Source organism: Acidaminobacter sp. JC074 (genome assembly GCF_022496765.1).
Lineage (GTDB): Bacteria > Bacillota > Clostridia > Peptostreptococcales > Acidaminobacteraceae > JABXKX01.
On the sequence record NZ_VANV01000007.1, the window covers coordinates 1 to 115,343 of the forward strand.

Genomic DNA, 115,343 nt, shown 5'->3' on the forward strand with positions numbered 1-115,343 from the left:
TTATAGAAGTTATGTGCACTTTCGAAACAGAATACTCATCACACAAGGAATGCTAAAACTAAAAGCGGTTTAAGACTATTAGCCCTAAACCGCAATTACATTTAAATTTGTGAATTACTCTCCACCAACACTATTTGACAAAGAGCCTAAAAAAAGAGCTAGCACTACGCTAGCTTCTGATTACATTTAACAACCAATCTCTTTCTATGTCATGTCCTACGTTCAGTCTTGTTACAGCCATAAGCTTATAAAACTGGTCATAAGCCTCTTTATCAAAGTTACCAAATGATGCATAGTAATCTAGATAAACCTCAACAAACTTGAGTCTAAGCTGTTTGATCTGAGTCTGGAGTTCATCTTTTGCACCCTCAATAAATCTAGGCACAGACATAATGATTACTGCCTTGGCAACGTCTGACATTGGATGACCGGTAAAGGCTTCTGAAAAGCCAGTAACATGTTCTGAATGATTCACAATTACATGGTTTAAATGGTAATTACCATGACAAAAGGTTTGTCCATGTGGTAGACCTTCTAATGACATTAAAAAGCCCGCTTTTTCCTCATCTGTTAAATAGTCGCAGTCTTCTACTTGTTCTTCCAAATAGGCGTCCTGTGAAAGTAAGTCGTCTATTTCTAACTTATGAAGGTCAGCGTGTACTTTTGCTAGTGACTTTGCAATATCATCCAGTCTTTGTGGATCATCTTCTAAAGAATAAAGCAGTGTTATACCCTCAACTTTTTCATACACAATACCGTAAGCATCATCTATTTCTAGAAGGTCTATTGCTTTTACAGAAGGTATATAAACCTGATTGATTTTGCTGGTGATTTCATATTCTTTAACCACACGCTTAAGCGGTATATCTGGATCAAAAACTTTAAGATAAGCTTCTTCACCGTACTCGAAAACTTGATATCCAAATTGCTTATCCAGTAACTCTCCCAGTTTCATCTTCTAATCGCTCCTTTTTACCATGCATACAAATCACAGATATAAAACTTAATACTGCTGATACTAAAACAAGTATCATAGCAGTCTTATAAACCTCTTCAGCTAACATATTTGTAAGGCTTAATCTCTTAATCAAATACCCCATAGAAAGACTGATTAAACCTGAACCTACGAATTCACCTATATTAACGATTGATATAGCAATACCTGTATATTTAAGTGGGTTGACCTCTTTAACATTTGAAAAGACAAGAATGTGGCAGATAATCAAAATTCCCATGATAAAGAAAATGACTGGCCACTGTCCGATAGGTGGTTGTCCCTTATAAATTAAAAGTACATATGCCCAAATGGTTAAATAACCACCTGAAGCAAATAATAGTATTTTCTTGATTTCTCCGCCTAGATAGTCTGATAACTTCCCTACTATAGGTGCGCCTACTATAAAGCCGTATGTAATAAATGATAAGTAATAAGCTGCTTTTTCATTAGTGATATGATAGACATTTTTCATATAGCCATTACCCCATAAGCCGAGTACGGCAGTTAATGAGCCAACGAAGAAAACCATAATGAAAAAGTCTGGATATACTTTTTTATTGGTAAGAACAAACTTAACAGCTTCTTTAACATTGATTTTTTCACGTTTGTAGGTATCATGACCTTCTCTAACAAACACATAGATTGCTATAGATAAAAAGCCTGTTAGTATACCTAGTATAATAAAGGTCTGTCTCCAGCCAAGATTTAAAGCCAGATAAGTCAGTGGTATGGTTGCAAAGAATGCACCAAAGTTACCAAATAAAGATGTTAAGCCTGATAATGTGGAATACATGTTGGCTGGAAATAAAGTGGCTTGCAGTTTCATGATCGATACGATGATGGTTGCTGTACCTATACCCACCATAAGTCTTGCTAGATAAGAAAGTGCGATAACATCCGATAGGCCAAATAGAATAGAACCTAAGGCCGTTATAGCCATACCAGCTGTACAAAGCTTTCTTACACCGATGGTGTCAACCATGATACCAACCGGTAACTGCATAAGCGCATAGCCGTAAAATGTCATAGCTGTAAGATTGGCTATCTGCACACTATCAAGTTTTAAATCGCTGATTAAAAAATCTGATACTGATCCTATTGCCAATCTGTGAAAGAAAACAATCACAAAGCCAAATACCAGTATGCCCCAAGATAAATATTTATGTTCCTTTTTCATAGCCATCCTTCTTTTTTCGTCGTTTCTTATTAGTCTCTACTCTATTATACCCATAAATGAAAAATTGTCACCTAGTACTTAAAAGTATGGGGTTAACCCCATACATGGCCAAAGCCTTGAAACGAACGTTTTCCTAAAGAGTCAGACTAGTTGTAAAATTCTTTTTAAGACATTTAGATTTTACTATTGACTTAGACCTATACTCTCAATAAAAAATATGAAAAAAAATTAAAAAAAGCTATTGATGTGGCTTGCACCCAACATCATATACTGATATCAGTTAAAAGATGAAAGGAGAAAATAAATGTTAAAGAAATTATTCAGAAGAAACAAGAAAAACACAAAGCCAACATTTATGACAGTAGACTTAAATAGATTTGGTGTAAAATTCTAGGAGGCTTTTATGAAGAAGTTAAGAAGAAAAAACAGATTATATCCGGATAACAGAAAAGAAGCTGCAAGAGCAGAATACGAATTAAAGATCCAAAGATACTTAATGTATTTAAATTAATCCATTCGTTCAATTGGTTCTTTGAATCATGAACATAAGAGACTCAGCACAATGTGCTGAGTCCTTTTTTATTTCTGAAGTAAACTCTCTAAAGTTTTCAGCTGATTCATACCAGCCAGCCAATTAACAGGAATTTCTTTTTCACCATGGTAAGCACCAAGTATACCACCTATGACCATGCCTCTTGCAGCAGAGTCACCACCTGCCATTACATTTTCAATCAAAGCTTCACTGAAATGATCCTGATACTTCATTATAAAGTATAGCACTGCCGGAAAGGCATTGTTAGAATCACATGATTGTCCAAACTGTTTAATAGCCTGAGTCGCTGGATAAGAAAGCATGCTCTTTGCCTTTTCTATGTCATCGTAGATTTGCTTCGATGCATCCTTTTTTAGGGCTTTTATGGCATCAGTTGGTTCATCACCTTTAAGCACTTGGTATAATAGCTTGGCTAAGAAAGTCGACCTATCTAAAAGAACCGGATCCTGATGAGTCAGCTTGGTCAGTAGTACAGCCTGGTCTATCCCCACCTGTACTTGTTTTTGATTTAAATAAATGATACCAGGAAAACGGACAAAGCCTCCTAGCTCTCCTGAGTTAGAACCTTTTGTCATACCATTTTTAAGATTCATCAAGGTCTCTTTGGTCGCATGATCCTTATAGCCCTTGTAATGAATCATATAGTTTTCATAGAAGTCATAAAACTCCTGGTCTTCAATTCTTCTGTTAAGCTTTAAATATTGAAGCACCATTAAGGCTTGGTCGCCGTAATGGGTATAATCACCTTTTACTTTTCCATCGTGGTATATAGCTTCAGGTGCTGTCAAATCTGAGATTCGACCAAATTTCTTTTTAATGTCATCTACATTGTAGATCCAGTGTGCGCCTAATGCTAAAGCATCACCAACAAATGCACCTAGGACCATACCTCTAAATTTTGTCATATTACACCTCCGTTAGATATATACCAAAAAAACAGCAAGGTCAATCAAGAGACTTGCTGTTTTCTATAATCTTTTCCCAAATTCTCAAATTATAGGTTTCTTTTTCTTCACTAAAGGTCTGACTTGGTAAGTTACCAATCTGCCATAGTGATAATCCACCTAAATCATAATCATAAATCAACTTAAGCTTGGCTTGTAGACTGCTTTCGTTTTCATACCAAATTGTATTAACAAGACCGTCGGCCTGATAATGAACATAAGGCAATTGAGCCGTTTCCTTAAAGAAGAAATCCTTGTTATCAATAAGCTTCATACGCTCTATGAGTTTTTCATAATCCGGTGTATACCTAGTTACCTCATAGATTGTATTACCCTGCCACTGTACTACTGCAAGATTAAACTGTAAGAGAATCTTATCTCTTTGCCATGTAGGAATGTTCTCTAAAATTTTATCTAAATCTTCTTTTATATCTTCAATGGATGCTGTCTCTTGGTTAACATAGCTTTGATTAAGATTGACAACCACATCTAACTTAGATTCATAATCATGTAACATCAAAATCATATGGTCAACCAGTGGCAACATGTCTTCATAGGCATAATCTCTTGGTTGTAAAGCCACATCAATACTTATATAAGGCAGAGCCTCTCTCAACTGTTCAACAAAGATGATATAGTCACCAAAGTTCTCACTAGACATACCTTCAAAGTCTAAAACCACGCCATCAAACTCTGGTTCATCAGATGCCGGTGAGGCAATTTTAGTCTTAATACTTTGAATCAAACCCTGAGTATTTGTAAAGACTTGGTCATAAGGACCATTCGAATAAATATTTAAAAGCTTATGCCCCTCTATATCTGTTACCAGTTCATGACCAGTTGGATAAAACATTTTATTGTTGTTTACAGATGTTGTATTCAGTATTGCCTGACCATTGTCTATCTGAAGTTGGGCCCATGCATATGAAACCTGATCAACCTTATCTAAGTCTTGTTTGATTTCATTAAAGTTATTATAGGAACCCGAACCATAATAAACATTGATATAGTCAAGTTTTTCATTAATAGAAACAGTCCTTGTTTCACCATTCCATAAAACATCTGAACCTATAATCTTAGCCAGTACAGCTACAGGGACATAAGTACGGTCATTAATGATTTGTGGTATCACATCAGAATAATAGGCCTGGCCATTTAAAGTAATATCATGTTCACCTATGGTAAGTAAAATCTCATTTGACCCTCTGTTCATTTTTACCTGTCTGGTTTCTTCAAGCCATTCAACCTTGTAACCCAGGGTATCTAGTAAAAACTTAATCGGGACCATGGTACGGTCTTCAACAATTAGTGGTGCTTGTTCAAAGACCTTCTCTTCACCATTTACTTCAATATGGATATCTTCACCAAATGATACTTGACCAAATGATAAGAACAACATTAAACCTATGATTATTTTTCTCATACTTATTCCTCAAACAGTTCTAAATAAAATTCTTCGTATCGTTTCAATAAATCATGATTATGAAAAGGTTTGTGCTGACTAAAGGTTTTTAGTAGCTCACCATAATACCATTTTTGTTTGTCATAACCTCTTGAGAAAAACTGCCATAACCTATCACCTACAAGCTTGTACTGCTCAGTCATGCTGTAAATGTTATGAAGTTTATCAACAAGAAGTATCCACTTGGCTTCTTCATCTAATCTATGAAACTTTTCTATGGTATGACGTTTTCTCTCTTCCCATGGCTGTGACTGATCTTTTTCAGTACAAGCCATGACCAGATCGTAAACCCTCTGACCATAACGTTCTTTTAACTCAGCTTCTGTCATGCTGGTATCTTCTATTGTATCATGTAATAAGGCTGCTATAACCATTTCTTCACTAAATTTACCATCTATTAATAAAACCGCTAAGGAGATAGGATGGGCTGCATATGGAATATCAGTCCCCTTTCTTTTCTGGTGTCTATGATAGACGAGTGTGTCATTTAGTGCTTTTTGAACATTATTTGATAGTATCATAAGACCTCCTCTTTATTAATTCGCGCTATCTTATAGATTCCCTTTTTTTACAAAAAAAATCACGATTCTAGTGAATCGTGATAAACTTCATCATATTGTTTTTATCAATCAAGATACAGTGTTCTTGAAAAATATCATTTTCACTATAAACTTTCTTTGAATATACCAAGACTTCCACATGATCGATAATGGTATCTACTGTCACTTCATAATACTGGTCTTTCAGCTCAACTGAAACAACTTTACCAATCAGAGAATAAGGACAACCAATCCCCCTATCAATGACCATCAACCTGTTAATGTCTATGTCTTTTGACAAGATTTCAACTTCTGATAAGGTAAAGTCATCATAAACCTTGTTCAGTGTGTTAAAGGCCTCAAGTGGTTCAGAAGACCAATCATAAGACTCTAAAGTCTGTAAATCTTGATTCATCTCTTGGAATACGCCATAAGTCTCTTCATCCACTTGCAGGTCATAGGATATATGAACGTCTCTGATACTACCTTCTAAAGCTCTTATCTTTACTAGGTTAGAAAATCTCTGTTCATTAAAATCTATGATCTGGTGTGACTTGTTGATGTGATAAACCATCACTTGACCATTGATATCAATCTCTACTTGATTGACACCTTGAGTAAACAACTCAACCGATCTGATATTTTCAGACTTAACCAGTTGAAAAGATAACCACTCATCGGTTTCAAGACCGGTCTCCATATCCCAGTCAATCAATGCTTCTGAAGGATAATCACTCAACATACCATAAGTCGGCATCAGTTCATCATGTATATAAAAAGATGTCTTTTCTTCAATTTTTTCAGGCATAGCTTTTAAAGTGGCTTGTAAATGCTCTGTTTCCTCAATTGGAGAAACACTTTGCGAACAACCCACCAAAAATGTTGCCATTAATACGATAACCCATTTCCTCATAAATACTCCCTTTAATCTATTTTATCATAAAAGTAGTATCATAGTATACAAAAAGAACACCCAAATCTACAATTTGTAGTGTTCCTTAATGATCTCTGTTGCCACAGTTTTTTCTATAAACAAGGTACGTTCTTCTTGAAGGTCAATATGACTTACATTCATATTGCCTAAATTATCTTCAAAGACTCTTATTTCAGGACGTGTAGGTGAAAACTTATTATAGTTCACTACCAGTCCAAACCTACCGTCATCTAGTTTAACACCAGATCCTGGTGGATAAACACAGATATTTTTAGTAAACATCTGAAGGATAACTGGATCTAACTTAAAGACAGATTCGGCCATCAGAATATCTAAGACCTCATAAACTGGCATAGATTTCTTATAGGCTCTAGTTGACGACATAGCATCAAACATATCACAGATGGTCACAATTCTTACGAAATCAGGTATTTCTGTTTCCTTAAGACCCAGTGGATAACCTGAACCATCTCTTTTTTCATGGTGAAGCCTTACTATCTGCTTGGTATAACCAGATAAACTGATATCATCCTTAATAGCATCATAACCATAGATGACATGATTATGTACCTCTTTCATTTCTTGATCTGTTAAAGGTTCAATTTTTTGAATCAGATTGTCCTTTACAGCAGCCTTACCAATATCATGTAACAAGGCACCCATGGCTATGTGTTTGGTCAGTTCATAGTCATATGAGAGTGACTTACAAGTGAGTATTGAAAGAACGGCTACATTGACACAGTGTTTATAGGTATACATATCTGCACCTAAAAGCTCTACAACCGTATAAAGGGCCCCTTCATTTTCCTCGAGGGCTTCAATGAGTTCTTTGATGATATCACCAACAAGAGCTAAATCTTCTTCTCTGATCATTGTCGGTACACCAGAATCCTGTTTAGTGATATTGTTCATGATATGTTTAACTGATCTAACAGAATGAATCATCTGCTCATCACTGATAACATTTTTTACTTCTATACCTTCAGACAGTTGATCTTCTATGTAGACAATAAAGACATCACTTTCTATTAACTTATCAATTAAAGAAGGTGTTAACTGTACATTTCTACCTAGAAGCAATCTGCCTTCGTTGTCATATACATCTTTTGCTAGATATTTATTATGTAATTTATGAGATACATTAACAACTCGCATTTGTGCCTCCATTTGATGTGTTTCTATTATAATTATAACAAAAAAAACTTGAGATTCCTCAAGTTAATTTAATAATTCACTGTATTTAACATCTTCATCAAGAATATGACTGGTTAACCAATTCATTAAAAAACGATGGATTTCTATAACCGTTTTTTCATTCTTATTACTGATGACTTCTTGAGTAGATTTTAAAATTTGTTTTTTGAAGCTATCGTGGTAATCTTTATGTTTTTGATATTCAGTGTAATTAGACTTTAGTAGGATATCTTCTTCTGTCCTAAAATGCAGCGTTGCATAGGCTGACATCTTATTTAATATTTCTTCAATATTCTCTAAACCTTGACCATTGATGATATAGGTATTCAAATCGTTAATAATAGCAAATAGCATACGATGCTGTACATCTATGAGTTCATTATTAACCGAATATTTTGTCGTCCATTTGAATTCCATGACTGCCTCCATTTACACACAAGATTAGATTACCTAAATGGAGGCCAAATGTCAAGTTACTCATTCATTTTTGTTATTTCATCAACTTCTTCAGGTGTAAACTCACAAGCACTGAGTACCCTGGTTATAAAAGGTGTTTTCTCTTTGACATACATATCAATATCATGAGGATATTTATGAGCAAGTGCCAGTTTCAACTCGCTGTACTCTTTAACTGCATCTTCATGAGCCATTAAATAGTCTTTCAAGGTCATATGATTTTTAAATGCTAGAGAATCTTCATATACCACATACAGGTGATGGGCTGGCCATTTAGAATGATGTTCATACATCAATGGCACATCTTCAATAGATCTTTTAAAGGCATGTCTACCTGGAATACCAAGTTCGCCTTGATGGATATACCCCAGTTCCTCTAAAGCGTCAATAAGCTTTAAAACTTCTTCTTTAGTTGTAACAACAATGTCGATATCAATAATCGGTTTAGCCGCTAAACCTGGTACTGAAGTAGAGCCCACATGTTCAATTCTTAGCTCCATATCAATGTGAGTTTCATAAGCTGCTTTTAGTTCATTAAAAGCGTGCGCCCATTTGGGATTGTAATTTTCCACTACGATTTTTCTCATGTAAGCCTCCTTGGATTTTTTCTAGTAATGCACTTTTCAAATGCATATGACAGTTCTAGTAGTTTTATATCTTCGTGTGCACTTGCTATAAAGGTGATACCGACAGGCTCTCCACTTGCCCTATAACTTGCTGGGAGGCAAATGGCCGGATAGCCAGCTGGTGCATAAACCGATGTAGAGTAATTACTTAAGGTCATAAGTATATCGACATCTTCTAAAGCTTTATCAAGACTTTGTCTTGTAAAATTTCTATTTTGCTCGGTTTGACTGTTTATTTCATCAGGATCAAAGTACTCTAAGTATGCCTGTTTGATGATTTCATGATTAAAGGGTGCCAAAGCATCCATATCCTTTTGGTTAAATTTAATGACGTCACCTAGATTCTTTATGTCAGTCTTAAGTCCTTGTAAAAAAGATTTTACCCCCAGTCTAAACTCGTACTTTAAAATGTCATAAACCTTGGTGTCAAAGGCCCTGTCATCCAGTTTTATTTCTTTGACCTCAGCACCAATGCTTTCTAAATGCCTAATGGCCTCATTGATGATAAGGTCATCACCTTCTCTATAATAGGTTGTCACCTCATTATTAACGATAAGCCCTACCTTCTTATTCTTAAAGGCCCTTTCATTAAATACGGGCTTTCTTAGTTGAATCATGGTCATACACTTAAGGAGTTCATAAATCTCTTTAACAGACCTTGCCATTGGACCTGCCGTGTCATGACTCTTTGAAATGGGTATGATCTTATCCTGAGAGATAAGGCCCAGTGTCGGTTTTAAACCAACAATGCCGTTTTGACTAGCAGGATATATGATAGAACCTGCTGTTTCAGTACCAATGGCTAGAGGTGCTAGTTGACTGGCAACAGCTACAGCTGAACCAGAACTTGAACCACCAACATCAAAGGACCCATAAGGATTCATGGTTTGTCCACCTAATGCTGAATAGCCATTAGATGATTCTGTGGACATAAAGTTTGCCCATTCAGATAAGTTGGCTTTGCCTAGGATAATGGCACCCGCTTCCTTTAAAAGTCTTATAATTTCTGCATCCTCTGTTTGAAGGTTTTCTAGTGCGACAGCCCCACCCGTTGTCGGCATGTCCTTAGTAGAGATGTTGTCCTTTACAAGTACGGGGATACCATAAAGAAGGCTGTGCTTGTCATCGTATACCTTCTGACGTGCCTCATTGACAGCATGCTTGTTGATACAAATCAAAGCATTTAAATCCTGATTATCATGAATGCGATTAAGATAGAACTTAAGGATTTCTTCGTAGGTAAGCTCGCCTTTTTTGACCCTGTTCTGCAGAGAAAACAAGGTCTCGTCAAGGAGGTCCTTATCTAATTTATAATCAGTTGATTCTAGTTTCACTTGGTAAGAGGTCATTTTCTTCTGGCGTATTTGCTTGATCACTTGTCCTTTTAAATAATCGTCGTTGTTAAAATCACTCATACTTGCCCTCCTAGTAACCCTATACCCTTTTTTTAAGCTTTATCACTTATGTGAATAAGCTTTTTATAAAATGGTATATATAAAATAGGAGCGTGAATTATGAATATAAATCAAAAGAACAAGGGAAAAATCTTAGCCATTTTATTTGGCGTTCTTATCTTTTCAGTTTTGCTCATCATAGAAATTCTTATTTACAACAGCGTCATGACTGAAAAAAGAAACAATCTAGCAGAAAAATACATTGTTATAGAAGACCGTGTATCAGGTGTTATTGATACCAACTTCAATATTCTTAGAGGCTTTTCTGCATATATTCAAACGACTGATGAGCTAACAGGAGAAAACATCTATACCTTCTTAGACCTTTTATTTGAAGGGTCCAATACCTTTATTAGAAACATCGGTATCATCGAAGACACGACCATTGTATGGAACTATCCATATGAGACCAATCAGGCTGCTATAGGCGTTGACCTAGCTGAGATACCTGGTCAAAGAGAAGATGTTCTCCAAGTAAAAAATGAGGGTGTAACCATTCTAACTGGGCCTGTAGACCTGGTACAGGGCGGCAATGCTTATATCATTAGAATGCCTATTAGAAGAAATGATGCATACTTTGGTCAAATCTCTATTGTCGTTGACGGAGACAAGTTTACTGGCTTTTTAGATGAAACAGCTGAAATCAACAAGGTCAGCTTTATGATCAAATCCAATGGCAGGACCATTTACGATAAGAATTATGCTGGTCATAATGATGACATGGTTTTTACACTAAAAAATGAAATCTTTAAATGGACCATCTATCTGCAACCTGAAGGCGGTTGGGCACTTAGTAATTCTTGGTTCATCCTGTTACCATTTGTCTTTCTTTTGGTATCCATACTCGGATCATTTAAAGTCTTTTCAATTTATATAGACAACCAAACCAATATTCATAATGCCAACCACGATCCATTAACAGGCTTATACAACCGTCACTATCTTTATAAGTATGCTGAAAGTATCTTTAATATTGCTAAGATCAACCAATACAAGATTGGTATCATTGTCATAGATATTGACCACTTCAAAAAGTACAACGATACCTATGGTCATAAAACTGGTGATGAAATTCTTATTAATTTTTCTAATAAGATAAAAAATGACCTTAGAAAAGGTCAAGAGATCTTTAGAATCGGTGGTGATGAATTTATCATCATATTAGAAAACATCAATGATCTAGACTTGCTTGAAGGCATTGCGGAAAGAATTAAAAACTCTGTAAAGGACTACCCTATCGTCGCCAGCTCAAATATCAGAATTTCTATATCAGCAGGTGTGGCCATGTACCCGGATGACGGCGTTGACCTAGATGTACTTTACAACTTTGCAGATCAAAATATGTACAAAGACAAAGAAGAATAAGGTCATCTTATTCTTTTTGTAATTATTTCAAATTTGCTATTGATTTAATTTAGTAAGTATACTATAATAGTATCATAAAAGATTTCCTTATAGCCCACTAATATTAAGTCCTTACTTAATATAACACTATATTAATACAACCAAATTTATTACAATCCCAGAAAAAAAGCTCGAAAGAGCTTTTTTTCATGTTTGTCTTATTCATCCTCTTCCCATGACATGGCCCTTTTAACAGCCTTCTGCCACTTGGAGTATCTTCTTTCTTTTTCTTCAAAGGCCATACTCGGTGTAAACTCTCTACCAATTTGATGGTTTGAAATCAAATCTTCTTTTGAAGTCCAGTAGCCTACTGCAAGACCAGCCAAATAAGCAGCCCCTAAAGCTGTGGTTTCCGTCACCTCAGGTCTAACCACTTTTTTACCGATGATATCTGATTGAAACTGCATCAAGAAATTATTCTTAACAGCACCACCATCTACTGCAATGGTCTTAATGGCTAAATCGGCATCACTTCCCATAGCATCCATAACATCTCTTGATTGATAAGCGATCGACTCAAGTGTTGCTCGAATGATATGATTCTTATTGGCCCCTCTTGTTAAGCCAACAATGGCACCTCTAGCATACATATCCCAATAAGGCGCTCCCAAGCCTGCAAAAGCAGGTACCACATATACACCGTTTGTATCGTCTACTTTACTGGCAAAATACTCACTGTCATCTGCATCGTGAATCAAACGCATTTCGTCCCTTAACCACTGGATACTGGCACCACCAATAAATATAGAACCCTCTAAAGCATAAGTCACTTGACCATCCATGCCCCAGGCAATGGTTGTCAGAAGACCGTTTTTAGAATGAATCAGGTTGTCACCAGTGTTCATTAGAACGAAACAGCCTGTCCCATAAGTATTTTTAACATCACCCTTTTCAAAACACGTCTGTCCAAATAGAGCCGCCTGTTGGTCACCTGCTACCCCAGCAATCGGAATCAAGGCCCCACCAAAGGTTTGTTCATCGGTTGTGCCATAAATCTCACTAGAGGCCTTTACATCTGGCATCATTGATTTTGGAATATCTAAGGCTTCTAAAAGCTTGTCGTCCCACTGAAGTGTTTTAATATTAAAGACCATGGTACGTGAGGCATTGGTATAGTCCGTTACATGAACTTTCCCCCTTGTTAGGTTCCAAATCAACCAAGTATCGATGGTACCAAATAAGAGGTCGCCTCTTTCGGCTCTTTCTCTAGCCCCTTCAACGTTATCTAAAATCCATTTGATCTTAGTGCCTGAAAAATAGGCGTCACACACAAGTCCTGTTGTTTCTTTTATGTAATCTTCCAAGCCTTTTCTTTTTAAGTCATCTACAATTTCTGCTGTTCTTCTACACTGCCATACAATGGCATTATAAACCGGCTTTCCGGTATGTCTGTCCCATACAACAGTGGTCTCTCTTTGATTGGTGATACCAATGGCCGCAATTTGATCCGGTCTGATGCCTGCTGTCTCAAGTACCTCTCTAGCCACTCCCGATTGTGAACCCCAAATGGCCATTGGATCATGTTCTACCCAACCTGGCTTTGGATATATTTGTGCAAATTCCTTTTGGGCAACTTCAATGATTGCACCCTTGTGATCAAAGATGATTGCTCGTGAACTGGTTGTTCCTTGATCAAATGATAAGATATACTTGTCCATTTCTTCCCCCTATAATGTCCATAGTTCTTCTAAGCTCGTCGATACACCAATCGCACCAATCTTTAAGCTGTTAATGACATCCTCTTTATCCATAATCAAGCCACCTGTAATCACAGGTATCTTGGTTTCTTCTGTCAGTTCTTTTGTTGCCTTATAAACAACGCCTGGTAATACTTCTATGGCATCTGGCTGGCTTTTCTTAATGGATTTGATGCCTGACTTGAGATTCTTCCTATCTAATAAGAATAGCCTCTGTATAGCAAATAATCCTAGGTCTTTTGCCTTTGTAATCAACCGACTATGGGTTGTAATGATGCCGTCAGGACCAAGAGATTTAACAAACCTTAGTCCTGCTTCATCGGCCTTAATGCCATGTATCAAGTCCATGTGCACATAGACTTTCTTCCCAATAGCTTTGATACTATCTATCTGATGACTCAGTTCAGAAATATCTCCATCCAATATAAAGAAGATGGAACAAGGTGCTGAAGATACATCCCTTGATGTATCAATAGCGCCTATTATAGGATGGTCCATCAATGCTTCATAAAAATCCATCGTCACTCCTTATTTCATGATTTTTTTAACCAACTTTACCTTGTCCTTATAAGGTGGAAATGCAATGGCAAGGTCAATTAAATTACTTTTCTTGATAAGGCTTCTTCTATGAGAAAATGTCTCAAAGCTATACCTGCCATGATAAGCCCCCATACCAGAATGGCCTACGCCACCAAATGGTAGATAAGGTGAAGTGATGTGGGTGATGGTATCGTTGATGGCCATGCCACCCGATGAAGTCTTTTGTAAGACTTTCTTTTCAATAGACTTCTTAGTCGTAAATAAATAGAGGGCCAGTGGTTTTGGTCTAGAGTTAATTTGGAATATGACATCATCTAAATCAGAATAGGTCATAATCGGCAAAATTGGACCAAAAATTTCATCTGCCATAATTGGTTCATCCCAAGTGACATTATCTATAACAGTCGGTTCAATGTACTTATCTTCTATATCGCTATCACCGCCGATAATCACATCTCCTTGAATCATTTCAGTTAATCTATTAAAGTGTTTTTCTGATACAACACGACCATAGTCTGGGCTTTCTTTAGGATCCGCCCCGTAAAAAGCTAGTAGATGCTTCTTTAAAGCAACTTTAAACTTATCTGCAACCTTTTCATGAACATAAACATAATCTGGTGCAATACATGTCTGACCTGCATTTAAAAACTTGCCCCATGCAATACGTTTTGCTGCAATATTTATATTGGCTGACTTATCGACAATGGTCGGACTTTTACCGCCAAGTTCAAGTGTTACAGGTACTAAGTTCTTTGAAGCGGCTTCCATAACCACCTTACCTACATTCACAGAACCAGTAAAAAACATATAGTCAAATGGACTGTTTATCAACTCAGTAGTGATCTCTCTACCACCGGTTACAATAGAGATAAACTGGTCATCAAAGGTTTCTTGAATCATTTTAACAATAACCGCCTCAGTATGTGGTGTATCGCTTGAAGGCTTTAATATAGCCGTATTACCTGCTGCTATCGCACCAATAAGCGGCTCTATAAGAAGCTGGAAAGGATAATTAAAGGGACCGATGATTAGAACTGAACCATAAGGCTCATAGGTTAAATAACCCTTTGATCCAAACTGATGAAGGGGCACCTTCTTGTTTTCATGTCGTAGCCATTTCTTCAATCGTTTCATTGTAAAGGTTATGGATTCTAATACAAAACCCACCTCATGTGTATATGCCTCAAATGCAGGCTTTCTTAGATCCTTATAAAGGGCATCTATGATATCAAGCTCGTATTTTTTTATGGCGTCTCTAAGCTTTTGTAGTTGTCCCATCCTAAAACGGACAGACTGGGTATGCCCTTCGTGATAATACATCTTTTGATTCTCTAATAGTGTTCTTACCATAAGTTCCTCCTAAATCAACTTACATGATTCTTCAATTAAATCACATAATCTTCTGACATCTTCAATGGCATTTTTTATGGTTAAATAGTAGTTGTTTTCTGTGCCTTGTTTCTTGCTGCCAACAATCCCTGCCTGCTTGAGTATTTTCAGATGGTGTGAAATTGCAGGTCGTGACAAGGGAATGATTTCATCTAATGTCTTCACATTCAGTTCGTCATACTTACCTAGGGCCATGACGATGGCCTGTCTGTTTTCATCTGCTAGCACTGTAAATACTGGCGTTAACATTTGAAACTTATCTAAAGTTTCTTCGATCAATAGATCTGAAGTAGATGATTTTCTCATAAGTCCTCCATCCATTCGTTTAAATAATTAAACCTATAAACATTATAAGTCTAAAAAAAGCAGTCGTCAAGACTGCTTCAATTATGCAAACAATACCAAACTTGATGCCATAACAGCCATACCAGCAATTAGGCCCCAAATAGCTATATGGTGTTCACCATATTTTTCAGCTGTTGGTAATAATTCATCCAGTGAAATATAAACCATGATACCAGCAACACCTGCAAAGATGATACCGAATGTTGTATCAGTCATAAATGTTCTTAAAATGAAGTATCCTATAATCGCACCTACAGGCTCTGATAAACCTGATAAGAATGACAATCTAAAGGCTTTCTTCTTATCTCCTGTAGCAAAGTAAAGCGGAACAGATACAGCGATACCTTCAGGTATATTATGAATAGCAATGGCAACGGCAATACTTACACCCAGTGTAGGATCTTGTAAGGCACCTGTAAATGTTGCCAGACCTTCTGGGAAGTTATGTATAGCAATAGCTAAAGCTGAAAACATTCCCATTCTTAATAATTCTTGCTTTTCTCCTCTTTCTTCCATGTCTGTTACATCACGGAGTTCATGAGGATTTTCAAAGCTTGGTACAAACTTATCAATTAAACCGATTAAAGCGATACCACCAAAGAAGGCTAGAGTTGTTACTAAGTAGCCCTTTTGTGGCCCCATAGCCAATTCCAGCGAGTCTCTCGCCTTAACGAAGATTTCAATCATTGATACATAGATCATTACCCCCGCTGAAAAACCCAGTGCTGCTGATAAAAATTTCTTGTTTGTCTTTTTTGTGTAGAATGCAAGTGCAGAACCTATACCAGTTGATAAACCGGCAAACAAAGTCAGTGCAAATGCAAATAGTACATTATTTCCTTCCATAAGCCTCTCCTTGTAATGATTACAATTTTGTTTCAAGCTCATTATATTATATAAAAGCTTTTTTCACAAGGCATAAGAGGGATGTTTCTCATAAAAGGTCTAGAAAACGCCTACTGTTGCTCCTAAAATACCAAATCCTATAATAGGCGCAAATACCACTGTCAGTAGGCCAATAAGACTTCCTCTTGAAATAGGGTCATTTTGGTCTTTTCTTTTTTTCACATAGTAGCCTATACAGATAATAGCAAGCATACCTTCTATAATAGCTGCCATGACTTGATTTTGTCTGTAAAAGTCAAATCCTAAAGCTTGGGTATGCGGGCCCATAATGTGATGAGAAAAACCAGCTAGTAAGTCACATACTTCATGGAAGATCACTAAAAATCCTGCCCATAAGGTAAAGCTTCTATTCTTGTAAATTAAATGTATTATCAACATAGAAAGAAAAGAAAGGATAAGCGCTGGCACGATATCATGACTGTAAGTCATCTCTAAAATCCTAAAATCGCCTAGTCCTAGGTTTTGTAACATCATGTCTACAGGAATTAGAAAATCCTGAATCTGTGTGAGTATCAGTAAGACCACCAAAGGGTACTTCTTATTGTTTCCATAAGGAACAAGGGCTGTTGTGAAATGACCTGTAATCATTTTATCTCCTTTCTTCTAGCAAAAAACCAAACACCTACTAATAAACCTATGTAGGCCACATCAAATAGTAAACTCATAAACACCTCCTATATTAGACTGGTTTACTTATTATGTCCTAAAAAAATAATAGTTGCCTATTATTTTAATACAAATGGTAGTGTTTTCATGACGAAAACTTCAGATACATCTCTTGATTGACTGTATTTACTTCTGTACACAATGCCATGATAAATATCGTAAATCATATCTGCTAACTCTTGTGGTGTAATCTGATTTTTTACAACACCAGATCTTTGTCCCTCTTCTATCCACTTTTCTAGATAGGACTTATGAAGTTTAAACTTCTTATCTATAAATGTCAGAAGTGACGCTTCATCCAAAACCTCGTCCGCCACAACATTTAACATGGGACAAGTGACGATTTCCTCACCCATAAAGAAGGTTTGATTGGCCAGTTTAAAGAAATGAACCACCTTATCATAAGGAGATATCTGCTGCTTATCAATATCCTTAAGGGCTTCTTCTATCTTCATGTTGTAAAGGTCCAAAACTTCTGTTACAAATTCAAGCTTACTAGGAAAGAAGTTGTAAAAAGAACCCTTTGGTATGTTACATGCCTTTAAGACATTTTGAATACCAAGTCCAGTATAGCCACTTTTCATTAAAAGCATCAGGCCTGTTTCAAGTATCACTTCCCGATTGTATTTTGCCATATTGCCACCTTTCATTTAGACCAGTTTACTTTAATGTAACATGGTATTTGACTTCTGTCAAGAAAATGAAGCTGGTGACCAGCTTCATTTTTATAATCCATTCTTTAAATAAGATAAAAACACATTAATCAAAAGCGCCATTTCATGGTCGTGAGCCGTTTCTGTATCTAGTGAAACAACATGCCCTCTTGTTGAGAACTTTTGCTTCAATGACATCAGCGTATGGTTTAACATATCTATGGTGTATCTTAAATCAATGGTCTCAGAGATGGTCCCATCAGATATACCATCAGTCAGGGCTTGATTGAAGTTTGGAATTTGACCATAAACAGCTGCTTCATAGTCTTTTAATCTTTCAGGCTTTTCCTCTAACTTCTCTATATAATGGTCAAGCTCTTCTATAAACTTGATAAATCTCATAGACGCTTCATCTTTGTTTTGATACTGTCTCATCATCTCTTCAACTTTTTCTATGCCAGATATATCTTTAGACAGTATGACAGAAAGTGTCTCGTTGACCGCTTCAAAGTACAAGATGCCTACCTGAAGGGCAATATCAGCTTTTGTCTTGAAGTAGCGATACAAGGAAGCCACACCAATGCCTGCTGCATCTGCAATATCAGTCATCTTGGCAGACTCTAAAGATTTTTTTTCAAAGACTGCCACTGCCCCGTCAAGCATCTTTTGACTTCGTATTTGCCTGTTTTCTTCTCGCTTACTCATGTTTCTCCTTAATAATCCTAAAGCCATATGAGTAGACCTTGTCCTTTTTTAGTATGTAGGGCTCATGAAGCGCTGCCACACCTGGTTCATCACCACCTACCCCCTTTTGGAGATGGTCAATATTCAAGGTAAACTTACTATGTCTTTTTAACTTGTGTATATGCTCTGTTTGATCTAAATGTTTTTGTGTATATGGATAAGCACTGATGGATAAACCTTTTTCATTTTGAGTTTCAATCTTAACTTTGTCGCTTAAGTTAAACCAGTATACATCCGATCTGTTACTGTTTTCTTGTGGTCTCATATAATGGTGGATATAATCATCTAAATGGCGTTCATACAGGCCAAACTTTGAACCTGACTTCCTATCTAGATAATTCTCTTCAGGTCCTCTACCAAACCATTTAAACTTGTCGTAATCATAGTCTAACATAAGTGTCATACCAAATCTATCAAGATTTCTCTTTGGCTTACCTGACATTTCTATTACCACTTGATCTTTCGATAATATATAACTTCTTCTTACCTGATCATAAAAGCCATTCACCTTGGTATCAATGGCTACCTTTAAACCCTCTGGATTTTCTATAATCTGATAATTGACAAGCTTATAGTCATCAGATGCCTTCTCAAGGCGTCTATCTACAAAGCGATGTAAACGTCTGTCAAAGTTAACAAGGCCCCTATCATTGTCTGTTTTTGCACGCCAAAAGTTCATCTTTAAAAGACCAAAGTCTTCTACATGTAAATCACCTGTCTTTAAGTCTATTTGGTGACCACCCACAAGGAGTTTATCCCCTTCACGTTTATAATCCAGTTTCTTCATGACCAACTTATCTGGCTTATAGTCATTTAAGACAAACTGGTCAAATGCCACCTCATGACCTGAATGATCTTTAAATGAAAACTCTATCATATCGATGTTTTTAAACTTGGATTCATAGATTAAGGACTGGCCTGCTTCTAGGTCAAATGCCTTGTCTTTTTCTATTTTAACTTGACCATTGATAAAACCCTTAAGACTACAGGTAAAGTCATTTAAGTTTAAAAACATGTGTTTATTAGAAATTTTGTACCTGTCACCTTCTTTTGTGACCTGAATAGGCTGGTAGCCCTTTTTTACTTGTACTATAGATGGATGGAGATTTCTTTCACAGTCTACAATACCATTGGCGCAGAAATAACCATGATCCTTTTCTTCACCAAAGTCGCCTCCATACAGGTATTTGATCTTGCCGTCTTCTTTTACCTTAAGGGCTTGATCGACAAAGTCCCATATGAAGCCGCCTGCTAAGTTGTCATACTTATCAAAGACAGCCATATACTCATCGAAGTTGCCTAAACTGTTTTGCATGGCATGGGCATATTCACAAACGATAACAGGTTTGTCTTTGTACCAGTCCTTTTTAAGTGGCTTGTTATCAGCAACCAGTTGATTCATAATATTGTCTACAAAGTTGACAGTGATATCTTCTTTTTTTCCTACACGTTCTAGAAACTGTGGTGTTGGATACATCCTCGAAAGAACATCAGACACCTCAATGGTATCGTCCCCTTCATAGTGAAAAGCTCGCTTCTTATCCAGTTTTAAAGCCGCCTCTTTCATATAGGAGAAGTTCTTACCAGTACCGGCTTCATTACCTAAAGACCACATAAAGATACAAGAGAAGTTTCTGTCACGAAGGACCATACGCTCCATCCTGTCTACAACCGCATGACGCCATTTAGGATTGTCGCCTGGTACATTTTTTCTTCTAACACCATGTGTTTCCACATCGGCCTCATCCATGACATAAAAACCGTACTTGTTACAGGCTTCATAAAATCTTAAATCATTTGGATAATGGCTGCATCTGATGGCGTTGATATTATGATTCTTCATAATAGTAAGGTCTTGATCATAACGTTCATCCGGTACATGCCATGCTGTTTCAGGATCAAAATCATGACGATTTACCCCTCTAATAAAAAGGGTTTTGCCGTTCACATAAATCTTGTCACCAATGATCTCTATGTCCCTAAAACCAAAGGTCATGGTTTTTACAGACTGAACAGTATCTGTTTTAAGTGTGATCATCAGTCTATAGAGATTAGGAATCTCAGAAGACCAGTGCTTAGGCGACTGGACCTTAAAGCTCGTAAGACCACTCATATCAGAAACTACATGTTTATAAGTTATGTCTTCACCTATTAACTCGATTGTTATCTCATAAGCTTTATCAGAGACAACATCATATTCAAAAGTAACCTCAGCATCCTTATAGTCCTTATCAAACTTAGAATGCATGTAGAAGTCTCTTAGGTAAGTATCTTTTTCTCTATAAAGATAGACATCTCTAAAGATACCACTTAAAAACCACATATCTTGATCTTCTAAGTAAGTCCCATCACAATACCTGTAGACGATGGCTTCTACCTCATTTTCACCTTCTAAGACATAGTCAGAAATATTGAACTCTGCTGGTGTCATAGACCCTTGAGAATAACCGACATAGTGACCGTTAATTTTAAGTTCGAAGGCAGACTTAACGCCTTCAAAGTGGATAAACAAGTGTTTAACAAGCCAAGATTCATCTAAGAAAAAGTGTCTCTTGTAGACACCTGTTTCTTGCATAGCATGATCTATTTTAGGTATTTTGCTTTTCTTTTTTGACAAGGCAGGTGGATAATCAAAGGCAAGATAATAGGGTTTGCCGTAGCCTTGCAGTTGCCAGAGTCCTGGCACATCTATGGCTTTTTCTTCTGTAAAATCTCCATGGCCAAACTTGTAGCTAAAATCCCACTTACCATTTAAAAGCATTTTATTGGAAGAAGGCCCCTCTATTAGAGTCCTATCATCGTAAGGCATTAATACCACATGACCTTTTTCCTTGTTTTCCTCTATGATTTGAGGATTTTCCCATTTATACATGATGCCTCCCTAGCTGATTTTCTTAACAATTTCTTGGTACTTATCTTCAGTGAGTGTATACGATCTTAAGGGAATAATAGCCAGTAAGGATAAGATACCAATAACAAGTGTAAAGACCATATGCATACCGTCTTTTGTAGCTGTTGTTTGAACAGCGTTTCTTACATAACCGATCCATTCTAGTCCAAAAGCACCAATCATACCACCAACTGCTGCTGCCACCTTGGTCTTAAAGATGTTCATGGAAAATACCATCCCTTCAGCTCTGTTGCCAGTCTTGTACTCGCCATACTCCACACAGTCTATGACCATGGTATTTTGTGAAATCAAAACAAAACCGTAACCGACAGCATTGATCAGATTCCATGCAAAAACAGAGTATATATTTGAATAGCCTGTAAAGAACATACCGATGCTTGTTACAGCCACTATAAGTAAACCAATAATTGAAGTCATTTTCTTGCCTACTCTCCTAGCCACAAATGGTGCTGCAATGGAACCAAAGACAGTAAAGAGTAAATACAAGCCTAACATGACAGGAATAAGATTAGGAATTAAAAATGTGTATTCCAGATAAAAGAGTGTAAATGACATTTTTAATGTGTTTACAGCTTCTATAATAACCATAGACATAAGTAGGATTCTTAATTGATCATTGGCTTTTACAAGCTCAATGACCTTCTTGATGGTCTGTTTTTCTTTTCTTTCATAAGTCACAACTTCTTCACTGTAGAAGAATGTAATCAAGGTAAAGACAACACATGATATACCAAATAAAACTGCAACAGCTGCCCATGATCCTAACATATCTACAAGTGGAAGAGTCACCACATTGACAATTAAAAAGCCAAATGAAGCAAATGTTCTGGCAATGGTTGTAACCTTTGCCCTGTCATCTGGGTTTTGTGATAAGACAGCTGACATTGACCAATAAGGAATATCCATTGCTGTAAAAGACATGCCCCACAATATATAAGTAATATATGCATAGACAATCTTAAGACTTGGTGACAAGTTTGGCTGACTAAAACATAAGACTGTCGTAATCCCCATGATGGCAGGTACAAATAATAGATAAGGTCTAAACTTACCATGTTTTGTTTTAGTGTTATCAACTATCATGCCCATAATAGGGTCATTAAAGGCATCCCAAATCCTTGCTATAAAAAACAAAACACCTACTGTAGCTGCTGCTAGACCAAATGAATCTACATAAAATTTTAACAAGTAAGTAGAAACAAATGCATAAATAATATTGTTACCCAAAGAACCTAATCCATAGGTAAACATACGACTTTTCTTCAATGTGATTCCCTCCATTTCTAAAACTGATAGTCTTACTATCAATTTTAGATTATCATGAAATCCTTTTCCTTGCAAGAAAAAAGAAATGGCCTAAACCATTTCCTATGACTTCTCAACATATTCTTTAAACTTTTCAGTCCATTTGTCCACGTTATTCTTATAAAAATCAGGATAGAGCTTTAAAAGCCATCTATCCATTCGATGACTCAAACGGATGTATTCATACTCATAGTCAAATCTAGTTGTGTTTTCATCAACAGATTCAAAGGAAGACCTTATCATATAGTCTCTGTCCTTATGATGATAAAGTGCTACATATGATTTAGGTAACTGATTGATTAGAACAGTTTCCTCAATGGCCATCTTTTTATAGTACAACATGGCCACGCTGTCTTCTTGTCCTACATTACCAAGTCTCATTTCTTTTTTCATAAATCCGTCTTGGTAGTGTCGGATTGATTCAGGATCTAAAAACTTTTCTGTAACCTCTGAAATAGGCTTCTTAATCTGCATCGATCCTTTAAATATTTTCTTTACCATGCCTTTATGACTTCTCAATTTTTACACGACTCCCTTTCACCCCCGAAACACTCGGTGTTACATTTAACTTGATTGGTACCCTGTTCTTAATCGATTCCACATGTGAGATCAATCCTATAGATAGTTTATCATGATGTATCTTCTCAAGTGAAGACATAACCAATTCCAAAAATCTATCATCGAGTGTACCAAAACCTTCATCTAAGAAGAAGAGTTCCAGTGGTGCTTTACCCTTAAGCTGAATTTGACTCGATAATGAAAGTGCCAGTGACAAGGATACCAAGAAGGATTCACCACCAGATAAGGTGGATGTATCTCTAATTTGACCCCCATGACTGTAGTCTCTGATTAAAAACTGTCCATGATCATCGACCTCTAAGCCATACTTACCCGATGTGATATCAAATAAGCGTTTAGATGCCTCAATAGAAATATATCTTAACTGATAAGCCGCAACAAACTCTACAAAGCGCTTACCTCTGAATAGGGTCTGTAAATCATTTAGAAGACTGAGTTGATAATCAATAGCCGCTTGCTTTTCAAGCAGGTCTTTCATTTCATCAAACTTTGTCTTTAAAGATTCTAGGTCTCTCTCTATTTTTATACGGGCTTCTTTAACAGTCTCAAAGTTTGCTTCTGATTCAACCAGTACTTTCTTGTGAAACTCTAAAGCTTCTTGTGTGACCTTTTCATCACCTAAGAGATCTTTAAAGTTTTGAACAGCAAGTGTCAGTCTATGAACTTCTTTATGATAATCCTCTAAGGTCACTCTTAATTGGTCCAGCTTTTCTACTGTCCATGTATGTTTTTTTAGAAGGTCCAGTAACAGAACTTCTTGAGACAACTTTTGATTTAAAGTAGATTCAGCTTTAGAATAAGCAGACTCAGACGTTGACTTAAGCGTCTTAAGTTCATTGTATAACAGTAAGGCTTCTTGGTGACTGTCTTTTAGCTTCTTATAAGCCGCCTGGTCTGCATCATGTTTGATTTCAAGTTGCTTCTTTTCGTTTAAAAGCTTAGTCAAGTTTGACTCATAGTCTATCTGAGTATCAACCATCTTACTTAAAGCTTCTATATCGCCTTTCAGACTAGAAATAGCCTGCGACTTTAAAGCCATGGTCTTTCTTGCATCTTCTAGAGTGATCTTTTTAGTATCTAAGTCTTTTTGAACAAGCTTTAGTAAGTCACGTTTTTTATCCACTTCTGTCTTAAGTGTCTGGTAGTCTTTAGATTTCTCATAAAGGTCAGCTTTTAGGACTTCAAAAGAAGTATCAGGATAATCAGACTTTAATAAGCCGTACTGATCTTTTAACTCACCCAAGCTATCTTTTACTTCTTCTAATCTTTTGACTTCACTTTCTTCCTGCTGAACTAATAGAGTTACAAAGTCTCTTTTCTTTTCTACATCTAAGCCTAACCTTTGAAGCGCATTTGCATGATTCTTGTCCTCTTGATACTTTATATCCAAAGTCTCAATGGCTTTTACATCAAAATCTTTTACAGATTCAAACGTTTCATGTAGACGATTTTTCTCATCATCTAGCTGATTCAATTGGTGTTTTAAAGTCTCTTCTTCTACTTTCAAAGACTTCATGGTCTCTTCAATAGATTCATCCTCTACAAAGTCTCTTTCTTTAGAAGTTATTTGAGTAATTTCATGGCCACATATAGGACAGTCATCACCTGATTTTAAGGTCGACTTAATAGTCTGAAGTAAGTTGTCTTCTTTTCTAGAAAGATAATCCTGTAAGACAAGCTGGTGTTTCTCAATAGCAGTATTATTCTCATCTAAAGAGGCTTTTATAAGGTCTATAGATTTTTGATTGTCTTCCAAATCTTTTTTTGATTTTGTATAGATTTCTTCTTTTCTTAGAAGGTCTTGCTTTTTAAGCGTATAAGCTTCATCTTCCAGTAAGTCAGTCACTTTTTCTTTACTGGTCTTAAGCTCTTTTTCTAATGCATCTAACTCAAGCCTATGTTTACTTATAGCCAATTTTTCTATAGAAGCTTCAAAGGATATTTGGTCTTTAGTTAGTTTTTCAATAGATTTTTCAAGTTCATATCCCTTGTCAATAAAGGCTTGTTTTTCAGCTGATACAACCTTGTCTGCCATATCCTTTTCTAGGCTTTGAATATGCTCCTCTATGTCATGACTCTCTTGATTCTTTTTTTCTATCGAAGAAGTCGTTTCCGCTTCTTCAAGCCCACTTTTATTAAGCACTTTCTCTTCTTCTTTAAGACGGGCTTCTTTATTAAGGAGCATGTCTTTGTCTTTAATGAGTTTTTCAAAATTAGATCTTTTTACTTCAAAGAGATTCATAAAGTTATGATAGTCTTGACTGGACTTGTCATAAAGCTTTTGATCGCTTTCAAGTCTTTGGTCGAGTACTTGATAAGATGTTAACGCCTGGTCATAGTCCATAATGACCTGGTCAAGTTTCTTCTTAGAGTCACGCATTTGGTCATAATAAGGCACCACACGAAGAATCTTTTGTCCTTCAAGCATCTGCTTTTCTTTAAGTTTCATGTCCTCAGCTTGGTTTAAAAGTTCTTGATGAAGCTTTTCAGATGCTTCAAGCTCCTGACTGAGATTATAAGTCTTTTCTAAAGACTTAAGCTGGTCTCTTAACGTGATTACTTGTTTATGATCTTTTTCGTATTGTTCTTTTACTTCTTTTAACTTATCTTCTAGTTCTTTTTTTCTAGAAGGAGTCACGTCTTCATAACCCTTTAATTCACCAGCTATGGTTAAAGCCTTGTCTTCTTCTTTTCTTTTGGCGGCTTTTAACTTATCTGATAAGTCGTTACCGTATTTTGATAAATCAAACAGACGCTCCAACATGTCTCGTCTAGGTTGATTTTTTAATTGTATAAACTCTGAAAACTTGCCCTGTGGTAAAACGACTGTGCGAATAAAGTCTTTAAACTCTAGGCCGATGATCTCATAGATCTTATTGTCTATCAGCTTCTTTTGTTCCTCTAAGATGACCCACTCACCGTGAACAAAAGACTCCAGTTTCATAGGCTTGGCTGAATTAATAGACCCTTGTGGCGTTCTTTTAAAAGTTCTTATGACCTTATAAGAAACCTTGTCCACCTCAAACTCAAACTCGATTTGCATACGGTCGGTCTGCACATTGATATAGTTAGAAGAGTTTCTTGAGTTTTCTCCATAAAGTGCTAATGTCATACCATCTAATATAGACGATTTTCCTGAGCCAGTCGGTCCGAAAACACCAAATAGGCCATACTGAGTTAAGGCTTCAAAGTCTATGGTTTGAGATTCTAAGAAGCTGTTAAGACCCTTCATTGTTAATTTAATCGGTTTCATCTTCATCTCCTAAAATCTTCATTAAAAGTGCTGTCAACTCCTCTGTAGGCGCTACTTGTCTTTCCTTGATGTAGAACTTCTCAAAAAGTTCATGAATAGGCTCTTCTGTAGCATTGCCAGAATAGTCCATTTCCATTTGATCCAGAATCGGTGTAATTTCTAAAATGTCTGATTTTAAGGATTTCATCTCTTTGATTTCATGTTCTTGTATAAAACGATCTGTTTTAATTTCCATATAGACATAAGAGGATTCCTCAGACTTTTCTTTGCACATAGAGATGGCTTCTTCAATGGAATCTAACTGCCATACCTCTATAGGCTTATAAACCTTTAGAGGATGAAAGTCAATGTCTTTTATACCGCCCACAGCCATATCTAAGATGTAACAGCCTTTTTCAAAGTGCCTTTCTTTTTTATTGTATTGAAGGGGTGAGCCTGAATATCTTACCTTCTTCTGAGTGCCTGGTACTGTCATAGGTTTATGAATATGACCCAAGGCCACATAGTCTGCATTTTCAGGAAAACACGAAGCATCTATGATATAAGAGCCCCCCAGCTGAATGGACCTTTCTGAACCTGTTTCTTCTGCCCCCATGGCAAATAGATGACTCATTACAAGATTAATGGTGTCTTGTCTAAAGTTTTTAGAAAGCTCATTAAAGATATCACGAATCTTTTCATTGTAAGCCTTTAACTGGTCTTCCTCTTCAGAACCAAACTGATAATAAGACTCTTCTAATCTTTTCTCACTTGGATAAGGCAGGGTTAAGATTACCGCCTTTTCATCCTTGATCATAACTTCAATGTAACCTGGACCCCCACCAAGTACTTGGTGGTCTCCATATCTACCCACGGGAAGACTAGAGGTTAACTTATCTATCATGATGATGCCATGTTCTTTAGCAAGCGGGCTGGCCGCAACAAGCCTAAGAGGATTGTCATGATTGCCTGGTATGACGACTATCAATCTTTTGCCACCTTCACTCATATCCTTAAGTGTTTGATAAAAAAGTGTTTCAGCACTTGAGGACGGATTGAATGTATCATAAACGTCACCTGCTAATAAAATCAGATCTACATCTTCTTTTTTCACAAGCTCAGTCATATCTTTTAGTATTAACTTTTGTTCTTCTAAGCGACTGACACCTTCTAGTTGTTTGCCTAGATGCCAATCACCGGTATGTAAAATTTTCATACTGCCTCCATAATTTCTATTTTATTTTAGCAAATTTTTCCATAAACTACAAGAAAGAAAAGGCCTATGGCCTTTTAAACATGTTAAGCATTAGTTCAATGGAACGATTCATTTCTTCAAAGAATGGTGCACCCATTTTTCTATTGTAAAACTGTTGAGCATAGTTCTTGATGTCCTCTGAAATATTTGGATTGTATAGCTTTTCTTTTTCAGAAAACATATCGTGAAGCTCTTCATCACTCAGGGTGTGATAGGTTTCATCTGATACAATATGTTTGGTATCAAATCGATACCTTGGTTCAGGCCTATGATCGTAATGACCAAATACAAGCATGGCTGCAGGAAAAACATAATCTGGCAACTTAAAAAGCTTCTTGTGTGTTTCAAAGTTTTCCATGATATCACCAATGTAGCATGAACCTATACCAAAATCTTCAGCAGCCATAACTGAGTTCTCAGATGCAATCAAGGCATCATTGATGCCAAGTATGGCATCTGCTATGGTTGGTCCAAGGTACTTTCTACCCGTTTTTTTTGCATAGTCTTCTACATCATTTAACATCAAATACCTATGCCACTTATTGATATCCACTAAAAAAACAAGCGCTGTGTCTGCATCAGCTATAAAAGGCTGATGGTCACACGTCTCACTCAGTATTTTAAGTGTTTCTTTATCTTTTACCTTAAGTATAGAATAAGGTACCATGTTACCTGCTGTAGGTGCATGAATCGCTGCAGCAATGATTTTATCCATAATCTCACTGTCTATAGGCTTGTCATTAAACTTTCTGATACTCACACGTCTTCTCATCAATTCATATGTCTTCATAAAAAAAGTCCCCCTTTTAGAATATCATGAAAATCCATGATAGATGAAGACTTTTATATATGATATATTGAATAGGAGGTGAAAACATGAAAATTGTCATTGTAAATGGTTCCATAAAAAAAGGAGCCACGTATGAAACACTAAAAGTAATAGAAAACACACTAACAAATCAAGGCGATTATGACTTTGAATACATCCATATGAAAGACTTAGAACTGGGCTTTTGTAAGTCTTGTTTCAGGTGCTTTCTAGAAGGTGAAGACGCTTGTTACCAAAGTAATCAGGTTAAGGTCTATGCAGATATGTTAAGACAAGCTGACGGCATCATCTTTTCATCACCTGTTTATGCCATGAATGTATCAGGTGCTATGAAAAACTTCATCGATTCACTGACTTTCTTGTTCCATCGACCTGAGCTTTTTCATAAGAAGGGTATGGCCGTTGTTACAACCATGGGTTCTCATTCCAAGGACAATGTTAACTACCTAAAGAAGGTACTTTCAGCCTTTGGAGTCAAAGATACCATTAAACTGGATATCACCTTATTTGGAAGACCTGTTTCTCATGAAAAGATTACAACTAAGATTGAGAAGTCCGCTAGAAAGTACCATCATCTCCTACACCAAAAGACCAAGTCGCCTACCATCAAAGACTTGATCTGGTTTTCAATGTGGAAGGCCAATACCCAGATAGAACACAAGGCTGACTATAAATACTGGACAGAAAAGGGTTGGTACAAGGCCGACTACTATTATCCCGTTAAAATTAATCCAATAAAAAAACTCATAGGTCGTGTGACCTACAAGTTCCTAATAAGTGTTATGCCCGTTAAATCCTGATATTCAGGATTTTTTTTATACTGCTTCTGGTCTTCTTTCTTCAGTATCTTTGATTTCAGTCTTGAATACCAAGTTAAGTACTAAGTTTAATACCACACCTGAAATCGCTGCTAAAGATAAACCTGTTAACATAACAGTCTCTGTTAACTTCACACCAATAGTAATACCAGCATACTTTGATAAGTAGCTTGTACCTAAACCGATTGTTAACATCACTACCATAACAATAATTGATTGAGCGTTAAATTCTACTTTATTGTCTTTGATCATTCTTACACCAATCCAAGCAATCATACCGAATAACATGAATGAGATACCACCCATTACAGCTACTGGAATTGTTTGAAGGATTGCACCGAACTTACCGAATAATGCAAGTAGGATTGCAAATACTGCAGCAATTCTTAAGTTTCTTGGATCGTAGTTCTTTGTAATTGCAAGTACTGATGTGTTTTCACCGTATGTAGTATTTGCTGGACCACCAATCATAGCTGCAAACATTGTTGCTAAACCGTCACCTAAAAGTGTTCTGTTTAAGCCTGGATCTTTTAAGAAGTCTTGACCAACTACTGTACCGTTTGTTGTTACATCACCAATGTGCTCCATGAATACCGCTAATACGATTGGCACGATTGTAAAGATAGCTGCTGCACTGAACTTAGGTGTTGTAAACTCAGGAAAAGCTAGAAGGTTTGCTTGTGTTACTACTGAGAAGTCAACAATTGGTGTACCTGATACCATACCAATTACTAGTGCTGTTGAGTAACCAAGTACAACTGCTAATAATATTGACATTTGTTTTAATAAACCTGTTGCAAACTTGTTGATTAATACAACATATACAAGTGTTAAACCTGCTAATAAAAAGTGTGCGCTTGCCATATCTACCGCAACTGGTAACAGTGTTAAACCGATGATCATAATCATTGGTCCGATTACATATGGTGGTAAGATTTTATGAATTGTAGAAAGTTTAACCTTTCCAATAAATAATGAAATAATGACATATACCAGACCTGCTACAAGTAAACCACCTTGTGCGTATCTTAAATCTCCACCATGCATTTCTTTAACTGCTAATATTACTGCGATAAACGAGAATGAAGATCCTAGAAATACAGGTACTTTTCTTTTAGTAACAAAGTGGAAGATTAATGTTCCACAACCTGCTGCGAATAATGCAACTGCTGGATTAAAGCCTGTAATAGCTGGAACCAATACTGTTGCTCCGAACATTGCTACAAGATGCTGTAAACCTAGAATAAAATTTCTTGCTGATAATTTCTTATCCATCGTTTGCCTCCTTTTGGTCTCACTGTACCATTTTAAAGTAATAAAAAAAGATTTTTGCACGCGACAAAAATCCATAACGACATTTCCAATCTTTGATGCGACCCGCACATCATTAAAGATTTTTATCTTCAATTAATATATCATATCGTGAACATTTATACAAGCTAAAAAAATACTTTTATTTAAAAAGAACGGGATTAAATTTGTCCCGTTCTGATCATATGAACTACATGTTCAAATCTTAATATTGTATAGTCAAAGAAGCCTTTTAAAGCATCACAATAGTAGTACTTGTCATCTTTTCTGTATCGTCTACAGCCATTTCTACATAAAGGCAGATACCTACAAACGTCACATTCATTCGGTCTCTTAAGTGATGGTGTGATAAAGACTTGTGTCACTTGTGAAGAGATCATGTCTTCAAAAGTATTTGTATGAACGTTACCGAGTTTGTATTCATCTAAGACATAGAAGTCACATGGATAAACTGAACCATCTGCTTCTATCACATTCTGGACAGAACAGTGACCATTTAAATCACATGACTCAGGTGGTCTACCCAGTAACATAGACAGGTAGTTATCAAACAGACGTATGCTTATTGGATGGCCCTTTATAATATCTTCATACCATAAATCAAAGAGCTCTTTCAAAAGCTTCTCATACTCTTTTGGTGTTAGAGAAAAACGACTTTGCCCTTCAAAGGGTTCAATGCATGGTATAAATTGAAGATACTTAAAGCCCTTCTTCTTATAATCCATATAAATGCTTTTTATTTTTCTGGCAACAGGCTTATTTAATACTGTCAGAATGTTAAAGGACACTTCATGCTTTTCAAGCATCTTAATGCCTTCTAGTACCCTCTTATAAGAACCATCCTTGTTGTGGTCTAACCTGTTAAGATTATGGGTCTCTTTCTTACCATCTAAAGAGACACCCACTAAAAAGTTATGTTTCTTAAAAAATCCAGCCCAGTCTTCATCTATGACCATACCATTGGTTTGTATGGCAAAGTTCAGCTGATGAGGATTAAAATAAACTTTTGCCTTGTCTACAAAAGCCCTAAAAAAGTCAAGTCCTGCCAGGGTTGGTTCTCCTCCTTGAAAAGCGATGACAATGCCATCTTCTTTTACAAAGGCCTTGGCTTTTTCTAAAATCTTATCAGCCGTATCTAAAGTCATGATACCATAAGAAGCTGTTTCTCTATGAGCAGCCACATCATGGTAAAAACAATACTCACAATTTAAATTACACAGACTTGAAGCCGGTTTAATCAATAAACTCAAATTTGCCATACTTACCTCTATTTCATCTTAAACTTCGTTCACGTTTTATTATAACCAAGTGACCACTTAATTACCAGTAGGAAGCTAAACTTGTCTATATAGTCTAATCGCTTGTCCACCGCCACTTGGTAACTTAAGTGTCATTTGAGTCTCGCAGTTTACACTGGATTTTTCATAAACAAGACTCATTGGGCTGGTCAAATAATCAGTGCCCTCTGCATCCTTATAGACTTCCATCTGATAGATACCTTCATCTAAGAAATCAAGGGATAATGTAACTTCTCTAGACTCTTCATTTGTAATAGACCCTATAAACCACTCATCTTTGCCTTTTGTTTTTCTAGCTGTTGTAATGTACTTGCCGACCTGACCGTTCAGTATGCATGTCTTATCCCAATCGAGCGCTAGATCTTGTATAAACTTAAAGCCTGTCAGTGGTTTACCATCAGCATCAAGGTAATTTTCAGGCACGTCTGCAATCATTTGAAATGGACTGTATAAGACTATATATAAGGCTAACTGTTTGGCTACTGTTGTATGGACCCTGTACTTGTCATTCATTATTACATCAAAAATACCTGGTGTATAATCCATAGGTCCTGCTAAGCCTCTTGTAAAAGGTAAAATGGTTGTATGATCTGGCGGATTGCCTTCACTCCATGCATTGTACTCCATCCCTCTTACCCCTTCACGTGTTGCCCAATTAGGATAAGTTCTTGATAAACCGGTATCCTTAATAGGCTCATGAGTGTTGATCATAAGCTTATGCCTAAGACCATCAATAACGGCCTGATTGTAGTGATCAATCATATACTGGCCATGGTGGTGAAGGCCTTTTGGGTCCTTCATAGGACCACCAGCAACATAACCAGATTTTATAGCATGAATGCCAAGTTTCTCATAATCACTGTAGGCCTGAAGCCTTTGTTTATCATAATTTAAAATGCCTCCGCCGGTTTCATTGTGCATGATGTAAGCCACTTGATTCTTTTTACAGTAGTCAATGACCTCACTTAAATCAAAGTCATCATAAGCACCATCTGCAGTAAAAATAAAATCATTGTAATTGTCAGGCCAGTGGCCATCCCAAGTTTTGTTCCAACCTTCTACTAATAAACCGATTTCTGAGTTACCTGCTTCAATCAAATGTTCTTTAATAAAGTCCACATATCTTTTTACATTTTCAGTTCTTGCACCATGACGACTATTGTGTCTGCCCCAATCAGATTGATTGATATGCATTTCCCACCAAACACCCATGTATTTCATAGGCTTGATCCAAGATGTATCTTTTATTTCACAAGGATCATTCAGATTTAAAATCATATCTGATTCAACTAGCTTACTTTCATTCTCTCCAATCATAATGGTACGCCATGGTGTGATAATTTCTTTTTTGCCCTTTACCAATCTACCATCCGGCCATGGGCACAAGTGGCTTTTAAGACTTCCCCCACTCATGCCTTTTAAAGCCATACCCGAGTAGTTGACTAAGGCCGCTTCATGGATAGAAAAACAAATGCCCTGGTCATTTTTAAAAGTTACTGGGGTAGAAACCTCCTTGATGGCCTCGGCTTTGGTATGATGGTATAGATACTCATAGCTATCCCAATCATTTGGAATCCACCAAGCGTCCACCTTTTGGTCTATATTAAACATACTAGCTTCTTCTAGAATGGTCATATCACTATCTGCATTTAAAATATATCTAAATGCCAGGCCGTCATTAAAGGCTCTGAATACAAAGGTTACTTGAGTCAAACCTGTTGTACACATTATCTTCTCTTCATTGTAGTCATTTTTTATAGAAGATTTTTGACCTAATATTGGCTTCCAAACCTCTTTGTGCCTAGCAGTTTCTTTTTTTATAAATTCTAGATTATCTTTTATAAGATCATGTTTTAAAACCATACTTAAAGAAGATGGCTTTATAATGGTCTGGTCACCAAAATAAACCTGATAGCTTATAGATTTATCTAATTCTATTTTCACCTTAACGTTTCCATCTGGTGATTCCAAATTAAAAGATTTTTTTATCATACGATTACCTCAACCTCATATATAGTCCTATTTACAGTTTCTGAATACAGGGGATTTACTTTTAAGTCTTTACCATTAACATATACCATATCTATATCCCCAACACACCTGAAGCTGATCTTCTCAATCAAGGATGAATAACCTTTGTCTTCAAGCCTAAAGTCTATATGAAGAGACTTATTAGAAAGCACTTGTTTAAAATGAATAAAACCATGCTCATTTTTATAGTTAACTGTCATGCCATCGTCTTCATACATAGAGTAAGATGAACCTTTCTCATCAGAAAACACATAAACTGTTAACTCATTATAGCTTTCATCCACAGATTGACACACAGGTCTTAATGGTAAAATACCACCTTCTTTTAAGAATACAGGAATAGATTCAATTGGTGCATCGACATGAATTTCAGAATGGCCATCATAGATATTACCTGTAGCCATATGAAGCCATCTGCCTGAAGGTAAAGTCACATGTCTAGAGCTTCTGCCTTCTTTATATACTGGTGCAACCAGCAAATTATCTCCAAACAACCACTGGTCCCAAATTCTATGAAGGTCCTTTTGCCTTGGATAAGAAAGTGCCATTGGTCTGACAGGCGGCAAACCACTGTCATGCATGTCTTTGATCATACTGTAGATATAAGGCATGATTCTCATTCTGAAATTAAGTAAATCTCTTGCTATACTTTCAGCCCTTACCCCATATAACCATGGTTCTTTGGGGAATCTTCCATGGGTTCTTGTCACTGAAACAAAACATCCAAACTGCAACCATCTGATGAATAAATCCCATTTAGGTTCACCTTGAATACCGCCTATATCCATTGTCCAAAATGGTAAACCAGACATCGACATATTCATGCCAGCCATGATTTCATCATGTAGCTCTTCCCACTTACACTCGTGATCACCAAACCAGATTAAACCATAACGTTGACTGCCTGTTGTAGCAGCTCTAGTTAAGCCAAACATTCTTTCATCAGGATTTTGGTCTCTCATGGCCTCTATGACAGTTTTGTTGTAAAGTAGCCCCCATATGTTGGCCATTTCCTCTGGATACATACCATTAAAATATCTGCCACCTTGAACATTCCATGACATGAAGTTTTCATTCATGCCCTTGCCTTCACCACCATCAACCATAAAGCCCTTAACACCTTCTTCAATCAAAGGCATAATCTGTTGACGCCATTTTGAAATATGAAGTGGATTCGAGAAATCTTTATAATGAATGTTGCAAGTTGTATTTACATGGGTAAAGAGCTTTAAGTTCTCCTTTTTTAAATCATTGATCATGTCTACCGGTTTTGGAAAACAATCATAGTCCCAAGTCAAATCTGTCACTTCATTAGGTACATAAACACCACGCCACATCAGGTCTAAAAACATCAAATCACAAGGAATGTCTTTTTTTCTAAACTTAAAGCCATTCTCTAAAACCTCTTCTTGAGTCCTATAGCTATACCTGCCGGTCCAATAGCCTAATGACCATTTAGGCGGCATAAAGGGCTTGCCCGTCAAGTCATGATAAGACTTAAGAACCTCCTTAAAATCTCCTAAAAAGATATAGCAGTCCAACATATGACTCTTTGGCAGAGAGATCTCTAATTGATTACCATCAAAATCAAAGGTTGTATCCCAAAGGGTGGTATTTAAAAACAAGCCATAACCAGAGTTACTCATGTAGAATGGTACAGATTTACCATCCCAAGTATTTTTTTCTATCCTATGTTTTATTGTATGATTGTTAAGAGGATAAGCTCTTCTAAGGCCGGTTCCATAAAAGTACTCGTGATTTTTTATCTCTAAATCAAAGAATATTTCTCTTTCATTCCAAGAAAGATCCTTATTTGCAAGAACTTTTTCATCTTCTAAAACAAGTTCAAATGAAAAAGGCTTTTTATATAAGATTAGCTTGTATCTATTAATAGTAAGGGTCACCTTGTCATCTTGGTCTATCACATCTATTTTCTTGACAGAAGGCTTGTCACCTATCATATAAGGGGCATTAGCACCAATTGGATATGACTCACATACATCTTGTGTATACATTTCAAAGTGGATGGCTTGATCATAAATCAAGCTGATTTTCCCCTTAGCACCCGATGAGAATGCCAAATGGAGTTCCTTGTCCATTTCTATTGAAATAACCAAGTCTCCAAGGCTCTTTAAGGGAAATCTTTGTCTTTTACCGTAGTCAAGACTTTTTCCTTCTAAAACATCTGTTATCGCCATCTTACACCTCCTCTATAATTGGTAATGTAAACTTATCATCCGTCTTATCTATCCATGATTGAAGCTCATCATTCAGTTCTTTCCTCTTAGTCAGGTACTTGGTATTATGCGCAAGATTCACAAGTTCATAAGGATCTTCATTTAAATCAAACATAAGCCAAACTGTATTTTCAAAGCAAACATACTTCCAATTATCGATGGTCACTATGCCTCTCCAGGGTAAATCTGTAGAGTCACCATGCCTTGTTGGAATAACAGACTGCAAATAAGCAGATGTCGGCTCATTGTCTTTTGTTCTGCCCTTCATTCGATAGTGGGCATAATTGGTGCCTTCCATCCAATCAGGTATGTCTAAACCACATAAGCCAAGTGTTGTAGGTGCAATATCTACATGATTAAGTGGCACGTCGCATTCTCCATTTAGTCGACCATTATATCTCATGGCTTCACCACCAATTATGAATGGAATTCTAATCGATTCCTCATAAGGATTGGTCTTTTTAAATTGCCCATGACTGCCATGCATATCACCATGATCACTAAAGAAAACGATATGAGTTGACTCTGATAAACCCAGGTCCTTAAGTGCTATTTGAATTCTTCCAACATTGTCATCAAGATTTTCTATTTGACCATAATAACCAGCTAAGTCCTTTGAAGCTGTTTCTCTTATCGACTGAATATTGGGTACGTTTTCTCTAAACTTTATTTTGCCTGGAGAATAGTTCTTTTGGTAATCACTTGGTGCAACATAAGGGTTGTGAGGTGGTTGAACCGATAAGACAGCAAAGAAGTTGTCATCTTTTTTCTCTGATAAATACTCTATCAGCATATCTGTTAAACAGTCTGTTTCATAACCATCCAGTTTGATACTTTCCGTCTCTTTGCCTTCACCACCATGAACCCATGTATCCCATGGAGAATTGTTGTTGTCATAGCCATACCATCTTTTAAAGCCACCTCGTCTATGAGGCGGTACCACATGAAAAACAGCTCTTCCAAGATTGAGTTGGCTGTTACAATCATGGTCTTTCATGTTTTTTTCTTCAAAGCCATCTAAGTGCCACTTACCAAAATAAGCTGTGTGATAGCCATTGTCGTTAAAAGCATGGGCAATGGTACGAGTATTTTCATCAAGAGCATATTCATGTCCTGGCACACATTTATGTGGGTATTTACTTGTTAAAAGAGATCCCCTGAATGGACAACATAAAGGAAAGCCAGATACCGCTCTTGTATAATTTAACCCAAGTCTTGCCAGTGTATCGATGTGAGGTGTTGAAACATTTTCATCACCATTTATCCCTAAAGCCTGAGCCCTATGTTGATCTCCGAATATCCATATTACATTTTGCTTCATCCTAGCCTCCTTATAAAATCCAGTCTATCAGCAGCGTTGATAAAGGAAGCTGCTGTCCAAAGTTGATGGGATGACCCAATTGGCAACTTGGTATTAAAGTCCACCAACTCGTAAAAACTAGACGCCATACACATTCTACCTATCATCTTTAAGCTTGTGGCTGCTGTAGACATTTGATAGGCTTTTTCATAAGCTTGTAAATAAAAAGCATCTACAAAGCCCCATGTTGTCAGATTATGATAAATACCATCATGAATGACAGGTATATCTTTATAAACCTTGACATGTTTAAAGAAGGGACTTAATAAAGGGATGCCATAAGGTGTCATAGGATAATCATTGAGCAAGACTTTTGAAAGCTCATCATCAACCACATCGTGTAAAATCGCAAAGGCAATGCCTAAGGCATCCTTTTGTAAACTTAGCTGACCAGATCCATCTTTGTAATAGCTGAGACATTTGTCTTCTAAGCTTAAATGTTTTATGATGCTTTTTTTCAGATGACTAGACTTTTCTAGCCAATAAGCTTTTTCTTCAAGTCCTAGATAATCTGCAGCTTTAGCCATTATATCAAGACCATGTTTATAAACAGCATTGGTAGATAAGGCCTTGATACGTACACAATCACTTATGGTCCAATCAAGTGGATAACCATTGGATTTCATATGGGGAAAGTGTACATCTACAAATACAGCCTGTCCTCTGTAAAGGCCGTCTGTATCATCATAAAAATAATCATATATGTTTTCAAAGAACCACTTACCCGTTTCATATAGGTATGGGATTTGATCCAGCATCTGATGTTCTTGTATCAAGTCCCACATCCCCCAAAGCCATATGACGTCATCAGACCTTCTTGTAATAGAACCACAGTGATAGGGATTATCTTCGGTTACTCTCCAAGGTGCTTGTATGCCCTCTACAATATAGTCCTTATGATCCACATCAAAGCCTGTATGTCGCCTTGCCTGTCTGGTGTACTTTAAAGAATCTAACATAACTTTTGGGTAATATTTGTTAAGTGATAGCACACCCGATAAACTGATATCTCTTGTAAAGACTGCTTTGCCAAAGGTTCTTCCAGCCCCAAAGTAAGTTATTTCATTATCCTCTACCATATTGGACTCAATATCTGAAAAAGCAATAGCAATCATCTTATCTATGAGTTTGTTGTTTGACTGCAAATCTACACTTAAATTAAAAGCAGCTTGTTCAAGTTGTTTTTCCTCAACCCTTACAAAGGGATCTTTTAGGCATTCATTATCTAAAAATATTTTTTCCTGATTCATAGCCACCTACCTTATGCCATCTTCTTCAAATTCATCGGCCTCGGGACTGATGCAGTCTAGACGATTGACGATGGCACCATCCGGTTTAGCCACTTGCCCTAAAAGGATAGGATCGTCTGTTTGAACTTGCCAAAATGTCAGGTTGTCTAAAAGACTTTCATAGATGCCTTGATAAGAGGCATCATCTATTAAGTTGACACGCTCAAGAGGATCGATGTATAAATCATATAACCTCTCTCTTGATACTGTGTACTCTAAATAACCACTTTCAACAAGTTGATCCTTAGATGGACAGTTATCAATATTAGATGGAACAGGTTTCTTATGAATGTCATAGTGTCTGATCAGCTTATATCGATTACTTCTGATGGCCCTTTTAGGCTCATAAGCGGCGTGATAAGATACTTCTGAATAAACAAATTCATTGATAGCCTCATCTTTAGAAAAAATAGGCAACATAGATTTTCCTTGTAACCATTCTGGTTTATCCACTTCTAAAAGCTCACAAATGGTAGGATACAAATCAATATGAGACACAAGTGCATCCGTCGCCCTCCCCTTTAAATGATTACTTGGAAAATCCATAATCAAAGATACACCTGTACCTGTATCGGTTAGGTTACATTTCATATGTGGAAAGGCTATGCCATGGTCTGTTGTAAATATCAAAATGGTTCGATCTCTTAGTCCCGCCTCTTCAATGGCCTGATAAACCTGACCAAAACATGTGTCCATAAAATGAGCTGAGGATAAGAATCTGGCCATATCTTCACGGTTTTCTTTTGTATCCATGATTGGATGAGGTACTTTTACATAGTCAGGATTGTACTTATCTTGTTCTGGAAACTTTCTGTGTGTATTCCACATGCCAAAAGATAAAAAGAAGGGCTTGTCATGTTCTGACTTGATAAAGTCACAAGCAGCTTTTGCATTCATCATGTCCCTGTCATTTTTAGAAACCGACTTATCAGAGCAACCTAGAATATGATCATAACCAATCATGCCCTCATCAGGTGCTACATGCTGAATCCCTGATAAAGCAGTCTTGTAACCATTTCTTTTTAGAAAGTTGGCCAAGTGTTTTTCATAATCATCTAATTGAAAACCTCTGTGGGCCAGACCAAGCATGCCATTGTTATGAGGTGACATGCCTGTCAGCAGGCCCGACCTTGAAGGTGAACAGGTTGGGCCAACGCAGTGGGCATTTCTAAAAAGTGTCGCTGACTCTGCAAATCTCATCAAATTTGGTGTTTCAACAGGTTCACCATAAGGCTGAATATACCTTCCTGTATCATGCGTGTGTATATATATAACGTTCATTTTTTTCTCCTTACATAAAACGAATGTTAGCAAAATGCTAACATCCGTAGAATTTAATTTGCCATGAATTTATCGTAAGCTTCTTGATAGATCTCCATCAGACGCTCATAACCCATTTTGTCAATTTCCTGAATATATTGATCCCAGTCTTCTTCTACACCACCTTCAGTAATCCATTTAGCAGTCATATTTTGCGCATATGTGTAAATGTCATTCTTTAGAGTAGCAAGTTCAACTGCAACATCTGGTGACCATGTAACCATTGGGAAGTTGTTCTCAAGTGGTTCAATAAAATCTTCCATGCCTTCTTCATAAGATAACTTAACCAAATGGAATTCTGGTACTGTTGTCTTATTTTCTAGTTCTTCAGAACAATAAAGTGGTGCTCTATCAGCTGGAGCGGCTGTCCACTTCCACAAACCTGCATTTAAGTTAAGGTCTGCTGGTGGATCTAACACCTTATAACCTGCATCTGTTTTTTCAATCGCTGGTCCAATAGAACCAAAGAACATTTGAATAGAGTTCTCTTCTGCATACAACTCGTCAATCCAACGCATAGTTGCTTCTACATTTTCATTAACAGAAGTCATAGCGATAACATTCTTCTTATACTTTTCTGTCACACCACTGTTAAGTACTTGTCTGTCACCATTTGGACCTTCAAGCGGTGGTAAAACAACATATTGATCCGTCCATTGACCAAATAGGTTTTCAGCTTGCCAGTGTACACCTACACCAAGTTTAGCAATATCACTTGCCTTACCTGAAGCCATATAGTTACTTTGAGTATAAATCTCTGGGTATACCAGACCTTCACTGTATAATTTGCTTACATATGAAACAGCATCTCTGTAACCTTCAGAAGTTAAGATAAATTCTACCTTACCATCTCTTACTTGAACTTGTTCACCAGTTCTATCATTTGTTACACCAAATGAACCAAGTAAACCTCTCCATGTAAAGTTGTTACCTGAAGTATCAAAGTTAAATGGAATTTCATCTTTTTCACCATTGCCATTTGGATCTAAGTCTCTAAATGCAATCAATACTTGTTCAAACTCTTCTACAGTTTGTGGTATTTCTAAACCTAAGTTATCTAACCATGTTTTGTTGATAAACCATGTATCTGCCACTTTAGGTCTAAATGGTCTAACACTAGGTAAAGCATAGATAGCACCTGTATCAGGATCTGTACAAATCTTTTTTGTTAAAGGATCATTTTCAAACATAGCTTGAATATTTGGCGCATATTTTTCAATTAATGGTGCCATGTCTACAAAATAATCTTTGTTGTTTAAAATATCTATATCTGATAAACCCACACCAAAGAAAACATCCGGTAAATCACCAGAAGCTAAGATTAAGTTTTTCTTCTCATCCCAACCAGAACGGATTGTTTCTACACTGATGTTAACACCTGTCTTAGCAGAAATAACTTGGAATGACTCCATTTCTGTTAATTCATATGTGTTAGGATGTGAGTTAAATACTAGGCTTAACTCAATTGGTTCTTTAACAACAGGATAGCCTTCTGCATTAAAGTTATCATCCACGACTTTTTCTGTCGTACTTTCGGCTGCTTCATTACCACCGCCACATCCAACGAATGTTAGGCACAGTGATAAAATCAATAACCACGTTACAAATTTCTTCATTCTAACCACCTTTTAATATTTAAACAATAACCTATATAAATATTGTTATGATCTCTACCTTTATTATACTATAGACATCATACCAAAATTTAACCTTTTACTGCACCGATCATGACACCCTTTGTAAAATACTTCTGTACAAATGGATAAACCATGATGATTGGAATTGTAGAAACAACAATAACAGCATACTTAATCAAGTCAAAGAGGTTTTGTGTTTCTGCAAAACCTTCAGCTGCCGAGCCATCAAATGATTGGTTCTGTATCAAAATAGATCTTAAAACAATCTGTAGTGTTTGAAGATTTTCATCTCTTAAGTAGATAAGCGCTTTAAAGTACTCATTCCACTGGGCAACCGCATAATAAAGTAAGATAACTGCTATGATTGCCTTTGATAATGGTAAAATTATCGATATGAAAAATCTGATATCAGAACAACCATCTATCTTTGCAGCCTCACCTAAGGATTCTGGTATGGAGCTTTCAAAGAATGATCTAGCAATAATCAAATTGTATACGTTAAGTGAAAACGGCAGTATCATGACCCAAATAGTGTTATAGAGATTCAAATCTTTTATCAATAAGTATGTTGGAATCAAACCACCTCCGAAGAACATGGTAAAAACAAACATCATCATAATTGTGTTACGGGCTTTAAAGTCTTTTCTTGACAGAACAAATGCTGCTGGTAAAGTTACAAGCAAACTGATAGCCGTTCCTGCAAGTGTATAGAATATGGTATTTCTGTAACCCATCCAGATTCTTGCATCCTGAAAAACTTTTTCATACCCTTCAAAAGTAATGTATTTTGGCCATAAGTAAACCAAGCCATTTTCAACAGCATCCGGTGAACTGATGGAAGCTATAACAACAAAGTATATAGGATATAAGGCCATAATTGCTGCAATACCTGCTAAGAGGTATATCACAACAGTTGTAAATTTATCTACTGATTTAAGTTTCATTTTGCCTCCTACCATAAACTTGTCTGATTCGCTTTTTTAGCAATACGATTGAGTGTAATAAGTAAAACAAAGTTAATCATTGTATTAAACAAACCTATTGCAGCTGAATAAGAGTACTGAGAGTTCAATAAACCCATTTTATAGACGTAGGTTGAAATAATTTCCGACGTTGACTGATTTAATGGGTTTTGCATCAGATAGACCTTTTCAAAACCAATAGACATCAACTTACCTGTATTTAGCAGTAATAAGATAATGGCTGTAGGTACGATGGATGGTATATCAATGTAAAGTATCTTTTGCCACTTTGACGCCCCATCAATAGATGCCGCTTCATACAAAGATGGATCGACACCTGCTAATGCTGCTAGATAGATAATAGAACCCCAACCTGCACTTTGCCAGATACCAGAAAACACATACAAGGATTTAAACCATTTAGCCTCTCCCATAAAGTTGATTGGCTCCATACCAAACATGGTAAATAAATGTGCTATAATCCCCTTATCTGGTGAGGTGAACAAAGTCAGCATACCAATTACAACCACAACTGAAACAAAATGAGGTATATAAGTTACAGTCTGCACCATCTTTTTAAATGGATTGTGTTTGATCTGATTTAAAATCAATGCCAATATGATTGGAAATGGAAAGCCTACAATCAGCTGATAAAGACTCAGTCCTAAGGTGTTCTTTAATATGTCCCAAAAGTTATAAGACTCAAAAAATCTTATAAAATGTTTAAACCCCACCCATTCACTTCCTGTTATTCCCTTGGTAGGCACAAAATCTTTAAATGCGATTTGTACACCATACATAGGAATGTATCTGAATATAAAGATCAATAAGACTGCTGGTAAAACCATCAAATACAATTGATAATTTCTTTTTAACTCTAAGCCAACAGCACCTAAGAATCTTTTTACTCCTGAAACAAATCTTTCATTAATTGGTAAAGATGTTTCTGAATAATCCTCCCTTGCAATACTCATGCTTTTACTTCTCCTCCTTTTCTTGGGCCAAATGTCATTGACCAGCTAACAACAATTTATCTCAATTCCTTTTGGTCTTCAATTAACAAAATTTGAGCCTTATCAATTCTTGAAAAGAGGATTATCACATCGAGTCAAACCCTTGATAAATGCACATTTTAGGTCATTCAATTTCTGACAACTTTTAAAAAGACGAAAGTATTTTTTATGACCTTGACAAACGTTTTCACGTCATATATATTACAAATACAGAAAGAAGAAAGGATTCTTATGAAAAAGTATTTCTCATTTTTCCAGAGACTGATGATATCTCATATAGTTGTTATTATGATTCCAGTACTTGCTGTTCTCGGATACTATTATCCAAAGCTAAATAAAGCCATTGAAGAACAAGCCGTCTTGGACAGTCACAATAAACTCACTTCTATACAGCAATCCATTGATATGAATTTTGAAGATATGCTAAAGACTTATGTCTCTATCTCTGACAACCCAAAACTTTCATCTTTCTATTTGGATGATGGACCTTTAAACAGAATGGAAGGCAAAACAAGCTTGTCTTCTTATATTTCATCTAACAAGTTTTTAGAAGACATTTTTATCTTCATCAGAGACAATGACATGATCTTAAATAAAAGTGGTATTCTTTATTTGAACAAGGATTACTTCGAGTTTAGTGGGTGGTCCTTTGATCAACTTAGACATGATATGACCTCAACTGAAAAGATCACCCTTCGACCTGTTGATACATTTAGGTTTAATAATGGCCAAGCAGAAAAGCTACTTGCCATCATAATGCCAACCAATTATCTAAGCGATACCTCTAATGTCTTTTTAATATCAGAAAAGACTTTTGTAGATATTTTCAAATTATCAGCAGGCGATTATGATTACGACTACTATTTATACAATGAAAACCAGCTCCTACTCAGTCATGTAAATAAAAAGAATCTCGATAACGAGATTCAGTATTTACTCAGTAAGGATGCTTCTGAACGCTCTGAAATTGTAACCATTGACGGCATAGATTATATCTTCACAGTAAAGTCAGATGGCTTATTCCCTGTTTCCTATGTCAGTCTACTGCCTTATCAAACGTTTTTTAGAAATGTTGAGAAGCTCCAGATGGAATCACTCATCTTGGTTATCTCCCTTCTCTTACTTGGTTTCTTGATATCATACGGCCTAAGTAAAATTAATTACCGCCCAATCAATGCTTTAATAGAACTCTTTAACATGGACGAAGAGCATGATCTAGAAGCTTATCAATTGATACAATACAATATCAAACACTTGATTGATCAGAATAAGACCATGTCAGAAAAAATGGACCAAAGTATTCCTGCTCTACAGGAGTTTATGATTAGGCAAATCATCAATAATCAAGTGACATCTATAGATGAGTTTAACTCTATAGCTAGTCACTATGGTGTTAGTCTAAGAGGCCAGCACTTTTCCATCGCTGTCATTAAACTTAAAAGAAATCTGGACAATCAAATCATAGAATCTCTGTCAGAGATTAAAAGCACAGACTTAAATGGTTACTTCTGTAGAGGGATGCAAAAGGATTCGCTTATTTGGCTAACTTCCTATGACCATTTGGATGATGTGAAAAATTACCTACGTCTAATCTCTAGTTATTTATCTCAGGAACTAAGTCTAGATTGCTTTATTGGCGTTTCTACTGTCTTTGATGCCGTTGATTCTTTAAATATTGCCTATAATCAGGCCATTAAAGTCATCGAATATCAGACACTTAAGTCCATTGAAGGCATCTTCTATTATGATGTTTTGCCACCAATCTCAAACAATACCTTGTATCCGGCTAAACTTATTGTAGAATTTAAAAAAACCTTATTGGTTAAAGACCAAAAGAAAACCTATAAAGTCTATGACAAACTTATAGAACATCTTAATAAAGAGGAAAGTCCATCAGCCATTAAGCACTTAAGCTACGATATGTTTAACATTATGTACTCTCATCTTTCAGACAATGAGAAAAATCTCCTTGATGCAGACTACTTCCTAAGAGAGATACTTGCAGCTCATTATGGCATTGATGAAATCATAAAAACATTAGACGAAACATTAGATACCATTACTAAGAAAAAATCAGAAGATAGGCAAGAAGAGTTGATTACTTCTATCTTAGTTTACATCAACAAGCATTATTCAAACTATGAGATTTCTCTATCAGATGTTGCAGGTGAGTTTGGTATGACACCTTCTAACTTAAGTCATTATTTTAAGAAACAGACCAAGGTCAACTTTGTCTCTTACATCAAATACTTAAGGATTGATGAGGCCAAGGTCTTATTGGAAACAACAGACTTGTCTGTAGGTGAAATCAGTCAAAATGTAGGCTTCTATGCTGTTACGAGTTTCAATCGTACATTCAAAAGGGAGGTTGGTTTAACACCACTTCAATACAGGTCAAAAGAAAGGTAATAAAATGAAATTTATGAGTATAAATAGCCGGCTATATCGATTAGCCACTGGATGTTTTGATGGTGTTTTAATTGGCTTGTTGACCATCCTAACATCCATTTTAACACTGGGCATTGGTATCGGTGGGGCTTTTTCAGCAGCTTGCTATACAATAGACAATTCAATTATTCAAGACAATGGCTATATCATAAAAACCTTTATCAAGAGTTTTAAATCAGACTTCAAAAACTCTTTGATCTGGATACCACTTGGTCTTTTAAACCTAGCCCTATCTTATTCGCTATTGTTTATGTACATCAACAACCTTGGCTATATCATTTATCTAGCCCTATTTATTGGTTTTGAGCTTTTAATGACAACCATCATTCTATTTACTTTAAGAGGTCTAATGGATTTCAATTCTTCCAAGGATTATATCATCAATGCCATACGACTGACAAATGGTCATTTGATTAAAACACTACTTCTATTTGTATGTTTTCTAATATCAGTTCTTACCATTTATTTACTTCCACCAAGTATGGTAATCATCATACCACTTTTTACGCTCTTTACTGTATGGCTGATAAAATACAAAATCATAACAAGCTATAGACTAAAAAAATCGTGATTTCAAATCACGATTTTTTATACAACATCTCTATATGTTCTATGTCATCTTCTAAATACATATCTGATACAACTTCAAAACCAAGGGATTGATAAAAGTCCTTCAGATAAAGCTGGGCTGAAATCCTAATGGCATCATAGCCCTGAGAAAGTATAAATGAAATGGCTTCATTCATAATTTTCTTGCCAAATTTAAGATGTCTGTAATCTTCATCTACAACCACTCGACCAATGGCTACTTCTTCATAAGAAACACCCGGTCTTAAAATCCTTAAATAGCCAGCTAGCTTATCCTCTTTTAACATGAGATGATAGGCATCTGTGTCTTTGCCATCACAATCCTGATAAGTACAAGCCTGTTCCACAACAAAGACCTTACATCTTAAATATAAGATCTCATACAAGTCCTTTGTTGATAAGTCATCAAAGTGTTTTATTTCTATGTTCATTCAGTCTCCTTTCCCTGTAAAAGGGATCTGTCATATTGTATAAAGTAATCCTGTTCTTGCCCATCATCTTAGATTTGTACATGGCCTTATCAGCCTTATCAATAAGTTCATCAAATGATGATATCGAGTAGTGATAACCCATAACACCTAAACTGATGGTCCTGTTGATCTTATGAGGTTGTGCGTCTACTTCAAATGCTTCTATACGTTCTCGTAGTTTTTCTGCAACCACAAGGGCCTGGTCTTGAGAAGTATTTTGAAGAAGTACAGCAAATTCTTCCCCACCATACCTGGCAAGTAGGTCTGTTTCTCTTAAAGAATCTTTGGCATGCTTGGCAATAGACCTTAAGACAACATCACCAATGACATGACCATATTCATCGTTAACCGACTTAAAGAAGTCTATATCAAAGATAATGATTGAAAAGTGATTGCCACCTCTTTCAGCTATTTTAAAGGCTTCCTGTCCCCTCTTAATAAAGGTTCTCCTGTTATAAAGAGCCGTTAAAGCATCTGTCGTAGCCAGACTGTAAAGCTGATCTCTAACAGCGAATATCTCTCTAGATAAATAAAATAAGAGAACCAGCATACCTATAAAGGAAAAGGCCAGTGATATGGCAAAGTAATAAGATTCATACATCATGTAATTTTCAAATATCGGTTTGAAAGGCACATATTGAATGATAAAAAACATGGTGACTGTAATGATGGAAATAGCGTATATGTTCCATCTTTCAATTTTAAGGTTGTAATCCAAAAGTAAAAATATCACGACTAAAAAGGGAAAAAGCTGATATTGAAAGCCATAACCCGGTCCAAACATAAAGGTCGAGTTGATAAAAACCAATATCAAAGACAAGGTCATAGAAATATACCTTGTCAAAATATTTATCCTTCTTCTTAAAAGTCCTGATACAATCATAAAAACAAAAGCACCTATTAATTGAATCAAAGCAGCTAAAGTTGCTCCGATTGCAATAAAAGATATAGAAAACAAGACACAAACAAGCATAGACAACATGGTGTATATCAATGCCAGTGAGTACTTTGATTCTTGTTTATAGTGATTGTAACTTTTTACTTTAATGTCCATAATTACTCCATCATATCTATAAATGTCTTTACCAAGTTAGGGTCAAACTGACTGCCACTGTTGTCTTTTAATGCCTTAATGGCCTGTTCTCTAGTTAGAGGGGCTTTATAGACTGCACCATCTATCATAACTGCAAAAGCATCAGCTATTTGGATGATTCTAGATATCAGTGGAATATTTTCCCCAGAAAGACCATCAGGATAACCTGTTCCATTATACCATTCATGGTGATAAAGTATATACTCTGCAATCCTAATTGTCGAAGGTGTCGCCTTTAACATGCTGTAGCCAAAGTAGGCATGGCCTTTTATGACTTCATATTCCTCTTCTGTTAAAGGTCCTTTTTTATTAAGAATCTCGTCAGGCACACCAATTTTGCCGATGTCATGTAGTTTGGCAACCACACTTAAATCATCTATATCACTCTGATTTAAGTCTATCGCCTTTCCAAGCATTAAGGCAAAATGTTTGACCCTATCAAGATGTTCTTTTTCCTCATGACCACTTTTTTCTAGTGTCAGTTGCAAGGCCTTTAAAAACATACCCGATGAAGATTCACTGTAGGTCATCTTGTTTCTATACATGTTGTTATCAGCATGTTTAAAGATCTCATCCACACTGTTTTCATCCGATGACTTGGTTGCATGACCTAGTGCTATAGACGGATAACCCACATAGTCTACATAGGTGTTAGAACACAGGTGTCTGATTCTTTCACAGATACTAGAAGCAGCCTGTTCATCAGTATCTGGACAAACGATGGCAAACTCATCGCCACCGATACGACAGACATAGTCGCCATCTCTACATGATTTCACACAAATATCGGCCATATGCCTTATCAGCATATCACCTTTTTTATGACCATAGTGGTCGTTTAAATCCTTAAGGCCATTGATATCACCAATGACGATTGAAAATGGATAACGTTTATTTCTATCATACTTGTCAATCAAATCGTCAAAATAAGCACGGTTGTAAACATTGGTCAGTTTATCATGATAACTTAGGTATCTGATCTTCTGTTCATCTTTTTTCTTCTCTGAAACATCAACAGCAACAATCTCTATTTCTTCTCCAATGGTATCAATCATATTTGTTGAAATATTCAGAGTTTTTATTTGTTTACTTTTACAGCGCACTTCAATATCAAAACTGGAGTTGCCACTTAAATCTGTTAATAAGTCAAAGGCATGATCATTGATAAGAATCTCCGATATGTTATGGCCTTGGAAGCTCTTATCATAACCTAAGGTTTTTTCAAACATCTTGTTGATGGTATGAACCTTACCATCTAAAGTCATTGTAAAAATAATGACACTGGAATTTTCAAATATTCTCTCATACTTATCTTTAGATCTTTGAAGTGCTATTTGCAAGTTCTTTCTATCAGTAATATCTAATATTATACCCTTTTCAGATGACAAAGTCCCATTTTCTTTCTCATATTGAATACGTTCTTCCACCCATCTAGTTTGGCCTGATTTGGTTAAGATACGATACTGGTGTGTAAATGTATCTCCTAGTTTTCTAGCATCATAAACTTCATCTTTAACACGGTCTCGATCTTCTGGATGAACAAACAGCCAAAAGTCTTTTAGAGGTCCCTGATAAAAGTCTTCCGGCTTGTAACCAAATTGGTCAATGTTCTTTGACACATACTTGGTTGGCACATCTATATCTAAAGTCCATTCAAAAACAACCACCTTGCTGTTTTTTACTATATCATACACATAGGATGTCTCTACTACTGAGGTCTCCTTTATCAATTCTTTTCTTTCTTCAACCATTTATACCCCCCAGCCATATTATACCATATATAATGAAATTACAAAAAAAAGGAAAAGAAATCTTTTCCTAGATATAAAGTACAACTGGACAATGGTCGCTACCCATTGTATCTGCATGTATTTCAGCGTCTTTGATTCTGTCCTTAAAGTTGTCTGAGACGATAAAGTAATCAATTCTCCAACCGATGTTTCTTTCTCTTGCATTGTTCATATAAGACCACCAAGAATAAGCATCTGTCTTTTCAGGATTTAGATACCTAAAGGTATCAATATAGCCTGACTCTAACAAGCTGGTCATCTTTTGTCTTTCCTGATCTGTAAAACCTGCATTCTTCCTATTGGTTTTTGGATTCTTAAGATCTATTTCTTTATGGGCTACATTTAAATCACCACACAAGACAAGAGGCTTCTTTTCTTTAAGCTTGTTGAGATAGTCTCTGAAGTCGTCCTCCCATACTTCTCTATAATCCAGTCTTAGTAGGTCACGTTTTGAATTCGGCGTATAACATGTTACCAGATAAAAGTCTTCATACTCAGCAGTAATCACACGACCTTCTTGGTCATGCTCTTCTATCCCCATACCATAAGTCACACTGATGGGTTCTTCTTTTGTAAATACAGCTGTTCCTGAATAACCTTTCTTGACAGCGTAGTTCCAATACTTGTGATAACCTTCTAGCTCTAATTCTATCTGACCTTCCTGCAACTTAATCTCCTGCAGACAAAAGATATCGGCATCCACTTCATTAAAGTAGTCCATAAATCCCTTTTTCAAGACAGCCCTAAGGCCGTTAACATTCCAAGATACTAATTTCATTTAAACCTCCACTGCATCCCATTTGTACAAAGTTTGGCGATATACACTTTGATAATAGTAAAGCGCCAGTAATAAACCTAAAAATTCTGCTACAACAAAAGCGTACCATAAAGCATCTAAGGAATAGGTGTTACCTAAAAACGATGCCAAAGGTAAAAGTATGATGATCTGTCTTAAGAAAGTCACAATCATACTGTAATGGGCCTTGCCCATACCTTGAAAAGAAGTAGATATGACGATGTTTATAGCCACTAGAGGAAACATCAAACTGATTCTTCTAAAAGCTACCATGCCAATTGATAACATGGCAGGCGTTGAATTAAACATCATTAAAAGTCCTTCTGTAAAGACTTGAAAAACAATAAAGCCAAGCATCATATATGAAAATGCAAGTAAGCCAGAAAACTTAAGAGCACCTGTCAATCTATCCCTGTTTTTTGCACCGAAGTTATAGCCTATAACAGGCATGGTCCCCTGGGAGATACCAAAGACAGGCATAAAGACAAGTGACTGCAAGCGGTAGTAGATGCCAAGCACTGCCACTGCAGTTTCGTCAATATTAGAAAGAGTCTTATTGAGGACTGTCAGCATGACGGCAACCAGTCCCTGCATAATAGCTGCCGGTAAACCCACTAATAATATTTTTTTAGTGATACTTGATTGATACTTAAAGTTCTTTAAGTCCAGTTTTATATAATTCTTGCCTTTAAAAAGAACTATAAAGACGTAAATCATGGAAATAAACTGAGCTGTGACAGTTGCTATGGCCGCACCTGCAACACCCATTTTCGGAAAACCAAATAGACCAAAAATCATAATAGGATCTAAAACGATATTTGTAATGGCTCCAATCAACTGAGCCACCATAGGCTTTTTCATTTCGCCGGATCCCTGTAAAATACTCATACCTGCTTGAGCTAATATACGACCAAATGAGAATATTAGAATGATTCTGGCGTAAGTGATACCATATGAAAGGACCACAGGATCTTTTGTAAACCATGAAAAGAAGTCATCTACAAAGAAAACACCTAAAATAGCAACAAATATGTATAGTACAAAAGCTAGCAAATAACCATGTTCTGCAATATTGACAGCTGTTTTATAATCACCTTCACCCAGTTTTCTTGAAACAGATGAATTGATACCTATACCCAAGCCAACAAAAGCGGATATAAGGATCAACTGGATTGGAAAAGCTAAAGATACAGCCTTTAAAGCTTCTTCACCAATTTGTGCAACAAATAGTGAATCCACGAAGTTATAAAGGGCCTGTACCATCATGGATATGATAGCCGGCAAAGACATGGTCATGATTAACTTTGGGATTGGCATGGTGCCCATTTTATTGGTCATTCTTACTCCTTCACTCTCTTTATTATCAACAAGTCTTCTTTAAACTTCGTCTCAAAATAATCTGTATCTATGTCCACCATCCTTAAAAAGGACCTATACATGAGGTGGTCTAAATCGTTAGATGTAACATAACCCTTAACTTCTAAAAATTCACTTCCAAGTTCATATATATGATCAAAATACATATCCACATCTGCATCCACTAAAAAGTATTCTACATCCAACTTATCTTTGGATAACATGAGCATGTAATTATCCTTTTCGTTATGATAAATAGAAGAGGTTCTAATCAAATTATCTTCAGAACCTAAATAGGCATCATATTTACCGATAAGCTTTGCTTCAGATAAGAGCATATCCAAGTTGGTCAGTTTGGTGATCTGTATGGATCTTTTTTCCTTTAAGAGGGCTCTTTTATAACGTTCAAAGTCATCATCACCTTCTCGGATGATGTACCTTACCCCTTCTTTATCCTTAACGATTACCACAAGCAAACTGTCTGATGATATGGCATTGTACATATCAACCGCTTCAGTATCAGGTTCTATAAAGGATACCTGAGCCCCATCTTCTAAAATTACCTCAGTGATGTAAACAACAGCATCTTCCACACCTAAGTCTTCTTTGGTAAAACCTGTTGTTGCAATATCAACAATCCCTGACCGTATGCCTTGAAATTCAAACATCTCAGAGGCAAATGCTGCCACTTCGTCCTTTTCAAAAATATCAGCTGCATCAAATACATCAGCCCCATAATCAATCTTTCGATCTGGTAGGGTCATGGTTTCGTTGTACTGTTCTGTCGTGTAAAGCAGTCCAAGCATCAGTGTAAAGGCTAATGCAAATAGTATGAAACTGTTTTTGCTATCCTTCATAATCCATCAAATCCTTTAAAGCATCTACCCACTCTTCTAAGGTATCCTTGAGAGGCTGAGCGTCTGTAATCTCATAATTAGGCACCTTTATCTCAGGTCCAATTTCATAGTCACCTACAAGATGATTTTTCCCCATCCATATATCTAACTCAAAACTTTCCAAGTCTTTCTCAAACTTAATCTGTCCCTCTGGTAGGGATAAGCCATAAGCTAAAAACTGATCTCTAATAGATACTTCCATGGTATCTATTGATAAATCATCTAAGTCTGAAGCATCTATTTCCAGTAAGAACTGACCGTCTGAATAGACTAAGTGATTGTACAAGTAGCCATAGGCTTTCATATAATCACTTAGGGTTAACTCAAGTGAATCTATGTTTTTATCTAAAGTAAAAAATGTATCCTTAAGTTCAGGTAGAGCCAAATAGATTTTATCATCTATCAGTATTTCTAGATGAAGTTTATGGTTACCGATGACCTTTAAACCCAATCGATGAAAGTTTTTATCAAACTCATGGTCAAAGGTAAAATCATCGTTTCTTAACTGCCCCTGGTATGAAGTATAATCACTTTGATTCATTTGATGTATAAAAAGAAGGACATCTTTATTTAAATAAAAGCCTACAAGGAGTAAGACCATGATGATATATACGCCAAATCTTTTAAGCACCCTTCATAACCTCCAAAGCTACTTTTGCAAGGCTTTCATATTTGTCTGCATAATGATCTTTAACTTCAAACCATGCCATCATAGGCCCCTTATTTTTAAAGGGATTTAAATACTCAAACTCCTCTATGCCGTGCTTTTTAATGTCATAACCCTTCCCCAGTTTAAAGACCATCTTATCTTTATACTCAAAGCAAAAGACCTTGCCGTGATAAGTAAGGCCATCACATGACATCATCTTGCCCATTTCTACCTGGTCATCTATCAGTTTCATTTTCATGAATAAATCGTTCATTACTTTTCCTCCAAAATCTCTTTGTATCTCTCTAACATCTTCTTGTTCATTTGATCTTTCATCTTATGAAATCTCTTAGGACTAGACATCCACTTGAAAGACTGCATTAAAAAGAAGTTTTTAATGTAGTCTGGCTTTGGATAATCATAAAGATTGTTTTTCTTATAATACGCATGGTCTTCATGCATAAGCGCTCTCATCTCATAGACAAGGTCTCTAAAGATTTTCATGCCACCTGATTCATAAAATGAAGCCTTTGCATAAGGTCTCTTTTCCATGAAGTAAGACACATCATAAACAAGGCGTTTGATTTGACCTAGAATATCTTCATATTCCGTTGTTACTGGCTCTATATAAACCATATGACCGACAGAAGCTCTGGCTTCTATCAAGGTCTTTAAGTTTCTTTCATAAGTAAGTCCACCATTTAAAAGATATGTAACTGCTTTTGACTCTAAATTGACCCGGTGACCATTAAAGAAGGCCCTGTCATCCATGAGTTTAAAGTCTTCATTCATATAGTGGTTTTCTATGTCACTGGCATATACGAGGACATCTGCTTTCATAATCTTTTCTCTATAGATTTTTTCAAAACCATCCCTGTAGATACAGTGACCTGTAAAGGTACAATCCAAGCAACCCATGCAAGGACCTTGTATATGGATGTTGGATGTATCCAAGCGGTGGACTTCATATTCACACAGGTTTTCAAAAGCCAAAATCATCTGACGTATGGTTTCTGAATACGCTTGACCATTGTAGACAATCAAAATATTGCCTGATTTAGGTTCCGGTTCTGGAACAGGTTTGTAATCAAAATCATACAAAGAAATTCTATGTTCTCTAGGCAGTGGGTATAAGAGGTGTTTTTCAACTTGATCTGTCACTTGATCAAAGAAGCTGATCATATGATAACGGCCTTTTTCTGTAAGCATTTCTTCCATATCCGCCATCATGCCAGATAGGTAGTTCATCTCAAACATGTGACAGATTTCTCTTATGTAATCAGATGCCGTCACATCATAGAAATGTTTAGATGTCGAAAATTGGGTGGTATGTTTGCCCTTTAAAAGACAAACATCTTTATGTTTAGATAGCCTGTTGATAAAGGCCATAAGTTGATAAGGTACGCAAAATGTATAAACCGGGTATGTCCATACTATCAAATCACTTGAAATCATATCCTCTAAGACTTGATCAAGCACCTCATCCTTCATTGTTTTTAGTCGTTTACCTATATGAACGTGTTTAAATTCTGCATTTTTAAAGTGCTTTTCTAAAAAGAGTATATGCTGATGTGTAACAGATTGATTGCCTTTTGGAGAACCGTTTAATACAATAATTTTCATTTGACCACCTCAAAATCTATTATACACCACTTTATGTCAAAAGTCCTTTGACATAAAGTGAAAAAAAGCAGGCTACTCGCCTGCTAATGTGATTTCATTATTTTCAAGACGCTTAATTAAGTCAAGCATCTTTTCTTTGATGATATCTCTTGTTTGTCTGAAGTCTTCAATTGGACCACCAGATGGATCATCTAGACCCCAATCTTCTTGATATCTGTTAGGAACAAATGGGCAAACAACATTACACCCCATGGTAATAACAATATCTAACTCCTCAGGAATATCTGTTAAAAGCTTTGGATGGTGACTAGACATATCTACGCCGTCTTCTTCCATAACCTCAACTGCTAATGGCTTAACTTGACCATATTCCTCCGTGCCTGCTGAATATGCTTCAAACACATCCTTGCCTATAGACTTTGCATAGCCTTCAGCCATTTGTGAACGACAAGAGTTGTGTACACATACAAATGCTATTTTAATCATGCGACCTCCTTAAACCAGCCTCTAGTTTTATTGGCGATATTGACAAGTAATAACATAACCGGTACTTCAACAAGTACACCTACTACTGTTGCAAGTGTTGCACCTGATTGTAGACCGAATAGCGAAATAGCTACTGCTACTGCAAGTTCAAAGAAGTTACTTGCACCGATCATTGCAGCAGGTGCTGCAATAGCATGTTCTAATTTAAGTGCCTTAGCACCACCATAAGTTAAGATGAAGATTAAGAATGTTTGTAAAGTCAGTGGAATGGCAATCAATAAAATGTGTGTTGGGTTATTTAATATAATCTCTCCTTGGAATGAGAAGATGATTATAAGTGTTAATAATAAACCTACAATTGTCACACCGTCAAACTTCTTAATAAATACTTCGTTAAAATATTTCTCACCTTTTGTCTTAACAATATGATTTCTTGATATATACCCAGCTAATAATGGTATTACCACGAATAAGATAACTGATAAGAATAAAGTATTATAAGGTACAAATACATCTGTTATACCTAATAAGAAGGCAACGATTGGTGTAAATGCCACCAATAAGATCAAGTCATTTACAGCAACCTGTACTAAGGTATAAGCTGCATTACCTTTTGTTAAGTGACTCCATACAAATACCATAGCTGTACATGGTGCAGCACCTAATAAAACGGCACCTGCGATATATTGATTAGCAAGATCAATAGGGATCCATAACTTAAATACTACCTTAAAGAAGAATACGGCAATAAAGTACATTGTAAAAGGCTTAATCAACCAGTTCATACCACATGTTAAAAACAAACCTTTAGGTCTTTTTGTCGCATTGACAATAGACTTAAAATCAACCTTTAACATCATTGGGTAAATCATCAACCAGATTAATAAAGCAACTGGTAAAGATACCTGTGCGTATTCAAATTTACTGAGTGTCTCTGGAATAATCGGTAGGAATTTACCAATACCGATACCAACAACGATACATATTGCTACCCATAGCGTTAAATATCTTTCAAATAAACTCATATCTTGTGATACTTTTTCTCTCATTAGTCCTCCTGGATAAGTGTAATAACACCCACACTGTCTTTTCTAATATCAGTACATGTTAGCCCCAATTCCTGATATTTTCTTAGTCTTTTTAAATCAGACACATAAGGTTCATCTGAAGTTAAAGTGTTGTTTAGATAAGAAATAAGGTTTTCACCCTTTACTCTAAACTCATCTGAAACTTTATAATGTACCCACTGTGCATCTTTAGAAGATGTAATAAGTCCCGCTTGTCTTAACTTGGTTAAGTGTCTTGAAGCATTTGATTGAGTAACCTCAAGCATGGTTTCAATTTCACATACACATAACTCCTCTGCTAAAAGTAAGTGGAATATTCTCATTCTGTTTTCATCTGCTAGCGCTTTTAATTGATTTAACATACAAACTCCTTATATGACTATATGCAATTTCACTCATATACTATCATGCCATTTCATATCCGTCAAGAACTTTCTTTAAATTTACATGGAATTAACAAAGGCGTCTACTTAGACGCCTGACATGACAATGTCTCTATTAATTCATTTAAAGATTCTCTTAGACCAACAAGTTTCTCAATATCTACATCGATACAAAGATTAAGCGGTACTTGTTCTAATGATGATTCTAAAGCTTTTCCCTCTTCAGAAAGGTGAATGAGAACTTTTCTTTCATCTTCATCAGAACGTTTTCTGACCACATAGCCGGTCTTTTCCATTCTTTTTAGAAGTGGTGTTAATGTACCTGAATCTAAGTATAACTTTTCTCCAAGTGACTTAACTGTTATACCATCTTCCTCTAATAAAACTAGCATAACCAGATATTGAGGATAGGTAAGTTTCAATGGATCCAAAAGTGGCTTATACTGACTCGTCATTTTACGATTGGCCGTATAAAGTGCAAAACACAGTTGGTTGTCCAATTTTAAATAGTCTATCATAGTAGAGCCTCAATATGTTTAACCAACTTCTCCGGTGGTACAGTTGATGGGAATCTTTTGACAACATTACCTTGTCTGTCTATTAAAAACTTAGTAAAGTTCCATTTAATATCGTTGCCTAAAAGACCTTTTTTCTCATTGGTTAAAAACTTATAGAGTGGATGTTGGTTGTCACCTTTTACATCAATCTTTTGGAAAATCTCAAAAGTCACACCATAGTTAATCTCACAGAATGTCTTAATTTCTTCATTAGTGCCTGGATCTTGTTCTTTAAACTGGTTACAAGGAAAACCAATCACTTCTAAACCTTTGTCATAATACTTGTTATTAAGAGCTTCCAGCCCTTTTAATTGAGGTGTGAAACCTCATTTACTTGCTGTATTTACTACAAGGACAACCTTGCCTTCATAGTCTCTCATTGACTTTACTTCATCGTCCATATCTCTTGCTTCATAATCGTAAAACATATTACCTCCTAATTTAAGTTGTGCGCAATTGAATTTTATACAATTATTATAAATCATAAAATCTTTGTTGTCAAATTATTATTTTGGGACATATGTCCTACTTTTTATATGAGTTTCATATTATACTACACATGAGGTGAAATGATGAGAAATATTACTGATGAAAAATTACTGGATTACTATATAAATAAATACAAGATGTATGAAATCTTTGAATCAAATATGAAGCCCTATATGGAGATTGTCGAGTTTGATAAGGGTGAAGATATTATCGTTGTTGGTAAGGAAATCAAGTACTTTGATTTTATAGTCGATGGTAAGGCAAAGATATTTAAGGAACTTGAAAATGGCAAGTCTGTTCTATTAAGGTTTACAAGACCCTTATCAGAACTAGGTTCTATGGAACTCTATAGAGAAGACAAAACTGCTGATACCAATGTACAGGCCCTTTATAGTGCAACACTTATAAGAATACCTATGTCTATACTACTAGAAAAGACAAAGAATGATATACTCTTTCATAAGTACATCATTAAGAGACTTGGCCATAAACTAGAAACCGTATCCATGACTGCTTCTATAAACAACTCTTATCCTTTTAAGAATCGATTTGCTTCTTACTTGATATCTATTACAAGGACAGACTCTAATAATCGAGTGGACGAAATTAACTTTGACAAGTTAACTGATTTGGCCACATATTTAGGGACAAGTTATAGGCATTTAAATAGGGTCATAGAAAACTTTGAATCAGAAGGCATTATTAAGAAAGAAAACAAACAGTTCATCATACTCGACTATGAGAAACTCGAATCGATGACAGGAGGATTTTATGAATAAAAGCTTACTCTACATCATTATATTTGTTATGGGCTTTATTACAGCCACCATCAACTCGGTTAACAGCATCCTGGCTGATAAGATCGGTCTTTTTGAATCTGTACTTGTGGTTCATTTAATTGGTTTAACAACTTCAGTCATCTATTATCTGATACTTGAAAAAGATAAGAAGAAGTCTCTTTTAAAGGTAATAAAAGAAAAGCCTCACTTAGTTTTAGGTGGTTTGATAGGCTCAGTGGCTGTTGTCTCAATTTCTTATTCTGTACAACAAATAGGTGTCTTTTTAGTATCCACAGCCCTAGTCGCAGGTCAGTTTGTCTTTTCATTTATCATCGATTTAAAAGGATGGTTTGGATTTGAAAAAGTACAAATGAACAAACAAAAGATTTTATCTATTGTTTTGATGTTAATTGGCGTTACTCTACTAACCCTTTAGGAGGCTTACATGATTTTAATTTTATCTGTCTTTACAGGCATGTTATTTATATTAGTAAAAACCATCAACATGATGCTGAGTCATGAAGTTGGCATCTACAAATCCAATGTCACCAATCATTTAACTGGTACCATTGGTGCTGGACTCTTTGTCATCTTATTTGCAGGAGGATCTACTTTTCAAATTGTTGACTTGACCAGGGTCGGTTTTTTCCCACTTATTGGTGGTGTACTAGGCGCAACCTTTGTTGCACTTTCTAATTACACTTTACCTAAAACCAAGGTTTTGATTTCAACCCTTCTTATACTGGTAGGACAAACCATATGTGCTTTAACCATAGATTACTTCCTACTTGGAAAAACCATCTCCCTACAAGCAGTTATTGGTACAATCCTTATTATTATTGCAGTCATCATCTATTCGACACCTGTTCCCTCTAAATATTAGAACTTTATAAAGTTCTTTTTTTTTATTGACTTTATGAACAGTGTTCATTATAATGAAACAAGTAAATGAACACCGTTCATAAAGGAGAATATATGCCTAAGATCATTAAAGATTTAAGACCACAAATAAAGAAAACTGCTCTAGAGGAGTTTGAAAATATCGGTTACGAAGCTGTAACCATGAGAAAATTAGCAGGAAAAGTAGGCATAGGGGTTGGTACCCTTTACAACTATTTTTCCAATAAAGAAGACTTGTTTGAAGAGATCCTTTTGGAAAGCTGGCAAAAGACAGCTAAAAAAATAAGAGATCATCTAGATTCAGACTTAATAACAATCATCAGTATCCTCTATGATGACATTGTAAATCGAAAAGGTTTGGGTGGCTATGTGATACAGTTTGAAATCAATGATACAAATATTGATTCACCCCTAAAAGAACTTTTTCATCAACTCATCTTAGATTTAAGTGAGTATTTCAAGAAAAAAGACATCAGTTTTCCTGAGAGAAAAGCTTATTCATCGGTACTTTTGATTGCCAACGTAATAAAGCTTTATCCAAATGAAAAAGAAAAAAACATTGAGTATTTTTATCATCTAATAAAGGAGTAGACATGAATAATCAAGAACGTGCAAAATTAATGGGTCAAGAAAAAATACCCAAAGTATTAATGAAACTGGCATTACCAGCCATCATTGGTATGATGGTATCAGCCATTTACAACCTAGTAGACACCCTATTCGTTTCTATGTTAGGTACCATTGCCATCAGTGCAGTATCTGTTGTTTATCCAATGTTCATGCTCTTATCAGCAATAGGCCTTATGTTTGGTATAGGCGGTGCCTCATTTGTATCAAGACTTCTAGGTAAAGACAACAAAGAGAAGGCTGAAGAAGTTGCCACAACAACTGTATTAACTAGTGCTGGTACTTCTATACTTGTTACCATTTTCTTAATAGTCTTTTTACAGCCGGTACTTAAAATGTTTGGTGCGACACCAGATATCATGCCATCGGCATTATCATATGGTCGAGTTCTTGTGTTCGGTTCAGCCTTTACAATTTTAAATATGACCTTTAACAATCTTTTAAGAGCAGAAGGTTCAGCTAAGTATTCTATGATTGGTCTATCTTTAGGGGCTGTGCTGAATATCATACTGGATCCAATTTTCATCTTCGTCTTTGATTTTGGTGTATCGGGTGCAGCCATCGCAACGGTCATCTCACAAGCCATTTCAACGGTCGTTTTAATATCATTCTTTCTTAGAAAAAAGACCGTTATTCACCTGTCATTAAAGAAGTTTAAACCTTCTACAGAAACATACTCTGAGCTTTTTAAGATTGGTATTCCAACATTTATCAGACAATTTTTAATGAGTTTTTCAATGGGACTTCTAAACACAGCAGCAAGCCCATATGGTGCAGAAGCCATTGCTTCACTGGGTATCGTTACTAAGGTCTTCTCTCTAGTGGCCATGGTCATATTTGGATATGCACAAGGTTTCCAGCCAGTAGCAGGCTACAACTACGGTGCAGGTTATACCGACAGACTTAAAGAAGCCATCAGATTTTCACTTATTGTAACATCTATTTTCTGTACGGTTTCAACACTTGTCTACTTTACCTTTACGCCACAGATCATCAGTATTTTCTCTAGTGATCCTAAGGTTGTTGAGATTTCAATAAGAGCCATGAGAGCGATGGTATTATTCTTCCCATTGTTTGGTTTCCAAACGGTTTATGGGACCTTGTTTCAAGCTCTAGGAAAAGGTAAAGAAGCAGCAACACTGTCTCTATCAAGACAAGGCATCTTCTTTATCCCAGCTATTTTGATACTGCCTCAAGTATTCCAACTAGATGGTGTTTTATTTGCTCAGCCATTTGCTGACTTATGTACCATCCTCTTGACGGCTGTTCTGGCTATAAGAGTTCATAAGGAAATCAATCAAATATCACCTGTAGAAGTTGCAGCATAAAACTGGCCCAGCCAGTTTTTTTAGAATTTAAGTTTTCTTAATATTCAGACTTTTATATTTACCTTAAAAGCCCTAAGTTCTATACTAGAAAAAAAGATAGTAAGGGGTTGTTATGACGAAGACATTTAAGTATATAATTTTTAAAAGTTTTATGAATGTGTATTATACAGAAAAGAAAGATGAACTCATCGGCATCAAAATGAGGGCTTCTTTAAAGAATGAAGTCAAGGCCTACGCAAATTATATGAGGTCTCTTATATGGTTACGCTTTTACACAGGACTTATTGATATTGTTCTCAATACCTTGATTCTTTTATGCATCTCGCTTTTTGTCTATCTGGTAACCATATTGATGTATTACCTGCTGTATTTTATGAATCACTTTCATCTGTAACTTAAAAGGATGTAGGCTGGGCCTACATCCTCTTTGATTACATATTTGTATCGTCTACCTTGTTTAACCAATCATTGATTGGTCCTACAATTTTCTTGATTGTACCATCTTCAAATGGATTATGAAGATTGGCAAGTTCAACTAAGTCTAAGAATGACTTAGAACCACCTGCTTGACAAAGTCTTAAGTAGTCTGACCATGCTTTTTCTCTATCTTCATTTGACTTGTTCCAAAACTCAAATGCGCATACTTGAGCAAGTGTGTAGTCAATGTAGTAGAATGGGTTAGAGAAGATGTGTCCCTGCTTGAACCAGAAGCCCCCTCTTTCCATAAAAGCATTGTCCTCATAATCTCTATGAGGTAAGTATTTTTTCTCAATCTCACGCCATTTCGCTTTTCTTTCACCTGGTGTGACATTTGGATTCTCATAAACAAAGTGTTGGAACTCATCTACGGTTACACCATATGGAATAAAGAGTAAAGCACCACTTAAATGAGCAAACTTGTACTTGTCCACATCTTCTTTAAAGAAGTTTTCCATCCAAGGCCATGCAAAGAACTCCATAGACATAGAGTGAATTTCACAAGCTTCTAATGTTGGCCATACATACTCAGGTAACTCATAGTTTCTACTTGAATATACTTGGAATGCATGTCCAGCTTCATGTGTTAAGACATCTACATCACCTGAAGTACCATTAAAGTTTGAGAAAATAAATGGCGACTTGTAGTCAGAAATAAATGTACAGTAGCCACCACCAGCTTTGCCTTTTTTAGCTACTAAATCTAGTAAGTCATGGTCTACCATATAGTTAAAGAACTCATCTGTTTCTTTTGATAATTCCTTGTACATAGTCTTACCATTATCGATGATCCAATCTGGTTCACCTTTTGGTGTTGCATTACCTGTTAAGAAGTCTAATGACTCATCATAATACTTAAGCTTATCTACACCCAGTCTTTTAGCTTGACGATTTCTTAAGTCTGTTGCCACTGGTACTAAGTTTTCGTAAACTTGCTTTCTATAGTTAGCTGCCATTTCAGCATTGTAATCAGAACGGGTTAATCTAGCATATCCAAGTTCTACAAAGTTTTTATAACCTAAAGTTCTTGCTATTTCATCACGAACCTTTACTTGCTCATCGTAGATTCTATCAAAATCAGCTTCATTTTCCTCAAAGAAGGCAGTTACTGCCTTTTGAGCAGCTAGTCTTTCAGATCTGTCTTTAGATTGTGTAAATGGTGTCATTTGAGAAAGGTTTCTTTCTTCACCGTCAAACATAATCTTAGCACTCGCACGAAGTTTCATGTACTCACTTGCCAATTTATTTTCTTTTTGCATCAACTCAATCACTTCAGGCTTAAAGGTCTTTAAAGTGAGTTCAGCAATAACAAAGATATGTTTGCCCCACTTAGCTTCAAGTTCATTTCTAAACTGAGATGCAACAAGCGCTTCATAATACTTAGAAACCATCCCTTGGTAAATCGGAGAATTTTCATCCATAAAATCATTTTCTTTTTCATAGAATTCATCTCTTGTATCTATTGAGTGGCGAACACTTACTAACACCATCATCGTCTCTAAGTTGTTTCTTAACTTGTTGATATCTGTCATGACCTTATCTTGAGCTTCAAATGTCTCAGCTGTCTTAAAAGCTTCAATTAATGTCTCAAATGACTTTTCAACCTCAGCCATATCAGGTCTGACATATTTGTAATCGTTAAACTTCATTACTCTTCCTCACTTTCATTATATGTAATCAGTTGATCTTTATAAGCTTCATGAACATCCTCTGCTTTAGAAGCTGGCACAACAACTGTATTACGATCACCATCACTGTAATATCTTCTTTCTGGACGATCAGCCAATTGATCTAACCAGAAGTGAAGTTCGGCTTCATCATCACCACATGTAATCCTATTAATGGACTTAGGATTAAAGTCTACATGAGCTGGAGAAACCACTGGATTCCACCCTACGTTAACAGCAGAAATGATTTCATAAGTCGTCTCCTCATAAGAGCCAGACCAAATATGTTTTCTGAGTTCCTCTACTGGTCGAATACCATAAGGTAAAGATAAATGAATCATATCATAACCTTCTACCATACTTTCAATAAAGGCTTCATTTCTAGCCAGTGTCTTTTCAATGCCTTCACCAGAAAGTTCTTTTAAATTATCATGACCATAGGTATGGGTACCTATTTCATAGCCATTTTCTACAAGGTAGTTAAGCTTTTCTGCCACCAAGTCTTTTTCCCTAAAGGGATTGGTTCCAAATAGATAAAAAATTGCATTTCTACCGAAGTCTTCATGTTCAGCGTAGAAGTCATTTAAAATGCCTACAGCTGAATCAGAAGCAATTTCACCATTTTCATCAAAGTAGAAGTTAGACTTTGATCCATCATCAAATGTTAAAACAACAGGCGTCGTACCCATAGGAATATCAATAGTATTGTTAACAAAATCTGTCATGGAAACAGTTCTATAACCTTCTGCATAAAGTCTTTCCAAGTCTTTTCTAAAAAGCTCAGGTGTAGATGCATAAGTCCCTGGCTTATCTGCTAGGTTATGGTACATAATGACCAATACCTTACCCGCTTCATTAACCTTGTATTCTCTGTAAAGAGCTTCATAGTCAATTTCTTCTACAACTTCCTCTACAACTTCTTCTACTTCTTCTACAAGCACTTCCTGGTCAACTTGATCATTTTCCTCTGAGTTTTCTGTTACTTGATCAATTTCCTCAGATAGATTTTCTGCTTCACTAACAACTTCTACTACTGGATTTTCTGCTGTATTATTTACACTGCCACAACTTGTTAGTAATAAACAAGCAAGTAGCAAACTTAATTTTTTCATTATGCTTTCACTTTCCTCTTTATGTTGTCTTTAACGATGACATCATGGTCATCGTAACTTACCCAGTCACTGTAGCTACCTGCATATAATTTAGATTCTATGCCTATTTCATTTAGAAAGAACATGTTAACACAACCTGTGATACCTGAACCACAGTGGATGATACGTTCTTCATAGTTATCCATCTCTAAAAACATAGCTTCTATATCGCCACAGTCTTTTGCATTTAAACCATCAAAGTTATCCTTCCAGAAATAATTCACTGCTGTTGGTATATGACCTGCAATCTTATCAAAAGGCTCTTCAAAACCTAAATATCTTTCATTTGATCTAGAGTCTACAATAACTGATTTAGGATTGGTCATAGACATGATTACGTCGTCCTTATTACAAATCAGGTTTGGATTGTAGTGAATCTTTAAGCTTGAAGGCACTTTTTCAGGCACCTCATTTGTCATTTCAAAGTGGTCCTTTAGATGATCATAACCACCCTCTACAATAAATGAATTTAGGCCAATCAGCTTTAACATAAACCAAAGTCTTGAAGCCATAGCCAGTTCACCATTGTCATAAATAACAATGGTTGAATCAGAAGTAATCCCAAAAGAACCCATGAGTTCTGTAAAAACTTCTAAGTCTTTTAAAGGATGTCTGCCCCCATGTTCTTTGACTTCACTGGTCATATCCTTATCTAAATCCACATAAAAAGCACCCTTTACATGACCTTCTAAATAAACTTTTTCACCATATGGTGGATTGGTCATATCATATCTGCAGTCAATTACAACAGCATCAGGATGTTGTTTAAGAAAATCTTCTTTAATTAAATACATGTGTCCCCCTATTTAAACTCCATCTCCCAGTGATAATACTCACTGTCAGTTTGTTTTGTATATTTGACATAAGCATCAAACTTACGCCCACTTTTACCTATAAACCCTTTGACCAAAGCTCGATCATGCTTTAAAAGATTCTTAACGATGGTCTTGGTTGGTTTCTTCTTCATTGATTTAAAAAACTTGTCGTTTTTCCAAATCACGTACTTGCAGCCAGTTTTCCACTGGTCGCAGCCAAAGCTCTTAGATGTTTCTATGATGTTGCCACCACAGTTTGGACACTTACCCAGGATCTCTTTTTCCTTTTTCTCCTTTAAGACAATATCCTTATGGTCTTTGATCATGGTTACACCTTGGTCTGTAAAAGAGAATATAGATCTGAGAAAAACATTCTTGGAAAGCTGACCCTTTGAGATATCTAAAAGTTGTTTTTCAAGTCTACCAGTGTACTCCAGATCAAAGAGCGCTTTTACTGGAAATATCTCTACCATATTTCTTCCGAGTTCAGTTGTTACAAGTGATTTCTTATCATAAGTGATATAGCCAATATTTTTTAGTTTAGAAATGATATCTGCCCTAGTTGCTGCTGTCCCAATTGAAAAACCACTCAGGACTTGCATAATGTGTTCTTCAGACTCTTCCTTATACTTCTTGCCACATGTTTCCATGACCTTTAAGAGGGTCTTTTCAGTATGTGGATTAGGTGGTTTGGTTTCATGATGGGTGATATTGATTTCTCTCACATCTACCTTATCACCTTTAAAGAGTTCTGGTAATATTTTGTCTTTAGATTTAATATTTTCTACAGTTTTCCAGCCCTTTTCAACTTGAATACGACCAGAGGCCTTAAACTTCATCCCATTGTCTAAAGCCAGGACTACCTTGGTTTCATTATAAGAGGCTATAGGCATAAACTGCATCAACAACCTATTTTTTATAGCGTTATATACCAGCCATTCATCATCCGAAAGGTTCTTCGGCACCACATGGGTAGGAATGATGGCAGAGTGGCTTTCAACTTTCTTAGAGTCAAAAACACGTTTACTGACATTAAAGTTAACTTGATCTTCATAAGGAAGATCTGTTTTAAGCTTTTCTACCACTTGCTTTGTTTTACCAATCAGACTTTCATCTAGATGCATGGAAGCGGTTCTTGGATAGGTAATGTACTTCTTCTCATAAAGCGACTGAGCAACCTTTAAAACCTTAGCCGATGTAAATCCTCTAAACTTACTGGTTACATGTCCCTGTAAGTTTGACATGTTAAAAAGATAAGGTGGATATTCTTTTTTTAGTTTCTTTGTGACCTCAACAACCTTAGCCACAGTCGGCACCTGAACATCCCTAATAAGCTCTTCTAATATAGACTTTCTATCAAACTGGTCTGTTTTGTCTTCAAAGTAGATGCCTTCAAAGGCAGATGAATCTTTTAAGAAGAGGCCAGAAAGTTTGTAATAGGTTTCTGGCTTAAAGTTTCTTATAGCCATATCCCTGTCATAAATGATTTTTAATGTAGGCATAATCACACGACCGACATTTAATATTTGCCTAGAACCTTTGGCAAACTTTAAGGTTGTCACTGATGTCATGTTGATACCAATGACCCAGTCAGCCCACTGTCTTGAGATGCCAGCATCTCTGAGAGGTATCATTTCTGTGTTGGGCTTTGTGTGCATTAAGCCTTCTATTACAGCTTCAGCTGTCCATTCATTTAAGAGAAGTCTTTCTACAGGTTGATTTGGCTTTAAGACTTTAAAAATAATATCACCAATGATCTGACCTTCACGGTCAAAGTCACATGCTGATATGATTCTGTTTACATCTGAACGATTTATCAAAGACCTGATGATATTTAGCTGTTTCTTTGCACCAAAATCAGGCTTACTTCTATCTTTTATACTAGGTTTAACCTTGTACTCGAAAATACGTGGTATAAAAGGGAAATAAGCCATCTGCCAGCTCTTCTTTGTAGGGTCATAATCACTCACATCATAAAGAGATAATAAGTGACCAAAAGCCCATGTAACGATGTAGTTATTGTTTTCTATGTAACCCTCATGTTTGGTCATGTTTTTCAGTGCATCACCAATATTTCTTGCTACCGAAGGTTTCTCAGCTAAAATCAGTGTTTTCATATGTTTATTATAACTTTTTTTTGACTAAAAACCTATGATGAAACGAGAAAAAAGTTAGCTCGTTGCCAACTTTTTTGTAGAAATATGATGATAATATGTGGCTATTGGCAATTGAATCATATAAGCCAGTGCCATTAAGAAGACTGCCATGCTACCGCCTTCTAATCCCATGACGATACCAAGGGCTATGGTTAAGTTTCTCATGGATGTTGAAAAGACCATTGAAATCTGGTCTGCCTTATCTAGTTTAGAAGAAAGACTGTGACTGATAGTCATCAAAACTATATAGTAAAGTGCCATTGGTACCATAGCATATATGACTAGAGAGCCTGAAGTTAAAATCATTTTAGACTTTAAGGATACTGCTATAAAGATTATAACTAAAACAAAGAAGCTAGAAATTTCTCCAAAATAAGGTTTTGCCTTTTTAATGCCTTCTTGACCTTTAAACTTTAAGATCAACCTTCTTGTAATATCTCCTAAAATCAGAGGTAATACAACAACCTTTAAAAGACTCATTAAAATTACGCTTGTTTCTATAACTAGACCACTGTTATTAAATATACTCAAATAAAGTGGCAACATAACCATGCTTAGAAGTAAGTTTGTTGACATCACTGCCAAACTTAGTTTTAAGTTTCCACCTGAAAGGCCTGTCCAAGAAGCCGTCATACCACTTGTAGGTAATAAACCAATTACCATCATCCCTAACTGTAGAGATGGATAATATCCGAAAAATACCTTTGCTAATAGGATTGCCAAAAGAGGTGACACGATAAAGTTGATACCGGTAGCCATTAAAATCTTTTTGGGATTTTGAAAAGTTTTAAAAACGTCTAAGGTATTTAAGTTGATCATCATTGGATAAATCATTAGAAACAAGACATATGTAACTGCCCCTTTTAAGAATGTGGTATTGGCATAATAGCCAATGAATAATGCCATAACAATTGTAAGTGGTACAAGTTTCATTAAATTCTTTTTAAAGAACATAAGCCCTCCCTAATATCGACTAATTTTGTATACATAATATCACGCACAATTCCATTTGTCAAGTTCCGTCCCCGATAGAATATAAAAAAAGATCAGAAAAAATTTCTGATCTCACGAGATGCTATTTTACTTGTTCAGATACAAACCTCATAGTGTTATAAGCAAGGTTTATATCTTCTTCTCTATTTGTTATATCCAATATATCTTCCCAAACCTTTTCATGGGTTGTCCGTCTTTTTTGTGGCTCACATAAGTATCTAATCGACAAAACAATACCAGAGTCTTTAACATCTGTATAAACAATTGGTGTTAAGTTGTTATAGTAAATTAAATACTTTCTAGAAGCTTCTTTCAACTCTTTTTCAAGCGTATCCGTCTTCTGAACAGTATACTTACCAGCTATATTTAAAAACATCTCTTTGGCCTTATTATGATTAGACTCAAAAGTCAGCATCACATGAACTTCGTGCCAAATAAACTTAAAGCCTGCATTGTAATTAAAGAGTGGATGATTAAAGATCAAGCGATTAGGAATATGAATCATCCTACCTGTAGACTGGTCATTTGAAACCCAATTGCCAATCTCCATAACAGTAAACTGGAAGAGCCTTTGGTCAATAACATCCCCTGCATGACCATTGATTTCAATTCTATCTCCAACTGAAAAGGGCTTCTTAAAAATCATAAAAACAAAGGCAGCAATGTTTACCAACAAATCACTTAAGGCTATGGCAATACCTGCAGAGGCAAGACCCAAATAAGTACTCATAGAGCTGGTTTCAGACCATATGGAAATCAACAGTAATAGTACAACACCAAAATAGATATAATTGATGGTTCTTCTTGTCTTATAATAAAGCTTTAAGTCTTTCATATTTCTATGAATTATTCTCAAAATCAAACTTCTTAAAATGTAAACAATGATTATTGCCAATGCTGTATAAACGATATTCATTGATATATAACCTGGTAAATCTATTTTTAAACTGTCCATAATATCCCCCTCACCTAATAATTATAACATAAGAAAATCTTTAGTAATGTGTTAGAATAGATTTAGGAGGCATTTATGAAAAAGATTAATATAGGTATTATAGGATTAGGTGTTATCGGACAAAGACTGATACCCACATTTTTAAAACATGAACGTACAAATATTGTTGGTGTGTATGATATCGATTCAGACATTATGAGACAAGTCACTGAGAAATTTGACTTAAGACCAGTAAATGCATATGAAGAACTTATTGATGATGAATCTATAGACATGATTTACATAGCTGTACCACCTCAGTTTCATCATGAACTAGCAATAAAAGTTTTAGATGCAGGTAAACATGTATTCTGTGAAAAGCCACTGGCTGGTACAATTGAGGAAGCTGAAGATATGTGTAAAAGAGCCAATGAATCTGGTTTATTACACGGCATGAACTTCCCGCTTTATTATAACTTTGGTTATGACTACATCAAAACCTGCTTAAAAGACGATGTCTTTGGTCAGATTAAGCGTATTGAACTGAATGCAGTCTTTCCAGTATGGCCAAGACCATGGCAGCAAAACAAGTGGATTGATACAAGACAAGAAGGTGGCTTTACTCGAGAAATCTTCACTCACTTTATCCAGCTTATTCATGATTCATTTGGTGATATTCAATTGCTTAATTACCACGTTAGACATGACGACCCTAGTAAAAGTGAAAACGAACTTATCGCTGTAGGACAAATAGATGACATTAAGGTACTTTTTAATGGTCTTGTCGGTGTCAATGAAAAAGAAGATTTAAGACTTATCATCAGAGGTGAAAAGGCAAGTGTCGAACTGGTTAACTGGCGCGATGTTTATCTTACAAAGGACCAGGAAAAAATTCAAGTTGAACCAGTTGCAACAGATGCAACATACAACCTAATTGATGCTTTTTATAAGGCAATCGACGGCGAAGAAAACAACTTAGTTTCATTCGATCACGGATTAAAAGCCACTAAGATAGTCGAAACATTACTTTTATAGACTTAAAGAAAACACTGTTCATTACAGTGTTTTTTTACATAGAATTCATATTAGCTTGATATACTCATTTAGAAATCACCTTATGATTCTGACAATAAAATGAGAACTCGGTTTCAATTAATAGAAAGTCTACTATTTCTTAAACCATAAATGAATTCTCTGACGAATATTGTTTAATGTTGCTTGTGTAACCTGATCAGCATAAGGTGTCCCCATATAGAAATCTTGGTAATCAGATGGCGGTACATTTCCTAACATTTCAACCATATCTCTATATGTCCTCCCACCTCCAGCTGCACTTGTAGAAAAAAGTCTTATCCTTTTTTCACTTAAATCATTATGCATTAAGAAAGTTCTGATTGGTGGTGCGAAAGTGTACCAATAAACAGGGGTTCCAATGATTATCGTATCATAATCCCTTAGATCAGATTTCAACGCTTGTATCTCACGATGTTCCTTATTTAAAATTTTATGTTCTATATTACGAAGTTCATCTATTGTATAAGGGCTGACAGGTGTTATTTTCTCAAGATCTGCACCTACTTCTTTTGCAATCATTTGAGCAACTTTTTCTGTACAGCCTGAATAAGAAAAATAAACTACTAGTATTTTCATAAAGCCTCCTTAACTTGTGTAAATTAATTTACAAATGTATAATTATATTTGATATTACAGTAATCAGTATGAATCATATTTTGGAGTGTATTAAATGAAAAAAAAGCCTGTAAAAGAAGATCTAAGAATTTATAAGACTAAGAAAGCCTTAGAAGAAGCATTAATTGACTTATGTCGTGAAAAACCTTTTGGTAAAATCAAGATTAAGGAAATCACAGAAAGAGCCTTGGTCTCAAGACAAACTTTTTATCTACACTACGAAACAAAAGAAGAAATATTGGTTGGCTATATCAGTAACCAATATGATAGATTTTTCGATCATATTTGTCATGAAGTTAGAAACGTTCATCCAATTACTATAGAAGTTGTACAAGCTACAATGCTCGATACCTTTACACTCAACAAAGATTTTACAAAATTACTATTTGAAATAGACAATCAAGACATTGTTTTAGATGCCATGCTAGATATTACTTTAAGGATACACGATGAATTCAATTTGCATTCTCATCTTAAATCTACTCAAAGTAAAGAAGATTTCGATAATAGTCTTAAATATGCAGCTGGCGGTTGTTACGTTCTTTTAAGAGAGTGGGTTCGTAATGGTAATATGACATACATTCAAGCCATTGCTGACAATAATCTCAGATTACTTAATCAAAAATAAAGAGAAGCTTTAGGCCTAAATCTAAAGCTCCTTTTTTTGCTTACAATACGATTTGACCACCATCAGCAAGTATGTTAGTTCCAATGATAAAAGATGATTCATCAGTTACTAAAAATGAAATAACATTTGCAATTTCCTCTGGACGACCTGGTCTATCAGCTAAATTAACACCTATTGCAGCTTGCTGAACAATTTCCTTTGATAAACCCATTACTTGGTGACCTGGTGTATCAATAAAACCAGGAGAAACTGAGTTTACTCTGATACTTCTATGTTTTAAATCTCTTGAAAGTGTTCTTGCAAGTGAAGCACTTGCCGCCTTTGCAGCTGAATAAGCAGAAAGATTCTCAAATCCATGTAAACCTGAGTTTGATGAAGTGATAACTACTGAAGCGCCATTGTTTAAGTAAGGCATTGATTTTTGAATTGTATAAAATGCGCCCTTAACATGAACATCTAACATCAACTCTAAAGAAGCGCCATCTTCATTTACAAAGTCTGTTGATTTACCATTACCTGCATTTGCAACAATAGCATCAACATTGCCAAATTTCTCGTTTACTAATGTATAAAACTTTTCAAGATCTTCATTATTAGTAACGCTACCTTTAAATCCAATTACATTCTCACCTAAGCCTGCAATTGCATCAGTAGGATCAGCCAAGTCAAAGACTGCAACTCTTGCACCTTCGTTTAAACACTTCTTCACTGTTGCCAAACCAATACCTGATGATCCTCCAGTTACTACAACAACTTTTTCATTTAATCTTTTCATTTCTATACTCCTCTCGATTTAATATCAAACATTCATACGACATTCGTAATTTATTTGACATCTGTATATTAAAATATTTTTTAGAGGAGTTCAATATGCAGTATTTCAGGAATGTAGCATTCTTGACATAACTAAAAAAGTGTCGTTTAAATCAAGATAATTATGAGTCAAATATCATCAAATATAGAATGAATTAAATTAAACTGCTTATCTTCCTATTCACATTCATATAGCTTAGATATAAAATTATCAACATAACAGTTAACCTTGGTTTTTCTACATTTGCATTTATAGATAAGATAAAAGAGAGTTTGTCATATAATAGAGAAAGGAGCCATAACACAGTGAATATGCAATCACTTATGTTATGGCTCCTAACAATTTTACAGTATAGATCGTTGTGATTTCTTAACGAAATCTTCACTATATAGTGTTACCTTAAATCTACAAAAGTATTCTTAAAATATCTAAGTTGAACTTAACATAATCTGCTTGGTCTTGTTTATTTATTTTCCTATACTCAGGAACCTTTTTACTCTTAATTTTCAACATGTTTAATACGTCTCCTTGTACCTCTATTAATCTATTTCCAACATTTTTTATTCTTGTTTGATTAGCTGTCATAATGACCCCCTTCCTAAAGGAATCAATTTTTATAGCCTGGTCCAGTGATGCTTCTAATCCTACATTCTCATCCAAGCATCACTAAAAATGCTAATATCCGATTCAATTCCTTTACTGCTGTTTCCTTCTAAACTCACTTGTAGACACCAGAAATCATCTTGCCTAGTATTTACCCGAGAGTTGCTGATTGTATTTGATTCTATGTATCTTACTTGCACTTTATTCATTTTCCCACCTCATCATTTTATCTAATTATTCCTTTTAAGGATATTTTTTCTATATTTAAGCATAAAAAAACCGTAGCAACCTACGGATAGTCTCTCAATCTTATATAACTAGAAAACATACTCCAAATGTAGGGATATCTTAAATATTCTTTTGTCAGTCTTATTAGTTAGCATAATCATTTTTACTACCTCCCATAACTCGTTGTGTGTCGTCCAATAAACTATAAACAATATAACACAAGACTTATAGTGATACAAGCACAGAAGCGTTACAGAATTATTACACCAATGATTTCAAGAGACTTTCCTTATAATCAGATATAAGGTTATATAAAAAAAGAAGTTGAAAATCAACTTCTTTTTGTGAGTCCAATCCTTATTAATAAACAATTATCTCACTCACCGTAGCTCTATAAAATCCATCAACTAAATCAATATATAGTTCCTGTTTCGCTATTAACTTACCTGAATCAAATGCTGATACTGTGATGACTGAATGTTCACTGATTTCATCAATGTCATAGGAATAAGGCGCCCAGTACCAAGTCTTATTCTGATCGATAACTTCATCAGCATTGTGTTCAGATATCAGACTATCCCAATTTAATATAGTACCTCCATCTACACTAATTTTGATATCAACCTCATCACTGACTGCACCAAAATGCAAAGGAAAACCTGGTACACTACTCATCATAGGGCTATACTTTGGTAATAGTACTTCCACACTAGGCTTTAACTCAGTCGCTACTGCATGCTCTATATAAGAAGGACTTAAGAATTGGTTCTCATCCTCTGCAGCATAGGCCGCTATAATAAAGCCGTCAAAGTCATTGGTCATTATGTTGCTTATACCAAAGAAGACAATTACAAACATGGAAGCTATGGCAGCAACTTGTTTAAAGTATTTTTTATAGATGTTCAATCTTTTTATATTGGATGGTGCTTCTGCTTCTTCAATAAACTTTGAATCTATTTGACCAATTCGCTCTAATAAATCTTCATTTTTCATATTTTTATACCTTCACTTTCTAAGTGCTTTCTAAGTTTTTTTCTTGTTCTAAAAAGTATTTGTTTGGTGTTTGCTTCAGAAATCCCATACTCGTTTGCTATTTCTTTTATAGAAGAGACATGCCAGTATCTTCTTACAAAAACCATCCGCTGCAATTTAGGCTGTTTAGTTAAAAAGACATTGATGGCCTTAACAATCTCCTCCCCATCTGCTTGCATTTCCATATTTGTACTTGGATCTTCTATTACTTCATTTAACTCATCAAGCAAGATATTTACACGACCAAAGTTTCGCTTTTGAGCCTTATTTTTCTTGAACATGTTCAAAGACAGTCTTCTAGTAATGATCCCTACAAAGATCCTAAAGTTATCGGGTACCGCAGGTGGTATAGCTTGCCATACTTTTAGATAAGTATCATTAACGCATTCCTCAACATCTTCATGGTTATCTAAAATATTCTTACCAATCGCAAAACAATAGCTTGAATACTTTTTTGCTGTTTCTTTTATCGCCTCTTCGTCTCTATTTCTATAGAGCTTTATTATTTCATAATCGTCCAATGTCTACTCCTCTCATTACATTTGAAAGCTTTCACCTTAATAGACAACTTTTATATTTGTTGGTTACATAATTTTTAAATACTAGTTTGTAATCTTCTCTTTATTATATCATCTTTCTGATATCTAGATAATCGTGTGAATGTCCTATTGCATCTTGCTATAAAACTCATACTAATATAAAAAACAGCAATTTCTTGCTGCTTCTTATCATTGTACTTTCAACCTATTAAATCATACAAATCAATGTCTTTTACTATTTCAAACCATTAGCCACAACCACCATAACAAGGTTTTGATAAGTCAATTACTATTGATTTTCCAGTCTTGTCTTTGGTTTTAACTTGATATCTTGACTCACCATTTTGTTCATAGATACTCTCAATTCTATAATTCTCTTTATCAAATTCCTTAGTAAAGGTTTTTAGCTCGTTTTGAACTCTAAACACATAAGTTGATTGATCTTCACTTATCAAGTAGCCTACTGCAATAGAATCCTTTTTTTCCTTGCTATAAATCCTATATATTCTATTCATCACGCACTCCTCTTCTAATCCATGTACTTACTGCTCTTTGACAACATTTTTAAATAGTAACCACCAATTTTTAGTCCGGCTTTCGGTAATTTGGTCCTCTTATTCCATGAATCTCTTTGACTGATATCATTTAGCCATCTTTCAATATTCTTATAGGGAGAAACATCAAACCCAAGTGTACTTAAGAATACTATATCAGGTGCCCAAGCAAAATCAGCTACACTTATTTCATCACCCATGATATAAGAAGATTGTTTTAATTGATCATCAAGCATTCTAAGTTTTGCATGATTAATATCAAGAACTTCCTTTTCTTGAGCCTTTGTCATATGATAACCACGTTTTTCAATAAAATTAAGTTTATTAGGATTATGCTTTTTATACTTCCCTATCATATCTTTTCTAATAGGCCTACCTGATTTATTCTTATACAGTATGCCTATAGCTGTTTCAATATGAGTTCTTGTTGCAGACTGAACCCACTCCCACATGTCACTTTCATCCTCAGGTGTTAAAGTAGGATTTGGAAATGCTTTTTCAATGTACTTTAAAATATTTTCACTACCATAAATGGCTAGGCCATCATGTATCATAGCTGGAATGCTTCCTTGAGGGTTAATTTTAAGGTATTCAGGTTTAAAGTTTTCATACTTTAACAGATTTACCTGAACTTGTTTCCAGTCGAGTTTCTTCTCCTCCAGCATTAATGCCGATCTAAGATAATTATTTGACCCCGTCGATCCAAAGAGATAAATCCCCTTTAAATCTTTCAATTTATTTTCTTTAAGAATTTCTATGCTCATATACTTATCCTTTCCTTTGTATTTTTCTCAGTTTGTTAACAACTACATACAAGCGCCTAAAGCATTTTTAGGAAAGTGTACATGTATCACACCAGTTTCTTTGGTTTCACGTCTCAAAATAATTTTGTGTTCATCCTCTCCAACAATAACTCCAGACACAGGTAATGTAGCTTGTCCTGCAAAATCATTGGGTTGTAAAGAGACTTTGCTGCCAATTCTGCTAGTCTTTAGCATATGCTCTGGTATTTCAGCAGGTTCGTTTTCTCGAGCAGTCTTGAGTGCATCCATGCCATCTATAGGAGTTGGTAAACTTTTTCTCATTGACTTCATATGTCTATACCACTTCATTACATGAGGATACTTTTCAATGGTATGCAAATTATTGTTAAGCTCTTGATACCATACATGGTGATAAAGAGAAAAATCTACTACAGCTGGTTCTAAATCCATCAATAGATAGGTTTGATTCTTCAAAATGTCATTAAATCTATGCAAGTATCCTTCTTTCTCTTTTACAGCTTGATCAAATGGCAGACTTTCAACTTCAACGCCTTTAAAACTCTGTACTCTGCCAATAAGAAATCCTGAGAAGTCTTTAATTGAGTAATCCTTAAAGTAAGAACTCAAAAGCTGCTTTTTTGGTATGGATGATAAAAATGCTATAAAAGCTCCTCTTTCCATCTCAATTGCCATTTGGCGGTCATCACCTAGGTTTTCCTTACTAAATGACTTTCTACCACTTAAAAGGGCTAACTGGTGTGTGATGACATCGGTATCACAATACATATCAGCTCCTACTTGTAAGAGTGGTATTCGTCTACTATAGCCTTCAACTAAAAGCCTTTGAACTTCTCGTTTATTTGTGTGAGTGGGTGCATCCACTCGTAACCAATCAAGTCCAGCTATATCTAACATTAATCTTATCTTTTCTGAATAGGCAGATCTCTTAACCTGATGCAGTATTATTTTCTTATCCATTTTATCCTCCTAATTTCTCTAAAATGTTTTGCAAACTGTTTAACTCTTCTTCTGTTAAAGTGTCCATTTTACGAGTCTTATTTATGGTCATTTGTATCTTATCTAACAAGTTATTTCCTTTATCAGTTAGCCTGATATAGACCTGTCTTTTATCCGTCTTATCTCTGAGTTTTACAACCATCTGATTTTCTACCAGTTGTTTAAGTGACCTTGATACATTGGGACTGTCGTCTATCATTTTTGATTTTATTTCTCCTACTGTTAGCTTGTTACCTTCCTGTTTTAAGACAATCATGATTTCATATTGTGTTATGGATAAGCCAAAAGGCTTTAAAAACTTTGTTGTATTCGCTTCTGTACGATGGCCAATATGAATTAGTTTCTTACTGACTTCATCCAAAAGCTGAAGCGCATTGCCACATATTTCACCACAGGATCTAAGTTTCAATTTCCTTCACCTTCCTTAATTAAGCTTACATCTAAGATTTATGTTCTTTCCTATCATATAAAGTTTCTTTATCATTACATAATTTACATACACCTGAAATTTCAACTTTCACATCATCTACTAGGATGCCAAAAGAGTCGTTAAGGAACTCTGTCATCATGTTTTTAACCGGGTATTCTATTTCCTCTACAAGGCCACAAGACTTACACAACATATGAATAGAGCTTTTATTTTTAATTTCATAGTAAGCAGTCCCTTTTAACCATAACTTCTCAATGATACCTAGTTCCTCAAACAAGTTTAGATTCCTATAAACTGTCGCGATACTTACTCTGTCACTTGGTAAACTCTCAGTACAAAGGTCTGCTGTAACATGTGGATGTGTGTGAATGTAATTTAACAAAGCTCTTCTTTGCATTGTCAACTTATAATGCGATTCATCAAACTTATCTATAATCCATTGTTCCATTCAATCCTCCAATAATAATCCGCGGAATATTTTATATATGAACAACCGGTTCACGCCTTATACTTCTTGTTGTTTCCAATTTGGTCATCATTTTCTTGAGTTTTTTACTCTCCATTTGAATGGCTTTGACTGGACAGCCATTGATACAAGCAGCACACATAATACATTTGTCTCTGTCTATGGTCATCGAATCTATATCTATGGCACCTACAGGACATCTCTTTTCACATTTTTTACATCCAACACACTTATCACCTATAGACAACTCATTCATAAACTTAGGCATAACAACTGAGACACCTGGTGTATGTGTGCCTAGAGCACATTTAACTTTTGTAAAAGTATCATCTCTCGAATAATCAATGCTTAAGGAATGATCAAAACTTAACTTTTTATTTACAATGACTTTGTCGTAAATCTGATGTCCAAAGTCTAAATGAATTGCCTTGTCCTTTGCATCAGGGCGCCCACTTGCAATATTAGGATTCAAACTACTTTGACCAATGAATGCACCTCCAGCGACCATCTTAAAGCCCCTAGACTCCATTTCCCTTTTCATAAGAATCAACGAATTACCGTAATAACCATTACCAAACATGACAACACTAACAAAAGGTGTGTTATTTCCCTTAAGTGTATTGAATATTTCTTCTGGTAGACCATACAAGCGTGTCCCTGTCATCATCCCTAATATAACCAGATCATTTTCATCAAATTCGTATGACTTTTCTCGATTACACTTGTCTAGCATATCGATTTCTTCTACTTCATCCAATGACATGCCCTCGGCAATATTTTTGACAGTTTTTTTCGTTGTTCCACTTGGACTAAAATAAATCAAATGTAATTTCATTATTCATCCTCCTTTATAGATTCCGCGGAATATATATTGTTTTATTTTTACCGCTTCCGCGGCATTTCAGTTTACTAGCTTAATAAAATACTAACATACTAAATTGACATCGTCAAGTGTATTCCGCGGAATATTTTTAATACAGTCTTATGTGATCCTAGATAATTTAACTTGTCTATTGTCTCAAATACTTTAGTTACATGAAAGGACAGCGATAAATCGCTGCCTTAAAAATTTCTATTGTCAGAAACTACTCTGTGAACTTATTGTATTCTCTATGGTTTCAGCTACTAAATTATAAATATTGCTTATTCAAAAGTATGCATGTACAAAAGAGTCATATACTAATCTTAATAATCAGTTTATTTCATATAAGTGTTAAACCACTCAACCATTTCTTGTGGTTTTTCTGAAAAATAAGTGTAACCATGAAATCTCATTGGTGTACCTTCAACCCATACCAGTTTCTTATCATTTGTACCCAAGTTGGCAAAAATATTTTCCATATCAAAAGGTTTTGTCATTAAATCATCTTTTACTTGTAACAAGAGTGTAGGCATTTTTACTAAATGAGCAATTTTCGGCATATCATATCGATCTACACCAAATCCTGTTTGCTCTCTTAATGCCTTATCATAAGCTTCAATAGCAAGACTGTACATTTGAGGAGGCATACCTGCACCATCTACCATTCTTTGAATCATAGGTTCACCTGAAAGTGGTTGAGCTGCAACTAAAGCTTCAATATCATTAAATGCTTCAGGCATTTTTTCCATGGCAATAAATGTCGCTTCAGCACCCATACAATTACTCTGAAGACCAATTCTAAAATCTTTTGTATCTTCTCTGTTTCTAATGTAATTAATAGAACCAACTACATCTTGCCACTCATAAGCACCAACTGTAGATATCCCACCGTTTGCCTCCTGGCTAGTTCCATGATTACGCATATCATATGTTAAGACATTATAGCCTGCATCATGTAATGCTTTATACTTAGGGATAAAGTTTACTTCGAAACCGCCACTTGTATTAAACTCTTCTAAGTGTCCAGGATAGCCATAACGGTTGCCAGGTGAAAAATGATTACAAATAATCACCTTATCAGAATCAGCAGGTATAAACCATGCATCTAACTCTATACCATCTAACGCTGTTATCTTTACATCTTCATAAGCCAGTCCTTCATCTTCTGGCGTTCTTAAGATTGGTGACCTTTTTGCTTGTACCAAAGCTGTTACAACTTGACTCATCATTGCTTGTAATTCACTCATAATGATCCTCTCTTTCGTCTATTCTCACTTACTTCATATATTTATTAAAGAATTCTACAAACTCTTCAGGTTTTGCTCCAACATAATCATAGGCAGCTGCTCTTTTCTTCTCAAGATCCGCCCATACCATTACCTTCTCAGTTGGAATAGTATCATAATACTTCTTAACAGAGTTCATGTTAGTCCATGGATCATTTGAATTCTGAAACACCATTACAGGAATGTGCACTTTTTTCAAATTGTCATAAGGCACTCTATAAAAATCCTTGCCTCCACGACCAAGATTGACATTATTCGCTCTGTTCACTAAGAATCTAGGCATACCCATGCCTTGTAAGAAATCACCATAATTCAAAGGTTGTACTGACACATAAGCTTTAATGTTCTTATAATTTTCCAATCCACCCTTTATACCAAAAGCCAATGAGGTTGCATTGGTACCCATACATATACTGAATAGGCCAATTGAAGCATCTTTGTAATCTTGGTGTTTCGAAATATATTTTACAGCTGCAATAACATCTTTTGCTTCCTCAACACCACCTGTTACATATGGTAAATTAGCTTTTCCACTCTTCCCATGATTACGAAAATCGTACATTAAAACTGAGTATCCATGATCTGTAAAGTGCTTAGCCTGTCTTAAAAAAGTAATATCAGTATCCCATAACTTAACACCACTTTTGCCTTTAGGTGTATAACCCGTTCTGCTACATTGGCTTGCAAAATGTTGTTGCAAGATGATTTTATCCATCCCAGGATTGATTATCCAACCACTTAATTCAACACCGTCTTCTGCTTTAAATGTTACAGTCTCATACTTAAGCCCATATTTTTCTGGTGTTTCAAATACCGGTGAATCACCAGGTACTGTTACCATATTCGCTATAAATTTTCCTAACATATTCTATACCTCCAACTATCTCAACACTTGTTATTTTAATAAGAAATCTCTCACTTCATCATTAAACTCACTATTAAAGGCTTTTGACCATGCTTCAATGCCATTACTTTTAGAAATTCTATTAATCTGCATCGTAGTAATCGCACTATTTGTTAGTGTTGCCATCTTTTTAACTGGTAAGTTTTCGGTATTATTACTGCCACCTTCCCATAATTCATTGATTTCTTTAGACCATGCACCTTTGGCTTGTCGATTGTTAATAAGTAACGCTTTAGTTGACCTATCCTCAATAGCATATCTAAGCAATTCGGCTATGGCTTGACCTTCTTCTAAAGTAACTCTAAAAGAATCATGCTTGATAATAAAAATCTGTCCTTCTTTCCAATGTGTTGTTGTTTTTGGTAATCTGCTATCAAATGTACTCATATGCCTCTCCTTATCTCATATATTTATCAAAGAACTTTGATAAAGTCTCTGCTTCCTTACCAATATAGTCGTACGACGCTGCTCTACTCTTGGCTAAATCAACCCAAAGCATTTCTTTTTCTGTGTTTAATTCCTTAAAATAATCTTCAACAAACTGCTTATTAGCCCAAGGATCATTGGTATTTTGAATAACCAATGTTGGCATATCTATTTTTTTAACATCAGGTAGGAATGATTTCTGATTTAAATCAAAACCTAAACGCTTTGTTGTTTCAACATTAACTCTTTTTGCAATAAAACCTGGAATGCCCATGGCCTTAACAAAATCTGGATAGATTAAAGGTTGAACAGCAACCATAGCAGAAATTTTGCCTTTTTCAATCAGATCATTACCAAATGCATAAGTCGTTGAAGCAGCTCCCATGCATATACTAAGTAGACCAATTTTTGCATCTCTATAATCAGGATGAGTGCTAATATAATTAACTGCAGCTGCAACATCTTTGGCTTCTTCAGGTCCCCATGATACCCATGGTCTTTCACTTTGACCGCTATCACCATGATTTCTAAAATCATACATGAGTACTGAATAACCTTTACTCACTAAATGCTTAGCTTGATTTAGAAAATGAATGTCCTCTTTCCACATTTTAATCATGCCCTTGCCTTCTGGTGTATAGCCAGACCGACTAGATTGAACACCAAAATGCGATTGAATGATCACTCTTTTATTACCACCTTTGATTAACCATCCTGATAACTCAACACCATCTTTTGCCTTAAAGGTAACATTTTCATATGATAATCCATAATCAGAAGGTTTATCAAATACAGGTGACGCGCCAGGTTTAATCATCATATCCGCAACATAATTCGTTAACATACTTTCCCTCCGTTCTCTTTCGCTTCTTTATATATCAATCATACAAAATCTCACTATTCAATGACATAAACCAATTGCTGATGGACTTATACATTTTCCTTATCTTACTGATTGAGTTCATTTACATCTATGTTTTTATTGATGTATTGATTGTTCTTACTGAGTCTCTTTCTCACATATATCGCTTGTCTTGGGCATACATGAACACATCCAAAACACTCTGTGCAGTTACTATTTACATGTGCCTTCTTATTGATCAACTGAATATTGTCATACGGACAAATCATTTGGCATTTACCACAAGCAATACACTTTTCTTCATCTACTTTTTTCCTTAAGAATTTTCTTGTGACAGCATTATAGACAAGTAACTCCGTTGCCTTGTGAATAGGGTGAAAGTTTGAGTTATTGATATATGTCATATCTAAAAATTGATTTGCAATCGTTTCTTCATCTACATAACGTTTATTACATCAACACCAAATAAGACTGGAAATGAATTGTCTATCATAGGTGCACTTAAAAACTTTTTAACCTGAACACCTTTTTAGCCATTATTCTGTTAAAGGTAAACTCTGCGTTTCCGGTGCCACCACCAGAAGTACATATGCCACTCACACTTTGGTGATCTTTGATATCAAATTCCTTTAGAAAAAGTCTTACATGAGGAGGGATATCCTCGCAGTAAAGTGGAAATACAAAAGTTATGTTTCTATCTTCATTGTTAACAGCTTTCTTTAAAGGTACAACTTACTCGTCTAGCTTTTCACCTAATCTTTTGGCAATACTAAAAGAGTTACCCGTTCCTGAAAAATATATAATCACTTGGCCACCTCTACTTAAACTGATTGTACCAATCGATCATTGGCTTTGTATGCTCTGAATAATAGGTATAACCCTTAAATCTTTGCTTAGTACCTTCAATCCAAAATAACTTCTTATCAGATACAGGAATAGCATCATAAATAGCCTGTATATCTCCTGGAAGTGTCGCTGAATCCTCTTTCACTTGAGTAACAAAGGTAGGTATATTAACAAAAGCTGCATCTTTAATAGGAGATGAATCTTCTGTACGATAGCCAAATAATTCTCTGTAGTATTTTTCAAATAGCTCAGGACCTTTACTACCCATACGTAAAGTTTTACTTAGAGTCTGAACCAATGCCTGACCTGATATGGGCTGTATTAACATCATCGATTTCACATCTTTAAAAAGATCAGGAAACTTTCTCATAGCTACGAGAGTAGCATTTCCACCTAAACACATACTATGAAGATGAATATCCATATCCTTGGTATCTTCTCTACTTTTAATGTAGTTCAACGAACCAATAACATCTTTATACTCAAATAATCCTGGATTATATCCACCGTTTTGAGCAGAGGCACTAAATCCATGGTTTCTTAAATCATAAGCAAGAATATTATAACCAGCTTCATGTAAAGCCTTGTATTTTGGTAAAAAGTTCACTTCGAAGCCTCCAGCAGATCTATAGGGTCTTATATGTCCTGCATAACCATATCTATTGCCTGGAGAAAAGTGATTACAGATCACAACTTTATTGGATTTCGTCTTAGAAGGAATATACCATCCTTCCAAGTTAACACCGTCTAAAGCTGGAAAAAAAACATCTTCATAGTCCATACCATACTCGTCAGGTCTTCTAAGTACTGGTGATCTATTTGCCTTGCAGACCATGCCTACTACTCGTTTCATTAACATGTCTCTAATCATCACTTATCTCCTTTTCTCATTTGATCTGTTACATTCATCGTTGAATAGATCTACACAATATTTAATCATTTTAATCCCACCATTTCCTTACTTACCTCTGTTAACTTTAATGCAATCTTCATATTATGGGCATTAGGATTAGGAGATTTCATAGGCCATCCACCTCGTCTACATGCTTTATCAGAGTACAATAGAGAGTTTTGACTAAAATACTCACCTGAATGATTAGGTACATCATCATCTAATAGACAATGTAAACTTGTTTGAGCAGCATCTTCATTACTCATTATTGTCAGCAGTGGAGCCACAGGTGTTAATAGTACATTTTGAACAAATGCTGTGAACCCTTTGCCTGCTAAGTTTGATTTAGCCCATCCAGGGTGTACTGAAACAACTGTTGAATCTTGGTCTTTAACACGTTCAGCCAACTCTTTTGCATAAAGAAGGCTTGCTAATTTCGATTCACAATAAGCATCGGTTCTATTAAAGTTTCTGTTTTCATAATTCAAATCCTCAAAATGTATATTTGGACGTTTCTTATTACTACCTGCATGTCCAATAGATGACAACATCACAATCCTAGATCCCTCTGTATTATTTATGATGTCTAAAAGACTTTCTGTTAATAGAAAGTGTCCTAAATGATTGACACCAAACATCATCTCAAATCCTTGTTTTGTCCTTTTCGGTATTTGACCACTTGTTACCATCCCAGCATTATTAACTAGACCATCTATTTTATTTAACTTACTTCTAACTCTTTTGGTAAATAACTTAACAGACTCCAAATCTGATAAGTCTAACTGTTCAAAAGATACAGTGCCCTTAAACGATGTAAAAGACTTTGCAACTTCCTTCGCGGAGTCAACCCTTCTACATGCCATAACTACATGTGCACCTTGCTTAACCAATTGTCTAGTTGTCTCAAGGCCTACTCCTGAATTTGCTCCTGTTACAATGTAGTTCTTTCCATTTAAGTCTTTTTCAAATAAATTCTTATCACATCTCAGTGTTGGTATAATCATTTGCCTACCTCTTTTCTATAATTTTCTCATTGAGTTTTATCAAGTATCTGCAATAATCATATTAAAAAATGTCTATTCTTTAAATAAACCAATTGCTGACAGGCTTATACATTTTCCTTATTCTTTAAAATCAGCAAAATGTATAAGTCTCTAGGGAATAAGTATATGGGTTCCAATTTTTACTATGATATAATTTAATTAGAACAAGGAAGGAGTAGACTATGGATGACATCATTAAAATAGATTCAATCACCGACTTACATGAATACAGTGGCTACGATAAGCCAACTCACCCTTTAGTTACAATTATTGACGTTACAAAAATAAAACCCTTGCAAGAAATCAAAGATGCAAGAGTTAGACTTGGATTCTACTGTATATCCATGAAATCTGATGTAGAAGAAGGTATGAAGTACGGTAGGCAATTCTATGATTTTAAAGAAGGTAGCCTTATTTTTATAGAACCTAATCAAGTCGCTACATTTGATATAGCACCACCAAATGAAGATGCTACAGGTTGGATGTTATGTATTCATCCTGAGTTTATTAGAGGGAGTGAACTTGCAAAGAAAATAGATAAGTATCATTTCTTTTCTTATACTGCCAACGAAGCACTTCATTTGTCTGATCAAGAAAAAATGACACTCAACAATATAATAGAAACCATTCAAAATGAAGTAAGTCAGAATATCGATGTATATACAAGAAAGTTGATTCTGAATAGCATCGAACTTTTACTTAACTTTAGCGAACGTTTCTATAACAGGCAGTTCTTAACAAGAACAACAACTAACAATGATACGATTTCAGAGTTTGAAGCGGTCATAAAAGATAGGTTTAATACGGATAGATTAGAAAATGAGGGCATTCCCACTGTTAAAGAACTAGCAACAACCTTAGGATACTCGCCGTATTATTTAAGTGATTTACTAAAAAAAGAAACTGGTAAGAGTACGCAAGATTACATCCATGAATACCTACTTCAAAGAGCTAAAGACTTACTCATTTCTACCAACGATCCAGTTAGCCAAATAGGTTATCAATTAGGATTTGAATATCCTGCTCATTTCTCAAAATTCTTTAAGAAAAAAACAGGCGTAACACCAAGTAATTACCGTGTAAATTAAAAAAATCAGGTAGCCTCTTGTCGAGATTACCTGATTCTTGATTATCTAAATAACTTAAAGAATTTGATTCACATATTTTGTGTTTGATTATTTAAAGTGTCACTTTCCTACTTATAATGATTATAGACTGTTATACCAATAAATGAATCAATTTCACTTTCTATTATTAGTCTATGCTTTCATTACTGCATCAACAAATTGGTCAAATGGTTGGTTACCGATAAGCTCTTCTGTCTCATTGAATACAATTTTAGGAACCCCCTGTACATTGTACTGGCTAGCCAATTCTGGGAATGTAGAACACTCAATCATTTCAGCTTCGATGTTTTCATTTTCATAAGCCAGCTTATGTGCCTTAGAAACTGCACCTGAACAATGTGGACAAGCCAGAGTAACAAACACTTTGATTTTAACTGGTTTATCAAGTGTATTTAGCTGGTCTACAACTTCCTGAGGAAGTGTTTCACCAGATCCAGATACCTCCATTAAACCCGAAATAAAAGAATTGATTTCATGTCCAGCTGGAATACCTGAAAATACCATACCGAAATCATTTCGCTCTTCATCCAAAAGCACAATGCCTGGTGCCTTATCCACCTTATATAGTTTTGCCTTTTCAGTATCTTTTTTTACATCATATAACTCTAAACCAATTTTATCAGATAAACTCTCCATTTCCTTCATAAACTCAGTTGTTTCTTTACATGTATCACAGTCAGCTTCATCTGTAAATAATACCATATTTACTGGCTTGTTTAATCCTTCAAAAATATCTGTTAATTGTTTTTTTACGTCTTCATTAAATAAACTCATGGTTTACCTCCTATCTATAATGTATTGATATAGTCATTCACGGATAAAGCAGCTTTTGCACCTTCACTGGCTGCAACAACTATTTGCTTGTAACGTACATTTGTGACGTCTCCTGCTGCGTATATCCCTTCAATATTAGTTTGGTTCAACTCACCTATTAGGACTTCGCCTCTTTCATTGAGTGTGATATCATCTAAGAACTGAGAGTTTGGTACATAACCTATTTCTACTAAAACACCATCCGTTTTTATTTCACCTATCTCACCTTCTAAGAGAATTTTCTCAACTTGGTTCGTCCCTACAATCTCCTTGATTCTTGTTCCTAAATGAACTTTGATGTTTTCTATCTTTTCTAGTCTGTCCATTAAAATTTTATCAGCTCTGAACTGAGAACGGTGGACCAAATAGACTTTGTTAGCAATCTTAGATAAATCTATGGCCGCTTCTACAGCCGAATTGCCACCGCCTACTACAGTGACTGTTTTATCCTTAAAGAGTGGTCCATCACATATACCGCAATAAGTAACACCTTTGCCATAAAGCTCTTTTTCACCTGGAATCTCAAGCTGTCTTGACTTTGATCCAGTAGCCACAATAAGTGATTTTGCCTGATAAGTCATATAGTTATCACATATTAGACTGATCTTATCTGACTTTTCAACTTTTTTTACCTTTACATGATCCAACATGTCGATGCCCAGTGACTTAGCATGCTTTTCAAATGATTCTGCCAAATCCTGACCTGAGATAAACTCAAATCCTATATAGTTTTCTACACTTGATGTGTCGCCGACTTGACCGCCTGTCTTATCTCCGATGACACCTACTTTTAAGCCTTTTCTAGCAGCATATATACTGGCTGAAAGACCAGCTGGACCTGTACCAATAATCAATACATCATAAAGTTTTTCACTATCCAGCACATTCTTATGAGTCGAAATGTTCAGTAACATAACCCCTCCTACCTTGTTAGAATTTTGGATATCGCCGATTCCGATAACCCTCCAAATAATTCTCCTAGTTCCTTAAGACTCAGGATGGATTTTTTCCTAAAGTCTTTGATCAATTCATTTCGATACTTTTTCTTTTTTAACATGTCTTCAAAAGTAAGACCTTGAGATTTTAAGATTTCATCTAGTTTTTCTTTTGCCTTGGCTTTGCAGTCTAGACAATCTCTTATAGGCTCATCATTTAATAAATAAGTATCTAGTAATGAATCATCTGCATATAAACAAAGTGGTAAGTTCACTATGGTTTCATTGATTTTATCAGCTTCTAAAATCATGCTCTTATAGCGTTCTTTAAAAAGCTGTTCACATCCCTCATTCTTACATTTGTACTTCATTGAAAAGCTGATATTGATGGATTTCATAATTCTTGAAATATCACTGCCATTATCATAAAGTACCAGTTCATATCCATTTTCATTTAGCGCCATGCCATAAAGTTTAAAATCGTATTTTTCCTTCACCGATTGAAGGGTTTCAATAAAAATTAGTCGATTTTCCTTATTGTTAAAGATTTTAACTCTCGGGCACTTTTGCTCTATGTAGTAAGTTGAGTACAGTGCTTTTTCTCTTGCTTCTCTTGCCATATGACCACCTCTTTGACTAAATCATATCACCGGATTTTATTCTTGTCAAGTTCCGTCCCTGTTGAAATATATTAAAAGAGTCTAAAGAAACTCTTCATAATCGAATAGTGCTTTAAACTCCTCATCTTTTAATGCATAGGAACGTAGGCTAGGACTCAGTTCTATGGCTTGTATTAAGTTTTCCTTTGCCAGTTCATAATGACCAAGAAGCGTCAGCATAATGGCCCTGTTGTAATAAAGTACACTGACACCGTCATTGTATTTAACGGCTCTTGAGAGCACATGTAGAGCCTGCTGGAATCTCCCTGCTTCCTTATGGATAACTGCTAAGTTTAAAAATGAATAGGGATGCTTCAAATTGGCTTCTATGGCATCTTCATAAGCCAGTATGGCCTTGTCTATCATAGAAAGCTTCTTATAAACAACACCTAGATTAAAGAGTATCATATAATGTCCCGGCACCAAATCATCCGCACTCTTTAATTTTTCTAGGGCCTCTTCATTTCGATCTCTCATTTCTAAGAAAGATCCAAAATTCACATGCCCCCATACATTGTATGGATTAACTTCTATGGCCTTAATGTAATAAGTTTCTGCAGTATCGTAGTCTTCTTTTCTATCATAGATATCTGCAAGGTACAAATAAGCATGGTAGTATTCCTTGTCATGAACCAAGGCTTCTTTGTAATTCATTTCAGCTTGATCGTCATCGCCGATATCATCATAGATGATGGCCTTTCCATAGTGAGCGCCAGCCTGTGTTGCATCTAGCTTGATGATTTCATCGTAGTAGGCAAGCGCTTGATCTGTAAAATTATTTTCAGCACACATCAGTGCAAATTCATATAATACATCTATATTGGTCGGGTCTGCTTGATAAGCCCTTCTAAAAAATTTCTTAGCTTTTAACAGATTCCCCTCTTCAAGATAAGAGTTGCCAATAACAAGATAATTTTTAGCTAACATTTTATCACTCATAAGAATCTCCTTCACTCTCATTATAGACCTTTTTTTAAAAGTTTCAAATCATTGACTATAGATGATTTGGTTATAAGTAAAATGGATATAAAATAAGCAAGTATTATCTTAACTTTCAATAAAATGATTGTTTAATCTAGACTTTATGGGTATAGTTAGATATAAGGAGGTGAGTTTATGGGCATGCAAGAGGTTTCATTACCCCTAGCATTTATTACAGGCGTACTGTCCTTCTTTTCACCCTGTATTTTGCCACTTATACCTGTTTATATCATGTATTTAACAGGTACAACTGCAGAATCAGAAATCAGTGAAAGAAGAATGTTGGCACTAAGGAGAACCTTTGGTTTTATATTAGGCTTTACAGTCATATTTATGATTATGGGTCTGTCAGCCAGTGCTTTAGGACAGTTATTTAATCAACACCGCATGTTGATGTTAAGAATAGCTGGTGTTACAATGATAATCTTCGGTTTAAATATGATGGGACTCTTTAAACTTTCATTTATAAAGATACCGAAATTCATTAACTCACCAAAGAATGTTACTAGCTTTTTCAGTGCTTTTGTTATGGGCCTAGCTTTTGCTGCAGGATGGACACCATGTTTTGGACCAGTCCTAGCATCCATTATCTTATATGCTGGCGCCACATCAACCATGGCTGAAGGTGTTGTTTTACTCTTGGTTTATTCACTGGGTATGGCAATTCCATTTATCCTAACAGCACTATTTATCAATGCTTTTAACAGATTATTAGATAAGGCAGAAAGATTTATTAAGTATGTACCAAAAATTTCAGGCGCTATATTAATTATCTTTGGTCTACTTATTGTCACCAATAAACTGGTGCAGATAACCAACCTATTTTAGGAGGTAAAAATGAAAAAGATACTGATACTATTAGGTATAACGGTATTGTCATTTTCATTGATTGCCTGCGGTACAAACACATCTGAAACAGATGTAGAACAAGAGACTCAAGAAGCAGCAGTAGAAACAGAAGAAACAGCAGATGTGACAAAAGACACTGTTATTGTTGAAGGTTCTGAGACATCTACTGTCCTGCCAGAAGAAGAACTTGCAGTTGGTAAAGTTATTCCTAATTATGAATTAACAACACTTGAAGGTGATACAATTTCTCTTCATGATTACCAAGGCAAGATTCTTATTCTAAACTTCTGGGCAACTTGGTGACCGTATTGTAATCAAGAAATGCCAGACCTCGAGAAAATCAACCAAATGGATGATGTACAAGTACTTGCAATTGACGTTAGAGAACCTAAAAGCGTCGTTCAAGACTATCAAGACGAACATAATTATGATCTAACTATGGTCCTTGATGAAAATGGAGATTTAGCCAACACATTTTATGTGGCATCTTTTCCTACAACATACTTTGTTGACGAAGAAGGCATTCTACTTGGTAGTGTACCAGGTATGTTAACGTACGAGGTTCTAGAAGAACTACTAGTAAAAATCAGAAACGATGAAGTCAACGCAAGTGAATAAAAGGAATTAAAACCCGAAGATTTCTCTTCGGGTTTTAATCTTGACGTATCTTTATGAAGGGATCTTGCATGTCATTTCTGTAAACAGAATTGAAGGATGACATACCTATAAAAGGGAATAGGTTAGCAAGATTCTCCGAAGGTCGATCTCATGCAAAATAAAAGACGCCTAAGGGCGTCAAATCATTCTGTGAACAATTCGAAACTTCCCTCCGAAGTTTGATTAGAGTATACAGTAGGCAGGTTTCCTGACTTATGGCCACTTACTTTCTCACCTTCCCGTTTTCACAGTGGTATTTGAGATTTCATTCCATTTACAGTAGCGGGGGCTGCAGAGGATTCACACCTCTTTCCCTTTTAACTCATCTTTCGATCAGCACCTAAAGTACTATTAAGTTCTCTATAAACATCATACTAGATAAGCTGGCAAAAATCTAGTCTAGTAGAGAAGAATTATTCTGAAAATCTATCACCAGTTCTCCAAAGGATTGATGGAGCATTTCATTAAGATAAAGCACTTCTCTTGTAATGCCTGATTCGCGTACCCTGTCATTCATAGACTTAGAAACATCCATCATGGCTTCTGCGCCAATGTTTGCAAGCATACCCTTGATTTGATGAGAGACAGACTCTAAAGTGTCTACGTCTTCTTCTCTAATGGCAGCATCAATGGAATCCAAATGGGCTGGCATTTTATCAATTACCATCTCAACAATTTCTTTCATGCCTTCTTTGTCGTCTCCAAAGATATCAAGCAAACGGTTATAATTAAATATGTTTCCTCCGATAAACTGCTCTGTATAAGTGACTTTTTCAGCGACGTTTTCAAAGTTCACCCATTTTCTTATCATACTTACGAAACCTTCTTGAGTAAGGGGTTTAACAAGATAATCATTCATACCAGCCTCTATACACCTATCTAAATCACTCTTTAAGGCGTTGGCCGTCATGGCAACAATCGGTGTTTCAATAAACTCTTTTTCCCTTATATGCCTGGTCGCTTCAAAGCCGTCCATTTCTGGCATCTGACAATCCATCAATATCATGTCGTATGACTTATACTTGAGTATCTCTATAGCCTCAATACCATTGGCGACAGCATCAGCATGTACATCCTCTTTCTTAAGCATGGCAAGGGCTACATTTTGATTGATGGTATTGTCATCCACAACCAAAACATGAAGTTTTGAAAAATCCTTTTCTACATCGCCTGCTTCAGCATTCATCTGCTTATCAATCAAGAACTCCTTATAAAGATCAGATAGAATGATTGGTTTAGAAATAAAGTGGTCAAACAAGTATTTCTGGTGTTTTTTGATATTAGAATCATTCAACCTATGGAGTCTCGTAATAGAGAAAGTATTGTCCACATCAGACCTTATGGTATTTAGAAGTGACTCGTAGCCAATTTTTTCATCTCCATCAAGTACAACCTGAATAGATTTATCGGTCTTAAGGTTGGCTTCAAAGAGCTTCAAAATCATATCCGATTCATTAGATACGATGATATGCTCCACATCATACTTTGAACATAAACGTTCAAACATGGTTCGCATGTTTCTATTTGGTTCAAGGATGACAACCAAGGTATCGTCCAAGTTAGTCTTTATAACTTCTTGTTCAACGTTACCAAGCTTAATCTCAAACCAGAAAGTTGAACCAAGGCCTATCTCTGATGTCACACCAATTTTTCCGCCCATCACCTCTGTCAACTGTTTAGAAATAGCCAGTCCAAGGCCAGTACCACCATAGTTTCTTGTAGTGGAAGTCTCCACCTGTGAAAAGGAATCAAAGATGGCATCTTGTTTTTCAAGTGGAATACCTATACCGGTATCTTTCACTTCAAAGCGGACAATAGAATCATAATGACCGATATGTACGACCGCCATAGAAATGACAATATCCCCCTTTTGGGTAAACTTGATGGCATTGTTCATCAAGTTGTTAAGAATTTGTGCAATCCTACTTGGGTCTCCAATATATAACCTTTCATGTGACTCAGCTGGCATATTGATGAGGTTTAAGCCCTTCTTATCTGCTTCGTAAGAAAAAGACAATAGAACATCATCTATAAGTGCTTCTACATTAAACTCAATCTCTTCTAACTCAAGCTTACCCGCTTCAATTTTAGAGAAATCAAGTATGTCATTTACCAAGGCCAATAGGTTCTTGGCACTAACATCCACAACATCTGCATATTGCTTTTGCTCTTCATTTAAAACTGTTTCTAATAATAATGAGTTCATACCAATAATCCCATTCATTGGGGTCCTGATTTCATGACTCATATTGGCAAGGAATTCTGACTTGGCTGTATTGGCTTCTTCAGCTTGCTTGGCAAGTTCCTTGGCACGTCTCATCTCTTTTTCTAAGGAACGGTTTAACACATCTGCTTCAACCCTTGATGCTTCCACATCTTCCATGATACTGAGTAAAATATCTTGATTAGACTTAAGCTCTTCAGCATGGGCTTGGTCGAGCATCTTCTGGTTCATAAGGGCCTTTTCAACTTCTTTTCTTGGTGTGATATCTCTGATAACCGCCTGGGTGTATCTTAGGTCATCCAAATAGAGCGTGTTCATTTTAACTTCACAAGAAACAAGTGAGTCCTTTTGAATATACTGCCATTCAAAGGTGGCTTTTCCCACCTCCAATACAGTTCTTAAATACTGACTCATCTTATATTCAGATTGATCTCCATCTTCTTGAGTATGTGGTGATAGTTCATTGATATCCTTACCAATAAGGTCCTCTTTGGATGCATAGCCAAATAAGTCCAAGGCAGATTCATTACAGTCTAGAACTTTGTATCTCTTAAGAATTAAGATGGAATCTGAGTTGGTATCAAAGAAACTTTTAAACTTGTTTTCAGATTGTCTCAGTTTCAGGGTTATCTCGTCTTTCTTCTTGACATTGATTCTTACCATGGTACCTGAATACCAACAGAATATAAGGAGAATGGCCATGGTAAATAAGAGTATATGGTTATCACTATAATAAGAAATATGACCACCTAAAACATCGCCAAGTACGGCAAAGATAACAGGTAAAAATCCTAACTTGTTTAAAAGATTCGAATCGATTGTGAACATCTGCATACAGAAAATAATGATGGCCAAAATAGTGCCAACAGGTATATCAATCACAACCAAGTTAAATACAAAACAAAGCATGGTGTTGAAGATGACCCTAACAAGTTCATTGGTGTAAAGATTTGTACTTAAGGCATATTTTGCCCTGATGCCAAGTATGGAGTTGACAATAGAAAAGACCAAAAACATACCGATCCCGATAGGTACAGACCTCATCTTATTGAGGGTAATGAACATCATAACAACAACAGCAAGTGGCAGTAGTCTGCCAATTGTAGATATGTAAGAAAAGGTATCAACTTCTTGACTGGCTCTTCTCGTATGATAATCCATGTAAATCTTTTTAGCTGTTTTGTTATTCATCCACGCCTCTATCTTTATCTAGCTTTATAACACTCTTATACTTGGGTTCTTTCCCCGCTTCTATCAAGAGTGCATTCACTTCTTTTTTCATTTCTATGATTCTTTTTTCTCTGTTAAAGGTCAAATTATTGAGCTGCTTAGTATGAGCCAGAGACTTTTTCAGTTTTTCTTCATGTTCCTTTGCCTCACTGATGTCTACAAAGTTTTCTAAAAGATACTGTTTGTTGTTGAGTCTTACTTTAACAGAACTACGTAAAACAGGCACCGACACTTCCTGTAAAGATAAGAGATAGGAATCTCTTGAATTATAAGCCTCATTATAGTCTTCTTCTTCAGCTAAGAATCTTGAAAAAGGTTTACCGATAATCTCTTCTTTACGCCCTCCAAGCATAGCACAAGCCGCAGGATTTACATCCACCACCTGGTCTTTTCTAGGATCTACAATGATGATGCCAGATTGTAAGGACTCGACAATCTTTTCAGTCTGGAGTTTTTCAGATTCTAAGGCCTTAGATTTGTTAAAGGATTCATTTTCTAAATGAATCAACTCTTCTCTTATAATGGCAAAGTTCTCAACAATGGGATACAAAGGATGTTCAGCATCAATATTTAGCTTACCAAAATCAAACATATCGTTGTCTTCCCATAAAAATTCTCCGCAAGAAATTGCGATTTCTTCAATATCATGAGACGAAATCTTATGGTATTTCTTCTTTTTTATAAATTTTTTATAAGGGGAATAATTCTTTAAAATAGACACAGCTCTTAGAACAGCACTCTTATAGTCCGCTTCTGTACCAACATCCACATTGTATTGACTGTACTGTCTTTTACCAGACTTAAGGATCAGGTCCATACCTCGATTGGCATTATAGGCAATAAAACCAATATGCTTTTCCTTGTTCTCAATAAAATAATCCTTTTGTATTCTGATATTTACTTTTGTAGGCAATATGCCTGTTAAGTCCTCATAGTTTCTCATTTCTACATAAGGAAATTCTATGCTTTGGTCTTCTAAAAACTTATCTAAAAAATGCTGGTATCTTTCTGCATCAAAGTCTACAATCCTACCATAAGTATGAACATCCACTATATGGTTGCCAATTTTTCTAAAAGACACCAAATAATTATCTGATATTTTTAGGTTCTTCCAACGTGGGCTTTCTATTATATCTAACTGTGTCACAGGACAGATTTTTTTATCTATAATTATGTTCATAACAACTCCTTCTCAGCAGTTGATAGATACCCATTTTCAACCAAATATAACAAAAAAGAAGCCGAAGCTTCTCTTATAATTTTTGCTTAAGTCGATCAGCTTTTTTAGTAGCCTCTCTAATGGTTTTCATAAGCGTTCCTCTGAAATTGTTATTTTCTAAAGTATAGACACCGTCTATTGTTGAACCACCAGGTGAACACACCATGTCCTTGAGAGCCCCTGGATGGAGTTCCGATTCTAAGACCATGGTTGCAGCCCCTCTTACTGACTGGGCAGCAAGCTTGTATGCCTTACGTCTTGGAAGACCCATCATAACACCACCATCAGCCATAGCTTCAATCATCATAAAGACGTAAGCTGGTGATGTACCACTTACAGCAGTAATGATCTCCATATACTTTTCTTCAACAAGCTCTACTTTACCAAATGACTTAAAGAGTGCAACAATCTCATCTACCTCTTCAAAGTTAACCAATTGGTTCATACAAAGTGCTGACATACCTTCATTCACCATAACCGGTGTATTCAGCATAACTCTTACAATTTTCTTATCACCGATGATCGATTCAATTTCAGATATCTCTACTGACGAGACTACCGATACTACAATGGTATTGTCTGAAATATGGTCTTTTATCTGCTCAAGCACACTTGCAAGACCTAAAGGCTTTACAGATATAATCAGTACATCTGCAAATTCTGTTACCTTGATATTGTCCCTTGTGATCCCTATATGATATTTATCTAAAGCGGCTCTAATTTTCTTTTCATTACGGCTACTTGCCAATATTTCATCTGGATTTACAGTCTTGCTATTTAATAAACCAGAAACCATGGCTTCACCAATGTTACCATAACCTATAATTCCTACTTTCATGTCTGCCTCCTAATGAGAATAAACTATCACAATCACTGGTAACATGCAAGAAAAAACCACCCTAAGGTGATTAAAATTCCATTCTTCTAGCGACAACGCCTTCAATTTCATTCAGTTCTTTCTCAAGTAAGTCATACTCACCCTTGTCATCAGGGGCAAATTCTAAAATAATCAAGCCGCTTGGACTACAGAAATTCCCTGTTTCATGTAAGCCTAATCTTGTTTTGATAATACAACCATGTTTGGTTAATAAACCTTGTACTTCCATTGCTAATTCTTCTCTGTTTTGGATTTCAATCCCCATAATTGTTCTCATAATCTTCTCCTTTTTTCTTAGTTCACTATATTTATACACTTTTCCTTATAATATAATCAATTATTTGAAATATTTTATTAAAATTGGGTATGAGTGAAATAATGAGTTAAGAAATCACATTAAAGGGGGTAGTTATTTCTTGAAAATTCAATTTATGAAACAGAATATGATGCGAAAAGTCATTTATGCACTCGTACCACTCATCCTAGCAGGCATTTATTTTTATGGCTGGAGAACATTGTTACTTTTACTAATCGTTACACTCACAGCATGTGTAGTCGAATGGATATTTGTAAGGAAATCAACTAAAAAGATTACCGAGGCAGTTATCGTTACATCGATTTTGTACACATTGACATTACCACCAGGTATTCCATACCACATAGCCATGATAGGCATCATATTCGGTGTACTATTTGGGAAAATGGTCTTTGGTGGATTTGGTAAAAATCCATTCAATCCAGCACTTGTTGGACGTGCCTTTATTTACGTCAACTTTCCAAATGCCATGACCATGGAGTGGATGCAACCAACTTCAGGTGCATTTGGTTCCTTGACGAAATACACCATCGATACCATCAGTCAGTCCACGCCATTATTAGAGTTCAGGGCAACAGGCAATATGCTCAGTTACATACAAGTCTTATTTGGTAATGTGGCAGGTTCTATCGGTGAAACGAGCGCCATTCTTATTATCATTGGTGGTCTTTATCTACTCATTACCAAAACAGCTTCTAAAGAAACCGTTATTGGCCTTTTAGGCTCATTTATCATCACATCAGGTACCCTATTCTTAATGGGTGTCTCAGAGATACCAAATCCTTTATACGGTATGCTTGCTGGTGGTCTTTTATTTGGTACATTTTTTATGGCAACAGATCCTATTTCATCACCTAAGACAAAGGAAGGTAAATACATCTATGGTGCCATCATCGGACTGGTCACAGTGATTATCAGAGGTTTTGCCCTATTTGCAGGTGGTATGATGTTTGCCATCTTAATAGGTAATACATTTGCTCCACTTATCGACGAGTTGGTGAAAATGTTTAAAGGTAGAGAAAGGAGACAAAATGGCTAAGAAAAAACAAGTCTTATATCCTGTTGTTTTTATGGTCGTCTTAACAGTTTTCTTCACTTTCCTATTATCATTTATCAACCTGGCGACTTCAGAAACCATAGAAGAACAACAAGCACTTGTCATTCAAAGATCTGTTTTATATGTATTTAATCTAGATGGTAATGGTTCTGATGAAGACGTTCAAAAGATGTTTACTGACACAATCGACATAGAAGTTAAGGACAACAGAAACATTTATATTTATAAAGACAAGAATCAAGTAAAAGGTTATGCCTTTGATTTCTCCGGTAAGGGTTTATGGGGAACCATCACAGGCCATATCGCTATCACACCTGATCATAAGGAAATTCTCGGCATCAACTTTGTCTCGCATTCAGAAACACCTGGCTTAGGTGGTCGTATAGATGAAGAAGAGTTTAAAAGTCAATTTAGAAATCTTGTAATGGCAGACCCAACCATCGTCTTAAATAAAGATACAGGTGGTAACTTAGATGCCATTTCAGGTGCCACTCTAACATCACTTGCTGTAAGAGATATGGTTAATTTAAATATTCCTGAGATATTAGAATTTGCTAGAGAGGAGGGTTTCTATGAAGGAAATTAAAGCGATTTTTTCAAATGGCGTCTGGAAAGACAATCCTATCTACAGACAGATTCTTGGTATATGCTCTGCACTGGCAGTAACAAATCTTATGATGAACTCCCTTGTAATGGGGATTGGTCTTATGTTTGTTACAGGTCTTTCAAGCTTAACAGTTTCACTTTTAAGACATCATACACCAAAGCACATTAGAATGATGGTACAAACCCTGATCATCTCAGCATTTGTTATTATCTTAGACATCTTCTTAAAGGCCTACTTGCCAGAAATGTCTAAAGCACTTGGTCCCTATGTTGGTCTGATTATTACCAACTGTATCATCATGGGTAGATGTGAAGCTTACGCCCAGCATAACCCACCGATTCTTTCATTCATAGACGGTGTGACCATGGGTTTAGGTTACACACTTGTTTTACTTTTTATCGCATTCTTCAGAGAGTTATTAGGTTTTGGTTCTCTATTCGGTATCCAAGTGCTTGGCGAATCATTTACGCCATGGACACTTATGATCATGCCACCAGGCGCATTCTTCATGTTGGGTATTGTTATTTGGATTGCCAAGAATGTGTTCCCGAGTCCAGAAGAGGAGGCTAAATAATGGTAGATATTAATCCTTTAGTTATATTCATAGCATCAATCTTTACCAACAATATGATTTTATCTAATTTCCTTGGTATGTGCTCATTCATTGCTGTGTCCAAAGAAATAGAAACATCATTTTCTCTTGGACAGGCCGTAACTTTTGTACTGACTTGTACATCACTGCTCAACTATTTGATTTACAATTATATACTAGAACCATTTGGTCTTGAGTACTTAAGATACATCATCTTTATCATTGTCATTGCAGCCTTTGTTCAATTGGTTGAAATGATCATTGAAAGATACTTTGAACATTTGTATTATTCATTGGGTATCTTCCTTCCTCTTATCACTGTTAACTGTGCCATCCTTGGTGTATCTTTATTTATGGTTATCAGAGATTATGACTTAATCCAGTCTGTACTTTTCGGTGCAGGATCAGGTATTGGTTGGACCCTTGCAATAGTTGCACTTGCTGGTATTAGAAAAAAACTTAGAACAGCAAAACTGCCTAATGGCCTAGAAGGTCCTGGTATCACCCTAATTATCACGGGTATCATGGCACTTGCATTTTTAGGTTTCTCAGGCATCGTACAAATTCAATAAGGAGGCAATGATGTATGTAATTATTAGAACCATTTTAATCATCAGTGCCATGACAGGCTTATTGGCATTTCTACTCTCTATAGCCAATCGAACCATTGCTAACTATGGCGAAAAGAAAATGATGATCAACCAAGAAAAAGAATATACCGTTGATGGGGGTGATACCCTCTTAACAGCCCTTATAGACAACGAAATCTTTATACCATCTGCATGTGGTGGTAAAGGATCCTGTGGTTACTGTAAGGTACATGTCGATGCTGGTGGTGGTAGATTTTTACCAACAGAAGCAGGTTATGTATCTGAAGCTGAACAAGCAGACGGCGTCAGACTTTCTTGCCAGTTAAAGGTTAAAGAAGACATTCAGATTCATATCCCAGAAGAACTCTTTAATGTCAAGCAGTACGATTACGACATAGAGTTTATAAAAGATGTCACACCAAAGATCAAACATCTACGTGTACATCTACCGGACGATAATGAAATCAACTTCAAACCAGGTCAATACATTCAAATATTGACACCTAAATACAAGGGGAATCGTGAGGAAGTCTACAGAGCCTACTCTATTGCTTCTGCACCAAATGATAAGAAATCTCTAGAGCTTTTTATAGGTTACGTACCAAACGGTGTTTGTACAACCTATATTCATCAACTACTTAAAGAAGATGATAAACTGACCATCGTTGGTCCTTACGGTGACTTTTTCTACCAAGATGGCGACAGAGAAATGGTATGTATTGCCATCGGTACAGGTATGGCACCTATCATGTCTATCTTAAAGCATATGAGAGATAATAATATTGATAGAAAGGTGACCTTCTACTTTGGTGCAAGAACCAGAGACGACCTCTATATGATGGACGAGTTAGAAGAGCTTCAAAAGGCCCTTCCAAACTTTAACTTGATCACATGTCTATCAAGACCAACGGAAGCCTGTAACTGGGATGGTGAAAAAGGTCGTGTAACAGATCTGATTAATAAATTCTTAGATAACGGTCCTGAATGCGAAGCCTACTTATGTGGCTCACCACTCATGATCGATGCTGTCATTCCCCTGTTAAAGGAAAAAGGCATGCCAGAAGAGTTGATCTTCTATGATAAATTTGAATAAAATTAAGGATTGAGCCATGCTCAATCCTTTTATTTTATATCCTAATGCCATTACATGATAATGCCTACTAGACTTCTTTAACCTTTCTAATAGCACTTAAATCATCTAAAAGGCCCAAGGCGTATACTTGCATAAGAGAGTTGCCCATAACAGATGCCTCAACTGGCCCCATGGTTACTTTTTTACCTGATTTCTCTGAAATAAGATTTGACAGGTATTGGTTTCTTGAACCTCCACCTAAAATATTCAGAGTATCTATCTCAATACCTAAATCTTCTAATTCCTCAACAGTATCTACAATGACAGCCACCATTCCCTTAAAGATAGCCTGTACCATTGTTCCAAAGGCCACCCGCTCTAAATCGTAAACTTCTTTCAAATATTGGTCGACTTCTCCATACATATCTAAAGGGTTATTAAATCTTTTGTCTTGGATATCTACAAGAAATGTTTCTTCCCTGTGTTTTAAAGCTAAATCTGTAATCTGATCAAAAGATAAAGCAGGATGATTCACTTCATAAGCTTCTTTGACACGATTAAGTACCCATAAACCTGTTATATTTTTTAGAAACCTAGTTGTATCAAAAACACCTGCTTCGTTTGTAAAGCCAAGTTTAAAAGCTTTTTCGGATTTTATAGGACGCTTAAGTTCGCTACCTACGATGGTCCATGTTCCAAGAATGATAAAAGCACTTTTCTCAGTTCCTGGTCTTGCTGCCACTGCACAGGCAGTGTCATGACCTGGCACTGCAACAAGCTTAATATCATTATTCAAACCACATGCACGAGCTATATCCCTATCTAACCCCCCTAAAATACGACCCGGTTCAATCAGGTCTGGAAAGGCCTTTTTATCTAATCCTAATTTTTCTAACACCTCATTGTTATAGATTTTTTTCTCCACATCCACTAACTGGGAGGTAGAGGCAATTGTAAACTCATTTTTTATTTCACCTGAGAATACATAACCTAAAAGACTGGGGAGAAATAAGATATGATTTGCATTGATTATTGACATATCCCTGTCCTTATATGATTTAAAAAGCCTATAGAGTGTGTTAAAATAGGCAGGCTGAATGCCAGTCTTCTCAAACATCTCTAGCTTAGAAATGACCTGATGCACTTCGGTCATGACTTCTAGGGTTGATTCATCTCTGTAAGAAAAGGGATCTGTGAGAATTTCCCCCTTTTTATTCAAAACACCATAATCAACGCCCCATGTATCAAATCCAATGGAAGAGATTTTAATGTCTCTTTTACCAATAGACACTAAACCTTTTTTAATCTCATCAATCAAATAATCGAGCTTCCAGTAATAATGACCTTCTGACTGATAGGGACTGTTAGAGAACCTGTGAACTTCTTCCATGGAAAGGCAATTATCCTCATAGGACATCAACATAACCCTGCCACTTGATGCACCTAGATCTACTGCTATATTATAATGCATAAGGACTCCTATTTCTGTACACCATATGTGACAAACTTCTTTACATTTCTAATCATCTCTTCATCATCAATGATATTTATTTTCTCACCCATGGATTTTGCCCTAACATAAATCTCACTACAAAACTCCAGTTGCTCGGCAACATTCATGGCCTTTTTTAAGTCAGTAGAGCATGCATTCATACCGTGGTTGGCCAAAAGTACAGCGTTTCTACCTTCCATGGCTTCTAGGGCATTTATGGCTAATGCTTCAGATCCATAAGTCGCATACTTTGCGCACTTGACATCCTTGCCGCCACCTATAGCAACAAGGTAATCCACAGCTGGCAAAGGCTGATTTAAAGCTGAAATAGTAGCAGCAAAAATACTGTGAGTATGCACCATAGCATTAAGCTCTTGTCTATTTCTATAAACAATTGCATGCATTTCATGTTCACTAGACGGATATCTATTACCATCAATGATTTTACCCTCAAGGTCCATAATCACCACATCTTCTTTTTTCATTTCAAAATATGGGATACCGGTTGGTGATATGGCCATTAGGCCTTTATCCCTGTTATATATACTTAAGTTGCCGCCAGAACCTGTTGTAAGTCCTTTTTCAAGCAGTTGCTTGCCGTAATAAACAATTTCTTGTCTTTCTTTTTCCATTAACATAAGTTTCCACCTTTTCTAATTAATCTACTTCTTGTAGAGAGGGCCATAAGTTTGACATGCCCTAAAATCTGCACCTTCTGTATCTTGGCTACCATACGATGACCATGCCTTAGGTCTAAAGATTCTTTCTTCTTCTACGTTATGCATAGATACCGGAATACGCAGCATAGAAGCCAATGTGATCAACTGGTCGCCAATATGTCCAAAAGATATGGCACCATGGTTAGCTCCCCACGTATTCATGACAGAATAAACATCTTTAAAGGCGCCTTTACCTGTAAGTTTAGGTGCAAACCAAGTAGTAGGCCAAGCTGGATCTGTTCTTAAATCCAAGGTCTCATGAACGTCATCTGGAAGTTCCACTGTATAACCTTCTGCTATTTGAAGCACCGGCCCAAGTCCCTTTATGATGTTGATTCTAGACATGGTGATCTTCATATCCGATCTAGTCGTAAACTTGGTTGAGAAACCACCACCTCTAAAGTATTCTTTATTGGCTGGACAAAATCTTGTATGATCCAAACAATTTTTAACATCATCATTTGTCATATCCCAATATTTTTTCATAGTCGGATACCCCTTGTCATCACTCGATTGGCCTGTACCATCTAGTGTAGTGGAACCACTATTAATCAAATGTATAATACCACCTGCAGCTCTTCCTGTTAGTTCATAACCTGTTACTCTTTTTACCGATTCCTTGCTCCAGTAAGTTCTAACATCTGAAAAGATTTGTGCCCTACCTGTTAATAAATGACCAAATAACATAGGTACAGCATTTAAAGAATCATTCTCCGTTGCTACTACAAATGATTCTCTAATCCCATTCCAATCAAAAGATGAATTTAAAATCGTCTCTGGAAAATCTCCATTTGGTCTATAGTCCGTCCAGTGTCTTTGCCCCTGAAAACCAGACGCTATGGCATTGTGTCCTTCTGCCTCTTCACCAAAACCGAGTCCTCTTAGTTTTTCATTACCAATCATTAAATCTCTAAATATAAGGGTCATTTTTACTAAGAAAGCCCAGTCTTCATCTTTCTTTTCTCTTGTTGGCTGGTTTTCCAACTTATTATAGTCATGACCTTCTTGACAGTTTTCTTTAACCCATTTAAGACCGTGTACAAACTCTTCTTGGTCATAAATACCTTCTTCAATACGCCTAGATATCTCGCTCATATCAACAAACTCATTTCTCATACCTAGATAATCACCAAAAAAGTTTGTATCAACAATAGAACCGGCAATCCCCATTGAAACAGAACCTATTGACAAATACGCTCTGTCCTTCATAGTCGCAATAGCAATACCTGCTTTTACGAATAATAGTATTTTTTCTTTAACATCTTCAGGAATGGTTTCATCACCCATATCTTGAACATCTCTTCCGTAAATAGAAAAGACAGGTAGTCCTAATTGATCATGTCCCGCTGCTGCAGCAGCTAAATAAACAGCCCCAGGACGTTCTGTGCCGTTAAAGCCCCATATGGCCTTTGGTCTAAAGCCATGCATATCCATGGTTTCTGTGCCATAACACCAGCAAGGTGTAACTGTTAAGGTTAATCCTACCCCTTCACGAGAAAATTTTTCTTCACATCTTGCCGCTTCAGCAATACCGCCAATACACGAATCAGCTATAACACATGTCACCTTTTCTCCACTAGCATGTCTTAATGCACCTTCAATAAAATGAGCAACATTTACTGCCATCTTCATTGTCTGCTCTTCAAGACTTTCTCTTACACCTCTTCGTCTACCATCAATAGTAGGTCGAATACCTACCTTAGGTAATGAACCTTGTAATCTAAAACTCATTTTGCCTCCTTGTATTCAGGAATATACTGTCCTTTTTTTCTATTATATGAATACACAGGTTGAATTTAAATGCAAAAAACATCTGATAATATGTACTTTTTTTCCATACTTCTTATTCTTATTAAGCTTTCATGGTAAAATGATAGTGGAGGTCATATGGGTGTAGAATTTTTTGATCGATTTAATGCTTTCTGTAATACTTTTAAAATAAGGTATTATGAACAAGGTTACTATAAGGGCGATGATTGGGAGTTTGAAAACATCATTGCACCTTACAACAGACTTTATATAATATTGGATGGGCAAGGGGTCATTCACTTAGAAGATAAGACAATAACTCTGGACAAAGGGTATGCTTATTTGATACCTGCTGGTCTTAACTTCTCCTGTCACACCCCCGTCTATATGGAAAAACTCTACTGCCACTTTTTAACTGAGAATGATGTTGTCTCCGATCTTTTTGTGGTTCATCCCTTCATCAGGAGACTTGATTTGCGTCACGCCATAAACGATTTTAAAGGTTTTCATCAGGTCTTAGAAAATGACGATATCAGGAACTTTTATAGACTTAAGCTCAAATACGATAGCATTATCCATGACTTCATTGACTTATATGAATCCTATGGTCATGCTGATAAGAGCTTAGATTTAACGCCAATCATCCAAGACCTTTTAGTGCTTATAGAACAAAACCTGAGTGCCAGTCTCAGGGTAGGTTGGTTGGCTAAAAAAGTAAATATGACATCTTCAACGTTATCTAAATACTATTTCAAACATATGAATCGAAAAATAAAACACGATATCACAGACAGGCTTTTGCAGAAAGGAAAAATACTCTTACTGTCCACTGAAAAGAGTATTCAAGAAATCGCTTATATCCTTGGCTATGGTGATGCACTCTACTTTTCAAAAGTCTTCAAAAAACATGAAGCTATGACTCCAACAGAATACAGACATCAAAATCAAATTTATTACAGATAAAAAAGCACCAATATTCTACACTAAGTAGTTTACTGGTGCTTTTTAAATAAGTTTAGTCAATCTGAACTTGCTTGGTAACTAAAAAGCCATCCTCTTTGGTCCCATCTGCAATTGTATAATACGTCATGATCGTTTGATCTTTAAGGTTAGCTACAATCAGATAGACATTATTTTCTTCAATAATCATGGGATAGTTATGAGCTGGAATGATCATGTCTAAGTCTTTTGCATCCTTAAAATCCTCATAAGCATCTAACAGCTTATAGTAGTCAAATGACTTGATCATTTCTGATCCCGTGTTTTCATTGTTCCCATAATACTCTGCCTCGTATAACTTACCCCCTATTTCTAACTCTTCAATGTACAGAGGTTGATCTAATAGACCTTTTAGAAGTTCTCCAGACAAATCTACTGTGACTAATCTATCACCATAGATTTCCGAAAGCTGCATGGCCATACTGTTTACCGTATAGCTTTCTTTTGTAAAACTTTCTTTTTTTACATGGGATAAGCCATAAATCCCCATAACACTTTCATTACCTAAAGCATTGAATTCTCGTATAAAATTTTCAACTAACATCTCTTCTCTATAAAGATCATCACCTGTATTTTGAAACTCTTTTACTTGTGCTATAGCTAGCTCATTAAGTCTATATGCCTCAGAGTCAACCATCTTATTATCTTCAAGATACTTTCTGTAGTCTATACCAGGATAATAACTCTTATAACCATTTACATCCGTCCCATGAAAAACTGTTTCCGGACATTCTGTTTTGATGCTTTTATAAAAGTCAAGTACGGCTTCTAAATCACCATTGGTCCCCATTACGTCATGTAAAATATCATCTGTTTCTTCTGTCATCCAGATGTTTAAAAGCTGAGCCTTAAAATATGGAGACTCTATAAATAAGTGCCTCATGCCATCCTCTTTATAGTGTTTCTTCCACATCTCGAGTTCCTTATTTAAGATTTTCTCATAGCCATGGTATTCACCATACAGATAAATCACACCCGATTCATTTATTAGCTTATCTTCTGCAATGACTTCATCGACTGACTCATTGCCACTTTCCTCCTGCTTAGGTGTTTCATCAGTACTTGTCTCTACATTAGAAGAGCAAGCTACCATTGTCATCATCAAGATCAGAATAACTATCATTCCAAGTTTTTTCATTAGTCCCCCCATCATCTTATCTGTTTACCATAATTCTCTGTTACATTAAACTAAGAGTACATCAAAGATAACTTCTTAACGGTGAATGTGCATGAAAATGTAAGATATAGGAATTAAAAGACACAAAAAAAGTTTCAATATCATAAAGCCTTAGAATGTATCTATCCTAAGGCTTTATATCAATTTTCTTCAAAATGTTCATAAGCATCAATTAAATCAAGATAAACACCATCAAAGCCAGCTTCCATGATCTTATCTAGATAGTCAACTAATAGGGCTTGGTAGCTTTTCTGCCAGTACTTAACCTTATAGTTACCTTTCCAATCAGGATTTTTATCTAATAACCAGTCTGGCGAAGACTCATACCATTCTTGCTGCCAGTAGTAGCGATAGTCTTCTGCTTCTCCTATAGACATATAGGAGATAATAAGTCTTGAACCGCCATCCGCTTTAAGCTTTAGTGACATGATATCTTCTTTTGTCAGTTGTCTCTCATGAAAATAAGCGTCTATAATAATCAAATCGTAGTTGGTGGATTTTATAGCTTCTAGAAAAGCTTCTTTAGAATCATATCGTTCAGGATTGATTAAATATAAGAAGTTTTGAACATCAAGAACAGAACCTATATCACGACTGCTTTCATGGTTTATCTTATCAGGTATTTGGTTTAGTTTTCTTGATGTAGCTACAGCAGTATAGCCCAGGTCCTTATTTTTCTTATAAGAATCATCCATCTTATCTGTATCGCTGCAATAATCTACAACCAATATCTTCTTGTCATAATCTCTTGCTAGATTCAAATAGTCTATCATATTTTCGGTGTCCGCTTGAGGTGTTTTTATATTGTCACCTGTATAGCCATAAAACAAATCTTCTCTACCAATGCCGTCAATGGCATTTAGATAGTCCGTGGATACTTTATCCCCTTGTCTTAAAAGGTCCTGTCCATTTTGGGGCAGAATAATAAAATCAGTCTCACTTCTTTTAGCATGTTCGCTTAAATCAATCACAAGCTCTCTCATGTCTTGTCTATAATCTCTATTTTCATCTATACAAGAAAATAAGCAAATGATAAGTAGAATCATTACTATGCTATATCGTATCTTCATAAAAATCACCTTCCCTATTCAGTTTATCTGAAGGAAGGATAAATGAAAACCATAGACGTAAAAATTCCCCTATATAGGGGAACTTATATAGCCTCCAAATGCTTGTCAGCTTCTTTAACAACTTGATCATCGTTTTTATACCTTGATACATTTAAGATACTGGTCTTAATGGTTAATACATTGCCTATCATGCCAGAAAAACCTATTTCTATGTTATCAATCATCCTTTGATGTTTATCATCTACTTGCTTCATATTGACGTTTCTAAGGACTACCATGAAACCGTGTTTACCGACTCGACCAATATAATCGCTATTTCTAATCGATCTGCTTAAACAAGTGGCTATGGTTTTAAAGTGTCTTCTTTCTGTTAAAAGCCTATCTTCCTTTAAAACATTGAGTTTAAAGTAAATTACCCACATGGTATCATCAATGGCCTTTACATCCATCAAGGTCTTGTTGAGCTTATACCTCATGCTTTGTTCAGTAAATAAGCCAGTTAGTTCATCTCTTGCAGAGTCACCATGAATGGAATCCACATAAATGGTCGTTTGATTACGGCCATTACTCTTTGATTCGTACAAGGCCCTATCAGCTTTTGTAATACCAGATTCTAAAGTATCTCTATCTAAATCCAAACTATAGATACCTAAACTGATGGTAATGTGAATCGGTACATGATCTTCATCAAACATGGTTTTATCAATCATGCTACGAATGGTTTCAAACTCCTTGTAAACTTCATGAATTGGATGTGGAATCACTAAGATATATTCTTCTCCACCATACCTTCCAAATACACATTTCTCACATATTCTTTCATCTACTAGCTTGGCTAAGTCTCTAATAACCACATCACCAGCATCATGACCATAGGTATCGTTAACTCTCTTAAAGTGGTCAATGTCAAACATAACAAGTGATAAAGGTGATTTGTTCTTTTTACTCAAGTCAAACAAAGCATTGCCTTCAGTAAAGAAGTTTCTTCTGTTGTTAATACCTGTTAAGTAGTCTTTATGGGCCAAGTAAGTAATTTTCTCTAGATATTCCACTTGATTGGTTGTATCCCTTACAATACCAAAACAGCCTTCAAAGTCATCTTCTTCATAGATTCCAACCAAGACAACTTCTGTATGCTTGACATCACCATTTACATCAAAAGTAATTTGGTAAGTGACAGACCTATTTTCAACCATTTTCTTGAGAACTTCTTCAAGTGGTTCTTCTATAGAAAGTATCTCAAAGATTTCTGCAGCGCATTCAGCCTTTTTACCATAAATTTCAGTAAACCTTCTTGAGATGTCTTCAAGTTTAAAGTGCTCAATCATCTCTTGAATAATTTGATCATTCACCTTGTCCTTATGAATCTTATCTGGCAAGGACATGAAGAAATACCCCTCATTAGAATGGTCAAAGAAGGCCTTGATGCGTCTTTCTCTGTCTGTAAGGGCCTTTCTTGCCTGTACAAGCTCTGTGATGTTATAACCCATACAAATAAAATACTCAGGCTCATCCTCATTCATAACAGGCTTAACAATAAAATCAATTTCGTATTCCAGTCCTTTTCTATCTTTGTATGAGGCATTAAATCTAGATGATGTACCAAAATAAGAATCGCTCAGTGCAAACATAAGCTTGTTCTGTACATCCGGATCGTGTTTAAGCCATGGCAGGTCCCAAAGTGGTTCACCTTTGATATCATCCAAAGAAAGACCTGCAAATTCAAGCATGGATTTATTGGCCGATATTAGTGTGTTGTCTTTTGAGATAACTACAACCATCATATTTAGTTCATCTATAATTGTGTTTAAGTAATTTGGGGCTATTTTCATATGGGTCTCCTTCTATATTCATATACCCAATACTCATGTAAACATGCAAAAAAAGAAATGCTTAATGCATTTCTTAAACAGACTTTCTCTTATAAATTGCAAACATATGTTGATGCATATGTTCAATATTTTCTCTTTCAGCATGTGTCCACTCTAACTCCCATTCCTGTCCAATAATCGGGAAGTAAACATCAGCTTCAAAATCTTCAAATATATGTGTGATATATAACTTGTCTGCAATTGGAAGGAACTGCTCATAAATAGAAGCGCCACCAATGATAAAGATCTTCTTATCACCATTATCATTTAACTTATCTGCTATTTCTAAACTCTCTTCAATAGACTTGGCAATATGTGCACCATCATGAGAAAAACCATTGTTTCTAGTAATGATGATATTGTCCCTGTTCTTTAATGGACCATTTGGTAGTGATAGAAATGTTTTTCTACCCATGATAACAATATGATCTTTGGTTGTCTTCTTAAAATACTGTAAGTCCGGTTTTATATGACATAGCAAATCATTTGATAAGCCAATTTCATAATGCTTACCAATTGCAACAATGATGTTTATATTTTTCATAATAGCCTCCTATATCCCAAGTTCAAACTTCAGCTGAGGTTTGATTGGCTTGTAATTTTCCATTTTAAAGTCATCAATGGTAAAATCAAAGAAGTTATCTTTATCTGTATCTAAAATTAGCTTCGGTTGTACCATATTTGGATTATTTTCATATCTATTTAAAAGTTCTTTTGCCTGATCAAAGTGACGATCATATATATGAAGATTATGGGTATAATGTGCAAACACACCCGCTTCTAAACCACAGTGTCTTGCCACCATCATTTGAAGCGCCACATATTGAATCTTATTGATATGACCAGCGACTAAATAGTCATTTGACCTTTGAACCAGTGTCATATCTAAGTATCTAACATCCCCTTTTTTTCTTACAGACCACATAGACATAAATGCACATGGATTAAGACCTTTGGTTTCAATAAAGTCATCTTCTTGCCATAAACTGATAATATGTCTTCTACCATAAGGCTGGTGTTTGATGTTTTCTAACAAGGCATTCATCATGTCATACTTTTTAACTGTTGCACCATAACGCATACCAATTGTCTTTGATCCATCAACTTCCCATTCGTCCCACCATTTGATGTTGTACTTCTCTTTAAGAAGGTCTAAATCATTAGATTGGTCCTGATAGATCCAAAGAATTTCTTTAACACCTGATTTCCATGCTATATTTCTAAGTGCAGTGATAGGAAACTCACCTTTTGATATATCGTATTTCTCGAAGTTCTGTGTGATAAATTTTGTATGAGATGGTGTACCATCCTTATAAACAGGTCTTACATTGCCATCAAAATCATCACTACCGTTTTCAATAATATCTACAATATTATCAATATACATCTTATCTACTCTGTTCAAATTGATCACTCCTTTTCATCTCTATCATTATAGCAAGAATCTGATACAAATACTTGATGAATACAATAAAAATTTTTACAAATTAATAGTTTTCACCTATAAGAGTACAACAAATAAAAATCACCCGAGACTATGTCTGGGTGATTTTTATCATTAATATGGATATTATATCCTATCAATGTCGAAATCTGTCTAAAGATTAACCACCTTAGTGGTTCAAGAATGATTTTATCACTTTGTGTTAAGTTATCAAACATATCTGGCACGACATATATGTCCGTCAAGTATATAACCTTTACACTCTATACTTAATTATCATCGTATCTATCCATTAAAATATCTTGGTCATTATAGAGTTCTGCTGGGTCTGATTTGCTGTTGTTCCAAGTACCAGAACCATCTAGCCAATGAAAATTTACATCTTCATTTGTGGCTGAATCTCCAATTTTTACAGTCTCTCCTGCTTGTAATAAAAAGTCTGGAATAATAAAAGTTTGATCGCCTCTAACTGAAACAAGTTTCCAATCTTTTAAATTTATATCATCTGAACCAATATTTTTAAGTATAATATATTCTAACTTCTTGTCTAATTCTATTATTTTAACATCACTATCTATGGATAAAGCTTTGTTGGCTTCATCAGGATTAATATTATCAAATTCATCTACTATAACCTTGCCCTTAAGTGTATAGGTAAACTTATAATGGCTGGGTATCTGTGTTTCATTATCTGGATATGTAATGATGGCTTCAAAGTTTCTACACCCACCGGCCTTTCTAATAGCATCTTCCATATAAGCCTGGTCGCCATGTCTGTTTAGTGTGGAGTTTTGTGGTGTTATGTTATAAGCATTAGACACACCGCCAAGGCTATCTGCAATTATATGACCCTCATCTAGGGTTTTACTCTCCACACCGGGTACTTTGGCTTCATCAGAAAAATATCTACCGGTAGAAAGTACTGGCTCAGCATCATCATCTTGTAAGATGATATCTGAGGCAACCACCTTAACTAGCTGTCCATATTCATTTGTAAAAGCATAGTATTCTCTGTCACCAAAACCGATATCTACAACAACATTAGGTTCTCGATCACCTGACAGATCGCCACCATCGACTTCAATGAGTTCATAACCTTCAAAGATGCTGTCATCCAATAGAACGGCTTGCTGCCCCTCAAGATCTGTACATCCCATAGCCATCGTGGTTATCAGTAGAACCAATAAAATGATTCTTAGTTTATGCATATAATTCATTTCGTCTCTCCTTACCTTTAGCTGCAAAGATAATAATAAAACATTTATGGAAAGGATTCAATACATAGTCAATAGTTATACTTTATAAATGGATTTTATTTTATATACTCACAACTTCCCATAGAAAAAAGCCCTAACGAATTAGGACTTAATCAAAACTTTTTATAACAACTTACTTGGAAAATGAGGATAATCTTTTAGCTGATCTGCTAAGTCATCAAAGCTCATGTAACTTTCTACAGCAGCACCATTTCCCCAATCAAAAATTGTGAACTCTCCCATACCAGTGCCATCTCTTAATGCTGTACCATCGTGACCATAATTCTCCATCATGAATCCGTAATCTTCTTTAGAGAAAAATGGCCATTTCAGTTCCCATTGCTCTTTAGTTTTCATGTTCTCTGGACAATACATCATAATAAATGATGATCTTAATGCGGCAATGCCCCTTTCTATATATTCTTTATTGTTAAGCAATAGGCCATACTGTACTATTAGCTTAGAAAACAAACTTTGTCTAGCATCACTCCATTCACCATCACAGTTCATCACTCCAAAACCACCAAAGGTATTAACGTGTATGAAAGGCGGTTGCCAAGAAGCTTGACTCATTAACATCTCATCTAAGCATCTCTGTCCATAGGATAAATATCTTTTTTCCTCAGTCATCATATAACAATGATACAAAGCTTCTGCTGTCCAGAACATAGAAAAGTTACACTGCTTGTATTGGTTATTTCTTTTTACTTTTTTACCAACTAAATTATCTGCACCATACTGACTGCACGACCAGTAGGTTTCAAAATCTTCCCACCTACCATCATCAATAATCTCGCCACAGACTGCATTTATGGCCTTGAGAGCTGCTTCATAGAAAATCTTATCTTTCGTAATCGAAAAAAGTTTCATCAAGAACGTTACAGACATTGAAGTTTCGGGTGATTGCTCCAACATACTTAATGGTTCTAGTGTTTCTATATCCAACCATGCAGGAAAGAAACCATCTTTGTCTTGTAATTTTACAAGAGCTTTACCATAGTTTACTGCATATTCTAATAGAGACGGGTCTTCCTCCAACTCATCATACCATCGCAACATTAAAAAACATGTCCAGCTCATATCAAGAACATGATAAGGGGATGATTTTATCTGATCTGAATAAGGATTTCTATTAGAGTTACCCCAATAATGTGTTGCCCATCCTTTTGAGCGTCTTACCTTTTGATCATTTATTAGTACATCTTCCATTTCTGTTGCAATCACACTTGGAAAAATACCTTGATCTTGTGGTGCAGATAAAGCCAAACGTTTCATCTTTCTTGCTTTATCA

General features: G+C 35.8%; 111 protein-coding genes and 1 riboswitch (1 of these 112 running past the window's edge). Of the genes, 20 read left to right on the plus strand and 91 right to left on the minus strand.

What is annotated here, in order from left to right; genetic code table 11:
* Window positions 1-169 precede the first annotated feature (169 nt).
* The 10 genes from EZV73_RS08420 to EZV73_RS08465 form a co-directional block, all read right to left on the minus strand.
* Window positions 170-955 carry a phosphotransferase family protein gene (locus EZV73_RS08420; protein ID WP_240839820.1) on the minus strand — a complete coding sequence of 262 codons (786 nt, stop codon included), beginning with the start codon at window positions 953-955 and terminating at the stop codon, window positions 170-172.
* Window positions 930-2,174 (minus strand): MFS transporter, encoded by a 1,245-nt coding sequence (locus EZV73_RS08425; protein ID WP_240839821.1) that lies wholly within the window; start codon window positions 2,172-2,174, stop codon window positions 930-932. The genes EZV73_RS08420 and EZV73_RS08425 overlap by 26 nt, the downstream gene beginning before the upstream one ends.
* Window positions 2,175-2,753: 579 nt before the next feature.
* Window positions 2,754-3,632, minus strand: coding sequence for an ADP-ribosylglycohydrolase family protein (locus tag EZV73_RS08430; protein ID WP_240839822.1), 879 nt, complete (start codon window positions 3,630-3,632; stop codon window positions 2,754-2,756).
* A gap of 40 nt (window positions 3,633-3,672) precedes the next feature.
* The gene (locus tag EZV73_RS08435; RefSeq protein WP_240839823.1) at window positions 3,673-5,094 is read right to left on the minus strand and encodes a stalk domain-containing protein; all 1,422 of its coding nucleotides are present in this window, start codon (window positions 5,092-5,094) and stop codon (window positions 3,673-3,675) included.
* Window positions 5,095-5,096: 2 nt separating this feature from the next.
* On the minus strand, window positions 5,097-5,654 hold the full coding sequence (locus tag EZV73_RS08440) for an HD domain-containing protein (protein ID WP_240839824.1): 558 nt from the start codon (window positions 5,652-5,654) through the stop codon (window positions 5,097-5,099).
* A 67-nt stretch (window positions 5,655-5,721) separates the two neighbouring features.
* Window positions 5,722-6,585: a hypothetical protein gene (locus EZV73_RS08445; RefSeq protein WP_240839825.1), complete on the minus strand. Its 864-nt coding sequence runs from the start codon at window positions 6,583-6,585 to the stop codon at window positions 5,722-5,724.
* Window positions 6,586-6,651: 66 nt separating this feature from the next.
* The gene (locus EZV73_RS08450) at window positions 6,652-7,761 is read right to left on the minus strand and encodes an HD-GYP domain-containing protein (RefSeq protein WP_240839826.1); all 1,110 of its coding nucleotides are present in this window, start codon (window positions 7,759-7,761) and stop codon (window positions 6,652-6,654) included.
* Window positions 7,762-7,824: 63 nt separating this feature from the next.
* A complete protein-coding gene (locus EZV73_RS08455) occupies window positions 7,825-8,217 on the minus strand; it encodes a bacteriohemerythrin (protein ID WP_240839827.1) in 393 nt (130 codons plus the stop codon).
* 56 nt (window positions 8,218-8,273) lie between these two features.
* A complete protein-coding gene (locus EZV73_RS08460; protein ID WP_240839828.1) occupies window positions 8,274-8,843 on the minus strand; it encodes a GrpB family protein in 570 nt (189 codons plus the stop codon).
* On the minus strand, window positions 8,840-10,297 hold the full coding sequence (locus EZV73_RS08465; RefSeq protein WP_240839829.1) for an amidase family protein: 1,458 nt from the start codon (window positions 10,295-10,297) through the stop codon (window positions 8,840-8,842). The genes EZV73_RS08460 and EZV73_RS08465 overlap by 4 nt, the downstream gene beginning before the upstream one ends.
* Before the next feature lie 99 nt (window positions 10,298-10,396).
* Here EZV73_RS08465 and EZV73_RS08470 point away from each other — a divergent pair, with 99 nt between their 5' ends.
* Window positions 10,397-11,701, plus strand: a complete 1,305-nt coding sequence (locus EZV73_RS08470; protein WP_240839830.1) for a diguanylate cyclase — start codon at window positions 10,397-10,399, stop codon at window positions 11,699-11,701.
* 197 nt (window positions 11,702-11,898) lie between these two features.
* Here EZV73_RS08470 and glpK read toward each other — a convergent pair whose 3' ends face one another.
* The 14 genes from glpK to EZV73_RS08540 all read right to left on the minus strand — a co-directional run bounded on the left by glpK (window position 11,899) and on the right by EZV73_RS08540 (window position 28,752).
* Window positions 11,899-13,398, minus strand: coding sequence for a glycerol kinase GlpK (gene glpK / locus EZV73_RS08475; protein WP_240839831.1), 1,500 nt, complete (start codon window positions 13,396-13,398; stop codon window positions 11,899-11,901).
* 9 nt (window positions 13,399-13,407) lie between these two features.
* Window positions 13,408-13,956, minus strand: a complete 549-nt coding sequence (locus EZV73_RS08480; RefSeq protein ID WP_240839832.1) for a glycerol-3-phosphate responsive antiterminator — start codon at window positions 13,954-13,956, stop codon at window positions 13,408-13,410.
* Window positions 13,957-13,965: 9 nt separating this feature from the next.
* Window positions 13,966-15,327, minus strand: coding sequence for an aldehyde dehydrogenase (locus EZV73_RS08485; protein WP_240839833.1), 1,362 nt, complete (start codon window positions 15,325-15,327; stop codon window positions 13,966-13,968).
* 9 nt (window positions 15,328-15,336) lie between these two features.
* Window positions 15,337-15,672 carry a helix-turn-helix transcriptional regulator gene (locus EZV73_RS08490; protein ID WP_240839834.1) on the minus strand — a complete coding sequence of 112 codons (336 nt, stop codon included), beginning with the start codon at window positions 15,670-15,672 and terminating at the stop codon, window positions 15,337-15,339.
* 81 nt (window positions 15,673-15,753) lie between these two features.
* Window positions 15,754-16,557: a zinc transporter ZupT gene (gene zupT / locus EZV73_RS08495; protein WP_240839835.1), complete on the minus strand. Its 804-nt coding sequence runs from the start codon at window positions 16,555-16,557 to the stop codon at window positions 15,754-15,756.
* A 99-nt stretch (window positions 16,558-16,656) separates the two neighbouring features.
* On the minus strand, window positions 16,657-17,205 hold the full coding sequence (locus tag EZV73_RS08500; RefSeq protein WP_240839836.1) for a hypothetical protein: 549 nt from the start codon (window positions 17,203-17,205) through the stop codon (window positions 16,657-16,659).
* A 137-nt stretch (window positions 17,206-17,342) separates the two neighbouring features.
* Window positions 17,343-17,918: a TetR/AcrR family transcriptional regulator gene (locus EZV73_RS08505; RefSeq protein ID WP_240839837.1), complete on the minus strand. Its 576-nt coding sequence runs from the start codon at window positions 17,916-17,918 to the stop codon at window positions 17,343-17,345.
* Between the two features lie 90 nt (window positions 17,919-18,008).
* Window positions 18,009-18,641: a TetR/AcrR family transcriptional regulator gene (locus tag EZV73_RS08510; RefSeq protein WP_240839838.1), complete on the minus strand. Its 633-nt coding sequence runs from the start codon at window positions 18,639-18,641 to the stop codon at window positions 18,009-18,011.
* The gene (locus EZV73_RS08515; protein ID WP_240839839.1) at window positions 18,634-21,552 is read right to left on the minus strand and encodes a glycoside hydrolase family 2 TIM barrel-domain containing protein; all 2,919 of its coding nucleotides are present in this window, start codon (window positions 21,550-21,552) and stop codon (window positions 18,634-18,636) included. The genes EZV73_RS08510 and EZV73_RS08515 overlap by 8 nt, the downstream gene beginning before the upstream one ends.
* 9 nt (window positions 21,553-21,561) lie before the next feature.
* Window positions 21,562-22,857: an MFS transporter gene (locus EZV73_RS08520; protein ID WP_240839840.1), complete on the minus strand. Its 1,296-nt coding sequence runs from the start codon at window positions 22,855-22,857 to the stop codon at window positions 21,562-21,564.
* 102 nt (window positions 22,858-22,959) lie between these two features.
* The gene (locus EZV73_RS08525) at window positions 22,960-23,415 is read right to left on the minus strand and encodes an SRPBCC family protein (protein ID WP_240839841.1); all 456 of its coding nucleotides are present in this window, start codon (window positions 23,413-23,415) and stop codon (window positions 22,960-22,962) included.
* Window positions 23,402-26,728, minus strand: coding sequence for an SMC family ATPase (locus EZV73_RS08530; RefSeq protein ID WP_240839842.1), 3,327 nt, complete (start codon window positions 26,726-26,728; stop codon window positions 23,402-23,404). Before EZV73_RS08530 ends, EZV73_RS08525 begins: the two co-directional genes overlap by 14 nt.
* Window positions 26,715-27,923, minus strand: coding sequence for an exonuclease SbcCD subunit D (locus tag EZV73_RS08535; RefSeq protein WP_240839843.1), 1,209 nt, complete (start codon window positions 27,921-27,923; stop codon window positions 26,715-26,717). Before EZV73_RS08535 ends, EZV73_RS08530 begins: the two co-directional genes overlap by 14 nt.
* A gap of 64 nt (window positions 27,924-27,987) precedes the next feature.
* Window positions 27,988-28,752, minus strand: coding sequence for a nitroreductase family protein (locus EZV73_RS08540; protein ID WP_240839844.1), 765 nt, complete (start codon window positions 28,750-28,752; stop codon window positions 27,988-27,990).
* Between the two features lie 86 nt (window positions 28,753-28,838).
* Between EZV73_RS08540 and EZV73_RS08545 the strand changes: the two genes are divergently transcribed.
* Window positions 28,839-29,591 carry an NAD(P)H-dependent oxidoreductase gene (locus EZV73_RS08545; RefSeq protein WP_240839845.1) on the plus strand — a complete coding sequence of 251 codons (753 nt, stop codon included), beginning with the start codon at window positions 28,839-28,841 and terminating at the stop codon, window positions 29,589-29,591.
* Window positions 29,592-29,606: 15 nt separating this feature from the next.
* On the opposite strand, the gene EZV73_RS08550 is transcribed toward EZV73_RS08545, so the two are convergent.
* From EZV73_RS08550 to EZV73_RS08595, 10 genes are all read right to left on the minus strand, one after another.
* Window positions 29,607-30,884, minus strand: coding sequence for a uracil-xanthine permease family protein (locus EZV73_RS08550; protein ID WP_240839846.1), 1,278 nt, complete (start codon window positions 30,882-30,884; stop codon window positions 29,607-29,609).
* 197 nt (window positions 30,885-31,081) lie between these two features.
* Window positions 31,082-32,179 (minus strand): anaerobic sulfatase maturase, encoded by a 1,098-nt coding sequence (locus EZV73_RS08555; RefSeq protein ID WP_240839847.1) that lies wholly within the window; start codon window positions 32,177-32,179, stop codon window positions 31,082-31,084.
* A gap of 75 nt (window positions 32,180-32,254) precedes the next feature.
* Window positions 32,255-34,210 (minus strand): glycoside hydrolase family 97 protein, encoded by a 1,956-nt coding sequence (locus tag EZV73_RS08560; RefSeq protein WP_240839848.1) that lies wholly within the window; start codon window positions 34,208-34,210, stop codon window positions 32,255-32,257.
* Window positions 34,207-36,447 (minus strand): TIM-barrel domain-containing protein, encoded by a 2,241-nt coding sequence (locus tag EZV73_RS08565; RefSeq protein ID WP_240839849.1) that lies wholly within the window; start codon window positions 36,445-36,447, stop codon window positions 34,207-34,209. The genes EZV73_RS08560 and EZV73_RS08565 overlap by 4 nt, the downstream gene beginning before the upstream one ends.
* 1 nt (window position 36,448) lies before the next feature.
* Window positions 36,449-37,807, minus strand: a complete 1,359-nt coding sequence (locus tag EZV73_RS08570) for a sulfatase (RefSeq protein ID WP_240839850.1) — start codon at window positions 37,805-37,807, stop codon at window positions 36,449-36,451.
* Window positions 37,804-39,096: an amylo-alpha-1,6-glucosidase gene (locus EZV73_RS08575; RefSeq protein WP_240839851.1), complete on the minus strand. Its 1,293-nt coding sequence runs from the start codon at window positions 39,094-39,096 to the stop codon at window positions 37,804-37,806. Before EZV73_RS08575 ends, EZV73_RS08570 begins: the two co-directional genes overlap by 4 nt.
* Before the next feature lie 6 nt (window positions 39,097-39,102).
* Complete coding sequence (locus EZV73_RS08580; RefSeq protein WP_240839852.1) at window positions 39,103-40,416, minus strand: sulfatase; 1,314 nt, start codon at window positions 40,414-40,416, stop codon at window positions 39,103-39,105.
* A 53-nt stretch (window positions 40,417-40,469) separates the two neighbouring features.
* Window positions 40,470-42,071 (minus strand): extracellular solute-binding protein, encoded by a 1,602-nt coding sequence (locus EZV73_RS08585; protein ID WP_240839853.1) that lies wholly within the window; start codon window positions 42,069-42,071, stop codon window positions 40,470-40,472.
* 89 nt (window positions 42,072-42,160) lie between these two features.
* On the minus strand, window positions 42,161-43,036 hold the full coding sequence (locus EZV73_RS08590) for a carbohydrate ABC transporter permease (protein WP_240839854.1): 876 nt from the start codon (window positions 43,034-43,036) through the stop codon (window positions 42,161-42,163).
* 8 nt (window positions 43,037-43,044) lie between these two features.
* Complete coding sequence (locus EZV73_RS08595) at window positions 43,045-44,028, minus strand: sugar ABC transporter permease (protein ID WP_240839855.1); 984 nt, start codon at window positions 44,026-44,028, stop codon at window positions 43,045-43,047.
* Between the two features lie 270 nt (window positions 44,029-44,298).
* Here EZV73_RS08595 and EZV73_RS08600 point away from each other — a divergent pair, with 270 nt between their 5' ends.
* On the plus strand, window positions 44,299-46,476 hold the full coding sequence (locus tag EZV73_RS08600) for a response regulator transcription factor (protein WP_240839856.1): 2,178 nt from the start codon (window positions 44,299-44,301) through the stop codon (window positions 46,474-46,476).
* 4 nt (window positions 46,477-46,480) lie between these two features.
* Complete coding sequence (locus EZV73_RS08605; protein ID WP_240839857.1) at window positions 46,481-47,086, plus strand: DUF624 domain-containing protein; 606 nt, start codon at window positions 46,481-46,483, stop codon at window positions 47,084-47,086.
* A 7-nt stretch (window positions 47,087-47,093) separates the two neighbouring features.
* Here EZV73_RS08605 and EZV73_RS08610 read toward each other — a convergent pair whose 3' ends face one another.
* From EZV73_RS08610 to EZV73_RS08675, 14 genes are all read right to left on the minus strand, one after another.
* Window positions 47,094-47,534 carry a GNAT family N-acetyltransferase gene (locus EZV73_RS08610; RefSeq protein ID WP_240839858.1) on the minus strand — a complete coding sequence of 147 codons (441 nt, stop codon included), beginning with the start codon at window positions 47,532-47,534 and terminating at the stop codon, window positions 47,094-47,096.
* Window positions 47,509-48,627, minus strand: a complete 1,119-nt coding sequence (locus EZV73_RS08615) for a GGDEF domain-containing protein (RefSeq protein WP_240839859.1) — start codon at window positions 48,625-48,627, stop codon at window positions 47,509-47,511. Before EZV73_RS08615 ends, EZV73_RS08610 begins: the two co-directional genes overlap by 26 nt.
* A gap of 2 nt (window positions 48,628-48,629) precedes the next feature.
* On the minus strand, window positions 48,630-50,417 hold the full coding sequence (locus EZV73_RS08620) for an HD domain-containing phosphohydrolase (RefSeq protein WP_240839860.1): 1,788 nt from the start codon (window positions 50,415-50,417) through the stop codon (window positions 48,630-48,632).
* A 67-nt stretch (window positions 50,418-50,484) separates the two neighbouring features.
* Window positions 50,485-51,234: an exodeoxyribonuclease III gene (locus tag EZV73_RS08625; RefSeq protein ID WP_240839862.1), complete on the minus strand. Its 750-nt coding sequence runs from the start codon at window positions 51,232-51,234 to the stop codon at window positions 50,485-50,487.
* Window positions 51,235-52,590, minus strand: coding sequence for an MATE family efflux transporter (locus EZV73_RS08630; RefSeq protein WP_240839864.1), 1,356 nt, complete (start codon window positions 52,588-52,590; stop codon window positions 51,235-51,237).
* Between the two features lie 2 nt (window positions 52,591-52,592).
* Window positions 52,593-53,465: a hypothetical protein gene (locus tag EZV73_RS08635; protein WP_240839866.1), complete on the minus strand. Its 873-nt coding sequence runs from the start codon at window positions 53,463-53,465 to the stop codon at window positions 52,593-52,595.
* Window positions 53,455-54,135 (minus strand): hypothetical protein, encoded by a 681-nt coding sequence (locus EZV73_RS08640; protein ID WP_240839868.1) that lies wholly within the window; start codon window positions 54,133-54,135, stop codon window positions 53,455-53,457. The genes EZV73_RS08635 and EZV73_RS08640 overlap by 11 nt, the downstream gene beginning before the upstream one ends.
* Entirely contained in the window at window positions 54,128-54,427 is a 300-nt protein-coding gene (locus tag EZV73_RS08645; RefSeq protein ID WP_240839869.1) for a hypothetical protein, read from the minus strand. The genes EZV73_RS08640 and EZV73_RS08645 overlap by 8 nt, the downstream gene beginning before the upstream one ends.
* Window positions 54,427-55,776, minus strand: a complete 1,350-nt coding sequence (locus tag EZV73_RS08650; RefSeq protein WP_240839870.1) for an NAD(P)H-dependent oxidoreductase — start codon at window positions 55,774-55,776, stop codon at window positions 54,427-54,429. The genes EZV73_RS08645 and EZV73_RS08650 overlap by 1 nt, the downstream gene beginning before the upstream one ends.
* A gap of 72 nt (window positions 55,777-55,848) precedes the next feature.
* Window positions 55,849-56,262, minus strand: coding sequence for an arsenate reductase ArsC (locus EZV73_RS08655; RefSeq protein WP_240839872.1), 414 nt, complete (start codon window positions 56,260-56,262; stop codon window positions 55,849-55,851).
* Window positions 56,259-57,311, minus strand: a complete 1,053-nt coding sequence (gene arsB / locus EZV73_RS08660) for an ACR3 family arsenite efflux transporter (RefSeq protein ID WP_240839873.1) — start codon at window positions 57,309-57,311, stop codon at window positions 56,259-56,261. The genes EZV73_RS08655 and arsB overlap by 4 nt, the downstream gene beginning before the upstream one ends.
* Window positions 57,311-57,691, minus strand: a complete 381-nt coding sequence (locus tag EZV73_RS08665; protein WP_240839875.1) for a metalloregulator ArsR/SmtB family transcription factor — start codon at window positions 57,689-57,691, stop codon at window positions 57,311-57,313. Before EZV73_RS08665 ends, arsB begins: the two co-directional genes overlap by 1 nt.
* Window positions 57,692-57,795: 104 nt before the next feature.
* Entirely contained in the window at window positions 57,796-58,230 is a 435-nt protein-coding gene (locus EZV73_RS08670; protein ID WP_240839876.1) for a MarR family winged helix-turn-helix transcriptional regulator, read from the minus strand.
* Window positions 58,227-58,697 carry a glutathione peroxidase gene (locus EZV73_RS08675; RefSeq protein WP_240839878.1) on the minus strand — a complete coding sequence of 157 codons (471 nt, stop codon included), beginning with the start codon at window positions 58,695-58,697 and terminating at the stop codon, window positions 58,227-58,229. The genes EZV73_RS08670 and EZV73_RS08675 overlap by 4 nt, the downstream gene beginning before the upstream one ends.
* A 141-nt stretch (window positions 58,698-58,838) precedes the next feature.
* Between EZV73_RS08675 and EZV73_RS08680 the strand changes: the two genes are divergently transcribed.
* The 5 genes from EZV73_RS08680 (at window position 58,839) to EZV73_RS08700 (ending at window position 62,392) form a co-directional block, all read left to right on the plus strand.
* Window positions 58,839-59,537 (plus strand): helix-turn-helix domain-containing protein, encoded by a 699-nt coding sequence (locus EZV73_RS08680; RefSeq protein WP_240839879.1) that lies wholly within the window; start codon window positions 58,839-58,841, stop codon window positions 59,535-59,537.
* Window positions 59,530-59,973 carry a DMT family transporter gene (locus EZV73_RS08685; protein ID WP_240839880.1) on the plus strand — a complete coding sequence of 148 codons (444 nt, stop codon included), beginning with the start codon at window positions 59,530-59,532 and terminating at the stop codon, window positions 59,971-59,973. Before EZV73_RS08680 ends, EZV73_RS08685 begins: the two co-directional genes overlap by 8 nt.
* A 9-nt stretch (window positions 59,974-59,982) precedes the next feature.
* A complete protein-coding gene (locus tag EZV73_RS08690) occupies window positions 59,983-60,420 on the plus strand; it encodes a DMT family transporter (RefSeq protein ID WP_240839881.1) in 438 nt (145 codons plus the stop codon).
* A 92-nt stretch (window positions 60,421-60,512) separates the two neighbouring features.
* Window positions 60,513-61,028 carry a TetR/AcrR family transcriptional regulator gene (locus EZV73_RS08695; protein ID WP_240839882.1) on the plus strand — a complete coding sequence of 172 codons (516 nt, stop codon included), beginning with the start codon at window positions 60,513-60,515 and terminating at the stop codon, window positions 61,026-61,028.
* 2 nt (window positions 61,029-61,030) lie between these two features.
* Window positions 61,031-62,392, plus strand: a complete 1,362-nt coding sequence (locus EZV73_RS08700) for an MATE family efflux transporter (RefSeq protein ID WP_240839884.1) — start codon at window positions 61,031-61,033, stop codon at window positions 62,390-62,392.
* Window positions 62,393-62,823: 431 nt separating this feature from the next.
* Here EZV73_RS08700 and EZV73_RS08705 read toward each other — a convergent pair whose 3' ends face one another.
* The 6 genes from EZV73_RS08705 to EZV73_RS08730 form a co-directional block, all read right to left on the minus strand.
* The gene (locus tag EZV73_RS08705) at window positions 62,824-64,518 is read right to left on the minus strand and encodes a M3 family oligoendopeptidase (RefSeq protein WP_240839885.1); all 1,695 of its coding nucleotides are present in this window, start codon (window positions 64,516-64,518) and stop codon (window positions 62,824-62,826) included.
* Entirely contained in the window at window positions 64,518-65,648 is a 1,131-nt protein-coding gene (locus tag EZV73_RS08710; protein ID WP_240839887.1) for a polysaccharide deacetylase family protein, read from the minus strand. Before EZV73_RS08710 ends, EZV73_RS08705 begins: the two co-directional genes overlap by 1 nt.
* Window positions 65,648-66,481: a sulfurtransferase gene (locus tag EZV73_RS08715; RefSeq protein ID WP_240839889.1), complete on the minus strand. Its 834-nt coding sequence runs from the start codon at window positions 66,479-66,481 to the stop codon at window positions 65,648-65,650. The genes EZV73_RS08710 and EZV73_RS08715 overlap by 1 nt, the downstream gene beginning before the upstream one ends.
* An 8-nt stretch (window positions 66,482-66,489) precedes the next feature.
* Window positions 66,490-68,619 carry a type IA DNA topoisomerase gene (locus EZV73_RS08720; RefSeq protein ID WP_240839891.1) on the minus strand — a complete coding sequence of 710 codons (2,130 nt, stop codon included), beginning with the start codon at window positions 68,617-68,619 and terminating at the stop codon, window positions 66,490-66,492.
* Window positions 68,620-68,673: 54 nt separating this feature from the next.
* Entirely contained in the window at window positions 68,674-69,612 is a 939-nt protein-coding gene (locus EZV73_RS08725) for an arsenic resistance protein (RefSeq protein WP_240839893.1), read from the minus strand.
* A gap of 121 nt (window positions 69,613-69,733) precedes the next feature.
* Window positions 69,734-70,606, minus strand: coding sequence for a mechanosensitive ion channel family protein (locus tag EZV73_RS08730; RefSeq protein WP_240839894.1), 873 nt, complete (start codon window positions 70,604-70,606; stop codon window positions 69,734-69,736).
* A 75-nt stretch (window positions 70,607-70,681) separates the two neighbouring features.
* On the opposite strand from EZV73_RS08730, the gene EZV73_RS08735 reads away from it, so the two are divergent.
* Window positions 70,682-71,620, plus strand: coding sequence for a Gfo/Idh/MocA family protein (locus tag EZV73_RS08735; protein WP_240839896.1), 939 nt, complete (start codon window positions 70,682-70,684; stop codon window positions 71,618-71,620).
* Between the two features lie 132 nt (window positions 71,621-71,752).
* On the opposite strand, the gene EZV73_RS08740 is transcribed toward EZV73_RS08735, so the two are convergent.
* A complete protein-coding gene (locus EZV73_RS08740; RefSeq protein ID WP_240839897.1) occupies window positions 71,753-72,235 on the minus strand; it encodes a flavodoxin in 483 nt (160 codons plus the stop codon).
* Between the two features lie 94 nt (window positions 72,236-72,329).
* On the opposite strand from EZV73_RS08740, the gene EZV73_RS08745 reads away from it, so the two are divergent.
* Window positions 72,330-72,902, plus strand: a complete 573-nt coding sequence (locus EZV73_RS08745; protein WP_240839898.1) for a TetR/AcrR family transcriptional regulator — start codon at window positions 72,330-72,332, stop codon at window positions 72,900-72,902.
* A gap of 40 nt (window positions 72,903-72,942) precedes the next feature.
* Here the strand turns inward: EZV73_RS08745 and EZV73_RS08750 are convergent, their stop codons facing one another.
* The 18 genes from EZV73_RS08750 to EZV73_RS08830 form a co-directional block, all read right to left on the minus strand.
* Window positions 72,943-73,677, minus strand: a complete 735-nt coding sequence (locus EZV73_RS08750; protein ID WP_240839900.1) for an SDR family NAD(P)-dependent oxidoreductase — start codon at window positions 73,675-73,677, stop codon at window positions 72,943-72,945.
* 444 nt (window positions 73,678-74,121) lie between these two features.
* Window positions 74,122-74,301: a hypothetical protein gene (locus EZV73_RS08755; protein WP_240839901.1), complete on the minus strand. Its 180-nt coding sequence runs from the start codon at window positions 74,299-74,301 to the stop codon at window positions 74,122-74,124.
* Window positions 74,302-74,360: 59 nt separating this feature from the next.
* Window positions 74,361-74,528 carry a hypothetical protein gene (locus EZV73_RS08760; protein ID WP_240839903.1) on the minus strand — a complete coding sequence of 56 codons (168 nt, stop codon included), beginning with the start codon at window positions 74,526-74,528 and terminating at the stop codon, window positions 74,361-74,363.
* Between the two features lie 379 nt (window positions 74,529-74,907).
* Window positions 74,908-75,540 (minus strand): hypothetical protein, encoded by a 633-nt coding sequence (locus tag EZV73_RS08765; protein ID WP_240839905.1) that lies wholly within the window; start codon window positions 75,538-75,540, stop codon window positions 74,908-74,910.
* On the minus strand, window positions 75,537-76,100 hold the full coding sequence (locus EZV73_RS08770; protein ID WP_240839906.1) for an RNA polymerase sigma factor: 564 nt from the start codon (window positions 76,098-76,100) through the stop codon (window positions 75,537-75,539). The genes EZV73_RS08765 and EZV73_RS08770 overlap by 4 nt, the downstream gene beginning before the upstream one ends.
* 266 nt (window positions 76,101-76,366) lie before the next feature.
* Window positions 76,367-76,633, minus strand: coding sequence for a hypothetical protein (locus tag EZV73_RS08775; RefSeq protein WP_240839907.1), 267 nt, complete (start codon window positions 76,631-76,633; stop codon window positions 76,367-76,369).
* 14 nt (window positions 76,634-76,647) lie between these two features.
* The gene (locus tag EZV73_RS08780) at window positions 76,648-77,436 is read right to left on the minus strand and encodes a glutathione S-transferase family protein (protein ID WP_240839908.1); all 789 of its coding nucleotides are present in this window, start codon (window positions 77,434-77,436) and stop codon (window positions 76,648-76,650) included.
* A 42-nt stretch (window positions 77,437-77,478) separates the two neighbouring features.
* The gene (locus EZV73_RS08785) at window positions 77,479-78,414 is read right to left on the minus strand and encodes a glutathione S-transferase N-terminal domain-containing protein (protein WP_240839909.1); all 936 of its coding nucleotides are present in this window, start codon (window positions 78,412-78,414) and stop codon (window positions 77,479-77,481) included.
* A gap of 1 nt (window position 78,415) precedes the next feature.
* Window positions 78,416-78,862, minus strand: coding sequence for a MarR family winged helix-turn-helix transcriptional regulator (locus tag EZV73_RS08790; RefSeq protein ID WP_240839911.1), 447 nt, complete (start codon window positions 78,860-78,862; stop codon window positions 78,416-78,418).
* A gap of 31 nt (window positions 78,863-78,893) precedes the next feature.
* Complete coding sequence (locus EZV73_RS08795; RefSeq protein ID WP_240839912.1) at window positions 78,894-79,331, minus strand: Fur family transcriptional regulator; 438 nt, start codon at window positions 79,329-79,331, stop codon at window positions 78,894-78,896.
* 31 nt (window positions 79,332-79,362) lie between these two features.
* Window positions 79,363-80,184 (minus strand): EFR1 family ferrodoxin, encoded by an 822-nt coding sequence (locus tag EZV73_RS08800; protein ID WP_240839913.1) that lies wholly within the window; start codon window positions 80,182-80,184, stop codon window positions 79,363-79,365.
* 362 nt (window positions 80,185-80,546) lie between these two features.
* Window positions 80,547-81,458, minus strand: coding sequence for an alpha/beta hydrolase (locus tag EZV73_RS08805; protein WP_240839915.1), 912 nt, complete (start codon window positions 81,456-81,458; stop codon window positions 80,547-80,549).
* Window positions 81,459-81,486: 28 nt separating this feature from the next.
* Window positions 81,487-82,362: an alpha/beta hydrolase gene (locus EZV73_RS08810; protein ID WP_240839917.1), complete on the minus strand. Its 876-nt coding sequence runs from the start codon at window positions 82,360-82,362 to the stop codon at window positions 81,487-81,489.
* A 30-nt stretch (window positions 82,363-82,392) separates the two neighbouring features.
* Entirely contained in the window at window positions 82,393-82,788 is a 396-nt protein-coding gene (locus tag EZV73_RS08815) for a hypothetical protein (RefSeq protein WP_240839919.1), read from the minus strand.
* Window positions 82,789-82,798: 10 nt separating this feature from the next.
* Window positions 82,799-83,671 (minus strand): S9 family peptidase, encoded by an 873-nt coding sequence (locus EZV73_RS08820; RefSeq protein ID WP_240839921.1) that lies wholly within the window; start codon window positions 83,669-83,671, stop codon window positions 82,799-82,801.
* 104 nt (window positions 83,672-83,775) lie between these two features.
* Window positions 83,776-84,093 (minus strand): 4Fe-4S binding protein, encoded by a 318-nt coding sequence (locus EZV73_RS28980; RefSeq protein WP_369123959.1) that lies wholly within the window; start codon window positions 84,091-84,093, stop codon window positions 83,776-83,778.
* A 413-nt stretch (window positions 84,094-84,506) separates the two neighbouring features.
* Window positions 84,507-85,406 carry a S9 family peptidase gene (locus tag EZV73_RS08825; protein ID WP_240839922.1) on the minus strand — a complete coding sequence of 300 codons (900 nt, stop codon included), beginning with the start codon at window positions 85,404-85,406 and terminating at the stop codon, window positions 84,507-84,509.
* A 65-nt stretch (window positions 85,407-85,471) separates the two neighbouring features.
* A complete protein-coding gene (locus EZV73_RS08830; protein WP_240839924.1) occupies window positions 85,472-86,431 on the minus strand; it encodes an SDR family oxidoreductase in 960 nt (319 codons plus the stop codon).
* Between the two features lie 221 nt (window positions 86,432-86,652).
* Here EZV73_RS08830 and EZV73_RS08835 point away from each other — a divergent pair, with 221 nt between their 5' ends.
* Window positions 86,653-87,558 carry an AraC family transcriptional regulator gene (locus EZV73_RS08835; protein WP_240839925.1) on the plus strand — a complete coding sequence of 302 codons (906 nt, stop codon included), beginning with the start codon at window positions 86,653-86,655 and terminating at the stop codon, window positions 87,556-87,558.
* A gap of 171 nt (window positions 87,559-87,729) precedes the next feature.
* On the opposite strand, the gene EZV73_RS08840 is transcribed toward EZV73_RS08835, so the two are convergent.
* The 4 genes from EZV73_RS08840 to EZV73_RS08855 all read right to left on the minus strand — a co-directional run bounded on the left by EZV73_RS08840 (window position 87,730) and on the right by EZV73_RS08855 (window position 90,943).
* Window positions 87,730-88,371 carry a thioredoxin family protein gene (locus EZV73_RS08840; protein WP_240839926.1) on the minus strand — a complete coding sequence of 214 codons (642 nt, stop codon included), beginning with the start codon at window positions 88,369-88,371 and terminating at the stop codon, window positions 87,730-87,732.
* 14 nt (window positions 88,372-88,385) lie between these two features.
* Window positions 88,386-89,324 carry an NAD(P)/FAD-dependent oxidoreductase gene (locus EZV73_RS08845; protein WP_240839927.1) on the minus strand — a complete coding sequence of 313 codons (939 nt, stop codon included), beginning with the start codon at window positions 89,322-89,324 and terminating at the stop codon, window positions 88,386-88,388.
* An 8-nt stretch (window positions 89,325-89,332) separates the two neighbouring features.
* Window positions 89,333-89,965, minus strand: a complete 633-nt coding sequence (locus EZV73_RS08850; protein ID WP_240839929.1) for a hypothetical protein — start codon at window positions 89,963-89,965, stop codon at window positions 89,333-89,335.
* 81 nt (window positions 89,966-90,046) lie between these two features.
* Window positions 90,047-90,943, minus strand: a complete 897-nt coding sequence (locus EZV73_RS08855; RefSeq protein ID WP_240839930.1) for a lipopolysaccharide assembly protein LapB — start codon at window positions 90,941-90,943, stop codon at window positions 90,047-90,049.
* 177 nt (window positions 90,944-91,120) lie between these two features.
* Here EZV73_RS08855 and EZV73_RS08860 point away from each other — a divergent pair, with 177 nt between their 5' ends.
* Together EZV73_RS08860 and EZV73_RS08865 are read left to right on the plus strand one after the other, a co-directional pair.
* The gene (locus tag EZV73_RS08860) at window positions 91,121-91,813 is read left to right on the plus strand and encodes a cytochrome c biogenesis CcdA family protein (protein ID WP_240839932.1); all 693 of its coding nucleotides are present in this window, start codon (window positions 91,121-91,123) and stop codon (window positions 91,811-91,813) included.
* A gap of 9 nt (window positions 91,814-91,822) precedes the next feature.
* Window positions 91,823-92,452: a TlpA disulfide reductase family protein gene (locus tag EZV73_RS08865; RefSeq protein ID WP_240839934.1), complete on the plus strand. Its 630-nt coding sequence runs from the start codon at window positions 91,823-91,825 to the stop codon at window positions 92,450-92,452.
* Between the two features lie 219 nt (window positions 92,453-92,671).
* Window positions 92,672-92,850, minus strand: a riboswitch (cobalamin riboswitch).
* Window positions 92,851-92,885: 35 nt separating this feature from the next.
* Here EZV73_RS08865 and EZV73_RS08870 read toward each other — a convergent pair.
* From EZV73_RS08870 to EZV73_RS08885, 4 genes are all read right to left on the minus strand, one after another.
* A complete protein-coding gene (locus EZV73_RS08870) occupies window positions 92,886-95,906 on the minus strand; it encodes an ATP-binding protein (protein ID WP_240839936.1) in 3,021 nt (1,006 codons plus the stop codon).
* A complete protein-coding gene (locus EZV73_RS08875; RefSeq protein ID WP_240839938.1) occupies window positions 95,899-97,125 on the minus strand; it encodes a PAS domain-containing protein in 1,227 nt (408 codons plus the stop codon). Before EZV73_RS08875 ends, EZV73_RS08870 begins: the two co-directional genes overlap by 8 nt.
* Before the next feature lie 73 nt (window positions 97,126-97,198).
* The gene (proC, locus tag EZV73_RS08880; RefSeq protein ID WP_240839939.1) at window positions 97,199-98,002 is read right to left on the minus strand and encodes a pyrroline-5-carboxylate reductase; all 804 of its coding nucleotides are present in this window, start codon (window positions 98,000-98,002) and stop codon (window positions 97,199-97,201) included.
* A gap of 70 nt (window positions 98,003-98,072) precedes the next feature.
* Window positions 98,073-98,318 carry a hypothetical protein gene (locus EZV73_RS08885; RefSeq protein WP_240839940.1) on the minus strand — a complete coding sequence of 82 codons (246 nt, stop codon included), beginning with the start codon at window positions 98,316-98,318 and terminating at the stop codon, window positions 98,073-98,075.
* 139 nt (window positions 98,319-98,457) lie between these two features.
* Here EZV73_RS08885 and EZV73_RS08890 point away from each other — a divergent pair, with 139 nt between their 5' ends.
* From EZV73_RS08890 to EZV73_RS08910, 5 genes are read left to right on the plus strand one after another with little or no spacing between them, the layout of a single operon-like run.
* Window positions 98,458-99,396 (plus strand): RnfABCDGE type electron transport complex subunit D, encoded by a 939-nt coding sequence (locus tag EZV73_RS08890; RefSeq protein WP_240839941.1) that lies wholly within the window; start codon window positions 98,458-98,460, stop codon window positions 99,394-99,396.
* A complete protein-coding gene (locus EZV73_RS08895; RefSeq protein WP_240839942.1) occupies window positions 99,389-100,000 on the plus strand; it encodes an FMN-binding protein in 612 nt (203 codons plus the stop codon). The genes EZV73_RS08890 and EZV73_RS08895 overlap by 8 nt, the downstream gene beginning before the upstream one ends.
* Window positions 99,987-100,595: an NADH:ubiquinone reductase (Na(+)-transporting) subunit D gene (locus tag EZV73_RS08900; protein ID WP_240839943.1), complete on the plus strand. Its 609-nt coding sequence runs from the start codon at window positions 99,987-99,989 to the stop codon at window positions 100,593-100,595. The genes EZV73_RS08895 and EZV73_RS08900 overlap by 14 nt, the downstream gene beginning before the upstream one ends.
* Window positions 100,595-101,185 carry an NADH:ubiquinone reductase (Na(+)-transporting) subunit E gene (locus tag EZV73_RS08905; protein WP_240839944.1) on the plus strand — a complete coding sequence of 197 codons (591 nt, stop codon included), beginning with the start codon at window positions 100,595-100,597 and terminating at the stop codon, window positions 101,183-101,185. The genes EZV73_RS08900 and EZV73_RS08905 overlap by 1 nt, the downstream gene beginning before the upstream one ends.
* Before the next feature lie 10 nt (window positions 101,186-101,195).
* Window positions 101,196-102,296, plus strand: coding sequence for an NADH:ubiquinone reductase (Na(+)-transporting) subunit F (locus tag EZV73_RS08910; RefSeq protein ID WP_240839945.1), 1,101 nt, complete (start codon window positions 101,196-101,198; stop codon window positions 102,294-102,296).
* A gap of 67 nt (window positions 102,297-102,363) precedes the next feature.
* Here the strand turns inward: EZV73_RS08910 and EZV73_RS08915 are convergent, their stop codons facing one another.
* Genes EZV73_RS08915 through EZV73_RS08925 form a run of 3 tightly spaced genes read right to left on the minus strand, consistent with a single transcriptional unit; the run spans window position 102,364 to window position 106,217 of the window.
* Window positions 102,364-103,746, minus strand: coding sequence for a rhamnulokinase family protein (locus EZV73_RS08915; RefSeq protein WP_240839946.1), 1,383 nt, complete (start codon window positions 103,744-103,746; stop codon window positions 102,364-102,366).
* 8 nt (window positions 103,747-103,754) lie between these two features.
* Entirely contained in the window at window positions 103,755-104,405 is a 651-nt protein-coding gene (locus tag EZV73_RS08920; RefSeq protein WP_240839947.1) for an L-fuculose-phosphate aldolase, read from the minus strand.
* A gap of 24 nt (window positions 104,406-104,429) precedes the next feature.
* Complete coding sequence (locus tag EZV73_RS08925; RefSeq protein WP_240839948.1) at window positions 104,430-106,217, minus strand: L-fucose isomerase; 1,788 nt, start codon at window positions 106,215-106,217, stop codon at window positions 104,430-104,432.
* Window positions 106,218-106,373: 156 nt separating this feature from the next.
* On the opposite strand from EZV73_RS08925, the gene EZV73_RS08930 reads away from it, so the two are divergent.
* Window positions 106,374-107,198: an AraC family transcriptional regulator gene (locus EZV73_RS08930; protein ID WP_240839949.1), complete on the plus strand. Its 825-nt coding sequence runs from the start codon at window positions 106,374-106,376 to the stop codon at window positions 107,196-107,198.
* Between the two features lie 52 nt (window positions 107,199-107,250).
* Here EZV73_RS08930 and EZV73_RS08935 read toward each other — a convergent pair whose 3' ends face one another.
* The 7 genes from EZV73_RS08935 to EZV73_RS08965 all read right to left on the minus strand — a co-directional run.
* Entirely contained in the window at window positions 107,251-108,372 is a 1,122-nt protein-coding gene (locus tag EZV73_RS08935; RefSeq protein WP_240839950.1) for a hypothetical protein, read from the minus strand.
* Between the two features lie 179 nt (window positions 108,373-108,551).
* The gene (locus EZV73_RS08940) at window positions 108,552-109,481 is read right to left on the minus strand and encodes an endo alpha-1,4 polygalactosaminidase (protein ID WP_240839951.1); all 930 of its coding nucleotides are present in this window, start codon (window positions 109,479-109,481) and stop codon (window positions 108,552-108,554) included.
* Between the two features lie 83 nt (window positions 109,482-109,564).
* Window positions 109,565-111,313 carry a diguanylate cyclase gene (locus EZV73_RS08945; RefSeq protein WP_240839952.1) on the minus strand — a complete coding sequence of 583 codons (1,749 nt, stop codon included), beginning with the start codon at window positions 111,311-111,313 and terminating at the stop codon, window positions 109,565-109,567.
* Window positions 111,314-111,386: 73 nt separating this feature from the next.
* Entirely contained in the window at window positions 111,387-111,896 is a 510-nt protein-coding gene (locus EZV73_RS08950) for a dihydrofolate reductase (protein WP_240839953.1), read from the minus strand.
* 9 nt (window positions 111,897-111,905) lie between these two features.
* The gene (locus tag EZV73_RS08955) at window positions 111,906-112,757 is read right to left on the minus strand and encodes a thymidylate synthase (RefSeq protein ID WP_330637007.1); all 852 of its coding nucleotides are present in this window, start codon (window positions 112,755-112,757) and stop codon (window positions 111,906-111,908) included.
* 308 nt (window positions 112,758-113,065) lie between these two features.
* Window positions 113,066-114,013: a lamin tail domain-containing protein gene (locus tag EZV73_RS08960; protein WP_240839954.1), complete on the minus strand. Its 948-nt coding sequence runs from the start codon at window positions 114,011-114,013 to the stop codon at window positions 113,066-113,068.
* Window positions 114,014-114,175: 162 nt separating this feature from the next.
* A protein-coding gene (locus tag EZV73_RS08965; RefSeq protein WP_240839955.1) for a hypothetical protein crosses the window boundary here: on the minus strand, window positions 114,176-115,343 show its 3' portion. The gene runs 857 nt beyond the window's last position; 1,168 of the gene's 2,025 nt are visible here — the last part of the coding sequence; its start codon lies beyond the right edge, outside the window — the gene reads right to left on this strand; the stop codon is at window positions 114,176-114,178.

Excerpts from the sequence above, each read along its gene's own strand:
- EZV73_RS08420 (WP_240839820.1), bottom strand. The coding sequence starts at position 955 with ATGAAACTGGGAGAGTTACTGGATAAGCAATTTGGATATCAAGTTTTC.
- EZV73_RS08840 (WP_240839926.1), bottom strand. The coding sequence starts at position 88,371 with ATGAGTTTATTTAATGAAGACGTAAAAAAACAATTAACAGATATTTTT.
- EZV73_RS08845 (WP_240839927.1), bottom strand. The coding sequence starts at position 89,324 with ATGTTACTGAACATTTCGACTCATAAGAATGTGCTGGATAGTGAAAAA.
- EZV73_RS08780 (WP_240839908.1), bottom strand. The coding sequence starts at position 77,436 with ATGAGCATAGAAATTCTTAAAGAAAATAAATTGAAAGATTTAAAGGGG.
- EZV73_RS08900 (WP_240839943.1), top strand. The coding sequence starts at position 99,987 with ATGAAGGAAATTAAAGCGATTTTTTCAAATGGCGTCTGGAAAGACAAT.
- EZV73_RS08795 (WP_240839912.1), bottom strand. The coding sequence starts at position 79,331 with ATGGAACAATGGATTATAGATAAGTTTGATGAATCGCATTATAAGTTG.
- EZV73_RS08500 (WP_240839836.1), bottom strand. The coding sequence starts at position 17,205 with ATGATTACAGGTCATTTCACAACAGCCCTTGTTCCTTATGGAAACAAT.
- EZV73_RS08800 (WP_240839913.1), bottom strand. The coding sequence starts at position 80,184 with ATGAAATTACATTTGATTTATTTTAGTCCAAGTGGAACAACGAAAAAA.
- EZV73_RS08480 (WP_240839832.1), bottom strand. The coding sequence starts at position 13,956 with ATGGATTTTTATGAAGCATTGATGGACCATCCTATAATAGGCGCTATT.
- EZV73_RS08745 (WP_240839898.1), top strand. The coding sequence starts at position 72,330 with ATGAAAAAAAAGCCTGTAAAAGAAGATCTAAGAATTTATAAGACTAAG.
- EZV73_RS08590 (WP_240839854.1), bottom strand. The coding sequence starts at position 43,036 with ATGAAACTTAAATCAGTAGATAAATTTACAACTGTTGTGATATACCTC.
- EZV73_RS08875 (WP_240839938.1), bottom strand. The coding sequence starts at position 97,125 with ATGAACATAATTATAGATAAAAAAATCTGTCCTGTGACACAGTTAGAT.
- EZV73_RS08665 (WP_240839875.1), bottom strand. The coding sequence starts at position 57,691 with ATGTTAAATCAATTAAAAGCGCTAGCAGATGAAAACAGAATGAGAATA.
- EZV73_RS08945 (WP_240839952.1), bottom strand. The coding sequence starts at position 111,313 with ATGAAAATAGCCCCAAATTACTTAAACACAATTATAGATGAACTAAAT.
- EZV73_RS08430 (WP_240839822.1), bottom strand. The coding sequence starts at position 3,632 with ATGACAAAATTTAGAGGTATGGTCCTAGGTGCATTTGTTGGTGATGCT.
- EZV73_RS08915 (WP_240839946.1), bottom strand. The coding sequence starts at position 103,746 with ATGCATTATAATATAGCAGTAGATCTAGGTGCATCAAGTGGCAGGGTT.
- EZV73_RS08670 (WP_240839876.1), bottom strand. The coding sequence starts at position 58,230 with ATGATAGACTATTTAAAATTGGACAACCAACTGTGTTTTGCACTTTAT.
- EZV73_RS08935 (WP_240839950.1), bottom strand. The coding sequence starts at position 108,372 with ATGAAAAAACTTGGAATGATAGTTATTCTGATCTTGATGATGACAATG.
- EZV73_RS08555 (WP_240839847.1), bottom strand. The coding sequence starts at position 32,179 with ATGGCAAATTTGAGTTTATTGATTAAACCGGCTTCAAGTCTGTGTAAT.
- EZV73_RS08470 (WP_240839830.1), top strand. The coding sequence starts at position 10,397 with ATGAATATAAATCAAAAGAACAAGGGAAAAATCTTAGCCATTTTATTT.
- EZV73_RS08485 (WP_240839833.1), bottom strand. The coding sequence starts at position 15,327 with ATGGTAAGAACACTATTAGAGAATCAAAAGATGTATTATCACGAAGGG.
- EZV73_RS08600 (WP_240839856.1), top strand. The coding sequence starts at position 44,299 with ATGAAAAAGTATTTCTCATTTTTCCAGAGACTGATGATATCTCATATA.
- EZV73_RS08925 (WP_240839948.1), bottom strand. The coding sequence starts at position 106,217 with ATGAGTTTTAGATTACAAGGTTCATTACCTAAGGTAGGTATTCGACCT.
- EZV73_RS08445 (WP_240839825.1), bottom strand. The coding sequence starts at position 6,585 with ATGAGGAAATGGGTTATCGTATTAATGGCAACATTTTTGGTGGGTTGT.
- EZV73_RS08810 (WP_240839917.1), bottom strand. The coding sequence starts at position 82,362 with ATGTTAGGAAAATTTATAGCGAATATGGTAACAGTACCTGGTGATTCA.
- EZV73_RS08765 (WP_240839905.1), bottom strand. The coding sequence starts at position 75,540 with ATGAAAAATGAAGATTTATTAGAGCGAATTGGTCAAATAGATTCAAAG.
- EZV73_RS08465 (WP_240839829.1), bottom strand. The coding sequence starts at position 10,297 with ATGAGTGATTTTAACAACGACGATTATTTAAAAGGACAAGTGATCAAG.
- EZV73_RS08730 (WP_240839894.1), bottom strand. The coding sequence starts at position 70,606 with ATGGACAGTTTAAAAATAGATTTACCAGGTTATATATCAATGAATATC.
- EZV73_RS08920 (WP_240839947.1), bottom strand. The coding sequence starts at position 104,405 with ATGTTAATGGAAAAAGAAAGACAAGAAATTGTTTATTACGGCAAGCAA.
- EZV73_RS08720 (WP_240839891.1), bottom strand. The coding sequence starts at position 68,619 with ATGAAAACACTGATTTTAGCTGAGAAACCTTCGGTAGCAAGAAATATT.
- EZV73_RS08505 (WP_240839837.1), bottom strand. The coding sequence starts at position 17,918 with ATGGCAAAATACAATCGGGAAGTGATACTTGAAACAGGCCTGATGCTT.
- EZV73_RS08705 (WP_240839885.1), bottom strand. The coding sequence starts at position 64,518 with ATGAAGTTTAACGATTACAAATATGTCAGACCTGATATGGCTGAGGTT.
- EZV73_RS08805 (WP_240839915.1), bottom strand. The coding sequence starts at position 81,458 with ATGAGTGAATTACAAGCAATGATGAGTCAAGTTGTAACAGCTTTGGTA.
- EZV73_RS08710 (WP_240839887.1), bottom strand. The coding sequence starts at position 65,648 with ATGAAAAAATTAAGTTTGCTACTTGCTTGTTTATTACTAACAAGTTGT.
- EZV73_RS08700 (WP_240839884.1), top strand. The coding sequence starts at position 61,031 with ATGAATAATCAAGAACGTGCAAAATTAATGGGTCAAGAAAAAATACCC.
- glpK (WP_240839831.1), bottom strand. The coding sequence starts at position 13,398 with ATGGACAAGTATATCTTATCATTTGATCAAGGAACAACCAGTTCACGA.
- EZV73_RS08885 (WP_240839940.1), bottom strand. The coding sequence starts at position 98,318 with ATGAGAACAATTATGGGGATTGAAATCCAAAACAGAGAAGAATTAGCA.
- EZV73_RS08570 (WP_240839850.1), bottom strand. The coding sequence starts at position 37,807 with ATGAAGCAAAATGTAATATGGATATTCGGAGATCAACATAGGGCTCAG.
- EZV73_RS08910 (WP_240839945.1), top strand. The coding sequence starts at position 101,196 with ATGTATGTAATTATTAGAACCATTTTAATCATCAGTGCCATGACAGGC.
- EZV73_RS08855 (WP_240839930.1), bottom strand. The coding sequence starts at position 90,943 with ATGAGTGATAAAATGTTAGCTAAAAATTATCTTGTTATTGGCAACTCT.
- EZV73_RS08725 (WP_240839893.1), bottom strand. The coding sequence starts at position 69,612 with ATGTTCTTTAAAAAGAATTTAATGAAACTTGTACCACTTACAATTGTT.
- EZV73_RS08540 (WP_240839844.1), bottom strand. The coding sequence starts at position 28,752 with ATGAAGACATATGAATTGATGAGAAGACGTGTGAGTATCAGAAAGTTT.
- EZV73_RS08715 (WP_240839889.1), bottom strand. The coding sequence starts at position 66,481 with ATGTATTTAATTAAAGAAGATTTTCTTAAACAACATCCTGATGCTGTT.
- EZV73_RS08610 (WP_240839858.1), bottom strand. The coding sequence starts at position 47,534 with ATGAACATAGAAATAAAACACTTTGATGACTTATCAACAAAGGACTTG.
- EZV73_RS08755 (WP_240839901.1), bottom strand. The coding sequence starts at position 74,301 with ATGACAGCTAATCAAACAAGAATAAAAAATGTTGGAAATAGATTAATA.
- EZV73_RS08510 (WP_240839838.1), bottom strand. The coding sequence starts at position 18,641 with ATGAGTAAGCGAGAAGAAAACAGGCAAATACGAAGTCAAAAGATGCTT.
- EZV73_RS08605 (WP_240839857.1), top strand. The coding sequence starts at position 46,481 with ATGAAATTTATGAGTATAAATAGCCGGCTATATCGATTAGCCACTGGA.
- proC (WP_240839939.1), bottom strand. The coding sequence starts at position 98,002 with ATGAAAGTAGGAATTATAGGTTATGGTAACATTGGTGAAGCCATGGTT.
- EZV73_RS08645 (WP_240839869.1), bottom strand. The coding sequence starts at position 54,427 with ATGAACGATTTATTCATGAAAATGAAACTGATAGATGACCAGGTAGAA.
- EZV73_RS08820 (WP_240839921.1), bottom strand. The coding sequence starts at position 83,671 with ATGTTAACGAATTATGTTGCGGATATGATGATTAAACCTGGCGCGTCA.
- EZV73_RS08680 (WP_240839879.1), top strand. The coding sequence starts at position 58,839 with ATGATGAGAAATATTACTGATGAAAAATTACTGGATTACTATATAAAT.
- EZV73_RS08775 (WP_240839907.1), bottom strand. The coding sequence starts at position 76,633 with ATGAATAGAATATATAGGATTTATAGCAAGGAAAAAAAGGATTCTATT.
- EZV73_RS08930 (WP_240839949.1), top strand. The coding sequence starts at position 106,374 with ATGGGTGTAGAATTTTTTGATCGATTTAATGCTTTCTGTAATACTTTT.
- EZV73_RS08560 (WP_240839848.1), bottom strand. The coding sequence starts at position 34,210 with ATGATAAAAAAATCTTTTAATTTGGAATCACCAGATGGAAACGTTAAG.
- EZV73_RS28980 (WP_369123959.1), bottom strand. The coding sequence starts at position 84,093 with ATGACATATATCAATAACTCAAACTTTCACCCTATTCACAAGGCAACG.
- EZV73_RS08650 (WP_240839870.1), bottom strand. The coding sequence starts at position 55,776 with ATGAAAATTATTGTATTAAACGGTTCTCCAAAAGGCAATCAATCTGTT.
- EZV73_RS08440 (WP_240839824.1), bottom strand. The coding sequence starts at position 5,654 with ATGATACTATCAAATAATGTTCAAAAAGCACTAAATGACACACTCGTC.
- EZV73_RS08835 (WP_240839925.1), top strand. The coding sequence starts at position 86,653 with ATGGATGACATCATTAAAATAGATTCAATCACCGACTTACATGAATAC.
- EZV73_RS08530 (WP_240839842.1), bottom strand. The coding sequence starts at position 26,728 with ATGAAACCGATTAAATTAACAATGAAGGGTCTTAACAGCTTCTTAGAA.
- EZV73_RS08815 (WP_240839919.1), bottom strand. The coding sequence starts at position 82,788 with ATGAGTACATTTGATAGCAGATTACCAAAAACAACAACACATTGGAAA.
- EZV73_RS08535 (WP_240839843.1), bottom strand. The coding sequence starts at position 27,923 with ATGAAAATTTTACATACCGGTGATTGGCATCTAGGCAAACAACTAGAA.
- EZV73_RS08580 (WP_240839852.1), bottom strand. The coding sequence starts at position 40,416 with ATGAACGTTATATATATACACACGCATGATACAGGAAGGTATATTCAG.
- EZV73_RS08545 (WP_240839845.1), top strand. The coding sequence starts at position 28,839 with ATGAAAATTGTCATTGTAAATGGTTCCATAAAAAAAGGAGCCACGTAT.
- zupT (WP_240839835.1), bottom strand. The coding sequence starts at position 16,557 with ATGGAAGGAAATAATGTACTATTTGCATTTGCACTGACTTTGTTTGCC.
- EZV73_RS08830 (WP_240839924.1), bottom strand. The coding sequence starts at position 86,431 with ATGATTATACCAACACTGAGATGTGATAAGAATTTATTTGAAAAAGAC.
- EZV73_RS08435 (WP_240839823.1), bottom strand. The coding sequence starts at position 5,094 with ATGAGAAAAATAATCATAGGTTTAATGTTGTTCTTATCATTTGGTCAA.
- EZV73_RS08735 (WP_240839896.1), top strand. The coding sequence starts at position 70,682 with ATGAAAAAGATTAATATAGGTATTATAGGATTAGGTGTTATCGGACAA.
- EZV73_RS08760 (WP_240839903.1), bottom strand. The coding sequence starts at position 74,528 with ATGAATAAAGTGCAAGTAAGATACATAGAATCAAATACAATCAGCAAC.
- EZV73_RS08940 (WP_240839951.1), bottom strand. The coding sequence starts at position 109,481 with ATGAAGATACGATATAGCATAGTAATGATTCTACTTATCATTTGCTTA.
- EZV73_RS08455 (WP_240839827.1), bottom strand. The coding sequence starts at position 8,217 with ATGGAATTCAAATGGACGACAAAATATTCGGTTAATAATGAACTCATA.
- EZV73_RS08655 (WP_240839872.1), bottom strand. The coding sequence starts at position 56,262 with ATGATTAAAATAGCATTTGTATGTGTACACAACTCTTGTCGTTCACAA.
- arsB (WP_240839873.1), bottom strand. The coding sequence starts at position 57,311 with ATGAGAGAAAAAGTATCACAAGATATGAGTTTATTTGAAAGATATTTA.
- EZV73_RS08575 (WP_240839851.1), bottom strand. The coding sequence starts at position 39,096 with ATGAATCAGGAAAAAATATTTTTAGATAATGAATGCCTAAAAGATCCC.
- EZV73_RS08960 (WP_240839954.1), bottom strand. The coding sequence starts at position 114,013 with ATGAATTATATGCATAAACTAAGAATCATTTTATTGGTTCTACTGATA.
- EZV73_RS08785 (WP_240839909.1), bottom strand. The coding sequence starts at position 78,414 with ATGGATAAGAAAATAATACTGCATCAGGTTAAGAGATCTGCCTATTCA.
- EZV73_RS08950 (WP_240839953.1), bottom strand. The coding sequence starts at position 111,896 with ATGAAAAATATAAACATCATTGTTGCAATTGGTAAGCATTATGAAATT.
- EZV73_RS08565 (WP_240839849.1), bottom strand. The coding sequence starts at position 36,447 with ATGGCGATAACAGATGTTTTAGAAGGAAAAAGTCTTGACTACGGTAAA.
- EZV73_RS08615 (WP_240839859.1), bottom strand. The coding sequence starts at position 48,627 with ATGGACATTAAAGTAAAAAGTTACAATCACTATAAACAAGAATCAAAG.
- EZV73_RS08450 (WP_240839826.1), bottom strand. The coding sequence starts at position 7,761 with ATGCGAGTTGTTAATGTATCTCATAAATTACATAATAAATATCTAGCA.
- EZV73_RS08425 (WP_240839821.1), bottom strand. The coding sequence starts at position 2,174 with ATGAAAAAGGAACATAAATATTTATCTTGGGGCATACTGGTATTTGGC.
- EZV73_RS08750 (WP_240839900.1), bottom strand. The coding sequence starts at position 73,677 with ATGAAAAGATTAAATGAAAAAGTTGTTGTAGTAACTGGAGGATCATCA.
- EZV73_RS08550 (WP_240839846.1), bottom strand. The coding sequence starts at position 30,884 with ATGGATAAGAAATTATCAGCAAGAAATTTTATTCTAGGTTTACAGCAT.
- EZV73_RS08825 (WP_240839922.1), bottom strand. The coding sequence starts at position 85,406 with ATGATTAGAGACATGTTAATGAAACGAGTAGTAGGCATGGTCTGCAAG.
- EZV73_RS08585 (WP_240839853.1), bottom strand. The coding sequence starts at position 42,071 with ATGAAGAAATTTGTAACGTGGTTATTGATTTTATCACTGTGCCTAACA.
- EZV73_RS08860 (WP_240839932.1), top strand. The coding sequence starts at position 91,121 with ATGGGCATGCAAGAGGTTTCATTACCCCTAGCATTTATTACAGGCGTA.
- EZV73_RS08515 (WP_240839839.1), bottom strand. The coding sequence starts at position 21,552 with ATGTATAAATGGGAAAATCCTCAAATCATAGAGGAAAACAAGGAAAAA.
- EZV73_RS08905 (WP_240839944.1), top strand. The coding sequence starts at position 100,595 with ATGGTAGATATTAATCCTTTAGTTATATTCATAGCATCAATCTTTACC.
- EZV73_RS08685 (WP_240839880.1), top strand. The coding sequence starts at position 59,530 with ATGAATAAAAGCTTACTCTACATCATTATATTTGTTATGGGCTTTATT.
- EZV73_RS08625 (WP_240839862.1), bottom strand. The coding sequence starts at position 51,234 with ATGAAATTAGTATCTTGGAATGTTAACGGCCTTAGGGCTGTCTTGAAA.
- EZV73_RS08460 (WP_240839828.1), bottom strand. The coding sequence starts at position 8,843 with ATGAGAAAAATCGTAGTGGAAAATTACAATCCCAAATGGGCGCACGCT.
- EZV73_RS08690 (WP_240839881.1), top strand. The coding sequence starts at position 59,983 with ATGATTTTAATTTTATCTGTCTTTACAGGCATGTTATTTATATTAGTA.
- EZV73_RS08870 (WP_240839936.1), bottom strand. The coding sequence starts at position 95,906 with ATGAATAACAAAACAGCTAAAAAGATTTACATGGATTATCATACGAGA.
- EZV73_RS08895 (WP_240839942.1), top strand. The coding sequence starts at position 99,389 with ATGGCTAAGAAAAAACAAGTCTTATATCCTGTTGTTTTTATGGTCGTC.
- EZV73_RS08740 (WP_240839897.1), bottom strand. The coding sequence starts at position 72,235 with ATGAAAATACTAGTAGTTTATTTTTCTTATTCAGGCTGTACAGAAAAA.
- EZV73_RS08850 (WP_240839929.1), bottom strand. The coding sequence starts at position 89,965 with ATGGCAAGAGAAGCAAGAGAAAAAGCACTGTACTCAACTTACTACATA.
- EZV73_RS08635 (WP_240839866.1), bottom strand. The coding sequence starts at position 53,465 with ATGAAGGATAGCAAAAACAGTTTCATACTATTTGCATTAGCCTTTACA.
- EZV73_RS08620 (WP_240839860.1), bottom strand. The coding sequence starts at position 50,417 with ATGGTTGAAGAAAGAAAAGAATTGATAAAGGAGACCTCAGTAGTAGAG.
- EZV73_RS08695 (WP_240839882.1), top strand. The coding sequence starts at position 60,513 with ATGCCTAAGATCATTAAAGATTTAAGACCACAAATAAAGAAAACTGCT.
- EZV73_RS08595 (WP_240839855.1), bottom strand. The coding sequence starts at position 44,028 with ATGAGTATTGCAAGGGAGGATTATTCAGAAACATCTTTACCAATTAAT.
- EZV73_RS08630 (WP_240839864.1), bottom strand. The coding sequence starts at position 52,590 with ATGACCAATAAAATGGGCACCATGCCAATCCCAAAGTTAATCATGACC.
- EZV73_RS08490 (WP_240839834.1), bottom strand. The coding sequence starts at position 15,672 with ATGAGAAAATCATCTACTTCAGATCTATTGATCGAAGAAACTTTAGAT.